We start from the raw sequence: 115343 nt of genomic DNA on the forward strand, positions 1-115343 counted from the left end.
CCTGTGACCCACGAGGTGAAAGGTACTACCATTGAGGAACAAACCAAATATACGGTGGAAAATGTCCTGGCCATATTGGCGGAAGCGGGAGGCAAACCGGAAGATGTGGTTCAGGTCCATGTTTTTTTGCAGGATTTAAATGATTTTGCCCGGTTTAACCAGGTATACGCCCAGTACTTTCCGGATCCCAAACCGGCCCGGGCCACAGTGGGATGTAATCTGATCAACAATATCATGATTGAAATCGATGCCATTGCCTTTACCGGTTGACCAGCAGGGCAGAAGTGCGCATAATATAAGTGGGATGATGGAGGTGGGCATAGGTGAAAGAGAATTTTGATTATGTGGGCAGGAGTTATCCGATTCATGATGCCCTCGGTAAAGTAACCGGGGGATTAGTTTATGCCGGTGATATGAAATTTCCCGGTATGCTTCATGCCAAATTATTACTCAGCCCCATTGCCCATGGAATAATTAAAGAAATTGATACCCAAAAAGCAGAAGAACTTCCAGGGGTAGTAAAAGTTTTTTCTTATAAAAATTCTCCCAGCACTTCCTTTAGTCGATATAGGCTTTTACCTGAGCAAGAAAACTGTCCGGCAGATCAGGTGCTATTTCCCAGGAAAGTTCGCTATTATGGGGACTGGGTAGCTGTGGTTGTGGCGGAAGATGCGGACATTGCCCAGGAAGGGATCAAATTGATTGACGTGAAATATGAGGAACTGCCTGCTGTCACGGATTTATCGGATGCCTTAGAGAGTGAGACGAAGATTCATGAAACCGGAAACTTAATTCATCAATATGGATATACCATCGGTGATGGGGATCAGGATGGGGAAGATGCTGAAGGCAATCAGGTGATCTTGGAAAGTACCGTTCGTACGCCCAAAACCCATCATGCCACCATGGAAACACACGTTTGCGTAGCCCAGTATGATTTTTCCGGGAAAATTACTATCTGGTCTTCCTGCCAGGGGGCTTTTGCCGTGAGAACGATCGTTGCTGACTTTTTAGGCCTAAGCTACAACAAGGTCAGGGTGATTAAGACTCCCGTGGGCGGGTCATTTGGGGGAAAACAAGAAGCGATTTTGGAGCCTTTGGCCGCCTTTTTGGCGAAGGAAACCCGGTCTACGGTGATGTTGAAACTAAACCGGAAAGAATGCATCTTATCCACCATGACCAGGCCGGAAGTGGAAACCAGGTTGAGAACGACGTGTTCCCCAGATGGGAAACTGCTCAAATGTGATATTGACGCGGTTTTGGATGCCGGAGCTTATGCCACCAATGCCATGGATTACATTGGGGGTACCATGGGTAAAATTGCGAAACTATACCGAATACCCCACGTTAACTATCAGGCAAAATCTGTCTATACCAACTGTCCCGTTTCCGGAGCCATGAGAGGGTGGGGGTCACCGGAGTTTTTTACCGCCGTGGAAGTGCAGATGGATCAGATTGCGAAAAAGTTAAAAATGGATCCGGTGACATTTAGATTACAAAATTTGGTCCACCCCTATGATATGGATCCCGTAAGCAAAATATCTTTAGGAAATGCCGGGATTATTGAATGCCTGGAAAAAGGGGCCGCAGAGTTTGATTGGTATGGGAGATATCCTGGATCAAGCGGAACGGGAAGATTCCGCATTGGTGTAGGCTTTGCCTGCGCGGCTCATAAAACCAGTATGTATGGCGGCGGGCCGGAATTCAGCACCATGACGCTGAAAATGAATGAGGATGGCACATTTGTCTTAAATACGGCCGTCCAGGATTTGGGATGCGGATCCGTGCAGTCTTTAAGGATCATCGCCGGGGAAGCTCTCGGTATTGATCCGGAGCAGATTCTTGTTTTGGAAGCCGATACGGACAGCAGTCCCTATGATTTTGGCTCATACGGGACCAGAGTAACCTATGTTTGCGGCGTATGCACCTTAAAAGTGGCAAACCGGGTCAGGGATCAGATTTTGGATGTGGCTTCCCGGACCTTACAAGTGCCCAAACAATATTTAAAAATTCAAAATGGGCAAGTCTGCTATATGAAAGATAAGAAGCTGCACCTTAGTTTTAAGGAGATTGGCATCATTTCTAAAAATAAGTATCATCTGGATATTATCGCTACCGAAACCTATCATGGTGTTTCCAACCCGGGTGCCTATGGGGCGCATTTTGCCGAGGTCAAGGTGGATAGGTCAACCGGATTAGTAAAAGTCACCGATTATTTGGCTGTTCACGATATCGGACAGGTGATTAACCGCAGCATGTGTGAAGGCCAGGTACAGGGTGCGGTACAAATGGGAATCGGCTATGCCTTATGTGAAGAAATCGCTCTAAATGCGAGAGGACAGGTGATCAATGACAGCTTGAAAAATTATCATGTCATCAATGCCCCAGACATGCCAAAGGTCCGGGTGCTTTTGCTGGAACGGGGAGGAGATGACGGTCCCTTTGGCGCAAAAGGGATAGGCGAAGTGGCCGTAGTTCCTGTGGCTGCAGCCGTGGTAAATGCCGTCAATCATGCTCTGGGGACAGATTTGTCCCTTCTTCCCTTGACGCCGAAAAAAATCGTGATGGCGATCAGGTAAGGGTAATTATCTGGCAAAGGGTGAGGAGATATGCAGATTACATTTCATGTAAACGGAAAATTGTACAAGATTGATGTAGATCCGAGAAAAAGACTGATTGATATTCTGAGAGATAACTTAAACTTAACCGGGACCAAGGAAGGATGCGGTGAAGGAGAGTGTGGTTCTTGCACCGTAATTTTAGACGGCAAAGCAGTGAATTCCTGCCTGGTTCTTGCCGCCCAGGTGAGAGATAAAGAAGTGATTACAGTGGAAGGGCTGGCCCAAAACGGCGTGCTGGATCCCCTGCAAAAGTCATTTATAGGTCATGGAGCAGTGCAGTGCGGGTATTGTACTCCGGGTATGCTGATGTCGGCAAAAGCTTTATTGATGAAAAACCCTCATCCTACGGAAAAGGAAATCACGGATGCTATCGCAGGGAATCTATGCCGGTGTACGGGTTATAACAAAATCATTGCCGCCATTAAAAATGTGGCGGAAGAGCATGGGGATAACGGAAAATAATTTAATTATTTTAGATATGGGTAGGGAGCAGAGATGCGTTCTCTGCTTTTTTATTTGCTATTTTAGGAACTAAAATAAGATAGAGGAATATACTAGAAATTGTAGTGCTAAAAATATATACTTTTTATGTAATGCATTTGTTTTTTTTCGTATAAATAGGAAAAACAATCTGAAGGAGAGGTTTCCATGTCAAACGAGAAAACAAAACATATGAAGAAACTAACCGTAATAATGGTGCTGATGGCAGTTATTCTGCTTAGCCGTACTTTCGCCTTTGCCGAAACCGGAGTTCTGAAGAGAAGCGATGTAGAGGATCAGTATAAGTGGAACCTGGAGGACATTTACCAGGACCAGGAGGCGGTGAAGGCCGACCTGAGCAAGCTGAAAAATAAGTACATACCTGAAATGAAGAAATTTAACGGAAAACTTACCAGTGGGGACAGCCTGCTGAAATGCCTCCAATTGAGAGATGACATGATGAGACTGATGGATAAGCTTTATGTTTATGCCCATATGAAATCTGATGAAAATATGGCGGATAATGCCGCCTCCGAACTGAGCTCCCAAACGGATGCTTTATACGCGGAAGTTTTGACAGCCACCGCTTTTATCGGCTCTGAGCTGCTTACCTATCCGGAGAATACCATCAAAGAATATATGAGTCAGCCCGCACTTCAGGATTATAAGCTGTTTCTGGACGCATTATTAAAACAAAAGGCCCATACCCTTTCCCGTCCTGAAGAAGAGCTCTTGGCCGCCCTGGCCGATTTCTCAGGCTCCCCGTCAAGTATCTATGACAAATTGAGGGTAGCCGATATGACATATCCCGAAATACTGGATGAAAACGGCGCCAAGGTCCAGCTATCCCCAGGTATTTATGCCGCTGCCCTGGAGAGTAAAAACAGGGATTATCGAAAAAGAGCTTTTGAAGGGACCTTCAGTTCCTTTGCAGAAAATAAAAATACTTTTGCCGCCTTAATTGAAGGGGAGGTTAAAAAGAATATTTTCTTTGCCAAAGCAAGAAAATACGATTCTGCTCTTGAGGCGTCCCTCACGTCGGAGTTCATCCCTGTTCAGGTTTACGACAACCTGGTCAAGGCAGTAAACGACAATACGGGATACTTGCACAAATACGTGGATCTAAGAAAAAAGGTACTGGGCCTGGACAAGGTGCATATATATGATATGTATGTTCCCCTGGTTAAGGATTATGAGATAAAAATACCCTATGAGGAAGCGAAAAAAATGCTTCTGGAAGGATTGAAGCCCCTGGGTGATGATTATATCCGCGACCTGCAAAAAGGTTTTGACAGCCGGTGGATTGATGTTTATGAAACGGAGAACAAGGCCACCGGAGGTTATCAATGGGGCGCCTATGATACCCACCCCTATGTATTGCTGAACCAGAACGATTCTGCAGATGCCATGCTGACCCTGGCTCATGAAATGGGACATGCGCTAAATCATTACTATACCTGTTCCACACAAAAATATACCAACAGCGGGATACCCATCTTTACGGCAGAAGTAGCTTCCACCACAAATGAGATTTTGATGCTGAAGTATTTGATCGCCCATGCCCAAAACGATGATGAGAAGCTTTATTTCATCAATAGTCTGGTTGAACTGATCAGAGGCAATGTATATACCCAGGTGATGTATGCCGAATTTGAAAAGACCATTCATGAAAGGGTAGAAAAAGGAGGGGCCCTTTCTGCGGAAACTTTGCGCGGAATTTGGAAATCCCTCATGGTCAAATATTATGGGGAAAATTTTGAGGCAGACGAACTTGCGGATATGTGGTGGGCCAGAGTGCCCCATTTCTATATGGATTTCTATGTCTACAAATATGCTACCGCTATTTCCGCTGCCAACGAAATGGTGGAAAATATGACCGGCACAGAGGGAGATACTGCTTCTGCTAAGGCAAAATACCTGGAATTTTTGAAAGCCGGAAGCAGTGATTACCCCATCGAGGTCTTAAAGGCGGCCAATGTGGATATGACATCCACCAGGCCGGTCGACGACCTTTTAGCAGAGTTTGGGAAACTGGTGGATGAAATGGAAAGAATTATGGAAAAAAAGAATGGAAAATGAATATACCTAAAAAAAGAGAATACTGGTTTGAAAAAATGAAAGGAACTTGTCTGAAATAGAGGAATTTAATAGAAATTGTGGAATTTTTCACAGAAAAGATTTTTTCCCCTGTCCTGGGAACAGATGTGAGATGTGGAGTGATCTGAATGGAGGCTAAAAAAACGGCTTTGAAACCGTCAAACCTCATTTATGGCCTTGAGGAGATGCCGCCTTGGGGAGCCATGTTTTTCCTTGGGCTCCAACATGTCTTTGTGATGTCTATCGGCATTGTGTTTCCGGTAGTTGTTTTGCGTGCCATAGGCGGGTCTCCGGAAGCGACACAGGCTATTGTAAGCCTGTCCATGATTGCAGGCGGACTGGGCACGATTTTTCAATCTTTGCGCAAAGGTCCTGTAGGTTCGGGCTACTTGTGCCCGGAAGGGCCGGATCCTTCATTTCTGGCTGCTTCTATTCTTGCTGCCCGTTTGGGCGGCGTGCAGCTTCTTTTTGGTATGACGGTGGTGGCCGGATTGTTTGAAGTATTTTTGTCCCGGATTATTTACCGGGTACGATTTCTTTTTCCTTCCGAAGTAACAGGAGTTATTGTCGCCATGGTAGGTATTTCTGTGATTCCCTTAGCAGTGAGCAATTTTATGGGAATCGGCGGTACGGATCTGATTACCAGCAGCGGGGAACTTATGGTGGCCCTAATTACCTTGATGGCGATGATCGGCATGAATGTGTGGGGTAAAGGACAGATAAGAATGTACTCCGTGTTGATCGGCATGATTGTTGGTTATTTCAGTGCCATGGTGCTGGGCGTGTTGACGGAAACTGAGCTGGTCCAGGTTTCCCAGGCCGCTGTATTTTCGATTCCTTTTCCCAAAGTGTGGGGTTTTTCTTTTCGGCCGGATCTGGTTTTGCCTTTTTTTATTGCGGTCATTTGTTCTACGCTGAAGAATGTAGGGGATATTACTACCTGCCAGAAAATAAATGATGCGAATTGGAAACGGCCTGACTGGACTTCCATCCGGGGAGGAATTTTTGCCGATGGGCTTGCGGCTACCGTAGGAGGTTTTATCGGCGGCATGGGGCAAGCATCCTACTCGGCAAATATTGGGCTGTCGGTGGCTGTAGGAGCGACCAGCCGGCGTATTGCCTGGGCGGCAGGGGGGATTTTTATTTTCCTGGCGTTTTTTCCGAAACTGGCCGCTGTATTTACGATCATTCCCCGGCCGGTGATGGGTGCGGCCCTGATCTTTGCAGTGAGCTTTATGATATTGGCAGGAATCCAAATTATCGTTTCGCGCCTGATTGATACCCGGAAAACCTTCATTGTGGGGATATCCCTGATCCTTGGGCTTAGTGCCATGGTTCCCGGTATCTATGCGATTGTTCCCGACTGGCTGGAACCGGTTTTTGATTCTCCTCTTTCCCTCGCTACGGTCTCGGTGGTTGTGCTGAACCTTATTTTGCGCATCGGGGTAAAAAAACATCAGTCGATTCAACTGGAACCGGGAGTATCCAACTATGAAGAAATCTTAAACTTTATGGAAAAACAGGGCGCCGCCTGGGGAGCCCGGCGGGAGGTTGTGCACCGGGCGGTAATGGCGATCAATGAATCCCTGGAAACAATCCATAATTTTGGGTTGTCCCAAGGAAAGGCCATCGTCCAAGTGAGCTTTGATGAAATGAATCTGGATGTGGAACTCAATTATGAAGGCATTCTGATGGAGATTCCTTCCGCACGCCCCAGCCCGGAAGAATTGTTTGCCGATGACCAGGCTTTTGCCAAATTAGCTGGTTTTTTGGTCCGGCGGTATGTGGACGGTGTGCATGCCCAAATGAAGAATGACAGGTGTTACGTTAAGCTGCATTTGGATCATTAAGGCATAGGCTGTGATCCGTGAAGAGGATCCCGGGCATAAAAATAAGCATGGCACATACATTTTTTACATGAAGGGGGTTTCTTCTTGGGGAAAGAGCAGGAGGCTTTTCGGGTGAGAACGATGACACGAAAAGATGTGGATTTGGCTGTAGAGTGGGCGGCCGCGGAGGGGTGGAACCCGGGATACCATGATGCCGAGTGTTTTTATGCGGCAGATCCCCAGGGATTTTTTCTGGGAGAATGGGACGGGCAGCCTGTGGGATGTATTTCTGCCGTTTCCTATGGGCCGGCATATGGTTTTTTAGGTTTTTATATCGTGAAACCGGAGTACCGGGGCAAGGGATTAGGACTTAAACTGTGGCAAACGGCGCTGCACTACCTGAAAGGACGTACCATCGGTTTAGACGGGGTATTGGCCCAGCAGGATAATTATGCCGACTCCGGCTTCCAACTGGCGTACCGCAATATTCGTTTTTCCGGCCGGTGCGGCGACTTTCAGACAGGAAAAGTTTCCGACCTGACACAGGTTCCTTTTGCCGATGTGGTGGAATATGACCGCAAAATGTTCGGCGTTCCCCGGCCCCGCTTTTTACAGGCCTGGATCGGGCAGCCGGGAAGTTCATCCCGGGCAGTTTTGGCGCAGGGAAAATTAGCCGGTTATGGGGTCCTGCGCCCATGCGCTCAGGGCTATAAAATCGGGCCCCTTTTTGCCGAGGATGAAGAGACGGCGGATCAATTATTTTGTGCGTTAGCTGCTCGTGTCCCCGGAGCCGATGTTGTTCTTGATGTTCCTGAGCTTAACATACCCGCTGTAAATCTAGCGGAGCGGTATCATCTTCAGCCGGTTTTTGAAACGGCCAGAATGTATTACGGGCAACCGCCCCTTTTGCCCCTGCACAAGATTTTTGGGGTGACAAGTTTTGAACTGGGATAAAAGCTGTATCTTTGCACCAATAATGCTCTGAAGATGAGCAAGGAATGGGAAAATCTTAGATTATATAGATGAGGCAAGAGGTGTTTGCAATGGAACAAAACGATGAAGTGCAGAAACAACAGGATCTATCCGACCAAAAGGCGGATACCGCCAAGTATGGTTTTATCCTCGGACTGTTAATCAATGGGACCGCTCTTTTTGCCGCGGTGCTGGCGAATTCTTTAGTCGCTGTGTCCGATATCATCAACGGGTTAACCGAAACCCTGTCCATTTTTTTAACTTGGTTAGCCATGAAAAGGGTGGCAAAAGGGAATGTGCATCAGTATAATTACGGTCAAGGGAAGATGGAGAACCTGGCCAGCCTAGGTATTGTCCTAGCCTTATTGTTTTCTTTTACGCTGATTTGTATCAATGCGGTTGCCCGATTGCAGCATCCTAGCATGGTTAATCTGTCCGGTGTGATGCTCTATCTTGTGATGGCCCTGATTGCTTTGGCAACAAATGTTTTTTTCTGGTTTCGGGCCTACCATTTGGCCACTATTGCCTCGTCCCCGGGAATTGAGGCCCAGTGGCGCCTTTTTCGGGTAAAAGCGATTTCAAATGCTTTTGTTTTCGTTTCCCTTGGGCTTAATGTTGTTTTCCACTCCTATTCTTGGGTCGGGTATCTTGATCCGGCATTTTCCTTGGTCGTGGCGTCGATGATTCTGGTTTCCGCATACAAAATTTTTACGAAATCTATTTATGACTTATTGGATGGCGCTTTGGAAGAGAACGTTCAACTCATCATTATGCGGGAACTGGCGGCCCACTTTGACGAGTATCAGGACTTTCACGGGGTGCGCTCCCGCCGGGTGGGCAGCAGGGTCTTTATTGAACTGTTTTTACAATTTGATCCGGAGCGTACCATGAGAGAGGTGCAGGACAGCATAGATACAATCAGAAGAAGTATGGAAAAAAGTATCAAAAGCAGCCAGGTGATCATTATGCCATCAACTTCCCGGATTGCCTAAGCCGGTTTTTTGGTCCTGGGGAAAATGATGGCCGGTGCCATGCTCCCTCAGGGACATTTGCCGGTAGAACTTCCCGGCTTCTGCCAAAGAGGATGGGGGATGCAGGATTTTCGATAATTGTCTAATAAAATAACATCACATAAATTTTTAGGAGGGTAAAAAAATGGAGATTACAATTCAAAACGAAAACGGCTATTTAGTGGTGAAGGCGGTAGGAAGACTTGATACCAACACGGCAGCCCAATTCGAACAGGAGTGTGCTCCCTGTTTGACCGGGACGGCGAACAAAACCGTTCTGGATTTCTCGAAGCTGGAATATATCAGCAGCGCCGGGTTGCGGTGCATTTTAAGCATGGCAAAGAAACTGAAGGCCGGTGGGGGCAGTCTGGTTCTTTGCGGCTTAAACGGGTTGGTGGAAGAGGTGATCCGTATTTCCGGTTTTGACAGTTTCCTGCCCATTTTTGCCGATGTAGCCTGCGCAATAAAAGAAAATTGAACAAAAGGTAATGAACAAATGATGCCATAAAAGAAAATATCCTTAAAGAAACGCAAGTAAAGATGTTCGATTGACATTACAAAAGAATTTGATATTATTTTGTGCTTCGGAAAGGAATGAGTCGAAACATGCAGGAAGTGAAGGAGGAACGTGTTTTTCCGGCCCAAGTGGACAAGATTCCGGAAATGATCGAATATATCTCTGCCTGTGCGGAAAAGGCGGAACTGCATCCGAAACAGGTGATACATCTGGAATTGGCCGTTGACGAAGTGGTAGCCAACATTTGCAATTATGCCTACCAGAATCCCCCCGGCGAGGTGCTCATCCATATCCGAAGCGGGAATGGACGGTTCCAAGTTGATTTTATCGATGAAGGGGTGCCTTTTGACCCCCTCACTTTGGATGAGCCGGATATCAAATCTGATCTTGCCGACCGGAAGGTTGGTGGCCTGGGAATTTTTTTGGTGCGCCGGTTCATAGATGAAGTCCATTACAAACGGGAAGAAACTAAAAACATACTTACTTTGGTTTTACATGCGCCGAAATAAGAACTTGAATTCGGATCATGTTAAGGGGGAGTTTCAATGAAAAAGGCCGCTGCTTTGGTTTTCCTCTGTTTCTTGATCGCTGCTCTTTTGGCAGGGTGCGGCAAGTCGGAAAAAGTAATTACCAAATTTGAGGATGCCAGTGAAGCAAAAATCGGTGTCATGACCGGCACAATCGGAGAACAAATTGCTCTGGACAGGTTCCCCAATGCCGATGTCAAAAGCTTTGACGATATCATGGATGCCGTGGCAGCATTAAAATCAGGGCAGCTCGAGGCAGTGATTACCACGTATCCCACGGCAATGAACGTAGCAAAACACAATCCGGAAATTTGGTATCTGCCCGAACCGCTGCAAAACGAGGATACCGCTATTGCGGTAAAAAAAGGCAATGATGTGCTGCTTGCGGAGGTTGACAATATTATTACCGAGCTGAAAAAAGACGGGACATTAGCAGACATGAAGAAGCGCTGGTTCAAGGAAGACTTGTCGCCCTATGAAGAGGCTGATCTTGCTGTGCCTACCGAGGGGGAAGTCCTTAAAATTGGTGTGAGTGCGACCAGAGAGCCTTTTTCCTTTACGGCGGAAAACGGAAGAATTACCGGCCATGACGGCGAACTGGCCCGCAGAATCGGCATCAAGCTGGGCAGGCCGGTGGAATTCTCCGATATGAAGTTTTCCGCGCTGCTCCCGGCCCTGCAATCAGGGAAAATAGATCTCATCATCACCGGGATGACGGCTTCCGAGGAACGCAAGAAATCAGTGAATTTTACCCAGCCCTATTTTACCAATGCCCAGGTGTTGATGGTCAAAAAGGCTCCGGGCGCAACGGCAGGCAGCACCAAAATGGCATCACTGGATGACATAAATGGGAAAAAAGTAGCGGTATATACCGGAACCATCCATGATGCTTTTGTGGCCAGCCACTATCCCCAGGCAGAGATTTTGCGCTTTGACAGTACTGCCGATATGGTCTTATCTTTGAAAAACAGGAAGGGGGATGTAGCCCTTCTTGATCTAATCTCCGCAAAGGTACTGCTCAAAAGCAACCCGGAGTTGGGGATTCTTACGGATGACGTTTTAACAAAACCTTTGGGTATCGGGTTTAATAAAAACAATCCGGCCTTGCGGGATAAATTTAACAGTTATCTGAAACAAGCTAAGGCAGACGGCACTTACGCCGAAATGTACCGGCGCTGGTGCGAAGATGATCCCGAAAAGGCGGAAATGCCGGAACTGAAAAGTCCGGAAACAGGTGAAGAAATTATTTTAGGCGTCGCGGTGGCGGATTTGCCTTATGTGGCCAATATGAATGGGGCATATGTTGGTTTTGACATTGAAATGCTGCAAAGATTTGCCCAGCACGAGGGAATCAGGTTAAAAATCATGACCATGGAGTTTTCTTCACTCGTAGCAGCCCTTGCTTCCGGGAAAGTTGATATGATTGCCGACGGCATTGCCATTACGGAAGAGAGGCAAAAGCAGATTGATTTCTCCGATCCCTACATGGACTTTAAAACAGCTGCCATTGCCTTAAAGGAAAATATTGCGGCATATGGCGACCAAGATACGGCGCAAGCGGAGACTACCTTTTTCCAAAGTATTGGGAACAGCTTTTATAACAACATGATCCTGGAAAACCGCTATCTGCTGATTTTGGACGGACTGAAAACGACGGTCGTCATCTCCATTCTGGCCACTGTTTTTGGGACACTGCTGGGTGCCTTGATCTGCTTTATGCGCATGTCGCGAAAAAAAGTGCTCAAGCAGCTGGCCAAAATCTATATCTCCATTCTGCGGGGCACTCCTGTGCTGGTCCTTTTGATGCTGATATTTTATGTGGTGTTTGCTGCCGTGGACATTGATCCCATCCTCGTGGCGGTGGTGGCCTTTGGCATGAATTTTGCCGCATACGTATCAGAGATGTATCGCACAGGGATCGAGGGTGTCGACAAAGGGCAAACCGAAGCGGGCATCGCCATGGGCTTTACCCAAGTGAAGACTTTTCTCTATATTGTTTTGCCCCAAGCGGTAAGAAAGATTTTACCCGTCTATAAAGGGGAATTTATTTCTCTGGTGAAGATGACTTCCGTAGTTGGATACATTGCTGTGCAGGATTTGACCAAGGCCAGTGATATTATCCGCAGCCGTACCTTTGATGCCTTTTTCCCGTTGGTTATGGTCGCGGTGCTGTACTTTTTCATTTCCTGGCTGCTTGCTCTTTCCCTGGAGTTTGTAGAAAAGAGCACTGACCCGAAAGTAAGAAGAAAGCAGGTGAAAAGCGTATGATAAAGGTTGAGCATTTGTCCAAAAAATTTGGCGAGCTTACCGTGCTGAGTGATGTCAATGCGGAAATCAAAAAGGGCGAGGTAATATCGATCATCGGTCCCTCGGGCACAGGCAAAAGTACTTTCCTCCGCTGCCTGAACCTGCTTGAAGTGCCAAGTGGGGGCAATATTTTTATCGGTGATACCGATATCCTGCATCAAAGCGCCGATGTCCCCAAAATACGGCAGAAAATGGGCATGGTGTTTCAGTCCTTCAATCTTTTTGCCCATCTGACCGTGCTGGAGAACCTGACGATCGGGCCGATCAAACTGTTGGGCTGGAGTAAAGAGCAGGCGGAAAAAAAGGCGATCGGGCTTCTGAAAATGGTGGGGCTTGGGGAGAAGATAGACAGCTTCCCGGATGAACTTTCCGGCGGGCAGAAACAGAGGGTGGCTATTGCCCGCTGTCTGGCGATGGAACCGGAGATTATCCTGTTTGACGAGCCCACATCGGCCTTAGACCCTACCATGGTCAGTGAAGTGCTGGCGGTAATCCGCCGCCTGGCTAAAGAAGGGATGACCATGGCTATTGTCACCCACGAAATGGACTTTGCCCGTGATGTGTCAAACCGGGTATTTTATATGGACGAGGGGATCATCTATGAAGAAGGTACCCCCAGGCAGATTTTTGATTTTCCCCAAAAAGAAAAAACCAGGGCCTTTATTCATCGGATACGCAATTTTACCTATCATATCGGTACCCCCAATTATGATTTGTATGCCATGAATGGTGAAATCGAGACCTTTTGCGAAAAGCATGTGATACCGAAAGAGACGAGAAATAAAGTGCTGTTGCTGGTGGAAGAGCTGCTGGCAATTTTCAGTACCGGCTCCGGCACCCAGGCTTTTGACATTGATTTAACCCTGTCCTATGCCGAAAAGCAGGACAGTTTGGACCTTATAATGGAAAGCGCAGGCGCCTACCTAAACCCCTTTGAAGAAAATGTTTTGTCTGATCAGCTGGGGACAACGATCATCAAAAGCCTGAGCGAGAATATGGGATTCCAGAGGGTAAATGAGCGGAACAGATTAAGACTGACGGTGAGAAAACCATAAGAGGAGAAGAAAGAAATGAAAAAACCATCCTTCTATATGTTGCTGTTTTTCCTGGTATTTTGCGGTGCACTTGCCGGCTGTGCGGCCTCATCAACCTCTTCATCCGGTTCGGACGCCGGGTCCGATGATGTACTATACCAGGTATCGACGCTGAATGCTTTGATGCAGGGTGTATATGACGGGGAGATTACCTTTGACCAGTTAACGAAAGAAGGTGATCTGGGGATCGGTACCTTTGATGGTTTGGATGGAGAAGGGATTGTTTTAGACGGCAAGGTTTATCAGGTCCGGGCGGACGGCAAAGCGGTGCAGGCGGATGGTTCCGGTAAAACTCCCTTTGCGGTGGTAACTGACTTTGAGGCTGATGAGCAGGTCCAATTGAGCAACATAAATGACCTCAGCCAATTGCAGACTGAACTTGATAAATTGCTGCCCAACCCCAATATGTTTTATGCTTTTAAAGTTGAGGGAACTTTTAAGTATGTGAAAACCCGCAGTGTACCCAAACAAAACAAGCCTTACCCCCCTTTGGCAGAAGTAACAAAAACTCAGCCTACCTTTGAGTTTCATGACGTCAAGGGAACCCTGGTCGGCTTTTGGTGTCCCTCCTTTGCCCGGGATGTAAACTTGCCGGGCTACCATCTCCATTTCCTCACGGCAGACCGGGAGGCGGGAGGGCATCTGCTGGAATGCTCCATGGAGGAGGGTACCGTATCGGTTGATACCACTACCGGTTTCCATATGATCCTGCCCCAGAATGAACATTTTGCCCAGGTAGATTTGGGCCACACGCAGGAAGAGGAGATCGAAAAGGTGGAACAATAATCGGTTTGTACGGTAATAATGCCGTGAATATAAGTGTAAATATTTCTATCCGCTAGAGTATTTGCACTTTTTTTTAACCTGACTAACTTGGCGGAAGTCTCCCGCCATCAGCGGTCAGGGGACACACTCATTGGGGACATTCCTCTGTAAGAGGTGTGTCCCCTGACCGCTAACGGAATGTCCCCAAATATGCGGGAGTCCAACGCCAACTAAGTCATGCATTTGCAGTTCTCACGCTGTATTAGCAGTTCTAAAACTTGCGTCAAAATTCAGATGGAGTAAAAGAATCTCCATCTGAATTAAGAACTTGCTTCAATCCAGGCAAGCAATTTCAAAGGTGGGTTCTCATGGCACAGCAAGGTGTGGAAAACGCGGAAGAGGCATTGATTAAAATATTTGATGATTATTATACCAAGGTATACAACTATTTCCGGTATCACTTGGCAAGAGACACCGAAGCACAGGATCTTGCCGGAGAGGTATTTATGCGGGTAGCGTCGGCTTTTTCCCGGTATGATCGGACAAAAGCAGGAATTTCTACCTGGATTTTTACCATTGCGCGGAATGTGCTGATTGATTATTTCCGAAAGACCAAATATCAGAGGGTAGAACTCACGGATCATATGGCATCTGAGGATGATCCAATCGGGAGCATGATGAAGAAGGAGAGTATTCGGGCTCTCCGACAGGCCTTGCTCCGTTTAACCGAGAAAGAACGGGAACTAATTGCCCTAAAATATTCCGCCGGGATGAAAAATACGGAAATTGCACTGGTACTGGGATTGAGCGCAGGAAATGTAGGTATCATGCTTTTCCGTTCCATTGAAAAACTACGCGGCGATATGAAAGATTTTTTGTAATGGTTCTGTAGATCCACGTATAATTCCTTAGAAAAGGTGATCCAAATGAGCGAAGTAACAGATAAGCTGGTTGGGCTCATCAAAAGGTTTGACCAAGCCCCTGATCGGGAAAAGAAAAAAGAGCATCTGCACATGATGTTAGATAAATTTAAGCAGAGTGAAGGCAGAAAGCTTCAGGATGACGAACTTGATCTGGTTACGGCGGCCGGAAATGATCCGGGGGGCGTACTTGGTAAAGCATATCTTGAACTTGGAGAATTAGAGAAAAAGATTGACCTTTATAACAGACTAGGAGATTCTGCCACGGTCCAGTTGTTGAAGGGACGGCTGCAGGAGGTATACAGGCTAATCCATGAGTTAAAAAGCCAATAAGAATATTTGATCGACAATGAGCCTTAAACTGCCGGAAGGCATGACTTAAAAGTTGAAGTTTACAGCATTCACTTGGGAGGGTGTTCAAATGAGAAGATACTTAATTGCTTACGGTTTGTTGTGGGTATTTCTTTATTGCTTACATGGTTTGTATCTGGGTTCCTTGTATGGAGATGTAATCGGCGCTTTGTACGGCACCGCAGGACAGGGAGACCTGAAGACTTTTTGGAGTACCCTGAATGGGTGGAATACGATTCAGGGCGTACATGCCCATGGCATGGGCCTTGCTATTTTGGTACTGCTGGTGGCCGGGGTATGGGAAGAAATTTACTTCTCCCCACGGAGCAAAACCTATCTGGGTACCCTTTGGATGATCGGAATTACGCTGCATAGCGTCGCCAACTTACTAAGAGTCATTCCAGCCTTGGTACTGGGGGACTTAATCGTCATGGGCTGCGTGGCGGCAAGCTTTGCCGGCGTGGTCAGGGGATTATTGAGCGGGGCCAAAATGCAAGAAGTAGGTGGAAAAGGTGTTGTTCGTTGAACGGACATCTAACTGATTTTTGACTCATAGAATATCCTAAGGGGCGGCAAGGACTAAATCTTGTGAATAAGGGTGAAGGAGGGAAGAAGATGAAAGAGAAGTGGGCGGAAATTGAAAAGAAACTGATTGAAAAGGCTTGGCAAGATGACCAGTTTAGAAAAGAGCTGATTACAAACCCGAAAAAGGTGATTGAGCAGGAGTTAGGCTGTGCTTTACCGGCCAATATCAACGTCAAAGTAGTGGAAGAGACGGCAGATACCTTTTACTTTCGGTTGCCGGTCAATCCAAATGTTTTGCCGGACGAGGCACTGGACAAAGTTGCTGGTGGCTGTTACTGGGACGACCCTTGTCCGAACCAAACTTGCCAGCATTAACCGGAGGTTTGCCATGAAAGCTTTTAAAAAGTCCAGGTACAATATTATTTTTTCCCATGATAACGCGCGATACTTATTCAACACTTTCACAGGTTCGTTCCAGCCTTTGTCAGACAATCTGTACCGGCTTTACAACAGGTGGGGCCAGGTAAATCCCGGTATTCATGCGGAGGAAGATGGTATTCACCATCTGGTGAATATGGGCGCCCTGGTTGAGGAAGGCTTTGATGAACTGGCGTTTTTAAAAAAGATCAGGTACCGGGAAAATTCGATGGAAGCAATTACCCAGCTGGCTTTTTGGCTGATGACCACGGAAAGATGCAACTTCCGGTGTTTTTACTGCTTTGAGGATCGAGAAAAGCGTCGTGATATTTCCTACACGGGAAATGATTTTATTTCTTTCCTAGAGAAGTTTCCTGCCTTGAACCGGATAAACATGACCTGGTTTGGCGGGGAGCCGTTGCTCAATATGAGCCCCATTAAGGAATTAACTGGAAAGGCCTACGACTATAGCCGGGAAAAAGGGATATTTTATCACGCCGGTATGATTACCAACGGGTTCCTGTTAACACCTGCTATTGTGAAGCGGTTGAAGGAATGGCATATCACTTTTGTGCAAATTACCTTGGATGGTCCGCCGGACATATATGAACAGTATAAGTCCGTACAGGGTGCCTTCCGTACCGTCCTTGACAACCTCTATCATCTTGCGGAAGATAGGGAAGTTTTCCTGCGGATTAATCTGGACAAGAACAATACCCGGACGATGCCTGAACTATTTAACATAATGGCAGCCCGGGGGTTCAGGAATATCAGCATTAATTTTGCCCCGATTACTGAATCCGTACCTGATGGGGAGGCATTCAGTCCGTGGACGGCTTCCTGTTTTACCAGCGAGGAGTTTGGGGCAGCGGAAAAAGAATTGTACGATATTCTTTACAATCTGGGCTATGAAAAATGGCAGTTGCCTGAAAAGGGAGCAAGAATTGCCTTCTGCGGAGGTGCCAGCAGCCATTTTTATACAGTAGGGGTCACCGGCGTACTCTACCGGTGTTCCCATCTGTGTGGCGGCCAGCATGAGATTGCCGGCAGCGTGCAGGAGGGAATTTTGCCTGAGGCTTTCACACACGCTTGGCTGAAAGAATACCGGTCACTGCCCAGTTCATGTGATGCCTGTGATTTCTTGCCTCAGTGCCAGGGAGGCTGTCCTTACAGCCGGGAGCATCAAAGCTCCCAAGGAGAAAACTGTATTTCCTCCCGATACAACCTGATCGGACGTCTAACCAGTATGCTAACCCAAGCCAAACGCCATAACCGGGATATCTTTGTCCATCGTTCCACCCAGGAACAGGTGGATTTACTCACCCGGATGTCTCGCGGTGCGGTACTGAATCGCCACGATTTAAAAACAGCTGCCCTTGCAGGTGGCGGTCTCGGCATGCTGCTAGCCCGTGCCGGGGAATGAGTCAGGGGACGGTTCTTTGACTCACTTCAAAACCTGATACGTGACTTTATTACAAACAGCCCGGCCTTATGGAATGAAGATATGGAGAAATAGAAAGAGGTGTAGACAATGTTATTTTTGTCATCGGCAGAAAGCGCAGAATGGCGGCGGCTTGGGGATATTGTCATCCGAGGCCAATCCCTTCCCGCTGATTTTAAAGATTTCATCAGGCCAAATCTGCTGCCGGTTTTCCATTTCTATATCGGAACAGTGCTGGCTGCAGCCGGGGCAGGCAATAAAGGGATGGAATGGATTGAATCCGGCGTCATGGCTGAAACGGAAGGACTCTTCTCCAATGCCTTTCTTTCCGGATTTCTGAAACGGCATGACGGCAAACTGGTCATGCCGGTGGTAGTATTTTCCGATCCCCGGCCATACGTTCATTTTACTACGGTTCCGGTCATTAAAGAGTCCCGGAAGAAATTTTTCCATTGTTGCGGCGAGACACTGCCGGTATTTAAACACCCGTTGCGGATCATGGATATCGGATGTGGAAATGGTGCCCTGGTGGCGGATTTGTTGGTCTATCTTAAATCAATCGGCAAAATTGACGAGGTGGCAGAAGTATTGCTGATTGACCCCTTTCCGGCGATGATTGAGTTGGCCCAAGAAACTGTAAGCCGCTTCTTGCCACCGTCGGCGATCAAAACGGAGATCGGCAGGTTTGAATCTGTGGTGGAAAGAATTGATTCCCACTATGATATTGCCCTAAGTTCCCTGGCCTATCATCATATGCCTCTGGAGCAAAAAGAGGCCCATCTGAAAAAGCTTAAACCCCGGATTGATCATTTTATTCTTTTCGAGCTGGATGCCAACAATGATACCCCGGAGCTCTATTCGCCGGAATTGGCCCTTTCCGTATATCAATCCTATGGACGGATGATCGATTATGTTTTTGCCCACGATGCACCTGTGGATGTGGCTCTTTCCTGTGTAGACTGTTTTCTCATGCCCGAGGCGGTATCCCTTTTATCTCAGCCAAGAGGAGAACGCACGGAATACCATATGCTTCGTACACAATGGATCCGCCTGCTGGAAAATACCTTGGGCCCGGAGTTTTGTTGCCTAGGCGATACCACTTGTTTCGGAGATGAATATATGAATTTGTTTACACTCCATTATGGGAAATAGTGTTTCCGGCAATTTGCCGGAAAGTAATCATGCACCGGACAAGTTTGCTTCATCAATAACGTGGTATGCAGGGAGGACCGGCCGAGTTTTATTGAGGACTTGATGGTTCGCCTGAGGTATGGATAAGAGTTGTGGGTTTAAGTCTAAGGGGGAGGGCTTTTTTTGGATACCATTTTATGGCTGCAGAGCTTTTCCAGCCCGGCGCTGGATGCTTTTTTTAAAGGGATCACATTTCTAGGCGAGGCAGACTTCTATCTTTTGACCATTCCGATTCTCTACTGGCTATATGATAAAAACTTTATCCTCAAATTCTGCCTTCTTTTTGCCGGCACTATTTATCTCAACTCCATTATTAAAGAGAATTTTTCCTTGCCGAGACCGGATGAAAGTGTGCGCAAAATACAGGAAACCGGGTATACTTTTCCCAGCTGCCATGCCATGAGCACGACGGCCTATTGGGGTTACCTGGCCAAGAGGATCAATAAGCCATGGGCATATATCCTGGCCGCTTTCATCGTTATCCTTGTATCCCTTTCCCGGGTTTATCTTGGCGTGCACTATGCAAGGGATATCATTGGGGGGATCCTGATCAGCATGATGCTCCTCTACCTCTATTCGGCCGTTTCTGAAAGCCTGTTTCTCCAGGTGAGCAAAAAAACTTGGTTCCTGGGAACCCTATTCATTTGTGTCCTGCTGTTTCTGAGCCACTCTTCTTATTACGGCCCCCTGGTTATTGGCTTCCTGCTCGGTATTTTATGGGGCTATCGTTTAGATTTGGAATACGTTAATTGGACGGAAAAAGCATCCTTGGTGCAGAATATGCTCAAAATAACGATCGGCATCGCCATCCTATTCGGTCTGCGCATAGTCATCAAAGCTTTTTTCTTAGATGTTCTGGACCTGGACAAGGAAACGCTGTTAGGCTACCTGTTTATCGATACAGTGAGATATTTTATCTTAGGGATTTGGGTGACTTTTGGCGCTCCGCTGACCTTTAAAGTTCTCCGGCTCCAAAAGTCTGATCAAGGCTATTTTGTCCGGATTACACAGTAAAGCAGACGTGAAGATTCGTTTTGGGGGAGAAAACAAAGATGAAAATAGCGGTAAACAAAGAGGGGAAATTGTTAATTGTGATGCCGGAAGGGAGAATCGACGCCTATGAAGCCAAAAACCTGCAAAGCACGATTGAACAGGAAATAACGCCGGATATCGCGTCGGTGGTGTTTGACCTGAAAGGCGTCAGCTATATCAGCAGTGCCGGACTCAGGGTTATGATGGTGGTGAGCAAAAGGATGAGACAGGTACAAGGCTCCGTTGCTTTGTGCCATGTGGGCCAGTTTTGCCGGGATGTCATGGATACGGCAGGTTTCTTGGAATTTTTACCCTTATTCGATCGCTTGGAACAGGCTGTCGCCTATGGACGGCAAAGTATTCAGGAAAAAGAGTATCTGGAAAATTGGGCAAAGTTAGAAGTTATTGATTTGTGCGGCGGCAAAGCAACCATCATTCCTGGTTCTGGGGATAAGGGCGAGGCTTTAGTAACAGGAGATATCAAAGCGTATTATATTCCCGGGTTTCCCAAGAAAGGCTCTTTTCCAAGACTTTCTCCGAAGCTGAATATTCTATCGGTCTAGGGGCGTTAGGAGACGCGGTGGATGATTATTATCCTGTGATGGGCGAGATGATGACTATTGGCGGGACAATGGTCTGGCTGCCCACGGACGGCAATGATACCCCGGATTTTCTCATTCCCAAGGCTGATACCGGCAGGGTAAAGGTCCGTACGGGTTTTAATGTTTCCTTGAATGGGAAACCCAATGAATTGCTTTATTTTGTAAGCGATCAGCCCCAAGGTGTTTCGTTGGGGGAAATATACGGCGCCCTGTTCCGTTTGGCGTCGCTGAGGCGTCCCGACTACAAAGGGGCCCTCGGTCTGGCTATTTGCGCAGAAATGCCTGCCGTTTTCGGCTCGGGGATCTTAAAATCACCGATTCGTGAATTTGCCCCGGCCAATGGGAAGATGGTCACGGACAGTGAGAACATGACGCAGTGGTTTGAATCCGACAAAGAACCCAGGCATTCTGGGGTAACAGGCCTGATTTGCGGGATCGGTATATCTTTGCAGGCAGATTTATCCCTTTTTGACCAGGAGATTCTCAATCGCATTTTTTATTTACACCCCGCCAATACGGGAGGCAAAAACCAGATGCTCCATAACCATGGGGTCTTTTTCAGCCTGCAGCCCTTCCCGGACAAGGCAGTTAATTTGGAAAATCAGATCAAACAGGTGGTGGATCAAGGGGATTTTATCGATATGCGCCATCTGTTGGATGCTTCCACTATTAAGAGAGGTTTGATCGGCATCAGCTATCTTCAGGGATTGAAACAGGATGTATAGGTAAAAGTCCGAAATTTGCTTAGGTAAGGCAATAATTCGTAAAAAAAGCAGGATATCTGAAAATGGGGGATAAAAATGAATGAGCAATCCTGGGTGATCGATCTGTTTAGACCCGAAGATGCCGAAGAGGTTGTCGGTTTGTACCGGGCCATATATGGTGAATACTTTCCCCTGCGGGAAATTTATCTGGCCGATTGGCATATAGAACAGGCAGAAAAAAATGATTCTTACCGGATAGTTGCCCGTTTAACCGATGGTCGCTTAATCGGAACAGTGGCTTTGTATCGGTCGGTGCCTACCAATCCTGAACTCTATGAGGCAGGCGGACTGATGGTACTGGAAGAGTATCGGACAAAGAATGTGGCACTTGAGCTCATGGGTTTTTTATGCAATCGTTTGCCAAAGATGAGTCATGTAGGCCAGGTCTGGGGTGAGGCGGTATGTAATCACCTGGTCAGCCAGCAGTTATCGATTAAAATCGGCTATATCCCGTGTGCCCTTGAGGTGGATATGATGCCTGAAGAAGCCTATCAAAAAATGTCTGAATGTGGGCTAAATATAAACAGCCGGGTATCTGTCCTTGTTTTATTTCAGGCTTTTCGCCCGGATCACCGGGTCGTATATTTACCTCAGGCATATGAGGATACTTTGAAAAAAATATATGCACCCTTTAATTTCGGTCATGAATTTTTAAAACCGGGAAGCAGCATAGAAGACGAGATAAATACCAGTGCAGACATTCAATCTATGTCGGATGCTGGTATTGCAAGAATCACGGTTTCCCACATAGGTACTGATTTTTTATCATGGCTGGACAGAACCCATGATGAGCTAAGAAACAATGGCAATAAGGTATATCAAGTTATTCTTCCCCTTGATACTCCCTTAGTTGACCAGGCGACAGAAAGTCTGCGCCAAGAAGGATATTGGTTGGGAGGACTCCTGCCCAGATGGTTCGGCCATGACGGCTTTTTACTGCAAAAAACACTCCATGAGCCTGATTTTAGTAAGATTAAGGTTTACTCCAAACAGGCTAAAGAGGTCTTTGCCATGGTTAAAGCAGATTATGAAAAGAAGCTGAGGTGAGAGGTGAATGTTCCAAGCAGAGGGAGCCGCATTGTGGGATTTGCTTGAATACAATGCTTCGGCAAGAGAAAAAAATCCGGTCGTGCTTTTTCCTCAAAAAGATGTTGAGGTTAGTTATGGACAATTGTATAAGCAGGCATGGGCGGTGGCGAAAGGATTAATCGCACTGGGAATCCAACAAGGAGAACACACCGCGATTTTGGCACCGAACAGTCCGGAGTGGCTGGTGCTTGAATATGGAAGCACGGCAGTTGGGGCCCCGGTAGTCCTGATGAATAGCGGTTATCGTATGCTGGAGCTGGAGTTAGCCCTGAAACAGACAGATGTGGTGGCCTTGTTTATCGCAGACAATCAAGGCACCAACGACTATATTGATACGATCGGAAAGCTTTGTCCCGGGCTTTTGGAAAAACCTCCCGGGGATTGGAAAAGTGCAAAGTTTCCCAAACTTCGTTATGTGATTGGTTTAGGGGAAAAAAGACTGCCGGGGATGTTGATGTGGTCCGACGTGATTGCCGCGGCGGAAAAAATAGAGGACGATGTCTTTTTAAAACGGAAGATGCGGGTAAGGGCAGATGATACAGCATTTATCCTCTTTACTTCCGGGACCACAGGAGAACCGAAAGGTGCGATGCTATCGCAAAACAATATTCTGACAAACATGCGTGCACTTAATAAATGCTTCAATTATACGGAATCAGACAGGGTGTGTCTGCCGGTTCCTCTCTTTCATGTGTTTGGGCTGGGTATGTCTATTCTGGCCGCACTTGTAGGTATTGCCTCCATTTGTGAACCATGCCAGGCGAATCAAATAGTCCAGACTATTAGAAAAACCGGAGCAACAGTTTTATGCGGTACGCCGACCATGTTTATCGGGTGGATGGATGCGCTGGAGGATCTTAAGAGTGGAGAATCTTTCTTAACCAAAGCGGTTTCTGCAGGTGCTTCCTTGTATACTGAAACGGCAAACCGAATTTTAGAAAGAACCACCATCAAAGAAATCTGGAACTGTTATGGTACGACAGAAACAATTGTGATATCTGGTTTCAGGATCAATCATGTGCAGAAATCGGAGTTTGTTTCAGCAGGTTATCCCCTTGAAAGGATGGAGGTGAAAATTGCGGAAGGGGCAGGTGAACGGGAGCTGGAAGTAGGACAACCCGGTGAATTATTAACCCGAGGTTCAGGCGTGATGCGGGGCTATTATCATAAGCCCGAAGCGACAGCAAAAGCAATTAATGAATCAGGCTGGTACCGCACCGGGGATATGGCAGCTATTGATAGAGAAGGAAAAATCAACATTGTGGGCAGAATCAAGGAAATGCTGATCCGGGGCGGAGAGAACATATTTCCCAGAGAGATTGAAGAATATTTGATGTCCCATCCTAAAATAAAAGAAGCACAGGTGGTGGGAATTCCTTCAGAGTACTATGGGGAAGAACCGGTTGCTTTTGTGATTTTAAGAGAAGATGAAACAGCCACACAGATTGAACTGAAAAAGTATTGCAAGGGAAGAATCGCTTATTATAAAATTCCTGTGTTTATCTATTTTGTTGATTCATTCCCTAAAACAGCAAGCGGAAAGGTGCAAAAATTTAAACTTAGGGAACAGGCAATCGAACAACTCAATCATAAAAGGAGGAAGTAAACAAATGAGCAGAGCAGAAATTCTGGAAAAATTGGGAGAAATTTATCGGCATCATGCGAAAGGAAAGGCCAAAAGCATCAGTTATGAGGATGACGTAGCACAAATGGGATTTGATTCACTGGAAATCTCGGAAATTATTATGAGTGTGGAAGAGGAATTTGATTGTGTGATTCGGATGGACGACTTGCTAAAGCTCAAAACCCTGAATGATTATGCCGATTATATCATGAAGGAAACAGAATCATAGTGATAATTCTGTGATAAGAGGTGGCGTGATAATGCAAAGTAGGTTAGTTACGTTGACCATTCCTGTTGATCTTGATTTGACGCAGATCGTGACCGGGTTTGTGGAGAAAGCCTGCAGTGCTTTCGGACTTGCCAAACGGGAGTGTTATGCCCTTACTCTTGCTGCTGAAGAGGTGTTTGCATTTCTCTCCCACGCAACTTTACCAGATAATGATATTCAGATTATGTGCAAAAGCGGCGGATACTATGTTGAAATGGCTTTTCAGCTAAAAAGCGGCATGCTTCCGCTGGAGGCATTTAACTTAACCAGGGGTGCCGTGCCGGACGATATGGAAGGCGCGGCACAGCTTGGATTGATTTTGGCGGCGCGGACTGTGGATAGGCTTTATGTCGACCGGATCGGAGAAGATACCTTTTTGCTCAGATTTGTCATGGAAAAGCGTTACCCCTCTGTAAAGCAGGAAGCACCTCTTGAACTAAGCGGCCGGTTTCATGTAAGGGATGCCGACCCGACCATGCTGAAGGAATTGTCTGCCCGGATACGGCACAGTTATGGAAATTCCGTAAATTCATTTTTGACTGTTCCGGGAAAATTAATTGATATGGTGGCAAGTGGAGACTATGATGCCTTGGCTTTAATCAATGAAAGGGGACAGGTAGGCGGCGGGATGGTTTTCCGTAGGAATAGACAGATGTCTGAAGCTTACGGACCCTTTGTTTTTTTGCAGGAAGCCGGTCTTTCCCAAATGCTGGTCGAAGGAATGCTTGAAAAATTGGGGCGCACGAAAGATGCCCTTTGTCTGGTGATCATGGAGCCAACTTTACAAACACCACTTGAATATTTTGAACCGCTCCAGGGGGGAGCCGTTTACCGTCAACTAGCGGAGGATGATGGCGCAAGAGTATTTGTCCATCCATGTTTTAAAGATCTTGTCAAAAAGTTCTACACAGACCTGGCACTGCCCCGTATGATACAGGATATGACGTATACGGGAGAAGAATTGGTACAGTGTTCAGCGATTGCCACGGCCATCGATCGTCAGAGTAAACGGGGTACTTTGACATTGCTGTGGGCTGGACAAAATTTAGAGGAGAATTTGCGTGCCCATGTGGACTTACTTCAAAGCCAAAATATAGGAGACATTCGCTTCAGAATGGAGCTGGGATCTGCGGAGGAGGCCATGATGGCGCCAATGGTGATGTCGGCCGGATTTGAGCCCTCCATGATTTTGCCTTGGGCCGGGCAGGGAGATGTTGTTATATTTAGCTATAGAGGGAGGAAATAAAAGCATGAGCGGAACATTTCCTCCATTAAAAACACTGGTGCCGTCTTATATCCAAAAGTTTGAGACCTATATTCCCAGCAAACCTGACCCTGTTTTAAAAGAAATGTTTGGAGTTGATCATCTGTGGCGCTTAAACAATAACGAAAATGCTCTCGGCCCGTCACCACGGGCCCTTGAAGCTATTGCGTCATTTGATCCCTCATTGTCATCTGTCTACCCCAGTGGTGATGCTTATTTTTTAAGACACATGCTTGGGGAGGCGACCGGGCATACGAGTGAAGCCTTTATTGTGGGAAATGGGGCCAATGAGGTCATTGCCTTTGTGATAAAAGCATTTTGCAGTGAAGGAGACAATATCATCACCGCAGACAAGACTTTTGCCGTGTACGAGTGGGTGGCCGAGTTTTCTGGGTTCGAGGCCAAGCTGGTGCCCCTTGTTGCGTACCGCTTTGATCCGGAAGGAATGTTGTCCAGGATAGATGGGCGGACAAAAATCATATTTATCTGTAATCCTAATAATCCCACCGGAACCTATTGGAGTGAGTCTTTACTCCGGCAGTTTTTAGACAGGGTAGATGGCAGATGCATGGTGGTACTGGATGAAGCATATGCAGAATTTGTGGAAAAACCGGATTTCCCCGATGGGTTTTCTTTGATCCGGGAATATCCCAATCTGATCGTCTTTCGGACATTTTCCAAGATGTTTGGACTGGCAGCCTTACGGATCGGTTATTTGGTGGGAGATCCCACGGTAGTGGAGGTGATCCGCAGGACAAGCATCTGCTATTCGGTAAATACCCTTGCCCAGATTGCCGCAGTAGCATCACTTGAGGATAGAGAATTTCAAATCAACCGAACCCGTGAATTGATCAATGCTTCAAGAACCTTTATCTGCAGGGAATTGGACCGCCTGGGGCTTCACTATATAGCCGGCGAGGGAAATTTTCTCATGATCCGGGTCCCCATGAGCGATACTTCGGTTTACCGGCGATTCATGCAATGCGGTGTGATGGTGCGCACCATGACGGCATTCCGTTTTCCCAATTATATCCGCATCACACTGGCCAAACGACCTGCCCTGGAAGAGTTCATCAAAGCCATGGAGAGTTTATTGGAAAAAGACAAGATAAGCAAAGCTGGAAAAAAACGAAGCTGAGGTGAGATGAATGTATCAAACAGAGGAAGCCACTTTGTGGGATTTGCTTGAGTACAATGCTTCGGCAAGAGAAAAAAATTCGGCATTGCTGTTTCCCCAAAAAGATGTAGATGTTAGTTATGGACAATTGTATGGGCAGGCAAGGGCGGTGGCAAAAGGATTAATGGCACTGGGAATTCAACATGGAGAACACATAGCCATTTGGGCGTCAAACAGTCCGGAGTATCTGGCGCTTGAATACGGAAGTGCGGCAATTGGGGCCCCATTAGTCCTGCTGAATACCGGTTATCGGCTGCTGGAACTGGAGTTCGCCCTGAAACAAACCGATGTGGTGGCCTTGTTTATCGCAGACAATCAGGGCGGTGCAAATGATTATATCGAAACCATGGGAAGGCTTTGTCCCGAGCTTTTGGACCAGAGCCCGGGGGCATGGAGAAGTGAAAGGTTTCCTAAGCTTCGTTATGTGATTGGCTTGGGAGAAAACAGACTCCCGGGTATGCTGATGTGGGCGGAGGTAATGGAAGCAGCCAAGAAAATCGAGGGGCATGCTTTTGGGGATAGGAAAAAACAAGTAAGACCTGAAGACACGGCCTTAATTTTGTTCACTTCAGGGACGACGGGAGAGCCGAAAGGTGCCATGTTATCCCATGCAAATATTCTTATCAATACCCGTGCACTTGCCCGGCATCTGGCTTTTACAGAAGCAGACAGGCTGTGCCTACCGCTTCCCCTCTTTCATGCCTATGGGATGTGTATGTCTATGCTGGGAGCGTATATTGGCACGGCCTGCATTGTTTACGAACAGTACTATGTGAATGAAATCCTGCAAACAATCCAGGAAAGCAGAGCAGTAGTTTTATGTGGAACACCGACCATGTTTATCGGGTGGCTGGAAGTATTGGAAAATTTAAAGGAGGGTATGTCTTCCTTAACCAAAGCAGTTTCGGCAGGTGCTTCTTTATATGCGGAAACGGCAAACCGGATTTTGGAGAAAACAGCCATTAAAGAAATATGGAACCTTTTAGGCATGACTGAAACACTCCTGATATCAGGAGATCGGACCACTCACGTGCAGGGGACAGAGTATATTTCAGTAGGCAGCCCCCTTGAAGGAGTGGAGGTAAAAATCATGGATGTTGCCGGTGCACGGGAGCTGCCGGCCGGAGAAATGGGTGAATTATTAGTCAAAGGCCCAGGCAATATGAAGGGTTATTATCATAAGCCCGAAGCGACTGCAAAAGCAATTAATACTGAAGGCTGGTACCACAGCGGAGATCTGGCGGTTATTGATAAAGAAGGGAATATCAGCATCGTAGGCAGAATCAAGGAAATGCTGATCCGGGGAGGAGAAAACATCTTTCCCAGAGAGATTGAAGAATACCTGATGACCAATCCGAAAGTGAAAGAAGCACAGGTAGTGGGAATCCCTTCGGAATACTATGGTGAAGAACCAGTTGCTTTTGTGATTTTGAAAGAAAATGAAACGACAACACAAATTGAACTGAAAAAGTATTGTAAGGAAAGAATCGCTTATTTTAAAGTTCCTGTGTTTATCTATTTTGTAGATTCATTTCCCAAAACAGCAAGCGGTAAGGTGCAGAAATTTAAACTCAGGGAACAGGCAATAGAAATAATCAACAAAAAAAGGGAAAGTAAAAAAATGAGCAGCACAGCAAGTCTAGAATACCGGAAGGGAGCACAAGCATGATCAACCATCCGCTGATGTCCTGCCCGGATTTTAGAAAGTTTTTTTTCGGCCGGGTTATTTCGGCAGTGGGCGATAAGTTTTATACGATTGCCCTTGCCTGGTGGGTGATATCATCTGAAGGCAATTCCGGGATCCTTTTGGGGATCCTGATGGCGTCCAATATTCTTCCTGTGGTTTTGTTTGGCCCTGTTGCCGGTACTTTGGTAGACCGGATGAACAGAAAAACCTGCATGATCATTGCGGACATAGCAAGGTTTTTTTCGATTTCAATTATTTTAATCTTATATCTGTTGGATTGGTTATCTCTTCCCTTGCTCTACATACTGGTTTTTTGTACCTCCATGTTTTCGCCCTTATTTGAAGCCGCTGCTAACAGTTCTCTGGAGAACCTGACCGGAAGGGAAAAATTGGCTCAGGCCACAGCCCTTAATTCCTCTGTGCTCCAATTGTCAAATATCATTGGCGCCACTTTGGGGGGAATATTTCTCGCCATTGCCCAAGTTCAAGGAGCCATGCTTGTTAATGCTCTGTCGTATGCCGTGTCGCTATTATTCGTATGGAATATCAAAACAAATCTTAGGCAGCCGGAACGGCAAAAGAAAGAGCCCTACCTCTCGCAGCTTCGGGAAGGTTTTGTTTATGTGATCAAGGGCAATCGTACGATTGGTTATGTTCTGGCCCTTTATGCCATCAGTAATTTTTTTGCCTCCTCCATTTTGTTTTTTATCCCATTGGTAGTCAAGTCTCTCTACCACGAGACGGTCACCTGGGTGGCGATACTGGAAGGAAGTATGGCCGGGGGATTTGTCGTTGTTTCCCTTGTTTTGAGCTTTATGCAAAAAGGCGGAAATGTCTATTGGCGTTCCTTTGTGGGCGGATGGGTGATTGCCGGAGCATTTACCTTGCTGGTGATGGACAATCCCATGATTGCTGCCTGTGGTTTGTTTTGTATGGGAGTTGCCATATCCTGGTCAGGATCAGCCATGCAGGTTTTATATCAGAAGAGTGTCAGCAATGAAATGAAGGGGCGCTTTTTTGCGCTGATGTCTGCTTTGGTTTATGCAGGTTTTCCGCTGACTTTTTTATGCAACGGTTTTCTGCTGAATCTATTTTCTCTCAAACAACTGCTAATTTTTAATGGTGTTGCCGTGTTAATTGTGAATTTCGGATTTTTGGTGATTCCGAAATATCAGATGAAGGATGAAACCGCATATGAGGCAGTAAAGAATAAAGGACCTATTGAGAATGAAAAATGCTTTAAGGATGGATGAAGAATGAGTGAGCCATTAAAGGTTGGGCGATCAACAGTAAGATGGGATGCGGCTAACAAAGTAGCGGGAGCAGAAAAATATGCGGCCGATTATTACCCGGAAGATTTTCTGGTCATAGGAATTAAAAGGTCCCCCTATGCGCATGCCCGGATTTTGAATATTGATACCTCCAAGGCAGAAGAGATACCCGGTGTGGTTGCCGTGCTGACTCACCAAGAAATAAAGGGTTCAAACAGGCTGGGCATTATGATTAAGGACCAGCCCATCCTTGCCGAAGATAAAGTACGCTATATTGGGGATGCTGTAGCCTTAGTTGTTGCCGAAAACAAGGTGATTCTGGATCAGGCGCTTGCCGGTATTGAGGTTGGGTATGAGTTGCTGCCTCCGGTGTTTTCCCTTCCGGATGCTCTGGCTGAAAACTCTATCAAAGTACATGAGGAGCGGAAGGATGGCAATGTTCTTTTAGCGGGGAAGATCGAATTTGGCAGTGTTAAAGAGGCCCTTTTGGCGTGCGTCCATAAGGTAGAGGTTGAATTAAAGTTAGGATGTCAAGAGCATGCCTGCCTGGAAACGGAAACAGGTGTAGCTTGGCTTGAGGAAGATGGTACCCTGGTGATCACTGCATCCACACAGAGTCCTTTCCGGGATCGTTTGGAGCTGGCCCATGCCATGGGAATAGCACCAGAACGGATCCGGATAATGGCACCTTTTCTTGGCGGGGGGTTTGGCCGCAAGGACGGCATCACGATCCAGGGCTATCTGGCTTTGGCGGCTTTCCATTCCCACGGAAGGCCCGTTAAGATACAGTTATCGCGGGAAGAAAGCACGGTAACAGGGACAAAACGGCATGCCACGGAGATTTCCCTCACACTAGGATGTGATGAAAAAGGGCAACTTTCGGCACTTTGCTGCACTATTTTGATGGATACGGGAGCCTATGCCTCCCTTGGCGGAGAGGTATTGGCCCTAGCGATGGAACATGCCGGAGGGCCTTACCGGATTCCCAATGTGATCATTGATGGTAAGGCAGTATATACCAATCACCTTCCGGCGGGGGCGTTTCGCGGTTTTGGCGTTCCCCAGGTCACAGCAGGGATTGAGCAGGCCATAGATAAATTGGCCAAAGCTGCCGGGTTTGACCCCCTGAAATTTCGCCTGATCAATGCGGTAAAACAGGGTGAGAAAAATTCGGCCGGCGTGGTGATGACCCAATCCGTTGGCCTTACGGCATGCCTGGAAACCGTAGCGTCATGCCCTGAATGGAAAGACCGGAAAAGCTGGATCAATAGTGCACCGCCATTTACCCGGCGCAGTGTCGGTATGGCCGCAATGCACCACGCACAGGGTTTTGGACCGGTGGTTCCCGATAATGCAAATGCTAAGATTGAACTTGATCTGCAGGGCTGTTTTGTCATTTATGTGGGTGTCGTGGATATGGGACAAGGTAATGCGACAACGTACCTGCAGATGGCGGGGGATATTTTGGGTCAAGGCTTTGACCGTCTTACCCTGGTACTGCCGGACACAAAAAAAACGCTGCCTTCGGGCTCGTCATCGGCAAGCCGGACTACCTTTACCTTTGGCAATGCCTTGATGGGCGCGGCAAAAATTCTTTCTGAACGCATTCTGGACCGGGCCGGATTAATGCTGACGTTTCAGACCCTGGGGCAGGTAAAAAAAGAAGAGTTGACACTTCTCCCGGGACGGGTACACCACCTGCCTACCGGTCATGAAGTTCCCCTGGAAAAGATTGCTGCTATGATGGATGCATCAGAACGTATGGCGGTATCTAGCTATACGTGTCCCACGAATCTTCAAACCATACCTTCCGGACAAAACCTCAGCGTGCACGGTTATCCGCACAGAGTTTATTCTTTCGGGGCCCAGGTGGTCAGGCTGCACATAGATACCCGGACAGGAGAAGTCACGGTGGACGATGTCTTGACCTGTATTGATGCAGGACGTGTCATTAATCCCATTTTACTGGAGCAGCAAATTGAGGGAGCGGCGGCACAAGGGTTGGGATATGCCCTTTATGAACACTTTATCATTTCGGAGGGGAAAGTTTTAACCAAAGATTTTTCAACTTATGTGCTACCCACCTCTTTGGACATTCCTCCTATGCGGACCATCACACTGGCGCTGGCAGAGAAAGATGGGCCTTTTGGAATGAAGGGGGCGGGGGAAATTGGGCTGGTCGGAGTGCTTCCCGCCGTGGGAAATGCCATTTTTGAGATTACGGGCAGGCGAATTAAAGAGAGCCCGATGAATGAGGAACGTGTATTGGAAGCTCTGAGACAGGCAGGTTTGGAGTGCGCAAGGTGAGTATAGGGTGAGGTGCTTTGGAATGGAAATAACATTTTTGCTAAATGGTGAAAAGATTAAAATTCAGACAAGTGGGGACCGGCGTGTCGTGGATTTGCTACGCGAGGATCTTGGGCTAACAGGGACCAAGGAATGCTGCGGGGCCGGTGAATGCGGTGCGTGTACCATTCTGCTGGATGGGGAGAGCCGTCTTTCCTGCTTGATGCTGGCTGCTCAACTTGAAGGACACGCTGTGACAACCATCGAAGGAATTGCAAAGAGTGAAGATTTTCAGATAGTGCAGAAGATTTTTGTTGACAGTGGCGCAGTGCAATGCGGATTCTGTACGCCTGGTATGGTTCTTGCCGCGGTGGATTTAATCAAACGCAATCCGGAGGCTTCCCGGGAGGAAATCAGGACAGGATTAAGCGGCAATCTTTGCCGTTGTACCGGATATCAAAAGATTGTCGATGCTGTAGAAGGTGTGCTCCATGTGATGAGGGAGCGTGAGATGTAATGGAGGTTTTATTTCCGGAAAAGCTGGATCAGATCTGGGACATGTGGGTGAAATACCCGGATGGGGAACTGATGGCAGGAGGAACCGACCTTTTGGTGCAAATTGCCAACAGGAAGATAAGACCACGGGTACTAATCTGCCTGGAAAAAGTCGGAGAACTGCATCACATTAAAAAAGAGGAGAGGGAAATCTGGATTGGTGCAGCATTGACCCACCAGTCACTTTTGGACAGTATGATCGTTAAAGAAGAGCTCCCCGTATTGTGGGAGGCACTATCCGTATTGGGCTCACCACCGATCCGCCATGCCGGTACCATCGGGGGAAACATCTGTACGGCATCTCCTGCCGGGGATACCATTCCTGCCCTTTATGTTCTGGAGGCCCAGGTGGAAGTATTCTCTCAAAGAGGAAACCGGCGATTACCTATTGATGAGTTTGTTACCGGCCCCCGATGCACTGCACTAGAGCAAGACGAAATGCTGGGCGGTGTGGTTATTCCTTTGAAATCGCAAGGAGGGAGTTGTGGTTTTTTCAAGATAGGTCACAGGAAAGCCCTGGCTATAGCTGTAGCGAGCCTTGCCGCGATCTGGCGAACAGATGTCGAAGGAATTTTAAGAGAAATAAAATTGGCCTGGGGAAGTGTAGGACCTAAAGTCATGGTTTTTCCTGAAGTTCAGGAATGGCTTGTGGGAAAACCCCTCAGTGAAAAAGTATTGAAAGAAGCTAAAGAGATGGTGATCAAAGGTCTGGCACCCATTGACGATATCAGGGCTTCCGCGGATTACCGAAAAAAATCGGCGGGAAATTTGCTGTTGAAGCTATTGGGTTGATTACTTGCGGAATAAGGAGTTATTCTCCGGCCGCTTCTCCTCTCCGCGCGGTAAATGTCAAGGCCAAAAGAGTGATATCGTCGTATTGGGCGGTATCCCGGGCAAAGAAGCGCAGGTCCTGAAGGATCTTACCGGTAATACCGGCAGCGGGGCGCCGGGGGGCATTCTGCAATGATTGAAGCAAGCCTTCTTTACCCCAGAATTGTCCTGATTTGCTCATTGCTTCCGTAACGCCGTCGGTATAGAGAATTAATGTGTCCCCGGGCTGCAGGATTATACTTTGTTGTTGATAAAGAATGCCGTCCATGGCGCCCAGAGCGGGGCCTTTGGCCGGGGCCAAGGGGGCAATGCCCGATGGGGAAAGATGATAGGGCAAATCGTGGCCGCCGCAGCTATAGAACACTTCCCCGGAATTTGTGTCCAAAATGCCGCAGAAAATGGTGACAAACATGCCGGTATCGTTATCCCGGCACAGCTCATTATTTACAGCATCCAGTATTTCATGGGGGCTACTTCCCGCAGCAGTTCTGGACCGCAGCAGGGTGCGCGTTACCGCCATAAAAAGGGAAGCAGGGACTCCTTTGCCGGAAACATCACCGACCACAAAAAAGAGATGGTGTTCGTCGATGAAGAAAAAGTCATAGAAGTCCCCGCCCACTTCCTTTGCCGGTTCCAAAAGGGCGTGAATCTCAAATTCCGCTCTTTCCGGGAAGGGGGGAAAGATGCGGGGGACAATGCTCATTTGAATTTCCCGGGCTACGTGCAGTTCTCCTTCGATTTGCCGTTTCGCGTTTTCCGTAGCTCTTTCTTTAACCAGATTGGTGAGCATAAAGGCAAATACGGCCATGCCGGCTCCGTTGGCCAAAATCATGGGAAAAAAGATTTGCTTCACCAGCGTAAGGGCCTGGGAAAAAGGTTTGCTGATCAATAGTGCCAGGCCGAAGTGGATGATTTCTATAGCAACAGACAGTAAAACAGCCCCTTTGATACTGGGAAATGCTCCTTTGCGCAGCAGATAAACCCCACCGCCGATCAATCCGGCCAGTACTGTGGCCGAGGAACAGGAGTAGCAGGTAAACCCGCCCAGGGTGAAACGGTGCAAGCCACCGATGAGACCGGCCCCTAATCCGACCATAGGCCCACCGATCAATCCGGCAATGGTAGGACCTAAATCCCGAATATTGGCAATGGCCCCCAGCAGTTCCATACCGCCCAGTGTTCCGTAAATAGAAAAGGCGCCGAAAATTAACACCAGTAACACCTGGTTACGTGGGGAAAATTTCTTTGCCATGATTTCTCCGTAAAAACTGCTCCGGGTTAAAACATAAGTAAGGACCATAATTACCGACATGCTGTTTACCAAGGCGATCACAAGTTCGATGATCGTTTTCATGGACTTACCGTCCTCCTTTACCCTAGGTTCATCAGGAAATAGAGTCTGCCTACCTCTTATGATCAATGGGATTATTAATTTTTTCATTTCGACATTTATTCTGGTAAATCCTACAAGATGCCTGGATGGAGTAAAAAAATTTACCCAACTCAGGCAGAAATCAAAAAAAGAGTTCCCCTTATGAGGGAAACCCGTATCATTCAGGCCTCTTTGATCTTTAACCGTTTGAGGCGGTATTGTAAATGTTGTCTGGACACATTTAATTCTTTTGCCGTTTGGGTAATGTTACCTTGGTTGCTTTTCAGCTTGGCGGCAATGATTTCTTTTTCATATTTGAGCAGGGTTTGCTTCAGATTCTTCACAGATAGGTCCTTGGGAAGAGAGCGGTGGCTTTCGAACTTGTTTTTCAGATAGGGAGGCAATTGATATAGGCCCAGATTTTTTTCCGGGTCTTCGGCCAAATTCATGGCATGCTCTACGGCATGTTCCAATTCCCGCACATTTCCCGGCCAGTTGTAGCGTTTAAACATGTTTGATACTTCTTTGGACAAACCTTCGATGTTTTTGCCCATGATTTTGTTGTTTTGCTTAATGAAATGGTCCGTTAAGGCCAGGAGGCAATCTGAACGCTCTCTCAGGGGAGGTATGACCAAATTAACCACGGATAAACGGTAATAAATATCGCTTCTGAGCAGGTTTTTATCTAAGGCCTCTTTGGGGTCCATGTTGATGGCGCTGATGATGCGGGCATTCACAGGAATGCTTTTGTTACTGCCCACGCGCATGATGGTCTTTGTTTGGAGAACGCGCAAAAGCTTTGTCTGCAGGTGCATGTCCATGGAATTGATTTCGTCCAGGAACAAGGTGCCGTTTTGGGCTTCTTCAAATAATCCGGGTTTTTCGATGGCTCCGGTGAAGGCTCCTTTGCTGGTGCCAAAAAGAACACTTTCCAGCAGTGTTTCAGGAATCGCCGCACAATTCACGGCCACAAAAGGCCCTTTTGCTAAGGGACTGGCGTTGTGGATGCTTTGAGCAAACAATTCTTTTCCGGTTCCTGTTTCCCCTTGAATCAGAACGGGAGAATAATTTAAGGCCACTTTTTTGGCAATATTGATGGTCTCCTGCATCGCCTGTCCCGGTCCAATGATCTGGTCAAAGCAATATTGGGTGCCGTTGCTGTTTGCCTTTTGCTGGAAAAGGGATTTTTGCAGTTCCATAATTTTTTCCGACATCTGTTTCGCCTGGGTGATGTCGTGGAAAACGGCCACTGCGGCCACAACCTCCTTGCCCGCATAAATGGGATAAACATTGGTAATGACATCAACCTTTTTTGTTTCGGAAACAAAATAGGTCATATGCTGGTTCTTTAAGGGCTGTCCCGTTTTTAACGCTTTTAAAACCATGCTGTTTTTCTCATCGATTTTGGCTTTGCCGTCAATTTTATAGATTTCCGAAATAGGCTTTCCGATCACATCCCTTTCCTCGAAGTTTTCCAGCATCTCCGTGCCTTTGGAATAAAAAATGGTGTTGCCGTTTTTATCAATGGCGTGAATGCATACGTCCAGGAGGTCAATAAATTTGGCCAAAAGAGGAGAGTCTTTCCGTAAACTGTGCAGTTGCTGCTCTAACAATTCTCCTGAGGCTACTTCGGGAAATTCCCAAAAATCCGGTTGCATACTCAAGGTATTACCTCCTCCACAAATGAGAATGTTGTCAAAAAATCCTGCATGCCAAAAAATTTGCTCCCCGTCAATCCTATTCCAGAAACCGATTATTTTTCCTTCCCCGCAAAAAATATTGCGTGCCTGCCGTCCCACATCCTTTTTCCATTTTTCCCGCTGATTTTTAAGTTGGGCCAAAGGGTCGTTTTTCCTTTATTTTATTTGGTTTTTCCTGATTAAACAAGTTGAATTTTCTTATAACGGCAAGTGGCATGCAATTTGCTTAAGTTTGTTGCCACAATCCTAATTTTTATTATTTTTAAGGAGGACACGTAAATGCAGAACATGACGTATTTGAAGGAAAAGCCCATTGCAGTCTTGGGAGCAGGAGCAGTGGGAAAGGCAATTGCCGGGGACTGTGCCCTGGGCGGCGCGAAAGTGCGGATTTGTGATTTGCCTCCCTTTGCGGAAAAGACCTTGTTTGGGATAAAAGAAACCGGCATTAAATTCTTTGGCGATCAGCTGAACCTTTACGGGTTTGAACGTTCCGGCCAAGCGATCATGGAACTGGTTACTACTGATGTGGCAGAGGCCGTCAAAGGAGCGGGTCTGGTCGTGGTGACCACGCCGGCGGTAGGACACAAACCCTTTTTCGAAAAATTGATTCCGGCCCTGGAAGACGGCATGGTGATCCATATTTTCCCCGATAATTACGGTTCGTTAATTTTGCGCAAGATGATGCGGGAAGCCGGATGCACCAAAAAAGTGATTATCGGCGGCTGGTCCAGTTCTACTTACGGCAGCCGGGTGGAAATCAAAGGGAGCGTGATTCTGCCTAAGATTCGGGTTTATTACCGGGCCATTACATTAAGAGGGGCCGCACTGCCCGCCTGTGATACGGAAGCTTTCTTGGAAAGCGCCAAATACATGCCTTCCATGGATGCGGTCACCAAGGGGCAGGGTGCTGTTGCCGGTGATACCTGCATGGATACGGGCTTTAGTAATGTGAACCCGGTGCTTCACTGCCCGGGCACGATTTTGGGCGTGGGCGTGATGGAAAACTGGGGCGTCATCTACGGGGAAAACAAGTATGATTATGGGATTTACTCTCATGCATATTGCCCATCCATTTCCGAGGTACAGTATTCTTTCTATCGGGAGGAATGTGCTCTGGCAGAAGCCATGGGCGTAGGAATCCAGCCCTTTGAGAAAAAGCAGTTTTTCTCCCGGGAAAACATTTTAGGGCCTGAATACATGGGGGAAAATTATATTATACCTTTTGACCAGCAGGACTATATCCAGTGGGGCACCGGCCCCTTCACCATGGAAAACAGATATATCACGGAAGACATTCCCGTAGGCTGCCATATTTACCATGAACTGGGCAAGAAATTCGGTGTGCCCACGCCGGTGGTGGATTCCATGATTAACCTGGCTTCCGCCATGCTGCAAAGAGATTTTTATCAATTGGGGTATACCCTGGATTACTTGGGTATTGGCCATATGGACAAGGAAGCGATGAATGCTTATCTCCGCGAGGGAATCTATCAAGAAGAATAAATTCCGGCCTTTCAGAAAGGAGAAAGGCTGAGAGCGGCTTTTCTCCTTTCCACCAATCTGAAATAGATAGGCTTTAGGTAGCGTTGATATAGAAGAAAGGAGTAACACCATGGCAGCGTCGATGAAGCGGAATATTGCATTTTCGGTTCTTAATCAAGAAAAGATCGAAAAGATTCATGAAAAAAGCTTGTATTTAATGAAAAAAGTGGGCATGCGCATCAGCGGGGACCGGACCATCAAATTACTGAAAGAAAACGGAGTGACCGTGACGGCCGACGGCTTGATGCAGATCCCGGAAAAGCTGGTGGAAAAAGCGCTTAAGAGTGCACCCAAAGAGTTGATTCTCTATACCCGGCAAGGGGAGCCTTCCATGATGATCAACAAGGCCGGGGAGCAGGAAGCCTGTCCGGAAGGGGCGGCAGCAGGCCGGGAGGCTTCTCCGACCCTAAAGAGGGGAAACCAGGTTTATTTCGGCACCCATGCGGACCAGCTGGAATTGGTGGACCCCTTTACAAACCAGGTGCGCAAGTTTCTCAAAAAAGATATTCAAACCATGTGCAAGGTTGCCGATTATCTGCCCAATATTTTCTTTGTCCTGTCTGTGGGCATGACGGCTGATGTTGATCCCAGGATCCAAACCCAAAGCACTTTTATGGAGACCGTGAAAAATTTCAGCAAAACCATTAATTTTTCTTCTAATGACGTGGACTCCCTGAAGGATGTGATCAACATTGCGGCCACGGTGGCGGGCGGTCTGGATAAATTGCAGGAAAAGCCCTTTATTTTCAACTATTGCGAGCCGATTCCCCCCCTGACCCACCCGGTAGAAAGTACGGAAAAAATCTATATCAGTGCGGAAAACCGGATTCCTTTTGTTTATATGCCCTATTGTATGATGGGGGGCACATCTCCCATGAGTATGGGAGCCACCCTGGCCCAATGCAATGCCGAGGCGCTCACCGGATTAGTCATTACGCAGCTCGTCAGTGAAGGGGCTCCCTTTATTTACGGCGCCATGCCGTCTATTTTCGATATGCGTACCACCATCGGCAGCTATGCGGCGCCGGAGTTCCATTTAGGGATTGCCGCCATGGCTGATCTGGTTTCTTATTATGGGCTGCCCTTTTATGGCACGGCCGGTTGTTCTGATGCCAAGGTCCTTGACGAGCAAGCGGTGGCAGAGGCGACGATGGAGATTTTCTCCACCATTTTAAGCAAAGCCCATATCATTCATGATGTGGGGGTGATGGACCACTGCAACAGTGTTTCTCCTGAATTGGTGGTTTTGGCCGACGAAATTATTGAAGGCTTAAAGTATTACGCCCAAGGGGTAGATGTTTGCGAAGAAGACTTTGCCCTTGATGTCATTGAAAAGGTAGGGCCGGGAGGCCATTATCTGACCGAACTCCATACCAGTGAAAATTTCAAAAAAGTCTGGTATCCCAGCCTGTTCAGCCGTAAAATGCAGAACGGTCATTTCTCTGAGGTGCGCGATAAGATTAAAAAGAAGATCAAAAACATTGTGGAAGATCATCAAGTTCCTCAACTGGACTCCGCCGTATTAAAAGACCTGGAGAAGTGGGAGGAAAAGCTTGGCCTATCCATCAAATAGTCCGGAAAAATTGAGGCGGTCGGAGAGAAAAGGAGGGGACATAACAGATGATTTTTTGGCAAGGTCATGATTTAGGCATCAATTATATTCGGGCCCGGAAAAACCATGTGTGCTACGGCATGGGGCTGGGAATTATTCTTTTGAATGACGCCTATCCCGGTTTCCCGGGTGACGTGCGCAATGCCAGTGCTTTCAATTACCCCATTCAATATGAAATTGCGGAAGGGGTGACAAATAAGACCCTGGTTTATGATGAGAACCCGGGCCAATGCCGGGAAGCGGTGATTGCAGCGGCAAAAAAATTGGAACGGCTGGGGTGCCGGGCGGTTGCCGCTGAATGCGGATATTTTGCCTTTTTTCAGAAAGATGTGGCGGCGGCGGTGGACGTACCGGTATTTATGTCCAGTTTATTGCAGGTGCCCTTTATTCAACAAGTAATTGGTCCCCAGAAGCTGGTGGGAATTATTTGTGCCCAGAAGCAGTATCTCAGTGAGGAACATTTGCGCAATGTAGGCGTGCAGGCGGGAAGCAATTACGTGATTGCCGGCGCCCAGGATGAATACGGGTGTTCCGAGTTCGATAATTTATGGAATCCTTTGAAGCGGCCGGAATTTCCGGAAGCGTATTACGCCAAGGCTGAGGAGCAAATGATCCGAACGGCCAAAGATTTTATCAAAGCTTACCCCCGGATCGGCGCGATCATGCTGGAATGTACCGGGATGCAGCCCTTTGCCCGGGCCATTCAGCGCGAAGTGGACCTTCCCGTGTTTAGCTGGGGCACCCTTCTGGATTATGCTTTTTCCGTGGTAGCGCACCGGGATTATTACGGTCACGTGTAAGGTGATTTTTCGGGGCAGGAAAGGGTTGATGTGAATGAGACCGAGACAGGATTTTTTAAAGTCAGAAGAAGTGGAAAAGCTGCATGAGGCGACGGCCTATGTTTTGTCCAGGGTGGGACTGAGGTTTCAGCATGACAAAGGCCGTCACCTTTTTCAAAAGCATGGGGCCAAAGTCGAGGGGGAGACGGTTTTTATTCCCGAAAAGCTTGTGCACCAGGCCTTGTCTTCCGTGCCGGAATCTTTTGTGTTACATGGCCGGGAAAAGGATCAGGATGTACGGGTAGGGGGAGAGGATGCCGTCTTTGCCTCCGCTTCCGGTCCGGTCTATGTGCGCAGGGGAGCCAAGAAGTATTTGGCCCAGGATGAGGACTTTATCAATTTTATCAAGCTCACGGAAACCAGTACGGTGCTCGGGGTTACCAATTATATCATGGTGGAGCCCCAGGACATTCTTCCGGAAAAAAGAAAGATGCATCAGGTGGCGGCTTGTTTAAAGTACTCTACCAAACCATTGACCGGCATTACCATGGGCGAGGGATTGACCCGCAGTTGTTTTGATTTAGTGGAAAGATTTTATGGCGGCTGGCAAGAAAACCGGTTATTGGGGATCATCAGTCCCATTTCTCCCCTGGTCTATGATGCGCAAATGATCAACCATATGATGGATTATGCTGAAGCTGGCCAACCGGTGTTAATTACTCCTTGCTCTTTGCCGGGAGCGACCAGTCCGGTGAGTCTTTCCGGGACTCTGGTCGTTGATAATGCCCAGGTCCTGGCCGGGATTGTGTTCAGCCAGTTAATCCGTCCGGGCTTGCCCGTTATTTACGGAAACACTTCCACGGCCTGTGACTTGCGCTATGCCTCTCCCGCCATCGGCGCGCCGGAAACAGGGCTGATCACCCTGGCCGCGGCGCAATTAAGCAAATATTATGGGATTCCCTGCCGGTCGGGAGGCTGCCTGACCGATGCCAAGGTGCCTGATATGCAGGCCGGCCTGGAGTCCATGCTGACGATCATGCCTGCCCTGATGGGCGGGGTAGATTTTATCCTGCAATCCTGCGGCATTTTAGAGTCTTTTCATACCCTAAGCTACGAGAAGTTTCTCATCGATGAGCAGACCCTGGGCATCGTGAAGCGATTTGGGGCCGGTTTTGAGATCAATGATGCGTTGGTGGCTTTAGATATGATTCAGCATCTGGGTCCCGGTGCGAATTTCCTGGGGGAATCTCATACCGCAGCCCATTTTCGCACCGAACAGTACATTCCTCCCTTGTTTTCCCGGGAGGGGTTTGCCCAGTGGGAAAAAGAGGGCGCTTTAACCCTGGAGCAAAAAGGGGGCCGGTTGGTGGAACAAAGGTTGGGCCAGTATGCGGAACCGGACCTGACCAAAGAACAGGAGCAGTCGTTGAGGGAGTATTTGTAAAAAGTGAAGGGAGATTAGAAAGATGGGGAAAAAGAAAAGTATCGTCGATTTTATGCGCATGAAAAAAGAGGGAGAACCGGTTACCTGGGTTACGGCCTATGATTTTCCCATGGCGTCTTTTGCCCAGCAAGCCGGCATTGACATGATCCTGGTGGGAGATTCCTTAGGCATGGTTGTCTTAGGATACAAAGGAACCAATCCGGTGACCATGGAGGATTGTATTTCTCATTGTCAAGCTGTGCGCAGGGGAGCGCCCAATACCTGGATCGTAGGGGATATGCCTTTTATGTCGTACCAGATATCGGATGCGGATGCTGTTGCCAATGCCGGGCGCTTTATCAAAGAAGCGGATGTAGATTGTGTCAAACTGGAAGGCGGGCAGCGCGTCGCCAGCCGGATCAAAGCGATTACCGATGCCGGCATCCTGGTGATCGGCCACATTGGTTTGACCCCTCAAAGTTCCGGACAATTGGGCGGTTTTCTCGCTCAGGGCCGGGATGTAAAAAATGCCCGGGCCTTGATCAAAGATGCTTTGGCGGTTCAGGAGGCGGGGGCCTATGCCATTTTAGTGGAGGCGGTTCCTCCCGAAGTGACCGGGTTTATGCAAAAGAAGCTGGAGATCCCGGTTTACAGCATCGGCGCCGGACCTGCCGACGGCCAGTTAATTATTTGCGGCGATATGCTGGGGATGTTCCAGGCCTTTACACCAAAATTTGTGAAAAAGTATGCCAATGTGGCGGAAATAGAAATCAATGCGTTTAAAGACTATGCCGATGATGTCCGGACCGGAAGATTTCCTGCTGATGAACATGTTTACCACATTTTAGAACCCATCGAGGAATTTGAAAAGATGTTCAGAGAGTTTGCCTAAGGGACAGGCAGCGGCTTTCTGAAACTGAACAAAAGGGGGACAGGACAGTGGACATATTGCAGTATTGGGATGTACTGGTTACCGCCATATTACGGGGAGGACTCTATTCATTAATGGCAATCGGTCTCTCCCTGGTATTCGGGGTGATGAACATCGCTAACTTTGCCCATGGAGAGTTTTATATGATTGGCGCCTACTTTGCCTTTTTTGCTTTTTCCACCTTTGGCATGAATCCCATTATCAGTATTGTGGTGGCAGGATTGTTGGCCTTTATCGTCGGCGCCATTGTAGAAAAAAGCCTTTTTTATCCGCTCCGGCAACGCAGCAAAAAGGATTGGCTGATGAATACCTTCTTGCTCACCCTGGGCGTATCCATCATCCTGCAAAACGGGGTGAAACTGCTCTGGGGATCTACCTACCGGGGCATTACGGCCTACTGGCCGGGAAGGATTAAGCTGGGATCCGGCGGCATGGAAATCGCCAATGACCGGGTGGTGGGATTTTTCATTGCCGTATTCGCCATTGCCGCCTTTGTGTACTTTCTGAACAAAACCAGGATCGGCCGGGCGATCCGGGCCGTATCCCAGGATGAGACCGGGGCCAGTTTAGTAGGCGTAGACCTGAAAATGATTCATACGTTAACCTTTGCCCTAAGTTGTATGATGGCCGCCTTAGCCGGAGCCTGCCTTTTATCCATTACTCCGGCCTACCCGGTCATGGGCGTCAACCCGCTCTATAAATCATGGTTTGTTTTAATCCTGGTCGGCATGGGGAACGTGGGCGCCAGTATTGTGGGGGGGCTGATCGTGGGCTTGCTGGAAACGATCTCATACTTCCAATTTGGGGCCGGCTGGCAGGATGTTATTAGCTTGACCATCATCATCCTGATTCTGCTCTTTAAGCCAAACGGGATATTTGGCAAAAAAGGCGTCAAGAGTGCGGTAGAATAGAAGATTACAAGTGGGAGAGATGACGAATGGAAAGCAACAAAATAGAAACAGGGCTCGGCAAGGGAGTTCTGAAGAACTGCCTGCATAAATTTGGAATTACCCCCTTCGGGGCAGCTCTGCTGTTAATTCTGGCTTTTGCCCCCATCTTGATTCAGGACGAATTTATGATCCGGCTCTTAATTTCCAGTCTCATGTTCGGCGCCCTGGCCATGTCCTTTGACTTTACTGCCGGCTATATCAATATCTGCAACTTCGGCTATGCGGCCTTTTGGGGGTTAGGAGCCTATACATCGGCGATTCTGGCAGACAAAATAGGGATGTCTCCCTGGCTGGGCATGATCTGCGGGGCAATTTTAGCGGCCATACTGGGATTTGGTCTGGGCCTGCTCACGATCAGATTGGGCGGAATCTTTGCCTCCTGTATGACCTGGTTCGTGGCTCTGGCCATGATGTCGGTAGCGGCAAACTGGGTGGAACTGACGCGAGGGAACTCCGGGATGACGGTGAAAGCCCTTTTTGACACGGTGGAAAACCTTCCTTATTACTATGTGATGTTTGCCATAGTCATTTTGATTTATTTGGTGTTGACCTACATTACCAAATCCAATGTGGGCATGGCCTTCCGGGCCATTGGACAGGACTTGGAAGCCGCAGCCTCCTCAGGAATCAATGCCACTAAATACAAGGTGCTGAACTTTACTATCTCTTGCGGGATGGCCGGCCTTATTGGGGGATTTTATGCCCACTACATCGGTGTTTTGACCCCCCAAGTCATGCATACCAGCCATACCGTGGAGATGATGGCGATTGCCTATATCGGCGGCCGGGGGACAATTTGGGGAGGGCTGGCATGCGCCATGCTGATGATTCCGGCCATGGAATACCTGAAAGACTTGATGGAACTGCGCCTCATTATGTACGGCGCCTTGATGATTCTTGTGATGATCTTTTATCCCAAAGGTTTGGCCGGGCTTTGGCAGAGTCTGGTTGCTCTGGCATGCAAAAGAAATCTTTTCGCCAAATTATTTGGAGCGGATAAAGACAGGCCGAGTGAAAGAGAGAAGACAGACAGTACGGGAACCTTATAAAGGATAAAATATTTTACAAAAAGCGGGTGGAAACAATGATCTTAGAGACGGAAAAGGTTTGTAAACGGTTTGGCGGATTGCAGGCCGTAAAAGAGGTTTCCCTCCAGGTAGAAAAAGGGCAAATTTTTGGATTAATCGGACCGAACGGGGCCGGAAAGACCACCTTCCTCAATTCCATTGCCGGGACTTACGCGCCGGAGAGCGGAAAAGTAATTTTCACCGGCAAGGATGTCACCGGGTACAGAGCAGATAAAATCTGTCATGCCGGAATGGCTAGAACCTATCAAATCGTGCGCTCCTTTCCCCAAATGACGGTGCGGGAAAACGTGATGGTGGGGGGGATTTTTGGCGGTAAACAAAGCAGGGAGAAGGCGGCCCGAAGAGCAGAGGAATTATTGGATTTTGTGGAATTCCCCCTCAGCCATGACCTGCTCGCCCAAAATTTAAATACTATCCAATTAAAAAGAATGGAAATGGCCCGGGCTCTGGCCACCAACTGCCATCTGCTATTATTGGACGAAGTGGCGGCAGGGTTAACCCCGGGAGAGCTAAACGACATTACCGCCTTAATCCGCAGGATACGTGATATGGGTATTACCATTATCATCGTAGAGCACCTGATGAAGCTGATTATGGATGTATGCGACCGCATTTCCGTGCTCTATTTCGGGGAAAAGCTGGCGGAAGGCACACCTGAAGAAATTACGGAGAACGAAAAAGTAATCAAGGCATACCTGGGCGAAAATTATCTGCTTTAACCTGGGCGCAAAAGACATCTCCCGGAGATATTCAGGAAAGAGGAGGGAAAAATGTGCTGGAATTAAAAAACGTCAATGTGGGTTATGGCTACCTCCAGGTCATATGGGACATATCCTTTCGGATCAATGAGGGTGAAGTGGTCGCTATCTTAGGTCCGAACGGGGCGGGGAAGACCACCACCTTGAAGACGGTCATGGGCATCTTAAAACCAAAGAGCGGAAAGATCCATTTTAATGGCAAAGATATCACCGGCACCACAACCAATGAGCTGGTCAAATTGGGTTTGGTATTTGTCCCCGAAGAACGGAACCTGTTTCCCGCCATGACAGTGCTGGAGAACCTGCTCATGGGCGCGTATACCGTGAAAGACAAGAATAAGATCACCCAAACCTTAGACTATATATACACCCTGTTTCCCCGGTTGGCAGAACGAAAAAAACAGCTGGCCGGGACCATGAGCGGGGGAGAGCGCCAGATGCTGGCCATTGCCCGGGGGCTTATGTCCGGTCCCAAAATGATTATGTTGGACGAACCCTCCATGGGATTATCGCCCCAAAACGTATTGTTAGTCTTTGAAACCATCGCGAAACTGCGCAAAGAAAAGGTGACCACACTGATTGTGGAGCAGAATGTGAACACGACCTTAAAGGTAGCGGACCGGGCCTATGTGATGGAGCAGGGCAGAATCGCCATGGCAGGCAGCAGCGCAGAATTGTCCAGTAATGATCATGTGCGAAAAATGTATCTGGGCATTGCCTAAGGATCAATTACCCAAGGGTTTAGCCGGTTTGATATCCGATCGTTAAAATTGACAGGGGAAAAGGAGGTTGGCTGAAGTCATACAGACAGATTCAGGGAAAGGAGACTACTAATGAAGGGAGGGGAGAAATCAGGGTAAGGGTGGATGCTGTTTAGTCATTTCTACTAAAAAGAGAAAAAAGGGGGTTTTGATTAATGAAAGGAATAACAAGTTTCATAAAAGCCCGAAAAATAATGGTAGCTTTTCTCGTATTAATGGCGATCAGTTTGTTGGTTGTGGGATGCGGACAGCAGCAGCAGGGGGAAAATGAAGGGACTGCCCCCGAAGGTGGAGAGAAGGTTGTCAAAGTGGGCGTGATTGGTCCTTTTACCGGCCCGGCATCCCGGGTAGGGGAAGAGTTTAAAGGGGCCATCCAGATGGCTTTTGACCAGATCGGCAACAAGGTCGGTGACTACAAAGTAGAATTTGTCTGGGTTGATGACGAGTCTGACGCGGAAAAAGGGGCCCGGGCTTACGAACAGGCCATCGTCAAGGATAAGATTACCGTAGGCTTTATGGACTGGCACAGCTGGGTGTCTGTTTCCTGCATGGATGTAGCGGCAAAATATAAAATGCCTCACTTCTTCAGTTTTGGCGCTACGGAAGTGGTGAATCAAAAATATGAGCAGGATCCGGAAAAATATAAATATTGGGTGGGAAAAGCCTGGCCGACGCCCTCCCTGTTAAGTATTGCCTATGTGGATACGGTTACGGAAGCGGTGGAAAAAGGTCTATGGACGCCAAAAAATAAGAATGTGGCTGTTTACGGCGTGGACAACGACTGGGGCAGAAGCTTTGGAGAAGCCGTGGCGAAGCAGTTTACCGATGCCGGATGGAATGTGGTCACGAAAGAATGGGTTGGTTTGGGAGAAACGGAATTCTATCCCCTGCTTACCAAACTGAAGAAATCCGACGTTTCTTTGGCGGTAGGTTCCATGTCCGATCCCCCCTCGGTATCTGCCTTTATTAAGCAGACACGGGAAGTTGGCCTGAAAAGCTTAATTATATCCGACGGCCTTGGCTGGGTGGGAGAATGGTATGGTCTCACCGGAGACGCTTCTGACTATGTTTTGGACCAGATTCCTCAGTGGACAACGGATAAAGCGAAAAAATTCCGGGATGATTTCAAAGCGAAATACGGTTTTGAGCCGGGCGCTTCTTCCGGCGGCCTCTGCTATGACTGGGCGAATTACTTTATCAAAGTGATGCAGACGACTTTGGATACCTATGGTGATTTAACGACGGAAAGCTTTGCCAAATGTGCCGAAGAGCAGGTCATGACCGGTAAGCTGACCTATACCGACGGGATCATTATGAAAGAATATAAGTATACCCCGGAAACTTTCCCGGATCCTGTGGTGGATCAAGAGCACTATATCTTCCCGGTGATCCAGTACTTTGACGGACAAGGGAAGATTATTTGGCCGGATGCCTGGAAAGAAGGAGACTTAGCGATTCCTGATAACCTCAAATAAGAATAAAGGGCGAGGTACCGGGTAAAAAATTTTTACCCGGTGCCTCGCATCTTACTTTGAAAAAAATCCATGATCCTGTTCGGGATTTAAAGATTTAGGGATGGAATGAGAAGAGGTGTTGGCGTTGGACCAGCCATTAAAGTCAATCCATGAAGCTTCCATGAGAATTTTAGCGCAGACAGGAATTAGCATCCACCATGCGGAGATTCTGAAGATGGCGGGGAAACTAGGCATCAAGATTTTGGGAGATCGGGCCTTTTTTCAAGAGGATCAGGTGATGAAGTGGGTGATGAAGGCCCCCAAAGTTTTTACCATCTACGCGAGAAATTCTCAAAATGATATGGTGCTTGGAGGGGGAAAAACAGAATTTGCCCCTGGTTATGGCTGCCCCTCCATGATCGAAATTGACGGAAAAAAAAGAGCCGCAACCTATCATGATTATTGCACCTTTTTAAAACTGGTTCAGCAAAGTAGCTATTTTCACATTAACGGAGGTTTAGTGGTTCAGCCCTGGGATTTGACTCCCAAACAATTCCTCCCTCTGATGATTTACTCCACCATGATCCACTCGGACAAATGCTTAATGGGCATACCGGGGAGTACCCTCGAGGTTCTTAAAATGATGGATTTAGCGGGAATTTTATTTGGTCAAGACGCCTTATTGGAAAAACCGCGCATTTTGACTTTGATCAATAGCACCAGCCCCCTGCGATTTGATCAGATCGCTCTTGAGACGATGCTCGTATGTACCCAGCATAATCAACCGCTCATCATCTCACCTGGACCAATGGCAGGAGCGACCGGACCTGTTACTTTGGCAGGCAACCTGGCTCTGGGCAATGCAGAGGCTTTGGCCGGTATTGCTCTAACCCAGATGATTAATGAAGGAACCCCTGTGGTATATGGTTTACAGCCTACCACCCTGGACATGCAATCAGCTTCTGTTTCCATTGGTTCTCCCGGGTGTGCCTTAGGGATGGTTTATTCGGCCCGGCTGGCAAAATTATATGGGCTGCCCAGCCGCTGCGGCGGAGCAAATACGGATGCCAAATATGTATCGGCCCAGAGTGGATTTGAAAGTATGATGGCCATGTTGGGTAGCTGTTTGGAAAGACCCGATTTTATTCTCCATAGTGCCGGAGTATTAGATAGTTATGGCGCCATGTCCTATGAGCAGTTTATCGTAGATTTGGAAATCATGGGGATGGTTAAATATTTCCTCGAAGGGTTAAGCCTATCGGAAAATGATTTGGCCGTAGATTGGATCCACCAGGTGGGACCCGGGGGAGAATTTTTAACATCCCAGCATACCCTGGAAAACTGCCGCAGCGCATCCTGGATACCGGAAATAAGTTTGCGGGGAGTAGTGCGGGAAGATTCTCCCCCTGATGACCTTTTTTTAGAAAAAATCCGGAGAAAAAAAGAGAAAATGCTTCAGGAATATAAAAGTCCTGAGCTTGATGGGGAAATAAAGTCGAAATTGATGCATTATTTAGCGAATGAGATTGAAGTCGATCGTGATTTATTAAAAAAAGTAGGCTGACTCTTTCATTAACCCCCCCCCATCACATAAAATCAACTGAAAGAAGCGAGGTACTCCTCGCTTCTTTCAGTTTGTGTGGGATGAGCAAGTGCCTTAGACTTTGCACCTCTTAGAAGGAGAAAGGGGAAAAAAGTAGAAAATAAACTCCAATCACCTTTGCGTCAGGGATGGGAGGGTGTCTTGTTATACCGTCCCCATGACAGTCTAGCTGTAAACTCAGAATAAAGGAGCCTAGATGATGTCTAATTTACTTAAAATGAGAAATTTTATTGAGCAGGTTTCTGATGCCATTGCTTCTGTACTTGAGCTGGATGTGGTGATCACCGATAAAGATCTGTTCCGGGTGGCGGCCACCGGGATGTACCGGAACCGCCTATCCCAGCGAGTGAATCAAGGCTGCGCCACGGCAAACGTGATTATCGGCAAAAAGTGTATTGTCACGGCCAGCGTACCCGGTGATATTTGCCAGCACTGTACGCGGGGAGGAAAATGCCAGGAAAAAGCCCACATTATCCAGCCTATTGTGGTTGATGACGAATGTGAAGGTGTCATCGGTTTACTGGCTTTTGACGAAAGACAGAAAAACATCATCATTAAACAGCAGGAAAAACTTTTGTTATATACGGAAAAAATGGCTGCTCTGATTTCCAGTACCTTAAAAGAACAGGAAATCCTAAAAAAGAACCTGCTCATCACCAACAAACTCAAAATGACCCTGAACACGGTGGATGAAGGCCTGATCTACGTGGACAACAAAAGAATCGTCACCCAAATTAATGAGGCGGCTTTAGAAATGCTGGGGATCGCGGAAGCCGCTATTCTGGACCGGGAAATGGATGAGTGCCGGATCAAAAGATACGTCTGCGAGGTTTTAAATGAGGGGGTTGCTTTAGATGACCGGGAGATCGTCGACGTGTATCAAGGGAAAAAAATCCATGTTTTTATCACTATCAAACCGATCCTGGGCATCGACGATCAACAAGAAGGTGCTGTTCTGATCTTAAAAGAGTATGCCAAAATAGAAAAAATCGTTTCCAATGTTACCGGAATCCGCAAAGCATATTTTTTTAAAGATATTATTGGGGTAAGCGAAGCGATCAACGAGGTTAAAAATAAGGCGATCAAGGTCGCCAAGATAGATTCCACGGTGCTGCTCACCGGAGAAAGCGGTACGGGGAAAGAAATGTTCGCCGGAGCGATTCATCAGGAAAGCCACCGTAGTACGGGGCCCTTTATTTCCATCAATTGTGCCGCCATCCCGGAAACGCTTTTAGAGAGTGAGCTTTTCGGCTATGAGGAGGGCGCCTTTTCCGGGGCCAAAAAAGGAGGGAAACCGGGTAAATTTCAACTGGCCCATGGAGGGACTCTTTTTCTGGACGAGATCGGCGATATGCCCTTATATTTGCAGACCAAGCTGTTACGGGCGATTCAGGAAAAAACCATTGACAAGGTGGGGGGAACTCGTCCTGTGGAAGTAAACGTCAGGATCATCGCCGCCACCAACAAAAATTTAGAGGATTCCATCGCCAAGGGTGAGTTTAGAAAGGATCTTTTCTACCGGTTAAACGTGATCCCCTTAAATATTCCTCCCTTACGGGAAAGACCGGAAGACATCTATCCCCTGGTCAACATTTTTAAAAACAAGCATGAAAACCTGCTGAAAAAGAATGTGATCGGTTTCTCAAATGAGGTGATGAACATCTTTTATCGCTATAGCTGGCCGGGCAATGTGAGAGAACTGGAGAATGTGGTTGAGTATATGCTTAGTCTGGCAAGCTCGGAGATCATCGGATCCGACAGCCTGCCCCACAAATTAAAGAACTTTTCCTCCGGGTACGGGGGAAAAGGCCCTGCCCTGCTTCCCCTTGCCGAGGTTATTACCAAGGCGGAGGAGTCGGCTTTAAAAGAAGCCGTCGCTTGTGCAGGCAACCATTTGAACGACAAAGAAATCCTGGATTTATGCAGGCAGTTGAAAATAAGCAGAGCGACTTTCTATCGTAAGGCAAAAAAGTACCATCTCTTGTCTCTCTAATGAGACATATATCTCATTTGAGAGACAGGTCTTTCTTTGCTCAATTGTTTTCAAGGAAGTCCTCTTTTTTTTATGCTTTCCGTCTCAATAGTGAGATAAAAAGCTTGAATTTGGGCAGCTTTGACCTTGGCATCATTGTTGCTAATAAAAGGGTAATGGATCTCATGATCCTATTTTAGGTACGGTGAGGAGAGAAAAAATGACTAAAACGGAATTACTGAAAATGTCCTGGATGGAATTCGAGGAAGCCCGTCACAGAACGGACCTTGTGATCGTGCCCGTGGGCTCGATCGAAGTTTTTGGCCCCCATTTGCCTTTAGGGAGTGATACTTTAATTGCCGGACGCCTTGCCATCAGGCTTTCAGAGATGATCAAGGCACTGGTTGCGCCTGTGGTTCCCGTAGGGTATACCCGTCCCTTGATGGAATTTCCCGGGTCTCTTACGGTAACCCCTGATCAATTGGGACAGTATCTTCAGGGGATTTGCACCAGCCTGATCGGGTGGGGATTTAAGAAAATACTGTTTTTCAATACCCACCGGCGCAATGTTCCCATCATCGATCATCTATGCCTGGAGTATTTAAAGCCCCAAAATATAAAAGCTGCCCAGATTTTTTGGTGGCAGATGGTGGAAAACAACGGCAGGCAGCTGATGACCAGTCCGGATTCCCCTTACGGTCATGCCGGGGAAGCCTGCACCGCTGTTCTGATGGAAGTAGCGCCGGAATTAGTAAATATGAATGCGGCGGTTCAGGGGAAGGTGAAGAAAAAATCCCGCTACGGGGAAATATTTAGCTACTCCAGCTATAGAGAAAATGCAGATTCAGGAGTGATCGGGTATCCGGATCAAGCGACACCTGAAAAGGGCAGGGAGGTGGTGAAAATTTGCCTGGAACGGATCGCCGGTTTTGTGCAGGAAGAAATGGGTGAAAATTAACGAGGAGGGAATAAATTTGAAACCGAGAAAAAAATTATGGGGTACCTTATTAGGCATGATTTTAGCAGTTACCATCACGGCCGGTTGCAGTTCCCCGCAAACCCAGGTGGAATATCCCACCAAGCCGATAAAAGTAATCGTGCCTTTAGCAGCAGGAGGGGGGGCGGATATTTTAGCCCGCACGGTGGCCAAATATAGTCCCCTTGAACAGCCCATGGTTGTGGTAAACCTGCCCGGCGGCAGTACCGTCATCGGCACGATGGAGGCCTATAACAGTCCTGCGGACGGCTATACCCTTCTTTGCGCCAATCCGGATGCCATGATGGCCGTTTATCTTGGGGGCACTATGACGACACCGGCCTGGAAGGACATGGAGCCGCTGGCTACTTTGGTCTATGATGGCAATGTGGTAGCTGTTTCCAAAGATTCCAAATTTCACACCATGCAGGATGTGATTGACTTTGCCAAAAAAAATCCCGGCAAGCTGACATGGGGATCAGCGGGCTCAAAGGGGTATTTAGAACAAGTCTCCGCGGAAATCTGGGAGAAGGCCGGGGGACTCCAGATCAAATATGTTCCCTTTGACAGCACCGTTACTGCGCGCACCGCCGCCATGGGCGGTCATGTGGATATCCTCTTCGGCGCGGTTTCCGAGGTGGTTCCCGGGGCAAGATCCGGTGACCTGAGGCCTTTAGCCGTCAGTACTGCCCAACGCTCCGGACTTCTTCCCGATACGCCTACTTTGAAAGAGCTGGGAATAGATATTGATACCGGATTGCATCGCGGGTTTATGGCTCCGCCCAACACGCCTAAACCGGTTGTGGACATCCTGGAGCGGGCCTTAAAAGAAGTCTATGACAATCCGGAATTCCTCAAAACCATTGAGAATGATCTTTATTTTGAAGGACAATTTGTGGGTGCCCAGGATTTAAAGCAACTGCTGGAAGACAGGTATCCGATCCACGAAAGACTGGTCAAGCTGATCGGTGCCCAGAAATAGCCCCGGTCCTGAGGTGGCCGGCAGGCCCATATGGTGCAGGAGCAGTGAACCTTTCGATGCTCCTGATATGGGAAATGCAAGTAAATTCGAGGTGAGAAACATGTATAAAAATGCCGGCGTGTGGGGAGGACTCTTTTTTCTCCTTTTTTCCCTGGTTTTTCTAGGTACTTCGCTCCAATATGACTTTTTTATTCCTCAAGGCGGGATCGGACCGGGCTTTCTTCCCTTTTGGCTCTGCTTATTTCTTGCCCTTTTTTCCCTGGTCTATTTGATTGATGCCCTCAAAAACAATCCGGTCCCGATCAGTACGGTGCTGCCCGATCAGGCAGGTCGGAAGACCATCCTTTTCCTGTTACTTTACATGGTCCTCTTTATGATGATTGTGAAATCCGTTGGTTTTACGATGGCCGCTTCCCTGATGCTCTTCCTGATGTTTAAAGGGTATTTCAAATGGTATGTCAATCTTGGCGTTTCACTGGGGACATCCCTCTTCTTATACTGGGTTTTTGTGATTTGGCTGATGGTCCCCCTGCCGGTGAACGTTTTTGGGTGGTAAGGAGTGAAAGCTAATGGAATCGCTTAATCATTTATTGCACGGATTTGCTATTGCGGCTACCGGGTGGAACTTATGCTATTGCTTGATCGGCGTGACCGTGGGAATGTTCGTAGGCGTAATGCCGGGCCTGGGACCGGTGGCCGGAACGGCCATCCTTATTCCCTTAACTTTCGGCATGGAGCCTGTTTCCGCCATCATTATGCTCTCGGGAATTTACTACGGTGCCATGTACGGAGGAACCATCACTTCCGTATTGATCAATACCCCCGGTGAAGGCGCATCAGTGATCACCTGTATCGATGGCTATGAGATGACTAAGCAGGGCAGGGCAGGTACGGCGCTGGGTGTCTCCGCCATCGGATCCTTTGTGGGGGGCACCGTAGCCGTGATCGGCCTGACCTTTTTTGCCCCTGTGCTGGCCAAATTTGCCCTGCGTTTCGGGCCTCCGGAATTTTTTTGCCTGATGCTTTTAGGAATGATGATGCTGGTGAGCCTGATGGGCCAATCTCTGGTCAAGGGAATGATGGCCGCTTTGTTCGGCTTTGTGCTGGCGATGATCGGGCTGGATCCGGTGACTGCGGAGCTCCGCTTTACTTTTGGCCTTGTGAATATGTACAGCGGGATTGAGCTGACTGCTCTCGCCATGGGCCTTTTTGGCATCTCGGAGATTATGATTGGAGCAGAGGAAAAATTAATACGTAAAAAACCTCCCCGATTAAAAAAGCTGCTGCCGGAAAGCAAAGAATGGAAACCTACCATGAATGCGATCTGGCGGGGCTCGGGTATTGGTTTCTTAGTGGGCCTGTTGCCGGGGGCAAATGCGGTGATTGCTTCTCTGATCTCTTATTCCGTGGAAAAAAAGGTGGCCAAAGACCCCAGCCGGTTTGGGAAAGGAGCCATCGAAGGGGTGGCCGGCCCGGAAACCGCCAACAATGCTTGTGCCGGGGCGGCGACCATTCCCCTGTTTACCCTGGGCATCCCCAGTTCCCCTACCATTGCCGTTTTATTCGGGGCCTTCATGCTGCACGGGCTGACTCCGGGACCGATGCTGTTTCAGGATAACTCAGCTTTTGTATGGGGCGTCATCGCCAGCTTCTATATCGGCAATGTGATCCTGGTGATCATGAATCTTCCCCTGGCCCGATTGTGGGCCAAAGTAGCAATGGTGCCCTTTGACATTCTCTTTCCCCTGGTCCTGATTTTCTGTATCGTGGGGGCTTACAGCGTGAATAACCGTCTCTGGGATGTGGGGGTGATGCTGATTTTCGGTGTGATCGGTTATTTTATGAAAAAAATGGGCTTCCCTGCCGCGGCGGCAGTCCTTCCCTTTGTTTTGGGTCTGAAGATGGAAGCTGCCTTTGTCCAGTCCTTGTACATTTCAGGGGGCAGTATGAAGATTTTTCTCACCAGCCCCATCTGTGTGGGCATCCTCTGCTTTGTGGCGGTGCTGATAGGAGGAAGCATATACAGCTCCCTCAAGAACAAGCGGGGCATGCTGTCCGGCGATATCGAAGCCTAGAGAGCTTTCAATTACAGGATTAAGATAAGGAGAGAGTTGCCATGAAACAATTTATAGCTGCCGCAGTTCAGGTGGACAGTGGAAATGATAAAAAGGAAAATCTGAGGAAGGTGGAGCAATTTATAGATGAAGCGGCAGGCCGCGGGGCTAAATTGATCGGGCTGCCGGAACTGGTCAACTTTATCGGAGACCCGGCCGGCCAATTTGCGAACGCGGAATTGATTCCCGGACCTACCATTGAACGGTTGGGGAAAAAGGCCCGGCAGCATCAGGTTTGGTTGCATTGCGGCAGTATCGGCGAAATCATCCCGGGGGAAAAGAAATTGTATAATACCACGGTATTGTTGAGCCCCCAGGGAGAGATTGCCGCCCAATACCGGAAGATGCACCTGTATGATGTCCAAGTGACCAACGGACCTTCCGCTATGGAATCTGATACGAAAAAGCCGGGAAACCAGATTGTTGTCGCGGACACGGATTTGGCCCAAATTGGGCTCAGCATCTGTTATGATCTGCGTTTCCCGGAGATTTACAGAATTATGGCCTTACAGGGAGCGGAGATTTTCTTGATCCCCGCCTCCTTTACCCTTTTTACGGGCAAAGATCACTGGGAGCCGCTGTTGCGGGCTAGAGCCATAGAGAACCAGAGTTATGTGATTGCTCCCGCTCAAATCGGTGTAAAGCCAAAGTTCCCCGCCTATGGTAAAAGTCTTATGGTTGATCCCTGGGGAAATGTGATTGCCAAAAGCAGTGACAAGGAAGGAGTGATCACCGCAGAAATCGATTTGGATTTACTTTACCGTATCCGGCAGGAGATTCCCTGTCTGAAAAACAGAAGGCCGGACTGCTATCATGAGTAAATTCAGGGACAGTAAATTCAGGGACGGTTCTTGAATTGAATACCTATGTGCGCGGAGAGCAGGCCTGATTTATTCAATCGGACGTAAGGAAATCTTTGTTTTTAATGAAACACCGCTTTCGGGCCGTAAGGTCAGAAAGCGGTGTTTAACTTCCTTTTAAGGCGGCTTATGCCGGCCTTTTCATAGAAGTGGGGCGGACGCCGGGTCTATTTAATTTCCCCCATAAATTTCTGCAACGCTTTATCTACCTGAGCCGGTAATTCCGGCGGTTGATAATTTGACAGGATCTCCTTCCACTTCTTGTTGGCCACTTCCATGGCCTGGCGGGAACCGTTCTCTTTCCACATTTCATAGGTGGTCCGGTTGCTCAGGGCCGGACGGTAGAATTCCCCCCGGAAGTGATGGAAGGTATGCTCTTTATCCAGAAAATGCCCTCCCGGTCCTACTTCTTTGATGACGTCGAAGGCCAGGGTCTCTTGATTCACATCAAAGGATTTTTTGATTCTTTTCACCATGCCGCAGATTTCATCGTCAATGATAAATTTTTCGTAAGAAATGGTATTGTAGGATTCTATAATACCTGCCGCATGCAGGACAAAATTGATTCCGCTCACTTCCGTGATGAGCAGGTTCATCATAGATTCGTATCCGGCTTGGGCATCGGCTGTTTTAACATCTGAAATCGCGCCGCCTCCCCGGCAGGGCAGATGATAGTAGCGGGCCATTTGGGCCGATGCGGCAGTCAAAAGGGACATTTCCGGGGCACCAATGGTCAAAGACCCGGTACTCATCTCTGTAATGGAAGAAGCAGAGCCATAGATAACGGGAGTACCTTCCCGGATCAACTGGGCAAGGGTAATGCCGGCCAGCACTTCCGCGTTTTGACAGACCAGGCTGCCGGCCAGGGTAGCAGGGCCGGTGGCACCGGCCATGGTCAGCGAAGTAATGACTACAGCCTGTCCCGTTTTGGCGTATTCCATTAAAGCACCCAGCATTCTTTCATCAAAGATCAGGGGCGTGATGGAATTGATTAAAGTAAGTAAGGCCGGCTTTTGCACCGGGTTCCATTCAGGTCCGAAAACAAGGGACATCATTTTTACGATATCTTGGGCGCATTTGTCTCCATAGGAGCTGCCCATAAAGCATTTGTCGCTATTTTTGATACAGGAATAGGCCATTTCCACATGCCGTCTGCCGGTAGGGATATCGTTAGGCTCAACGAGAATGCCTCCCGTAAGATCCTGATAAGGACTGGCCCCGGATAATTTAGCCAGGTTGTGAAAATCCTCCAGGGTGCCCTGACGTTTGCCCCGGTCTAAGTCTGTGATAAAAGGAGAGCCGTAACCTGGGGTGAAAACCAGGCTGTCACCGCCGAGGAGCACGTTTTTTTCCGGATTTCGGGCATAAAGGGTAAATTGGCCGGGTGCTTTTTTGATCTGCTCTTCCACCATTTTCCGGCTCAAGAAGACTCTTTGCCCTTCAACCTTGACCCCGGCTTTGGCAAAAACATCCAAGGCAGGGCCGTAACGGAACTCTACACCAATCTTTTCCAAGACATTCATGGTTGTTTCATGAATTTGTTCAATCTGGTCCTTTTTTAAAACCTCGTATTTCTGCATAGATTCCCACTCCTTCACTTTTTTTATGGTCTGGCAGGAAAAACACGTATGGAAAAACAAAGAGTATTTTAAAAGTATTTTAATATTTCAAAATGGGAACCGGTTTATCCTCCCAAGTTTTTTGCTATTAAAGTGACAGTTTTGCCAAAATGTATCCCTTTAAAAGACAACAATCTTGTTTTACATTAATATAAGAACAAGATTGTTGCCATTTGCTTAACTTTGTTTGATCATGACGATTGTTATGGGGATCAGTACCATCACCCCAATCTTAAATATTTGTTATTTATTTGTTTTAATAATATAATTTTACTAGGGAAAACTTAAATGTGGAAATATTTCTATTCTTCATAAATGGGTAGAGGTGTGATATCACTTTGTTTACTCTAAATGAAAAAGAGATCCTGGTTAAAATTCTGGAAACATTTAATTCGGCCACAGATTTAACGGCAATTATGGTTGACCTGGAGGGTAATCCCCTGGATCTTAATGAACATTTGCTGGAAAAATGTCATTTCTGCAAAATCATCCGCGCCATTCCCGAGGCAAAAACCAGGTGTAGTCAGGCTTATGCCCGGGCCGGAAAAATGGCGGCGCTGATCGGGGAGCCCTATATCTTTCGGTGCCCGGCAGGTTTAATCGAGTGGTCTGCACCGATTCTTTTCAATGGACGGCATTTAGGGAGCATCATTTGTGGACAGGTATTAATGTGGAAGCCGGAAGATTTTTTTTGGATCGAATTGACGATGATGAATAAGAAATTCCCTGTAGACATGTCCAGATTGATTACCGCTGCCCAGGAACTGCCCGTGGTGTCGGGCAAAAAAGTGCAAGCAGCCGCCGATTTATTATTTTTTATTGCCAATCATATTGTAAAAACCAGTATGGAGTCGCTGAACCAGCAGAAAAAAATAGAAAAGCAGCGCTTTTTCTTACGGGAAGAAATGGTGGCCCGCAAGCTTTTGGAAACAGGCTGGAATGAGCGGAAAATTTTGAGTGGTAAAAATGATGTTTCCAGTTATCTTAAGAAAGAAAAAGAATTTTTAAGCCTGATCAAACAGGGCAAAAGGGAAGACGTGCTGGAAAACCTTAAAGGTATTTTAGCCGAAATGCAAAATTACTGCCACCAGGATCTAGGCCTTTTAAAGGTCTGTGTTTCCGAATTATTGGCGGTGATTTCACGCAAATTGATCGAAAAAGGAGCTGCTGCGGAACAAATCCTAGCCTTGAATCATCATTACGCAGGAGAAATCCTCAAATTGTCCGCACCAAACCAAATTTTATCCTGTTTCCATGTGATCGTGGAACAGTACTTGGATTTTGCCGATAGTCCCATGCGCAAGAATTCCCAGGTGATTCAACAAAGTTTGGCCTATATACAAAATAATTATCATTTGGATCTCAGACTGGAAAAAGTTGCCCAGGCCGTGTATCTCAGCCCGTATTACTTAAGCCATATATTTAAAGAAGAAACGGGATGTACCATCCTGGAATATTTAACGAAAATTAGAATCGAAAGGGCGAAAAAATTATTGAGTGACCAGAAAAACAGTGTGAAAGAGGTTGCCCAAAAGGTGGGATATAATAATCCCAGTTACTTCAGCAAAATTTTTCGCAGCTTGGAAGGCTTGACACCCAGCGAGTTTCGGCAAGGTAGGGGATGATCACCTGAAAAGGTCGGCGGAAAAAAGCAATAAAAAAGTTTAGGCGGGAAGAATATGGCAATCAGAGAAAAGATCATCAATGCGATCATCAAAGGGAATGCGTCGGAGGTTAAATCTTTGGTGGAAGTGGGCCTCCAGCTTGACCTGACCCCAAGAGAAATCATAGATTCGGCATTGCTTCCGGGGATCATCAATATTGGGGAAAAGTTTAAGCAAAATCGCTTATTAATTCCGGATGTCTTAATGGCTTCGCGGGCGATTCAGGCCGGATTCTACACCTTAGAGCCGGTAATGAAGGAAACAGCTCAGGAAATTGGGCCGAAAGTGGTGATCGGAACCGTGGCCGGTGATTTGCATGATATTGGGAAACAACTGCTCGTGATGATGCTTCAAGGAGCGGGTATGAAAGTAATCGATTTGGGCATTGATGTACCTGCTGAAGTTTTTGTCAAAGCAGTTCAGGAACATCACCCGGATATTGTAGGGATGTCGGCCCTTTTAACGATTACGATGCCTGCTTTAAGAGAGACCGTGGATGCCTTAGAAAGGGAAAATCTGCGCCAATCCGTAAAAGTTATTGTGGGGGGAAGCCCAGTGACCTGGGACTATGCCATGGGTATTGGAGCGGACGGCTATGCTGACTCGGCCTATGAATCCATCGGGTTAATCCAATCTTTATTAAGGTAAATGACGGAGGGCTTTATCCATGAAAAAAGGGAGTGTTCCTGAAGTTTTGCTTCCGGGCACTCCCTTTGGTATCATGAAAGAAATTTTTATTCGTACAATCCGTTGCGATGGGCGGTCAAATACTTCATGCAGAATTCGTCTTTACCCAGGAGGGCCTGGGACGCATACACAAAACCCATCATGGTCTTATCCAGGGGATCCAGGATGTAGCCGTCCATGCCCATAGTCATGGTCTGGATCATGAAGACCTGGTTCAAGATTTTCCGGTTGGGCAAACCGTAGGAAATGTTGCTTAAGCCGCAGATGCCGTGGACTTTGGGATATTTCTGCTTGATCCCGTAAATGGTGTCCAGTACTTCCAAACCGGCTTTGTCTCCCGTGCTCACCGGTTTCACCAGGGGATCCAGGTAGATGTCGTCTTCCGGTACCCCGGCGGCAACCATGTCGCCTACCAGCCTGTCGGCAATTCTTAAGCGGTCTTCCGCAGTTTCCGGCATCCCGGAATCATCCATGCACAGGCCGACGATCTTGGCCTTATATTTTAAGACAAAGGGCAGGATGGTGGCATAGCGTTCTTTTTCCGCGGTGATGGAATTAATCATGGGCTGGCCGTGCTTGCACAGGGAAAGCCCTACTTCCAAAGCTTTGGGATTGGGACTGTCGATACAGAGCGGTGCGGTCACCTGGGACTGCACGGTTTCCACCAGCCAGGCCATGGTTTCTTCTTCATTGAAAACCATGGTGCCGCAATTGACGTCAACGTAATCGGCGCCGGCATCCACTTGTTTCTGGGCCATATCTTTGATAAAAGCGGCGTCTCTGGCTTCTACCGCCGGTTTGATCGCTTTCCGGCTGGTGTTGATCAGTTCTCCAACTATTAACATCTGTTACTTTCTCCTTTTTTAAAATAGGTTTTTTAAAAAATATCCCTGAGACTCCACCCTCTATGAAAAGGGTCTTGTCTCTTTGGTCTTCTCTGATCCCGAAAAGGTTTTTATCTTAGGCAAGCAGTTTTGCACAGAGTTCTACTGCAGAAGCGGCGTCGGGAGCAAAGCCGTCGGCGCCGATTTCATCGGCAAAGTCCTGGGAAATAGGGGCGCCGCCCACGATACATTTTACTTTTAGGCCTTCTTCTTTGATTAATTCAATGGTGTCTTTCATATGCAGCATGGTGGTGGTAAGAAGAGCGGACATAGCTACGATATCAGGGGTATGTTCTTTGATTGCAGCCACAAATTTTTCCGGAGGAATGTCGATGCCTAAGTTAACTACACTGAAGCCGCCGCTTTCCAACATCATGCCCACCAGGTTTTTACCGATGTCATGGAGGTCGCCTTTCACGGTGCCCAGTATGATTTTGCCTTTGCTGGGCATATCTTTGTCGGCGATCAAAGGTTTGACGATTTCAATACCGGATGCCATGGATTTTGCGGACATGAGTACTTCCGGAACAAACATTTCGCCGTTTTTGAACCGGGCGCCCACCACGTTCATGCCGGCGATTAAACCCTGGTTGATAATATCAAGAGGGTTTACTCCTGCGTCTACCAGTGCTTTCGTTTGTTCTCTCACCTGGGCCTCTTTTCCGGAAATCACACTCTGGGACAATGCTTCAAAGTTTGCCATAATTCTAATCTCCTTTACCTTTTAAAATTTTATTATTATGTAGGGGCGGTACCCCTAGGAATCCAAATGATGGCACTTCAGTTGTCACTTTTATAATTCTTTCCAAGATAGCCAATTATTATTTTAGCAAATATTGTGCCATTAATAAATATCTATCAAAAATAAATTTTTCGCCTGCTGTCAATTCCTTCTGATTTGTTTTACCATACCCCGGATTTTATTGTCAATAATGAAGTTTTTCATAAGATAAGGCTGTTATGACGTTAGTTCGGCAATGAATGTTTGGAGACCCCGGTCGATTTCCCGGGAAAGTCCGGGTGCTTCAAAATTCGCGAATTCGGCTAAGTATTATAACCGGACTTGGGGGCTCCTCGATAAAAGTGCAAACAAACAGCAAATAAACTGCCGGATTTCGCAAAAAATTGGCAATAGTATTGAAGAGGCTTGCTGTTTATCACAAAGGGGATTAAGCCTAAATCTAGAAAAAAGAAAAAATATAAAGGATTACGGTAATATTGGTAGATCCTTATCACCAAAATAACTGGGGAATATTGAAACGCTTATTGCTGTAAGGTTAAGTGATATGTTTTTATTTTGGCATGCAGCTTGCTTAAATTTTAGAAAGAATTAATTTAAATTTAATTCTTTTATTTGCAGGAATAATCAAATAATTAAAAGAATATTAACATATTTTAGACTTGTTATGTGGATCAATTTACTAAAAGCTGACGAACAAGTCACAAACATATTGTCTCTTAGGGAAAGGAGGAAATCTGGGAAAATTATTTTTTATCGATTGGTCAAAGCCGGACAAAATTTTGGGATAAGGGGTGACCAAAAGGTGTCCACTTTAAAGCTTGAAGATTTATATCAGATTAAAATCTTAAAAGAAAAGGTTTTACAGAATAATGATCAACTAATCAAGAAATTTGAGGAAATAAAGAATATTGGGCAGAGGTACGAAAATATCTTAGACTCCATTGACGAAGGTGTCTATGTCGTAGATACAAAGGGCAACTTATGCTTTTATAATCCGGCATTAGAACGGCTGGAAGGATATAAAGCGGAAAATGTTTTAGGGAAGCATGTCACCGAGTTATATCCTTTGGATTGGGAGTCCAGTTTGCTTTTGAAAGCGATTACTACCGGCAAACCGATTTTAGACTATTATCAGGAATATTTTCTGAATGACCGGCAAATTAATATAATCTGTAATACTGTGCCATTGTATACAAATGGGGTAGTATCAGGAGCGGCTTCAATTGTCCGAGACTTTTCCCGGTTTAAGGAAATGGTAGAAAAAAACCTGGATTTACAGGAAAAACTGGTTAACAAGAATGCCAGGGCGGGGATGAAGTCTCAGGACGAAGAAATATATTTTTCTTTTGGACAGATTATCGGCGAAAACAGTAGCTTAAAGGAGTGCATTAGCTGGGCTAGAGCGGCGGCTAAAAGAGAGTCGCCCGTCTTTATTTTCGGTGAGACAGGCACCGGTAAAGAATTGTTTGCCCAGAGTATTCATATGGAAAGTGTCCGGGCCAAAGGGCCTTTTTTGGCTTTAAATGTAGCAGCTATTCCCGAAACTTTGTTAGAGGGGATATTGTTTGGTACTTCCAAAGGAGCTTTTACGGGGGCAATTAACCGTGTGGGTATGCTGGAGCAAGCAAATGGGGGCACCTTGTTTCTGGACGAAATTAATTCCATGCCGACTACTCTTCAGGCGAAGCTCCTCAGAGTTTTGGAAGAAAAGAAGATCAGACGGCTGGGAGATAATGAGGCCATTTCTGTGGATGTTCGTATCATTAGTAGTTGTAATGTTGAGCCGGTTGAGGCACTGGAAAAAGGACAGTTGAGAAATGACTTGTTCTATCGCCTGGCTGTCGTTTATCTGGTGATTCCTCCTTTGCGTGAGCGCATGGATGATTTAGAAATGCTGTCCAGCTTCTTTATTCAACAATATAATCAATTATTGCGTCTTAACATCCAGGGTTTAAGTGATGAGGTATTTCAAGCATTCAGAAGCTATTATTGGCCGGGCAATATTAGACAGTTAAAAAATTGTATTGAATGTGCCATGAATATCGTACCCCACAACGCTGATATGATTAAGATTGAACATCTGCCCAAGTATTTAAGATTTTCACAGTGCCAACTGAAAGATTCGATATTTAATGAAATAGAAGATTCAGAAATAAATCGCATTAAGATTGCTTTGAAGAAAAATAACGGAAATATTGCTCGAACAGCAACACAATTGGGCATGAGCAGGCAAAGTTTACAGTACAGAATTAAAAAATACAATTTAAAATAATATCAATGGCAATTTGGCGGGAAAGTTTGCAAAACTTTTCCCGCTTTTTTATTGTATAACGAAAACAGTATATAGGATGGTTATCTACGAGGATTCCTTTTAGGGATCCTCTTTTTTGCTTAACGGGTGCAAAGATTCGCAAAAACAGATAGTTTTTTGTTTGCTTTCCATTGCATTGTGGACCTTTTTATCCCTAAAAAGCCTTGATTTTCGTGCTATCCATGTTTCTAAATTTTGGCATGGGAATTGCTTATGATTGTAATTTGAAAAGATTTTTTGATGAATCATTTATTTATTGGCACGGTTTATATTCATCAGAAAAATTTGAAAGGAGGGAAAGACATTGCGTATATCTGAACACCCGATCTTGGAGTTTCCTCAAAAAAAGGAGGTTACGTTTTCCTTTGAAGGACAGACACTGACCGGATTGGAAGGAGAGCCCATCGCTTCTGCTCTGCATGCCAACGGAGTGAAGGTTTTACGGCATAGCCCGGAGGATCATCGTGCGAGGGGGTTTTTCTGTGCGATTGGCAACTGTTCATCTTGTTATATGGAAGTGAATGGGGAACCAAATGTGAGAGTGTGCGTGGAAGAATTAAAAGAAGGGATGGTAGTAAAAAGGCAGGAAGGTAAAGGAAAATTTACGCGGAGGTGATGAAATGAAGACTACCGAAATTGCCATTGTCGGCGGGGGACCGGGAGGAATGTGCGCAGCACTGGTGGCGGCAAACCAAGGGGCAAAGGTAACACTTTTTGACAGTGCCAAAATTCTTGGGGGACAATTGATCAAACAGACCCACCGGTTTTTCGGGTCGGAAAAAGAACATGCCGGAACCCGTGGGATCCAAATTTGCGCCATGCTGGAAGGAGAAATCCGTAAGAACGAAAATATTGATCTTCACTTGGATGCAACTGTGGTGGCGGCTTATGAAAATAAAGTAATAGCTTATGAAGAAGGCGACAAGTATGAGAAGATGGCTTGTAAAAAGATCATAGTAGCAGCCGGGGCTTCAGAAAAAATGTTGGCTTTTATGAATAACGACTTGCCGGGTGTTTATGGAGCGGGAGCAGTTCAAACTTTAATGAATGTGCATGGAGTAATTCCCGGGCAGAAAGTATTGATGATAGGATCAGGAAACATTGGCTTAATCGTATCCTATCAATTAATGCAGGCAGGGGTAAAGGTTGAGGCCATTATTGAAGGAGCCCCCGCCATTGGTGGATATAAGGTTCATGCCAGCAAAGTACGCCGGATGGGAGTACCCATTTTAACCTCTCATACTATTCTGGAAGCATATGGTACAGAATGTGTGGAGGGGGCAATTATCTGCCGGTTGGACGAAAAATGGGATCCTGTTCCCGGCACGGAAAAACGGATAGATGTTGATGTAATCTGTTTATCTGTAGGACTATCTCCATTAACAGAGTTATTGTGGCAGGTAGGATGTAAAATGAAATACATTCCTTCCCTTGGGGGTTACGTTCCGGCGAGAGATGAAAATCTCGAGACCACAGTTTCCGGCTTTTATGTGGCGGGAGATGCCTCAGGAGTGGAAGAGGCCAGCGCCGCTATGATCGAAGGAAAAATTGCCGGTTTGGCGGCAGCAGCGTCACTAGGTTATGACCGGCATTATGGCACTCTAAGAAAAGAATACTTGGACGATATCTGGGTTTTACGTTCGGGACCGGTGGGAGAAAAAATTAGACAAGGCCTGCAAATCCTTGCGGAATAGGGGGTGAAGAAGTGTTTGATAAAACAGGAGTAGCTTCCCCGGAAATGATTAAGGGGATTTTACCCAGCGAAGAAAGGCGGAAGAAGGGGCCTTATGCGGTTTTTGAATGTTTTCAGGAGATTCCCTGCAATCCCTGTTATACATCCTGCAAAGTTGGTGCGGTAGAAGAAATGAAAGATATCAATCATCTTCCTAAAGTGAATTACGAGAAATGTACCGGCTGTGGGGTTTGTGTGAGTAATTGCCCGGGACTGGCCATTTTTGTGATTGATGAAACCTACAGTGAAAATGAAGCGACGATTAAGATTCCCTATGAGCTGGTTCCCTTGCCCCAATTTGGCCAGATTGTAGATGCTTTGGACCGGGAAGGCCAAGTGATCGGAAAAGGCCGGGTCCTCAAGGTGCAGAACTCCAAAGCCTTAAACAAGACCAACGCCGTTACCATTGCGGTGCTGAAAGACCAGGCCATGTTGGTAAGACACATTGGATTGGGGGGAAACCGATGAGCGAGAAAGGAAAAACCTATTTATGCCGGTGTGAGGATATCACCTTGGAAGAGATACAGCAGGCACTGAAAGATGGGGCCGAAAGCTTTGAAGACCTAAAAAGGATCACCCGCTGTACGATGGGGCCGTGCCAGGGAAAAACCTGCAGGAACCTGATTATGCAAGAAATAGCCAAAGCTAAAGGAATTAAACCGGGAGAGGTAGATGTTCCTACCTATCGAGCGATCGCAAAACCGGTGAAACTGGGGAAACTTGCCGGAGCGGGAGGTGAAAATAATGCGTAAAAGTGCAGATGTGGTGGTGATCGGCGGCGGTACGGTAGGCTGCGCTACGGCGTACTATATCGCCAAGAAAGGGATCAAAAATGTAGTGCTTTTAGAAAAAGAATGTCTCACGATTGGCAGCACGGGCAGATGCGGGGCCGGAATCAGACAAATGTGGGGTACGGAAATGAACTGTCTGATTTCCCGGGGAAGCTGCGAGTTGTTTAAACAAATTGGTGAGGAATCCGGTTACGGGGATATTGAATTCGAACAGAGAGGCTATCTGTTGATCACATACCGGGAAGACCGGGCGGAAATGTTAAATAAAAATCTGGACCTGCAACACCGGCTAGGGATTAGCGCCCAGCGGCTGACGCCGGAAGAAGCCAAAGAACTTGTGCCCCAATTAAATATAGAAGGGTTAGTTGGTGCTTTTTACGGACCGGAGGACGGATTTATCAACCCATTTAAAGCCACGTATGCCTATGCGCACGGGGCAAAAAAACTTGGGGCAGAAATCAACCAATATACCGAAGTGGTGGGATTTGAAACCGAGGGAAGGCAAATTACCGGAGTAGTCACGAATAAAGGGACCATCGCAACCAATACCGTGATCAATGCGGCGGGTCCTCAGGTCAAGTTAATCGGCCGGATGCTGGGCATGAACCATCCCGTCGAACCGGAACGGCACCAGATTCTAATTACCGAACCGATGGAGCACATGATGGATCCGATGGTGATGTCTTTTGACCACAGTTCGTACTGCCAACAAGTGCGTCATGGCGGATTCCTGATGGGATTTGGCCATCCCCATGAGCCGAAAGGAATTAATTTTGCCAATTCACCCGAATTCATGGAAGATATGGCGAAAAAAATAATTTATCAGTTGCCCTTTTTAAAAGATATCCGGGTGGTCAGACAATGGGCCGGCCATTACGATACCTCCCCTGATGCCCAGCCCATCCTGGGAAAGGTTCCGGAATATGACGGTTACCTAATTGCCTGTGGATGCGGGAAAGGTTTTATGCTGGCACCGATGATCGGACAAATGATGAGTGAATTCTTGATGGGAGAAAAGTCCATCATTGACATCAATATTTTAAATGTAGAACGTTTTGCCAAAGGTGAACTGATCCTGGAACCTGCTGTAGTATAAAGAATATACGTTATAGAGATGTATAAAAAATATGAAAGAATGTTAAGGCAAATAATAAACTGAAATCATGAGAGAGGTGTCATTATTATGTATGCTGCATATGCGGGTCGGCAGCTCCGTCTATTTAATGATTCAGAGGTAAATGCCATCCATGAGGGAGTTGTCAGACTTTTAGAAGAAGTCGGTATGAAGGTTAAAAGCAAACAAGCTTTTGAAATTTTTGAAAAGGGCGGGGCAATTGTTGATCCTGCCACGGAAATTGTAAAAATACCCCGGGCGATGCTGGAAAAGGCTATTAAAACAGCCCCGTCCAAAGTAACCATTTACGGTCGAAATGAAAAACATGATGCGGTTTTGGAAAAAGACCGGGTCCACTTCGGTACCGGGGGGACCGTATGTTATGCCCTGGATTTTGAAACGGGCGAAAGAAGACCTACCATCACCCATGATGTCCGGGATTTGGCCCGGCTGGTGGATACTCTGGATAATATTGCTTTCTATGTCATCCATACTTATCCGGCTGACGTCCGGGAAGATGATGTTGACGTGAACCGTTTTTACTGGGCCATCACGAATACCACAAAACCGATTATGGGCGGCATGTATACCATGAAAGGGCTGCGCGAAGCCATCAAAGTATCCGAAATGGTGGCGGGCGGTGCGGACAAACTGCGGGAGCGTCCCTTTGTCTCCTTCATTACCCTCATGGTTAGTCCTCTGGTGATGGACTGGCTTTATACCGATTTTCTGATTGAAGTGGCAAGTAAGGGACTGCCTTTAGCGGTACCTTCCGAGCCTTTAGCCGGCGCTACCTCGCCGGTTACCCTGGCGTCCACCATTACCATCAACCTGGCCGAATCGCTGGCCGGATTAACCCTCACCCAGTTGGTGAACCCCGGGACTCCTGCTCTGATCGGGACTACCTCCAGCATTATGGACATGAATACCGGGACCTATGTGGCCGGGGCGATTGAATCATCATTGATCAATATCGGTATTGCTCAGATGGCGCAATACTATGACCTGCCCCTTTATGCCACGGGAGGCCAGTCCGATGCTAAATTAAACGACTGCCAGGCGGGTTACGAAAGCGCATCACAAGCTATGGTTCTGGGACTGTCCGGGGCTAACTGGATTCATGATGCCGCCGGTCTTCTCGAATGCTGTACAACAATATCCTATGAAAAAACCGTGATTGATAACGAAATCCTGGGCAATGTACTGAGAGTGCTCCGGGGAGTAGAAGTTAATGAAGATTCTTTGGCTATTGATGCGATTAAAGAAGTTGGGCCGGCGGGTAACTTTTTGGCTCACGAGCATACGGCCTCCCACTTTAGAAGCGAGTTCCTGATTCCCAAGGTATCGGACCGGTGGAACCGGATCACCTGGAATGAAAAAGGCAGCCTGGATACGCATGCCCGGGCCCATAAGATAGCGGAAAAGATCCTGAGAGAGCATAGAGCCGAGCCTATTGATCGGCAGATTCAGGCGGAAATCCGCCGGATGTTTCCGGCTATTAAAGGGCAAGACCTGTAAAATAACAAATTTTAGTCTAATCGGTTTTTAACCCCCATATTGAGGCAGCGCCGCATTCTGCCAGTGCGGCGCTGTCTATTTATAAAGGATCAGGGTATTTGGCGATATCTTGCTTTTTTTTGCACCAAATTCGGCGCCGGATCATGTAAAAAATAGTTTCAAAAGACAATTATAAAAACTCTTTTATAAAAGGCGGGTTTATTTTTGACATTCATTCATGGCTTGCACTATTTTGCATTCATTTATTTTTGTGCGCCTAAATACTATGTCATATAAGGAAATCAGAATTTGCATGTTTTTGGCACAGTTTTTGCGATTTAAATTATTTTTATGTAACATGCTTTTTTCTAGCAGGAGGTAACCAAAGGTGTCCACTTTAAAATTAAAGGATTTATGCCATAAGGAATTATTGAAAGAAAAAATTCCTAAAGAAGCTTTGGAAGATAACAGTCAAATTATTAAAGAAATAGATGAAAAAATAAATTTAAGCATAAAATATGAAAATATATTGAATTCAATTGATGAAGGAGTCTACGTTGTTGATACGGAGGGTTTTTTATTATTCTATAATCCTGCTTTAGAAAAATTGGAAGGATTTAACCACTGGAGTGTCCTGGGAAAGCATGTTACTGAAATATATCCTTTGGATTGGGAGACAAGCCTTCTCTTGAAAGTGATTATCACCGGTAAGCCTATTCTAGACTATTATCAGGAATATTTTGTTAATGACAGACCAATAAGTATAATTTGTAACACCGTACCTGTTTATGCCAACGGTGTAGTTATAGGAGCTGCTTCGATCGTCAGAGATTTCTCCAGATTCAAGGAAATGGTGGAAAAGAACCTTGATCTTCAGGAAAAATTAATTAATAGGAATAATAGGAGTGGGAATAAGTCCCATGATAAAGATATTTACTTTTCTTTTAGACAGATCATTGGGGAAAACACTTCTCTGAAAGAGTGTATAAAATGGGGTGAGGCGGCGGCTAAGACAGAATCTCCGGTCTTTATCTATGGTGAAACAGGGACTGGAAAAGAACTGTTTGCACAGAGTATTCATCTGGAAAGTCCCCGATCCAAGGGACCTTTTCTTGGACTGAACGTGGCAGCCATTCCTGAGACATTACTGGAAGGAATACTTTTTGGTACATCAAAAGGGGCCTTTACCGGGGCAATAAATCGGGTCGGTATGCTCGAACAGGCAAACTCCGGGACATTATTCTTAGATGAAATTAATTCTATGCCCATAGCTTTACAGGCTAAGCTGCTTAGGGTTTTAGAAGAAAAGAAAATCAGACGCTTAGGCGATAATGAAGTTATTCCTGTGGACGTTAGGATCATTAGCAGTTGTAATGTGGACCCTACTGAAGCTATTGAAAAAGGTCAACTAAGAAGCGATTTGTTTTATCGTCTTGCCGTGGTCTATCTTACTATTCCTCCTTTGCGTGAGCGTATGGATGATTTGGAGATGCTTGCCGATGCCTTTATTCAACAATATAATCACTTGTTTAAGATGCATATCAAGGGTTTAAGTGATGAGGTGCTTGCAGCGTTTCGAAGTTATCATTGGCCAGGTAACATCAGACAACTGAAACATTGTATAGAATGCGCTATGAACGTGGTATCTAAAGATACAAACTTAATTGATATTGAAAATTTGCCTAAATATTTGAGATTTTCTCCGGGAAATATTCAAAATTCTGTTTTCACCGAAATAGAAGATTCCGAAAAAAACCGGATCAAAATTGCCTTGAAGAAGAATAACGGGAATATTGCCCGGGCGGCTGTTGAATTGGGGGTTAGTAGACAAAATTTGCAGTATCGAATAAAAAAATATAATCTAAAATAAACTTCTTTTATTTAGATCACAGGAGAGACATTTTGTAAATGGTATTGTTTGCGTTTTTTTTGATAGAGTAACCTATGCGTGATAGAAGAAAAGCTTTTGATCTTAATTCTCTGTCGGTTGATAGGTTAGATATATTTTATTCATTGAACATTTTTTACGTAAATAATTAACAGAATGCCGATTGATTAAAAGGGAATGGAGCATTTTCTATCGAATTTAGTATTATTGAATTTAGCGTTTATGTCTAATTAAAATTGCATCATGTGTGGAATCATAAATGTGATACGATTGAGGTGATGGCATGAAGACCAGATTCAATGAGATCATAAATCAATATCCGTTTTTTCCCGATATCTTAGATAACATTGATGTGGCCGTATACTTTTGTGATGTTAATGGCCGTCTGCTCTATATCAATAAAGTGGCAGAGCGGCTGGATGGGTATACCAACAAAGAACTTTATGGTCGCACCGTAGGAGAGGCCTATGGCTTAGATGAGAAAACAAGCCCGATGTTAATGGCATTGACTACGGAAAAACCTGTGGTGGATAAACCTTTTCGCTATAATGTTAATGGGCGGGAGGTTTATCAGATTTGTAATGCTCGTTCCGTTTTTTTTGAGGGGAAAAAAGTGGGGGCATATACCATCCAAAAAGATGTGACCCAGCTAATGGAGGTTATAGAACAAAATATCAGCCTTCAAAAAAAAATATTTTTGCCAAATGCGGATAATTCCGTGGAATCTCACAAAGATATCATGGGTATTGACCGTCTTATTGGGGAGCATTATCTTTTTAAGGAATGCAAGGAAATGGCGATAAGGGCGGCAAGAAGCGATTCCCCAATTCTTCTCACCGGAGAAACGGGTAGCGGCAAAGAACTATTTGCGCGCTGCATTCATGAAAATAGTAAGAGAAAAGAAGGTCCATTTCTCGCAATAAATTGTGCAGCTATTCCGGAAACCTTGCTGGAGAGCATTCTCTTTGGTACTTCCAAGGGTATCTATACAGGGGCAGTGGAACGGAAAGGTCTTTTTGAAGAGGCTGAAGGTGGTACGTTGTTTTTGGACGAAATCAATTCCATGCCTCTCTTTTCCCAGTCGAAGCTGCTTCGGACTTTGGAGGAAAAAGAAATTCAACATCTTGGGAGTAAAGAGCGAATCAAGATCAATACTCGTATTATCAGCAGCAGCAATGTTTCTCCGCAGGATGCAATCAGCAAAGAACAGATCCGGGAAGACCTTTTTTATCGATTGGCAGTAGTGCATATCGTCATCCCTAATTTGGCTAGTCGCAAAAGCGACATATTCTTACTAACCAACCATTTTATTACACTTTTTAACGAGCGCTTCCAAAAACAAATTATTGGTCTCGATGATGAAGTTCTACGTTTCTTTTTGGATTTTTCTTGGCCTGGAAATGTCCGTCAGCTGAAGCATTGTTTAGAAGCGGCAATGAACCTTGTTACTGATGAGGACCGGAAAATTGGATGGAAGCATTTACCGGCTTATCTGCTATCCGGAAATAATGTCACCACAGGTGGTTACCGTCAGAAAGAGACAATTGTTAAACCGATAAATAATGAATATTCTAAGCCGGACAGTATTGACGTCTTTTCATATATTTTGGAGAAAGAAAAAGAGGAGATCATCAAGGCTTTGATGGAGAACCACGGGAATGTCTCGAAAACCGCGAAACAATTGGGGATGCACCGCCAGTCTTTGATCTATCGGATAAAAAAATATAATATCAAATAACTAGTAAAAAACATAGTAAAAATCATCTGTTTTAAACCATCCGTTAACGGATGGTTTTGTGCTTTATCAGACCCTAAATAGTTTTAAATTCAATTAAACTACCGGAAATATTTTATAAAAAATATTAAACAAAATTAGACAGTTATATTGATTTATAAACTATATTGGACAAACTTTTTTATCGAGGAGTGGGAAACTTAGCATCATATTTGGGTTTTTTAAATGGCATGTATCTTGCTTTAACAAAAAGCTATAGTAAAAAAAGCAGTTGTAAAAGACGTTTAAGGAGGTTGCAGCCATGCAAAGATACCAGATTTTGACACACAATGAAATTGAGCAAATCCATGAAACAAGCCTGCGGATCCTAGAAGAAGTAGGGATCGTTTTCAGCTATGCTCCTGCCCGGGAAATTCTAGCCAGGGGCGGTGCCAAGGTGGATGGTCAACGCGTTTACTTCCCCAAAGATATGGTGGAAAAAGAATTGAAAAAAGCGCCCTCCTCCTTTATCCTACACGCTCGAAACCCTGAAAAGAACGTTTTGATCAACACGCAAAAAACCGCATACGTGGGCCCTTATGGTTCACCATATATTATGGATATGGACAATGGCCGTCGAATAGCGACGTTGGATAATTTTATTACCATTTGCAAACTGGAACATCAAATGGATAGTATCGACATCATGAGCCACATTCCCTGTGAGCCTAATGATGTGGATGTAAAAGGGCGTAGCGCAGAAATGTTTTATCAGACATTGAAACACAGCGACAAGCCTTTGATGGCAAGCGTTTTGAACTACGAAACCGCTAAGGATAATATTGAAATGGCTGCTATCGCTTTTGGTGGTGTTGATTTCATCAAAGAAAAACCCGTTGTTACCGGCATCCCCTGCTCCCTGACGCCGCTTAGTTATGATGACAAAATGGCTGGAGCCATCATTGCCTATGCAGAATACCGTCAACCCCAGTTGGTGAATTCCCTCTGCATCGCTGGGGCCACCGCTCCTGCCACCATTGCCGGCACAGTGGCAGTTCAGAATGCAGAAGTTCTGGCGGGTATTGTGCTGGCGCAGTTAGTCAACGAAGGTACTCCCGTTATCTATTCCGCTTCTGCTTCCAATGCGGAAATGCGCAATGGCTCTCTCGCCATCGGTACTCCAGAAGACGCGGTGTTCTCTCTTATAAACGGTCAGTTGGCCAAATTCTACAGCCTTCCCTGTCGGATCAGCGGTGCCCTTTCCGACAGCAAATGCGCCGATGCCCAGGCCGCCTACGAATCTATGCTGACTTTAAGCATGGCTCAAATGGCTGGTGGCAATTTCATTCTGCACAGCGCCGGTATCATTGATACCTATAACACAATTTCTCTGGAAAAAATGATGTTTGACGATGAGATTATTGGCATGATCCGTCGCATTGATCAGGGTGCCGTTGTCAATGAAGACACCTTAGCGTTTGACGTCATCAAGGAAGTCGGTCCACAGGGCCAATTCCTCACTCATGAACATACATTTATCCATTTCCGCAATGAATTCTACCACCCAGTCTTGAGCGACCGCAGCAATGCCACACAGTGGGAAAGAGATGGCGCTCTAACAGCGGAAAAGAGAGCTAACGCCCGCTGGAAAAAGCTCCTCGAAGAGTATGTGGAACCTTCACTGGACAAGGATATTGACGCCGCATTGAAAAAATACATGAAAAAAATCAAGGTCCGGTAACCCGTATATCAAATTGAACAGGGAAGCGTTCTTGCCTGGATACACATCCCCAGGATGCTACCTGGGAAGCTCAATAAGGAATTTCAAGGAGACCTATTATGGCATGATTATTGCCATTGTATGATAGGCGAAACCGTTCTATGTTGTATTTTTTGTCCACGGCAGATTAATTTAGAAAGGAGGTTCTCTGGTATATTAATTTGAGTTCAAGGGTTAAGATCAAATGGACATTTAAACAGCCTTATTTTTATTAAAAAAAATTAAGGGGGATGACTTATGGAAGAAAAAAATAATAGCTCTGAGCAGTTCAAACCGAGAGATATTAAAGATGTGACAAAAAACTGGGGATTTCTTGGCCGTTTAGATTCAAGTGTATTTGTTATTTCCGTTATTATATGTTTTGGCTTTATCTTTTGGGGAGCAATCGATCATAAAAGCTTGGGTGACGTGTTAGGTAAAATCCTATCATATATTACCACTAATTGGGGCTGGATGTTTCTTGGAGGTGTGTTTTTCTTCGTTTTGTTTTTGTTTGGACTTGCCTTCAGTAAATATGGAAAAGTTAAATTAGGAAAAGACGGCGATGTTCCGGAATACTCCAATTTTTCCTGGTTTGCCATGCTTTTTGGCTGTGGAATGGGGGTCGGACTTATCTTCTGGGCGGTAGCTGAACCTGTCTACCATTATTTATACGGTCCCACATATGCTGGAGCCCATGGGAGTGTTCAGGCGGCTGAATGGTCTATGGCCATCTCCTTTTTCCACTGGGGACTCAGTGCTTGGGCTGTTTATGTGATTGTAGCCATTCCCATCGGCATTCTTGTTTTCCGGAAAGGGATGCCTGCGCTGATTAGCACATGTTTTTATCCCGTTTTGGGAGATAAAATTTATGGGCCGATTGGAAAAGCCATTGATATCATGACGTTGGTATTGACCTTTTTTGGCATGTCAACAACGATCGGTCTCGGTACTATGGAGCTTGGTGCCGGTATTACCTATAAATACGGAGTTGCTTCCGGTCTTTCCTTAAACGTGATCATACTCTTCATAGTTACTGCTTGCTACCTGGCTTCCGCTTGCTTACCTATTGAGCGGGGGATCAAGATTGGTTCCGATATTAGTATGATTGCCACATTGGGATTAATGTTGTTCCTGTTTTTAGTAGGGCCTACGAAATATATCTTGGATAATTTTGTTAATGCGACTGGGCTATATATACAAAATTTCGTTCATATGAGCATGTGGTCAGATCCGGTGGAAAAAACCGGGTGGCTAGGAGGTTGGACGGTCTTCTATTGGGCTTGGTGGATTACTTGGGCTCCTTTTGTAGGTATGTTTATTGCCAAGATTTCTAAAGGGCGAACTATTAAAGAGGTTGTCCTGGCTGCCCTGGTTGTACCAACTCTGTTTGACATGGCTTTCTTCGATATCTTTGGTTCTACATCTGTTAGCTTTGAACTGGCTGAGGCAACGAAAGGTGTAATAGAAAAAGCTATTAGTAACGATATAGCCAGTGCCATCTATGTTTTATTTAATCAATTTCCGCTTAGCGACCTGATCGCACCCATTATTCTTTTTGTATGCTTTACCTTTTTTGTGGTATCGGCCGATTCTTGTACCCTTGTTTTGGGAATGCTGTCTAGCGGGGGAGATGAAAATCCGAGGACAGGCCTGAAAATTATGTGGGGTATTGCGATGGCCTGTTCAGCCGGTGTTCTGCTTGCTTTGGGCGGTCTGAATGCGGTTCAGACAATCGCTATTGTAGCATCTTTTCCCTTTACTTTTGTGATGTTTGGTATGTGTTATACTACGATGAAGCTGCTGCGTCACGATCATCTGTTTCAATCAAGCACCGGCACGAACCAAATAATGACAGGAGCAAAGCAAGGAACGACTATCAGCTAATTTTTTAAGACTTTTCAGTGAATAACACTTATGCTCTAAAAAGGATTCCGAAAAAGGAATCCTTTTTTACTTCTGGTAAACGGCGTGCAACATCATCATCCAACGAACTACTAAGTAAATCCTACCAATAAGTGAGGTATCAGCTGTAAATTTGAATAGATCGGTCAACAAAAGTGAATGACCGGTTTTTTCTTTATCGATAGATTATGAGCAAAAATTTGGCACTAGTTTTGCACTAATTTTAAACAAAAATTTGCACCTGAGATGTTACCCGCACAAAAACGCTAACTAAATAAAAGCTTCCGATTCAGGAAAATAGTGGCACTATTCTTGCATATATAATAGTGCATCAATTTTTTACAAATTACATAGGCAGATGCAAAATGTAACCGAAAAACAGAGAGAAAAAAAGAAATATAAGGCGTTGTGAATTTTGCAACGGCCTAATTGGTATTTCATGGAAGGAGAGTAGATTTTCTTGTAATAAATGATAAATCACCTGAATCATCCCGGGCTTTTCTCAGTAGTTTCTTTATTTTTAAATTTTAGGTTTAACCTGACTAACTTGGCTTACTCTGTATTCGCAGTTCTAAGGTTTGGTAAAAAGCAACCAAACCAAGAACTTGCTTCAGTCTCCCGCCATCAGCGGTCAGGGGACACACTCATTGGGGACATTCCTCTGTAAGAGGTGTGTCCCCTGACCGCTACAGGAATGTCCCCAAATATGCGGGAGTCCAACGCCAACTAAGTCATGCATTTGCAGTTCTCACGCTGTATTAGCAGTTCTAAAACTTGCTTCAATCGCCTGATTTGTTTTGGATTCTCTGACAAGTAAAGGAGATATGATATGGCCATCGGAGTGGATTAATAGGAAGTTTTCTTTACTTCATGCCCTACCATTATCATGCTTTTGACAGTTATTTGACGGAGATATGTATCTCAAACATCAAATAATACTAAATTGAAATCAACAGTAAATAAATGAATTTGGTGCAGAATAATTTGACATGAGAAGGGGTTGATATCTAAAGATGCTGGACTTATTGATCGGTGGTCTGTTAAGAGGGGGCATGTATGTTCTGATGGCTATGGGCCTTTCCTTGGTTTTTGGGGTGATGAAAATTCCTAATTTCGCCCATGGTGAGTTCTATATGATTGGGGCTTATCTGGCATTTTACAGCATTGCAGTCTGGTCTTTGCCTATTCCTTTGGTCTTTATTGTTGCTGCAGTTGGGGGATTTATAATTGGTGGCATAATTGAAAAAACTGTGTTTTATCCTCTAAGGAAACGTTCAAAAAAAGACTGGGTCTTAAACAGCTTTTTAGTCACTGCCGGAATATCTTTCATTCTGATAAACCAGGCACAGGCAACATTAGGTGTAGAGTACAAAGGTGTTAAGGAAATTCTGGCAGGAGCTCTCAAAATTGGCACCATGAGTCTTTCTTATGATCGAATTATCGGATTTTTCATAGCGATGACAACATTGGCTTTTTTTTGGCTGTTTTTGAAGAGAACAAAAAGCGGCAATGCCATTTGGGCCGTATCCGAAGATGAAACAGGCGCCTTGTTGATGGGTATTGATCTCAATAAGATTCAGACACTGACATTCAGCCTTAGCTGTATGCTGGCTTCAATAGCCGGGGCAGCATTATTATCGATTATTCCCGCCTACCCTACGATGGGAGTTCAACCATTGATGAAATCATGGCTGGTGGTCATCTTGGTTGGCTTGGGTAACATAGAAGCGACGATCATTGGCGGATTTGCTGTAGGTTTGATAGAGACATACGCTACCTACAATTTTGGCGCCAGTTGGCAAGACGTAATCTCACTTACCCTGATCATTATGGTGCTGATCTTAAAGCCTTCCGGCCTGTTCGGAAAAAGACAGAAAGTGTAGGTGGTAAAGATGATAAATAATATAATGTACTTTACTAAAAAAGCAAATGAATATCTTGGTATTTTTGGCTTATCTACAATTAGTTTGGCAGGCTTTTTAATCCTGTTTTTCGCCCCACTCTATATTGGCGACGAGTACGTTCTGCATTTATTGGCTGTTAGCTTGATGTTTGGCACATTAGCTATGGGGTTTGATTTGTCTGCCGGCTTTATCAGTGTTGCCAATTGGGGTTATGCCGCCATGATGGGGTTGGGTGCTTATACCTCAGGCCTCCTTTTAATGAGACTTGGGATTTCGCCTTGGATTGGGATTTTCGTCGGAGCCTTTTTTGCCGCACTTTTGGGACTAGTGATCGGGGTACTGACATTAAAAATGGATGGTTTGTATGCGGCTATTCTGGCTTGGTTTGTCGGTCTGGTTTTAATGGCCTTAGCGGCCAGTTTGCAGTGGCTGACCCGCGGTACCCTGGGCCTGAATGTAGATCTTTTTTTTGACACTGGTTGGACCAAACCCTACTTTTACGTTATTTTTGTGATCTGCATTTTAACATACATTTTCCTGCGGAAAGTGACAAGATCCAATCTCGGTCTGGCCTTTACTGCCTTGGGACAGGATGCAGAGGCGGCCCGGACCTGTGGAGTAAACCCCATGAAATACAAGGTGATTAATTTTACCATCTCTTGTTTTATTGCCGGCTTATGCGGCGGATTTTACGCACATTTTTTCGGGATTCTAACCCCGGATCTATTAAATACCAAGCACACAATTGAGATTTTAGTTATTGCCTATATTGGCGGCCGGGGAAGTATTTGGGGACCTCTTCTGGCAGCCTTTATTATCTATCCTGCATTTGAATATCTGAATTTCTTAGTAGAATACAAATTCGTGATTTATGGCCTGCTTCTAATTTTAGTAATGATCTTTTATCCAAACGGAATTTCCGGGCTTTTGAATAGCGCCTATGCATTTGTCTCAAAAAAATTAAAGCTTGATACGGAAACAGGCAGTCACTTGGGCGGGAAAAATTATTAGCCTGAATTATTAATATCATCTAAGGGAGGTGCTTGTTTGGCAAAGTAAACTGGGCCTGCGGGGGAGCGATCATAATTGATCAAATAAAATTATGAGGGGGTAAAAAAATGAAAAAATCTTGTAATACACTGCTATTTCTGGGGATATTATTGCTGGCGGTATCATTATTGGTAACGGGTTGTGGTTCCAAGGAAGCTACAGCTGAGAAAGTGTTAACAATCGGTATTGACCTGCCGCTGACCGGGCCTTGCGCACGTTCCGGGGAAGAGTTTAAGAATGCAGTAGAATTAGCTTTCAATGAAATTGGTAACAAGATTGGCGATTATACGGTTAAATTAGTCTGGATCAATGACCAGTCAGACCCTCAAGTAGCTACCAGTGCCTATGAGCAGGCTGTGCAAAAAGACAAGATAGATGTGGGCTTGATGGGCTGGAACAGCTCAACTTCTGTGGCCCTGATGGAACCTGTTGCCAAGTATCAAATCCCGCATTTTTTTAGCGAAGGTGCAACTGATTTGGTCAATGAAAAATGGAACTCCGATGAAAAGTACAAATATTGGATGGTTAAAGGCTGGGCTACGCCTGAAAAGCTTAGTGTTGCCTATATCTATGCTATTAATGAGGCCATAGCCAATAAAATATGGGTTCCCAGAAATAAAAAAATCTTTTTCCTTTCTGAAGACACAGACTGGGGACGCAGTTTTTCATCAAAATTGAGTGAATTGTTTAAAAAAGAGGGATGGACTGTGGTTGGTGACGAATATGTGAAACCAGGTGATTCGGATCTTTTAGCAGTTCTTACAAAGGTGAAGAATTCAGACGCCTCCCTGTACGGGGGTACTTTCTACAGTGTTCCTTCCCAAACCTCCTTGATAAAACAATCCAGAGAATTAAATATTAAGGCAATGCTGATTGTAGATGCCCTGAACAGCACTTCCGACTGGTATAAGATGGTCGGAGATGCTTCTGATTTTGTTTTGGACAGTGCACCTATGTACCGGGATACTGATATTGCTAAGAAGTTCGTTGCTGACTACAAGGCGAAATATGGTTATGAACCCTCCACAACGGCTGGGGGACTGCAGTATGATTATAGCCGGTTCTTTATCAAAATGGCCAATGAGTGTCTGAAAGAGAACGGTAAACTGGACAGTGCAACAATTTACCAATATGCCGCAGAAAATCTGTGGACTGGCAAAATCAACTTTACCGATGGTGTAGTGATGGAAAATTATGAATTTAATGCCGACTCTATTCCGGATCCGGTGGTTGACGCTGGTAAATTCGTTTTCCCTGTTGTTCAGTACACGAAAGGCAAAATGAATGTGGTTTGGCCGTCAAGCCAAAAAGTCATGGACATGCAGATTCCCGAATACGCTAAATAAGATCAGCAGGATGTGTCCAGCCCGGTTCCCGCGAAACAAGGCGCGGGAGCTTGGCTGGAATGTATGATCAACTTAGGAAAGCAGGTGTCTTCAATGCTCTTATCAACTGAGAGTGTAGAAAAGCGTTTTGGTGGCTTGGTAGCGGTCAAAGATGTTACTTTGACGGTAAATGAGGGGGAAATATTCGGTATTATCGGTCCCAACGGAGCCGGGAAAACAACTTTTCTAAACTGCATTTCCGGATACTATCGGCCGGAAAAAGGAAAAATCACATATCAGGGACATGATATTACCGGGAAGTCTCCCCATCAGCTCAGTCATATGGGAATCGCCCGGACTTTTCAGATCGTGCGATGTTTTCCAAAATTAAATGCCATTGATAATATCCGTGTAGCGCTGATTTTTGGCAGCGGGAAGAAGACATATAATGAATCCTTGGACCATCTGACCAGACACTATCCAAAATTAGGTGAGGACAGAAGAGATCCCACCATTCATCAAGCCGAAGCGTTATTGGATTTTGTCAGATTTCCTGTTTCCCCAAAAATTCTGGCAGAAAATCTCAACACCATGCAGCTGAAACGATTGGAATTAGCCCGGTCCCTCGGCACCAATGCCAAATTGCTCCTTCTTGATGAAGTCGCTGCCGGATTGACACCCGCGGAACTGCCTGATTTTATCGCACTGGTCAAAAAGATTCGGGACAGCGGGGTCACCATTATTTGCATTGAACATGTGATGAAATTTATTATGGATGTTTGCGACCGTATTGCGGTCCTTAATTTTGGAGATAAAATAGCTGAAGGAACAACTGATGAAATAAAGTGCAATCCAAAGGTGTTGGAAGCATATTTAGGTGAAGAGACCGTTCACTAAAGCGGTGTTAGGAGAGGATAATGTGCTGAAGCTTAGCAATGTTGATGCCGGCTATGGAAAACTGGGTGTGCTGTGGGATATTTCCTTAGAGGTGGATGCCGGTGAATTTGTAGCAATTGTCGGTCCCAATGGTGTTGGTAAAACGACTACCATGCGGACAATTGCCGGTATTGTCAAACCTACAAAAGGTGAAATTAATTTTATGGGGAAGCGAATTGACGGACTGCCTGCCCAACAGGTTACCCGTTTGGGAATTAGTTATGTGACAGATGAAGGAAATTTGTTTTCCGGCATGACGGTGATGCAAAACCTGTTATTAGGCGCTTATATTATCAAAGACAAAGAAAAGGTGAAAGAGACACTTTGCAAGGTTTTTGACCTATTTCCCAGACTGGAGGAAAGAAAAAAGCAGTTTGCTGGAACATTAAGCGGTGGTGAACGGAAGATGCTGGCGATTGCTCGAGGATTGATGTCTGATCCGAAATTAATGCTGGTAGATGAACCGTCCCTGGGCCTGGCCCCCAAGCTGGTATTAGCAGTTTTTGAAACCCTGAAAGAGCTGACGAAAAGAGGGGTGACAATTTTATTGGTAGAGCAAAATGTGAATACGACTTTAAAGATCGTTGACAGGGTATATGTGATTGAACAGGGACAGATTATTCAAGAAGGCAGTAGCCAGGAACTTAGAGAAAATGAACATATCAAAAAGGCTTATTTGGGTATAGGTGAGGCAGGATGAAGTAATTACTGACCCAGCCTATGTAATTTGAACAATGACGTGTCCCATAGAAGGCAATGTGGTGAATTAGAGCAAAATGAAAATGTAAAATGTGCTTATAGGTGTTTATCTAATTAAATGAGTAGAAATATTGAAAAGGAAGCAGCCCTCAACATGAATGGGGTTGCTTTCTCTTATGTAATTGAAGTAGAAAGGCATAATAAAAAATGAATAATAGTTTTCTTATTTTTATATCTAATAAGACTCCTTCTAATTGTAAAGTGCAAAAATGAAAGTGTTATGCCAAATGATTTGTTTGCAGTTTTTTGCGCTTTATAAATCATATTAATGAGGAAGTGTGATTTTCCCGGCTTTTTTGCTTAAAAATTTTTGGCATGGTAATTGCATAAGCATAAGTGTATAAAAATGAAAAATATTTCCGAGTTAACATGCCTAAAGTAAATGCGATGGCGGTTAAACGATAGGGTATAAATGGAAACGTTTATGCCTCCTTTTGGAAAGGAAATTTAATTTAAGAGATACCGGGAACATATTTTATATGTCTGGGTACCTTTAAATTGGATTTCCTTTTTGATTGGCAGAATTCAGAGAGAATGCTACTTTTTCTGAACTATTTTTAACCTGACTAACTTGGTGTAAGTCTCCCACCCTTTTTAGGCGGGAGTCAAACACCAACTAAGTCATGCATTTGCAGTTCTCACGCTGTATTAGCGGTTCTAAAACTTGCCAAGGAAACCACTTAGCAAGTTAAGAACTCGCGTCAAAATTCAGATGGAGTAAAAGAATCTCCATCTGAATTAAGAACTTGCTTCAATGATCTCAAATTCCGGCTGTCGCTGGATTAATTAGCATAAAAGAAAGAATAGGAGGTCTATTATGAAGCTTAAGAAAATGTGGTTAAACGTCAATGGCGCGGACCGCATGATTGTGTGCGATCCGGAAAAGGATTCCCTTGCCAGTGTTCTGCGCCGCATAGGTCTGACAAGCGTTAAAGTAGGCTGTGGGACAGGCGTATGCGGATCGTGTTCGGTAATACTTGACGGCAAGGTGATCCGCTCCTGTACAAAGAAGATTAAGGCAGTGGAAGAGTACAGCAAGGTCATCACACTTGAAGGGATTGGCACCCCCAGTAGCTTGCATCCTTTGCAAGTAGCCTGGATGAACTGTGGCGCTGTCCAGTGCGGTTTTTGCTCTCCTGGCTTTATTGTATCAGCCTATGGACTGCTGCTGGAAAACAATAATCCTACCCGGGAAGAAGTCCGTGATTGGTTCCAGAAGCACCGGAATGTGTGCCGTTGTACCGGCTACAGGCAGATTACCGATGCCGTGATGGCGGCGGCAAAAGTTGTGCGGGGAGAGGCTAAAATCGAGGATATTACCTTCCAGCTTCCTCCAGACAACGAGTGCTATGGGAAGCCTCTGGTTCGGCCTTCCGCTCTCGCCAAGGTAACCGGACTTGCCGATTATGGTGATGACATGGAGCTAAAAATGCCTGCCGAAACCCTCCACGCGGCAATCGTGCAGCCCAGAGTGGCCCACCATGCCAACATCCTCAAGATTGATACTTCTGAGGCGGAAATGATGCCCGGTGTCGTAAAGGTGATCACGCATAAGGATATAAAGGCAAACGGGGGCACCAACCAAATGGCTGAGGCCAATTTGCACGAACGCAGTACGGTTACCCTGCCCAGCCGCAAAGTTCTCTGTGAAGATAAAATATTCCGCTATGGCGATGTGGTGGCTTTGGCCATTGCCGACACACAAGACCATGCCCGGGCGGCAGCTGCAAAGGTAAAAGTGGAAATTGAGCAACTTCCGGAATACCTCAACTATCTGGATGCCGTGATGCCTGACGCGATCCGTGTGCACGATGATACGCCAAACCTTTTCTGCGCGCAGCCGGTCTTAAAAGGAGTAGCCCTTGAGGATGCTCCAAAGGTGGCGGAAGAGATCGATAACTCCGCTTACAGTGTGGAGGGAAGTTTTTATTCCACCCGTGAGCCCCATCTTTCCATCGAAGGATGTACCGTCCAGGCTTATTTTGACGAAGATGGCTGCCTGACCATCCATTGCAAGTCCCAGGGCCTTTATACATCCATCAGCCGGATTGGCAACTCCATTGGCGTACCGCGTGAAAAGCTCCGGATCGTACAGAATTTTACCGGTGCCAGCTTCGGTTGGTCGACGAATGCCGGCGACCTCGTCCTGGTTGGGGCTGCCGCAGTGGCAGTAAACGGGCCGGTTGCCTTATCACTGACCTATGAAGAGCATCAACACTTCAGCGGCAAACGCTGCCCATGTTACTCCAACGGTCGGGTAGCCTGCGACCAAAACGGTAAGATTACTGCAGCGGAATTTGATTTTGGCATGGACCACGGCGCCTACTCCTGGGGAGGCGACCATGTGATCGAGAAACAAGTGCGTTTTTCCTTCTTCCCCTATTATGTACCCCATGTGGCAGGTCTTACCCGGGTCGCCAACACCAACCACACTTTCGGCACCGCATACAGGAGTTACGGTTCTCCTCAGGCGTATACCTTGTCCGAAGCGCTGATAGATATGTTGGCGGAGAAAGCTGGCATTGATCCCTTCGAGTTCAGGTGGAGAAACATTGCCCGGCAAGGTGAGACAAATATCAACAGCCATCCCTTTAAAGAGTATCCCATGGAAGAAATGATGCAGAAGATGCGTCCCTATTATGAGAAAGCTGTTGCCGAAGCTAAGGCGGCAGACACTCCGGAAAAAAAGAGAGGAGTGGGCATAGCTTGGGGGGGCTTCAATGTCACCGAGGGCGGCACCGACCAATGTACGATCATTCTGGAGTTGGCGCCCGACAACATGATTGTTAAATACGACACCTGGCAGGAAATGGGACAGGGCGGCGATATCGGTTCCCTGATGGTGACCCTCGAGGCATTGAAACCGATGGGTGTAACGCCCGAGCGCATTCGACTTGCCCAGAACGACACAAAGACTTGCCCGGACGGCGGCATGTCGGCAGCCAGCCGCTCCCACTATATGAACGGCAACGCCACTAAGCTTGCCGCCGAGAAACTGATGAATGCGATGCGCAAAGAGAACGGCACATACAGAACCTACGACGAGATGGTGGCTGAAGGCATTGAAACCAGATATGAGGTTCAGTATGCGTGTACGGTTACTCCCGGCATTGTTCGTCTGAATCCCAACACCGGTATCGGCGATCCTACACCGGCCTATACCTATGTGTTGAACCTGGCTGAAGTAGAGGTGGATACTGCTACTGGTAAGACCAAAGTTCTTCGTTTTGTATGCGTGTATGACGTCGGAAAAATAGGCAATATTGATGCTGTGAACGGGCAGGCCTACGGAGGGATCTCCCACAGTATCGGCTTTGCGCTCAGTGAAGATTACAGCGATGTGAAGAAGCACACAAATATTGCCAACAGCGGTGTCCCCTATATCAAGGACATCCCGGATGAAATAATTCTCATTCCTCATGAAACGCCAAGAAATGACGGGCCTTTTGGTTCCTCGGGAGCCTCCGAAGCCTTCCAGTCTTCAGGGCATGTGGCTGTTCTCAACGCCATCTACAATGCCTGCGGGGTGCGGATTTACGAGATGCCTGCCAGGCCTGAAAAAGTAAAGGCTGGATTGGATATCCTGGCAGCCGGGGGAAAAATTACGCCGCCTAAGAAGTATTTCCTCGGTTCCGACTTATATGAAGAGCTGGAAAATATTAAGGCAAATCCCGTGGTCTTCCGTGGTGATGATATGTTTAATTCTTTAGGTGACGGCCCTGGCGAGAGATTTTATTAATCTAACACAGGCTATTCATATTCAATAATTCGTGCCCGGACTGGGTAGCAGGCGCAGTCCGGGCACAACAATATGGAGAAATTCTTATGGAAAAAGAAAGAAATAAAATTACCGCTTGTTTGAAAGACGAACAGGCTTTTTGCACCGCAGGTTGTCCCTTTCAGTTGGATGTAAGAGATTTTATGGAAAAGATGCAGCGGGGCGGTTTTAATGCTGCCTTTAGGACCTACCATAATGCGGTAGGATTTCCGGGCATTGTTTCTCAACTGTGTGACGAACCCTGTAAGAATGTTTGCCCAAGACGGGAGAAGGATGGGGCAATATCCATGAGGCTTCTGGAAAAGGCCAGTATGGACTATGCCAAAAGAATCACACCTAATAGTTACAACATGCCGGCGAAAAATAAAAAAATTGCTGTTATCGGTGCCGGCATTAGCGGCCTGGCCTGTGCTCTCCGTCTCTGTACGAAAAAATACCAGGTTACCGTATATGAAAAATCCCACCGGGTTGGGGGGCACCTCTGGGGGCTTCTTCCCGGAGAGCTTCTTCTTAGTGATATTAACCGTCAATTTATGTACGAAGAATATGAACTGTGTTTGAATCAGGAAATTATAAGTCTAGACAGTCTAGACTTTGATGCGATATATGTAGCCACCGGGGCGGGCGGGATAGATTTCGGACTGAAACGCGACCCCATGGGGGCCTTTGCCAGTACCAGGCCCGGTGTTTTTCTGGGAGGATCTCTGACGGGTAAGAATAGCTGTGAGGCTATAGCCGACGGTCTCCATGTAGTCAATGCAATTGAGCGATATATCAAGGCTGGCGGGATGAACACCCCGGAAGAAAGGCATGAAACGCGACTCCATGTGGATCCGGCGTGTTTTACCACTGCTAACCCGGTCATGCCGTCAGACGGTCCTTTTTTCACCCGGGAAGAGGCATTACAAGAGGCTAGCCGCTGTTTAAAATGTACTTGTGATGCTTGCATAAAACACTGCGACTTGATGAGACACTTTCGGAAATACCCCAAAACGATCGCGGATCAGGTTGAGGCCACCATTAACCCGGGAACTCTGGATGGAAACGGTACCATTGCTACCCGATTTATCTCCACCTGTAACCAGTGCGGGCTTTGTAGGGAGATATGTCCTCAGGGTATTGACGTTGGTGATTTTTTACTGAAAGGCCACCGGGTAATGCGTGAAAAAGGTGCCATGCCGTGGGCGTTCCATGACTTCTGGCTGCGGGATATGGAATTTACCAATGGAGAGGCGGCTGGACTCTGCCGGCTTCCCCAGGGGTATGACCACAGCCAGTACATGTTCTTTCCCGGCTGTCAGCTGGGCGCCTCCGAACCCCGGTACGTAACCGAAAGCTATCGTTTTTTGCTGGCCCATAAACCGGATACCGCCCTGATGCTCGGGTGCTGCGGTGCCCCGGCCGATTGGGCGGGGGACGAACCGCTGCACGGGTCCGTGATGGCAAAGCTTGAGGAGGACTGGATCGCCCTGGGAAAACCCATCGCGGTCTTTGCCTGTCCCACTTGCAAGCAAATGTACCAAAAATATTTGCCCCAAATAGAGGGCGTATTTCTCTATGACTTAATCCGGAAATGGGGAATTTCTCCCTCCAAGGGCGCCCAAGGAGAAACCGCGTCCATTTTTGATCCTTGCTCCAGCCGGGAAGAACCGGATTTGCAGCAGACCATCCGGGAACTGGCTAAACAAGCCGGTTTTCGTCTTAAGCCGCTTCCCTACGAAGGAAGACTTGCCCAGTGCTGCAGCTGGGGAGGACAGATATCAATAGCCGACCCCTTCTATACCCGTGAAATTGTTAAAACAAGAATTCGCCAAAATGAATACCCCTACATCACATATTGTACTAACTGCCGGGATATTTTTGCTTCCGCGCTGAAACCGGTCTATCATATATTGGATATCATATTCGGATTGCATGACGCAGGCCGGGTACCGCCTACCATTAGTGAAGGTCGAAACAACCGGGCAAACTTGAAACATCAGGTGTTGCGTGAGTTTTGGAAGGATGAAGTCAAAATGGAAGAAAGAAACCAAATTAATGTGCAGATTCCCCCCCTGCTCAGAGAAAAGCTGCACCGGGAACTGATCTTAGAAACCGATATCGCTGCTGTGATTGCCTACGCAGAAAGCAGCGGAAGAAAGGTCTTAGATCCGGAGTCCGGACATTTTACCGGGCATTTACAGATCGGACAGATCACGTATTGGGCCGAATACTTACCAGCAGGCAATGGTTTTGAGCTAATTAATGCATATAGCCACCGTATGAGTATCGAGGAGGCCTGACCGATGCAGGAAAAAAAGTAATGATTTGCCACCAGTGTCAAAAAGAGTTGGAGCTGAAAAAAACGTATTTCACTTATTTGGGACACAGCTTCTTTACCGATATTCTGACGTGCCCGGAGTGTGGTGAGGTTTATATTCCTGAGGAAGTGGTCAAGGGCCGGATGGCTGAAGTGGAAATGCAGTTGGAGGACAAATAAATGGATTTACCTAAAGTAAATGGTAGGCTCCAGTAAGCTGCTAGATGAAATATGATAAAAAAAGGGAGTCCCTAGGTAAATTGGATGATTTCTAGGGCTCCCTTAAAATTTACATCAGATAATATCTTCTACCATATGGAACTAGTATGATGCTATTTTTCTGTCATTAAATCTAATGAGAATTTTTTCGAAGGGTTAAATGTTTCTTTAATCGTTCTAGGACTCATCCATCTGGAAACGTTTTGTTTGCTTCCTACCTTTTCATTTGTTCCCGAGGCTCTGGCCCCGCCAAACGGCTGCAGCCCGACAAATGCTCCGGTGGTTCTATCATTAATATAGAGATTTCCCGCCGCATTACTGAGCCGTTTTTCCATATCGATAATTGCCTTTCTGTCTTGCGAGAAGATAGCACCTGTGAGAGCATATTTTGAAGTTTGTTCACAAAGGTCAAGTGCTTCTTCTAATTCCTGATCTTTGTAAACATAGATCGTGACTACCGGGCCGAAGATCTCCTCTTCCATGGTTTTGAACCTGGGATTTGTGGTGACAATTACGGTAGGTTCAATAAAAAAGCCTACCCGGTCATCACACTTGCCCCCAAAAATTATTTCCGCTTCATCAGAAGTCCTGGCATAATCAATATAGGATTTAATTGAATTAAAGGCATTTTGGTCGATCACCGCCCCCATAAAGTTTGTAAAGTCCTCCACATCTCCCAGTTTGATCGTGGATACCTGGTCAAGCAGTTTATTTTTGACGGATGGCCAAATACTATGGGGGATGTATACACGGGAAGTGGCGGAGCACTTCTGTCCCTGGAATGAGAATCCCCCGAAAACCAGAGCAGTGACCAAAGCATCAATATCGGCAGAATGATGGGCAAAAACAAAATCTTTTCCTCCGGTTTCCCCTACTATGCGGGGATACCCAATATAATTTCCCAAGTTTTGCGCTACTGTGCGCCACATGTGGTTAAAAGTTTCTGTAGATCCGGTAAAATGAATACCGGCCAACATTTTGTGGGACATAACCATCGGCCCAACAACGTTTCCCGGTCCCGGAATAAAATTAATCACGCCGTCGGGTAGCCCGGCTTCCTGTAACACTTTCATTAAAAAATAATTTGAATATATCGCCGAAGAAGCCGGTTTCCAGACAACCGTGTTGCCAACCATGGCAGGCGTACTGGGAAGATTGCCTCCAATTGCCGTGAAATTAAATGGTGTAACCGCAAAAACAAAACCTTCCAAGGGCCGATACTCTATACGATTAAAGATTCCCGGAATACACTCAGGCTGTTCCTGCAAAATTTGGGACACAAAATAACTGTTATACCTAAAAAAGTCCTGAATTTCACATGCGGAGTCTGCGTCCGCCTCATAAACAGTTTTACTTTGGCCAAGCATGGTGGCTGCATTGAGGGTATCCCGCCATGGCTGGGAAATTAACTCAGCAGCCTTAAGAAAAACAGAAATTCTATGTTCCCAGGGCGTATTCTCCCATTCCTTCTTGGCTTTCAAGGCTGCTTGGATCGCCCTTTCAACTTCTTTTTCACCGGCCATATGGTAAGTTGCCAGAACATGCTCTTTATGATGAGGAATAATACATGTTCCCATTTTCCCGGTATGGACTTCTTTCCCGTCAATAATTAAAGGAAGTTCCATCGACGTCTTTTGCATTTCTTTTAATTTGGCTTTTAAACTTATTCTTTCTTTACTACCTGGTAGGTACGACAGTACTTCTTCGTTTTTTGGTTTGACTACTTTACAAATGGCATTTGGCATAATTGACCTCCTTGTTTTTATCATTGACTTACCTCACTGTAGGCTTGTCTCAATCACCTCCCGTAATAAACAATCTGCTTTTTGTTTTAGTACCACCTCCCGTATAAACAAAACAGGTGTCTCCATAGAAGAAGACACCCTGAATTACAACAAAAGGCAACAAAAATTCAGACCTGGTTGTAATAAAGTAATCTCCTTTTCAAAAGGAAGGCGTGACAGTTTCCCGAAACACCCTAGCGGCCGGCAACTCATATATTTTCCGGTGAAAAACACTTAGAGTCGGCAGCTCGGAGACGTAGTATATTTCAAAATTTATTATTTTGTCATATTAAAAAAATAAGGACTCCCATTATTAGGAGACCCTGCATAAATAGACGACAAAACAAAGCCGGCTATTTAATGTAAATCTCCTTTTCAAAAGGAAGGTGTGACAGTTTCCCGAAACACCCTAGCGGCCGGCAACTCATATATTTTCCGGTGAAAAATACTTAGAGTCGACAGCTCGGAGATTTATTGACTGTGTTATTAAATTATTTGCAAGAATCATGCCAAATTAAAATGTATTGAAAAAGCAGGCTTTTTTAACTTGTTTTATCATGAATGCAAATAAAAGCAAAACATAAGTGCAAAAGTGCAAAAAGTGGAAAGATAACAATTTCAATACACCTGAGGGGAGTAAAATAATACGTCTCTTTTTTGTTAATATTTTTCAGAATAATACTTCTTTTTACCATGAGAAATAAAAGGATAATCAATTTTTATCTCGAATTTATTTATTCTCGCAAAGAATTTTCAAAAAACGTAAATAACCTTCCTAGATATGATTCGGAGAAGAGAACATTTCATAAATCTCAACTAAACTCCCCCCAAAAATGGATAAACAATGATGTGTATTTCCCTAAACTGACATCAAAGGTGTATGACGATGAATGTTGATAGCGGGTTGGTTTGCGTTTTGTGCACGGGAAAGCAAATCGGGATATCAAGCAAAAATTTGTGTCTGCGTAAGATATAAAATGATCATGGTGCGGAGGCAGGAATGGCTTAGGCCACGAAGAGGAAAGTCCTTTGATCGTTAAGTTTATGGGGGGACGAAAATGCGGAGTAAGAAACTGCTGATCATGATACTGATGGGAGGGCTTGTTCTATTACCGTGGGTGGGATGTGGGCAAAAACAAACCGTGGAGGCGCCGAAAAAAATCTATATCGGTTGGGTTGCCCCATTAACAGGAGCTTGTGCCAATGACGGGCAGCAAATGAATAACGGGGCCCGGCTGGCAGTGGAGGAGATTAATGATGCGGGGGGGATTAATGGCTGGCAAGTGGAGCTGGTGTATGCCGATGATAAATCAGACCCGAAAGAAGCGGCCAATATTGCAACGAAATTTGTTTCTGATCCCGATATTGTCGCCGTTCTGGGGAATTACAACAGTTCCTGTGTTTTGTCCGGGGCGCCGATTTACAATGAAGCCAGAATCCCTGTGGTTCATGTGGGTACTTCACCGGTAATTACCGCAGAGCATGGCCCCTACCTCTTCCGTATTTCTGTCACCGATGCGTTTCAGGGAGAGTTTGTTACCAAATGGTTGTTTGAAAAAGGATACAAAAAACCCGCCATTCTTTATGAAAACAGTGACTATGGCTACGGTTTAAGGGAGACGGTGCAAAGACAAACCACTCTGCTCGGGGGAAAGGTAGTTACCCAAGAAACATACGAATTGGGTCAAACGAAAGATTTTACGGGTATTTTAACGAAGATTAAAGCCTCGGGAGCGGATTCCCTGTTCATTTGCGGTTTATATACCGAGGGGGCCTTAGTTGCCAAACAAATGAGAGGATTAGGCATTAACCTGCCGATTTTTGGCACGGACGGCCTTTATGAACAGGCCCTGATTGATCTGGCCGGATCTGCGGCGGAAGGGATCAGCGTATGCGGGTTATTGCTCCCGGACGATCCGGATGCGAAGATCCAAAAATTTATGAAGGATTATCTGGCGTCCTATGGCAACATTCCCGGGACCTATGCGGCATTCCATTATGATGCCATGAATTTATTGGCTCAAGCGATTGGAGCGGTAGGACCCGACCGGGAAAAAATCAAAGATTATCTGACCCAAATGCCGGGCCCTTTTCTGGGCGTAACCGGAGCATGCACTTTTGACAAGGATCATGATTGCGTACGCACGACCATGAAAAAACTCATCGTGAAAGACGGTACCTGGCAAATCGCTCCGTAGGAATGGGGACGCGCCTCCTGTTTGCCAAGTATTTGATCAGGAGATAAGGGCATGATGAAAAGAAGAATTATGAATGTGGTCATTATCTCAATCGCACTTACATTGATATTTGTCAATCGATATTTGGAAATTGAATCCGGGAAGGGCTTTTTTGACCGCTTCATGGAATCTTCCAAATTAAGTCCGGAAGAAAGAGCATGGATTCATGAACATGATAACAAAATTATTTATGGGGGGGATTACAGTTCTCCTCCCCTGCGTTATATCGATGACATTAATGGCCAGTATTGCGGTTATGTGGTCGATTATATCAGTGCCCTATCCATTGAATTAGGCATAGAAATTGATCACAAGCCTGTTTTCTTCTGCCAGGAAGCCCTCGACAAACTAACGAACAGGGAGTCTGATTTTTGTGACCTGATTCCTTCGGAAGAAAGGGAAAAGGTCTTTGATTTTTCCGACCCTTTTTATTTATTGAGGGGGGCGATTTTAGTTTCCCTTGATAACAAATCAATTCGTAATTACCATGATTTAGCGGGTAAAGTAGTGGGAGTTTGCAAAGGCGATTATGCGGAAGAGTTTTTGAATGCGCGGGTGCGCGGGATTCACTTTGTCTATTCTGATGACATGCGGGGTGCTATCGTCAAGCTAAATGAAAATAAAGTGGATGCGGTGGTGGGCAATGAGCCTGTGCTTATTTATTACCGGACCAAGCTTCGCGCCGAGAATAATCTGAAAATCCTTGACAACCTGATGTATGAAAAAAATGTTGCCCTTGCCGTACCGAAATCGGACCGGGTTCTTTTGTCCATCCTCAATAAAGGAATCCATCATCTCAAGCAAAAAGATATTATGGTGAAAATCCAACAGAAGTGGTTTGGTATTTCCATCCCCTCTTCTTCAGAAAAATTATCGCAGAAGATTACATTAATTGTGATTGTTTTTTGCAGCTTTTTCCTGGTCATTTTCTATGTGTTTTATTTGTGGAACAATACTTTAAAAAAAGAAGTGGAAAAGAGAACCCAGGAATTGGATATCAGCAGGAATAACCTGCAAATCACCTTTGATGGTCTGACCCATTTAATGATCGTTGTGGACTGGAATAACAAAATTGTTAATGTGAATAAAGCTTTTTGCAGATTGCTTCATGTCGATAAAAATCAGGCGGTGGGACAGAATATGGCGGATTTTCCCAACAATTTTTTGCCGGATGATTTTTTGATGCTCATCGCCAATACTTTTCAAACAGGGGAGCAAGGAAACGAAGAATACAATAAAAAAGGAAAGAGCTACAAAATCAGTTCCTTTCCCCTGGGCGACAGAACCCTTTTTATCATGCATGTGCTGATTATGATTCAGGATATTACCCAGATCCGTTTAAGCGAGCAGCAGCTTTTGCAGGACAGAAAAATGACGGCCATTGGCCAGTTAGCTGCCGGGGTGGCCCATGAAATCAGAAACCCTTTAGGACTGATCAGAAACTATTGCTACTTGTTAAAACTGAACCATGATGAAGAACAAATAAAAAAATCCCTTAGCGTTATTGAGACTTCTGTGCAAAAAGCCAGTGCGATTATTGATAACTTGCTTAATTTTTCCCGCATTTCCTGCAACAAAAGGGAAATGATCAAAATCAGAGATTTTATGGAGAATATTCTTGCCCTGGAAAAAGAAATTTTGAAAACCGGTCATATCCGTATGCATTTGCACGGTCAGGAAGATCTATGCTGCTTGATCAATCAGGAGTCACTGAAACATATTATGACAAATTTGATCTCCAATGCGGTTGATGCCATGCCCAGGGGAGGAATATTGACTATCAAATGCTATCTTGAGCAAGATAACTTAATCGTGGAATGCATAGATACAGGGATGGGCATCAGTGAAGAAAATATGAAAAATATTTTTAATCCCTTTTTTACAACAAAAGAACCGGGCAAAGGCATCGGCTTGGGATTATACATCACTTTTAACGAAGTTCAAAAATGTGGGGGAGAGATCAGAGTATACAGCAAGGTGGGGACAGGGACGACTTTTTGCGTTATTTTACCTTTAAGGGGTGGTGAAGCTGATGAAAAGGGACAGCCGTCCTTTTCGGGTGCTCATTGTGGATGATGAACGGGAGTACAGAGAAGTATTGCGTTTAATTTTGGCGGAGGAAGGCTACCTGGCGGAAACCGCCGCAAGCGGCTTTGAAGCTTTAAGTAAGTTAAAAATGGTGCCTTTTGATCTGGTTTTAACAGATTTGATGATGGCCGGCATGGATGGCGTGGAACTGCTGAAAAACATTAAAAAAAGCCAGCGCAGAGTGGATGTCATTATTATTACCGGGTATGGAACCATTGAAAATGCGGTGGAGGCAATGAAAAAAGGCGCGTATTCCTATTTTATCAAAGGCAACGATCCCGTGGATTTAATGAAGGAAATTAACGAGATTAGAAACGGGAAAGGGGCGGAGCATGAACAAAAGAGCGGCCAGAAATCAGAATTTGATTTGGCCCAATTTGTTTTGGAGACGAAAAATAAACAATTTAAAAGAGTGTTGGATATCGCCGGGAGAGCGGCGGAAAGTAATGTCAATATCCTTATCCTGGGCGAAACCGGCGTAGGGAAAGATGTGCTGGCCCAATTTATTCATGAACACAGCGGCAGGGCAAGAATGAGATTTGTCCCGGTCAACTGTCAGGCCTATGCGGAGGGCCTTCTGGAATCGGAATTATTCGGCCACGAAAAAGGGGCCTTTACCGGTGCGCTGGAGCGCAGAAAAGGAAGGTTTGAGGCAGCCCATGGAGGGACCCTGTTTTTGGACGAGGTGGGGGATATTCCTCTTACTACGCAGGTAAAGCTGTTACGCGTGATTGAAAACAAAAAGGTGGAAAGAATCGGCAGCAATGAATTGATCCCCGTGGATTTCCGGCTGATTTCCGCCACCAGCAAAGATTTGGCCCATGAAATTCTGGCCGGCAGATTCAGAGAAGATGTCTTTTACCGTATCAGCACCATTACCATGGAGATTCCTCCGCTCAGAAGCAGAAAGGAGGATTTGCCGGCTCTGATCGATTTCTTTTTCCAAAAATCGCAAAAAGAGCATGGCAAAGAAATCAGGAAAATTGACGCCGGGGTGAAAGAATTTTTGCTTTCCTATGATTATCCGGGAAATATCCGGGAACTGAAAAATATCATAGAAAGATCGGTGGTTTTGTCCCAGAGGGGAGAGATATTGTGCACAGATCTGCCGGAAATGGAAGAAAGGAAAGGGGACGGGGGCCGGAATCAGGCCATTAAATTAAAAGAGATGAGGCGCCATGTAGAAACCAATTATATTAAACAAGTATTAGGTTTCTGTAACCATAATATTACGGAATCAGCCAGAATCCTCGGCATTAGCCGAAGACAATTATTTAACAAAATTACGGAATATAAAATCAGATAGTCCACTCAGAAGATCTGATGGTGAAATTTATTTCCTAAAACACAGGTGGGGTCAAAACCACGTGTGTTTTTTTATACTTTCAGAATTTATAAGTTTCATAAGGTTGAAAGTATAAGTGCAACTAAGGCTTCCGCCGTCGCCAGATGCTTGGCGCAAGCCAAGTTTTCTAGTGCCATTTTTACTAGGAGATTCTTGGAAAAGCCTTGTTCTGCGGTGCCTGCTTAGGAAAAAAATTGCCCATCATGGAAATAAATTTCCTATCAGGCAGAGAGTCCGGACGGGATAATGATGCCTTAAAGGGCAGATAGCTCCTTATTTGGCCAACGAAATCTCCTGAAATTTAATTGGCATACCTTTTGCATAATGACATTTACACGATAATAGTGAGGCTGGTCCCAAGAGAATTTTGCGCCAATGCATTTTCCCGGAAGTGACATGCAAAGTAATGGATGGACGAAAAGGAGGTGAAGCAGATTTTTTCGGAAGTCCAAATTTTTGAGAAACGATAAAATGAGAGGGGGACGAAAAATGAATAAACAGAAATTGTTTGTCATCACGCTGATAGTCATCTTTGCTTTGATTGCCTTAGCAGGATGCGGGCAAAAAGAAGCGACTGAGAACGGCGATAATTCCACCGGCACTTCCGCCGACAAAATTTATATTGGGTGGGTTGCTCCCTTAACCGGCGCTTGTGCGAATGACGGTCAGCAAATGCAGAACGGCGCCCAGTTAGCGGTTAATGAAATTAACGCTGCCGGCGGCATTAACGGCAAACAGGTGGAATTGGTCTGTCAGGATGATAAGTCCGACCCGAAAGAAGCCGCTAATATTGCCACGAAGTTTGTTTCAGACGATAGATTAGTAGCTGTTCTAGGCAATTACAACAGTTCCTGTGTTTTGTCCGGGGCGCCGATTTACAATGAGGCGAAAATCCCCATGGTTCATGTAGGTACTTCTCCAGTAATTACCACGGAACATGGTCCCTATCTATTTCGTATTTCTGTTACTGATGCTTTCCAGGGCGAATTTGTGACCAAGTGGCTGTTTGAGGAAGGAAATAAAAAGCCGGCGATTCTTTATGAAAACAGCGACTATGGCCGCGGCTTAATGGACACGGTGGAAAAACAGGTTGCCTCCCTGGGGGGAACGGTAGCGGATAAAGAAACCTACGAATTAGGTCAAACCAAAGATTTTACCGGGCTCTTAACGAAGATAAAAGCCTCGGGAGCAGACTCTATCTTTATTTGCGGACTATATACGGAAGGGGCCTTGATTGCCAAGCAAATGCAGGGACTGGGCATCAGCCTGCCCCTTTTTGGCACGGACGGCCTTTATGAACAAAGCCTGATTGATTTGGCAGGGCAGGCGGCGGAAGGAATGAAAGTATCCGGGCTGCTGCTGCCTAGCGATCCGGATCAAAAAATTCAAGATTTTGTAAAAAATTACCAGGGGGCCTATGGAAAAGTTCCCGGGACTTATGCCACCTTTGATTATGATGCGATGAATTTGTTGGCCCAAGTGATCACTGCGGCAGGTGCGGACCGGCAAAAAATAATGGATTATTTGGCTAAAATGCCGGAGGCCTTTGTCGGCGTGTCGGGGCAGGTTACCTTTGACGAGAATAACGATGCGGTCCGTACGGCCATGAAAAAACTGACTGTGAAAGACGGCAAATGGCAGATTGCCGAATAATCATTTTCGTTTGGCCGGGGTTACCCGGCCAAACATTCTTATTTAGTTATATGGAGATGTAAATTTTTTGAACCGGAGGGATGGTATGTTCACGCAGCAGCTGATCAACGGTATGATGTTAGGAAGCGTATACGCCCTGATTGCTTTGGGCTATACCATGGTCTATGGTGTGCTCAAATTTATCAATTTTGCCCATGGCGACGTATTTATGTGGGGCGCATTTATCGGACTTTTTTTATGCAAGGTGCCGGGGTTTAATTTCCCTATTGTCTTAATTTTCACGTTGATTTTCAGCGCGATTTTTGGCATCCTGGTGGAACGGATTGCCTACAGACCACTGCGCAATGCCCCCAGACTGGTCGTAACCACCAGTGCTTTGGGCATGTCCATTGTCCTTTCCAATCTAGCCAGACTGCTCATCGGTTCTGAAACCTACCCGGTCCCCAAGATTTTACACGTAAACACGATTGCCATCGGCAATAATGCCGTGATCAATACACTGCAATTGATCGTCTTAGGTACGGCATTAATTTTAATGATCGGCTTAAATTGGTTTATCAACAAGACCCGGTACGGAAAGGCGATGCGCGCAGCGTCAGAAAATAAAGAAATTGCCGGCATCATGGGCATCAGCATTGACCATGTCATTGCCCTTACTTTTGGGATTGGGTCTGCTTTAGGAGGAGCGGCAGGCCTGCTCGTGGGCATGTATTATGATGCCGTCTATGCGACGATGGGTTACTCCGCGGGATTAAAGGCTTTTACCGCCGCCATCCTGGGCGGCATCGGCAGTATCCCCGGCGCCATGGTGGGCGGCGTGGCTTTAGGCCTCGTGGAGAATTTCGGCGCCACTTATCTTGCTTCCGGCTATCGGGATGCCATTGCTTTTGGGGTACTGATTCTGGTTTTATTGTTTAAACCTTCCGGTCTCTTTTCTGCCAATATTTATGACAAGCGAGCCTAGGGGGTGAAGATGGTGACGTTCAATAAGCGATTGATCTGTTATCTGGTAATTCTGGCCCTTTTATTGGTTTTACCCTTTGTCGTCAGCAGCTCCTATATTATGCATTTAATTATTACCTTGGGAATATTCGGCATCCTGGCCCTAGGCCTGGAGATTCCTTTGGGCCTGACCGGACTGTTTTCCATGGGCCATGCGGCCTTTTATGGGATGGGGGCCTATGTATCCGCTCTCTTAGCGATGAAACTGGGCTTTAGTTTCTGGCTTTGTTTGATTTTCAGCATGACTTCAGCCGGATTAATGGGGCTGGCCCTGGGTTTTCCCTGCCTGCGCCTGAAAGGAGACTATCTGGCCATTGCCACTTTGGGTTTTGGCGAAATCTTTCGTATTTGTATGGTCAACTGGGATACATTGACCCGGGGACCCATGGGCCTGCCCGGTATTCCCCGGCCGTCCATTTTCGGCCTGTATTTTACCACGCGGATGCCCTACTATTACTTGATTCTGATTTTTTTCATTTTGGCATTTTTGATTGCCTGGCGCCTGCCCCATACTTATTTAGGACGCGCCTTCAAAGCAATCCGGGATGATGAAGACGCGGCAGGCTTTATGGGCGTTCATGTGGCGAAATATAAAATCATTGCCTTTGTCATGGGCGGCGTTTATGCCGGGCTGGCGGGCAGCTTTTACGCCCATTATATTACCTTTATCAGCCCCGATACCTTTATGTATCAGGACTCTTGCCTGGCTTTATGCATGGTATTCTTAGGCGGAGCCGGAACCATTATTGGGCCCGTGGTCGGTGCCTTTATTCTGGTCGTCATTCCGGAAGTACTGCGCTTTTTGGTGGAATGGCGCATGCTGGTAGTAGGCGTGATCATGGTGGTGATGATGATTTATCGTCCTCAAGGCGTGATGGGCAGCGGCGGGTTTAAAATCCCCTTTAAAAAACCGGGCGTTTCCCCGATGAATCAAGCTAAATGAGGGAAGATGAGTTAGGAGGGTCGTAATGGGAATTCTTACCATAGATAATGTATCCAAGCATTTTGGCGGCGTTATTGCTGTTGATAAGGTCAATACGGTGGTTGAGCCGGGCCTGATCACAAGCATTATCGGGCCGAACGGAGCAGGGAAAACCACACTTTTTAATTTGATTACCGGAGGGTATGCCCTGACAGAGGGCAGTATCAAATTTAAAGATCAGGAATTGAGCGGGCTACCCTCTCATGCGATATACGCGCTGGGAATTGCCCGGACTTTCCAGAATATCAGGCTTTTTCCCACCATGACGGTATGGGAAAATGTCATGCTGGGCCTGCAGTCAAAATTGAAGCCCAATATTTTTCAGGCTTTGCTTCCCCATCAAAGTCATCAACTGGAACGGGAAATCCGGGACAGAAGCCTGTACTATTTAGAGGTTGCCAATTTATTGAAGCGAAAAGATGAACTGTCGACGGCCCTTCCCTATGGTGAGCAGCGGCGCCTGGAAATTGCCCGGGCCTTGGTCAGTGACCCGGAAATTGTCCTCCTGGATGAACCGGCGGCCGGGATGAATGTCAAAGAAGCGAAAGACTTATTAAAATTTATTCAATGGATCAAAACGGATCTCAAAAAAACCGTCATTTTTATCGAGCACAACATGCGGGTTGTCATGTCGATTTCCGATAAAATAGTTGTGCTCGACCACGGCCGAAAGATTGCAGAAGGAACCTCCATGGAAGTGCGGGAAAATCCTCTTGTCATAGAAGCCTATCTCGGTACCAAAAAAGAGCGTCAGGCTGCTAGTTAAGAAAGGGGGAGATACTGATGCTTAGGATTGAGGAATTAGAGGTATCTTATGGCGCTATTTCTGCGGTGAAAGGCTTGTCCTTGGAATTGAACCAGGGAGAGATTGTTGCCTTGATTGGTAATAACGGCGCTGGAAAGACTTCTACCCTTAAGGCTATTTCCGGCATGTTAAAACCTAGCGGCGGCAGGGTGGAATTTATGGGAGAAAAAATCAGCGGGCTGCCCCCGCATAAAATCGCTGCCCGGGGCATTGCGCTTGCGCCGGAAGGAAGAGGCATCTTTGCCGGGTTGTCGGTACTGGAGAACCTGGAAATGGGCGCTTTTCTGCGCAAAAATAAGGAAAGCATTCAGAAAGATTTACATAAAGTATATCAATTGTTTCCCGTCCTGGAAGAACGAAAGAATCAAAAAGGAGGCACCTTAAGCGGCGGAGAACAACAAATGCTGGCCATTGGGCGAGCTTTAATGTCCGATCCCAAAGCATTGTTGCTGGATGAGCCCTCTTTGGGGCTAGCCCCTCAGGTGGTGGAATCTATTTTTGAAACGATCAAAGAAATCAACCAGACGGGCATCCCCATTTTATTAATCGAACAAAATGTCTATCTTGCCCTGGAAGTAGCGAACCGGGGTTATGTCATCGAGACGGGAGAAATTATTTTAAACGATTTGGCCCAAAACCTGTTGCATAATGAAATGGTGCAGAAGGCTTATTTAGGCATTGAAGACCAAGCTGAAGCATAAAGGCAAGAGGTGCCAGGCACTGCCTGGCACCGCGGTTTATTTTAAGTTTAGTCTTTTTAGGCGGTATTGCAGCAATTGACGGCTCATGCCTAGTTCTTCCGCTGCCCGTGCGACATTGCCTTTGGATTTTTTTAAGGCATTGATGATGAGATCTTTCTCTTGCTCTTTGATCTGACTCAAAACGGAAAGGGTATGGTTTTTCTTCACTTCTTGCTCTGTGGGTTCTATTTTCAATTCTATATTGTCTTGGCTGAATAAACCTAAATATTTTGGAATATGGCTGGGAGAAATAAATTTTTCCTGGCTGGGAATGATGTTCATGGCACATTCGATGGTATGTTTGAGCTGGCGGACATTGCCCGGCCAATGATAATTCTTGAAGGCGGAAATTACCTCGTGGTTTAGACCGGAAATGCTTTTATCCAATTGAATGTTTAAAGCCTGGATAAAATAATTGGACAGCAGTTCCAGGTCATCCAACCTGTCTCGCAGGGGAGGGAGAAACACATAAACAACGGCAAGACGGTAGAACAGGTCGGCCCTGATTTGCCCCCGTTCGATGGCGATGGTAGGGGTTACGTTACAGCTGCTGATAATTCTGGTGTCAATAGGGATTTCCTCGTTTCCCCCCAATCTGCGTACTTTCTTTTCTTCCAGCACGCGAAGCAGTTTTGCCTGCAGGGCTAAAGGCATAGAGTTAATCTCATCCAAGAATAAGCTTCCCCCGTTGGCTTGCTCAAAGAGCCCTACTCTGTTGATGGCACCGGTAAAGGCGCCCTTTACAGTCCCGAATAGGATTCCTTCCAATAGATTCTCGGGAATAGCGGCGCAATTGATCGCTAAAAATGGACCACGGGATCTCCTGCTTTCTTCATGGATGCTTTGGGCAAATAATTCTTTCCCGGTTCCCGTTTCGCCAAATATGAGGATCGGCGAATCACTCTTAGCCGCCGTTTTTGCCCAGGTGATACTTTCTAAAAACTGCTTATTCAGCCCAATTAATTGATCAAAAGTGGTATGTCTTTCCTTTTGCTGGATACTCGTGGTCTTAGACCATTTTACCGTTAATTTTTCTTGCAAATATAAAATCTTTTCTGCCATCTGGCGGAACTTGGAAAAGTCTTTTAAAATGGCGGCCGATCCCACGATTTTATTTCCGGAATAAAGAGGTACGGTACTGCAAAGAACATCAATATAGTTGCCGTTTTTCGTCGTATATTCCTGGTGATAGTCGAAGATGGGCCTTCCTTCCTCTAAAACTTTTAGCAATAAGCTGGATGTCCGGTCCAGATTATAGATCTCCGTAACATGTTTTCCCAACACCTCTGATGCCCTGTACCCTTCTAGTTTCTCCTGGGCGGAATTATAAATAAACAGGTTGCCGTGCACATCGATGCTGTGAATTCCTTCATCAATGGAATTGAGGATTTTTTCATACATATCTTTGAATAGTCGAATCTCTTCAAACTTAGCAGCAAATTCTTTTTGAGACGAATTGACTTCTGAAAAATAAATGGTCTCAAAATGAAGGGAATCAATTGATGTGGTATGCCTTCGGATGATTAATTTTTTCTTGGTATTTTTTATCTTATAGTTAACAATGTCAAAATCAAGTGATGGAATATCGGGAAACAATGAAATGAGGGGAGAGCCAATCAGGTTGCCAGAAGAATACTCCAAAAGATCGAGAAACTTTTGGTTATACTTGAGGATTTCTCCCTCTGCGTTTGTCACCACAATTCCTTCGTTTGAACCCTGCATAACCGCATCAAGAAATCTTTCATCATAATGAGAAAGCTGCTGATCTTGAGCGCCATTGATGTCTTCTGATAATGGATTGCTCTTTCTGCTCATAATTTCACCAACCTTATATACTTTTGATTACAGATCAAATAATCGATTGTATATGATTGATTTTTAGGCCATTGTTTTAGATAAAAAGAGTTTATAGCAGGGGTAACAATGATAGATTTATTCGACATCAATGTTCCGTGTCCTTTTTTAGAGACCCTTTTTTCCTTTCAATATCCCTAATTATGAAGGATTTTTCCGTAAAAGCATTTTAGTCTTTAGAAAACAGAGATATCAATGACGGAAAAGGGTTTATTTTTTGTCATTATAAAATGGCATAAAATTTGCATAATAAAAACTACATAGAAATTTATCTGTGTGCCCCTGGGCTCTGTTGGCAGGCAAAAAAGCAGTCAAAGTACCAGAGCTGTCCAGCCCTAAATTTTATGTGTACCAAACCGGCCCTTGCTGCAGTTTTGCATGTTCATGTACTAATAAGAATTCGGTGGCTATCCATCGAATCATCCCCTTTCATAGGGCCATCCATAAATGCCATTTGGATGGCCCTATTTCTCATGACCACATGACCAAAAGCAAAAATAAAAAAGTCGCCTATGCGACTTTAGGGATCAGGTTTCAGGGATTCCGAAATCTTACTTGCTATACCCATAAGGTATTATTGGGGACATTCCTGCCTCTAAGACACAGTTGGGGACATTCCTGTCCCTTGAGATAGACCAGGACTTCAGCAGGTGTGTCCCCTTACCGCTATAGGGTGACCTTGGGTATCTGTAAGCAAGCACCCAGCTTCGTTATCCAAGCAGTCTGGCACAAAGCTCCACCGCTGAAGCTGCATCGGGAGCAAATCCGTCCGCCCCGATTTCGTCGGCAAAGTCCTGGGAAATAGGAGCCCCGCCCACGATACATTTTACTTTTAAGCCTTCTTCTTTAATTAATTCAATGGTGTCTTTCATATGCAGCATGGTGGTGGTTAAGAGGGCAGACATGGCCACAATGTGCGGATGATGTTCTTTTACGGCTGCGACGAATTTTTCGGGGGCGATGTCGATGCCCAGGTTGATCACGTTAAAGCCGCCGCTTTCCAGCATCATTCCCACCAAGTTTTTGCCGATGTCATGGAGGTCGCCCTTCACGGTTCCGAGTAGGATTTTGCCTTTGCTGGGCATATCGGTATCGGCGATCAGCGGTTTGACGATTTCGATACCGGATGCCATGGATTTTGCGGACATCAGCACTTCGGGGACAAACATGTCTCCATTTTTAAACCGGGCGCCTACGACATTCATCCCGGCGATCAATCCCTGGTTGATGATTTCGAGGGGGTTGACGCCGGCGTCTACCAGTGCTTTCGTCTGTTCTTTCACCTGTGCTTCTTTTCCGGAAATAACACTTTGGGATAATGATTCAAAATTTGCCATTAAAAAACTCCTCCTCGCATGTGCTTTCTTACTCAGGTAATACAGCAAATTCTATGCCAATGGAGCAAAATGAATCTTGTTTCATGGATAGAATGAAATAATCCTAATTTTTCGTTCCTGACGCATGAGGGAATAAAACGGGATCCAAAAGTGATGAGAACGTAAAATTGTAAAATATCGGAAAGGTATGTAAAAAAATTTTCACTGAGTTTTACATCATTTTCTGTATTCGCGGCGGCCTCATTTATGTAAATATTAAAATCTTTTCAAACAGAAAGTCTTTTATTCCCTTAGAACCTTAGCACCAAAGAACTCTACCTGATTCCTTGCCAGATTCAAACAAAGTGGCATAGGATTTGCTTTTAACCGTGCATGTAAGATTCAATCTTAAGGCTTAGTTTTAAAAGCATAGTTTTATAAGGAAGCATTTATCAGAAAGGGGGCTTTGGTAAAAGAGCAGAAAGCAGGATTTGCATGAGTCGGGTTTGATGAAAAAGAAAAATAGAAAAAGACTAGGAGGTTTAACATGCTGAGAAGAAGCAACTATGTTACTAACTCGACAGTAAATTTTCGCGTATTTACGGAAGAACAATGTCAAGAACTTCATTCTGCTGCCCTGGAGATATTGGAAAGGGTCGGAGTGGAAATGCACAGCGAAAAGGCTTTAGAAGTAGCTAAAAAGGCGGGGGCCTATGTGGAGGGGAACAGAGTAAAATTTCCTGCCGCATTAGTGGAAAAGTGCATCCGCAGTGCACCCTCAAGAGTCGTTTTGTCTGACCGGGAGGGGAATAGAACCATGTTTTTGGAAGGGAACAGGTTTTATTTTGGACCCGGGCCAACCGTTACCTATACCATAGATCCTATTACCGGGGAAAGAAAAGTGCCCACCTATGCGGATGCTTGCCGTGCTTCCAGGGTGATGGATGCCTTGCCGAACATTGATTATCAAATGGACTTTGGTACGATCAGGGATGTGGAGACGAAAATTCTGGACGTTTATTTGTTCGAAGCCATGCTGAAGAATTCTGCCAAGCCGATTGTTCACTGGGCCTATAATACCAAGAACTGCCAGGCTATGATCGATATGGCGGCTGAAGTAGCAGGCGGTTTGCAGAACCTGCAGGCCAATCCCACTTTTGCCATTTACACAGAACCGGTAACTCCGCTGGTACATGAATTTAACGCCTTGGATGTTGCCATGCTCATGGCGGAAAATAATCTGCCCGCCATCTACACACCTGCTCCCCAAGCTGGGGTTACTGCCCCGGCGACTTTAGCGGGGACTATTGTCGTTTCCCTGTGTGAATCCTTAAGCGGTTTAGTGATTCACCAAACTGTGCGAGAAGGTGCTCCTTTTGTCATGGGCGGTGTGATCACCATTATGGATATGGCCTCGACCCAAATCACCTACGGTTCCCCGGAATTTATGCTTTTGGCTGCCGGCTTGTCCGAAATGGCCCATTATTATCAGATTCCCATGTTTAGCACCGCCGGTTGTTCCGATGCCAAGACCTGTGACGGACAGCATGCCCTGGAAATTTCCCAGAACATCTTAATGGCTGCCTTGAGCGGAGGAAATCTGATCCATGATGTGGGCTACATTGAATCCGGCATGTGCACTTCCCTGCAATCTTTAGTGATTGCCGATGAAGTAATCGGACAGGTAAAACGTTTGGTGCGCGGGATCGAAGTAAATGAAGAGACCCTGGCTTTGGATGTGATCGCCAAGGTGGGTCCGGGCGGGAACTTTATGGCAGAAGAGCATACCTTTGAAAACTTCAAGAAAGAATGGTTCTTCCCCAGTTTACTGAACCGGCGGAGATTCGTGGATTGGGAAGCAGCCGGCAAGCCGACTCTCACAGACAACGCGCAGAAAAAGCTGCTCGATATCATTGAAAAGCACCAGCCCAAACAATTGGATGAAAAAACACAGGCCAAATTAAGAGCGATTGTGGAAAGCCTGAAGTAATTCTGTTTTGCTGCGGAACGTGAAAATATGCCAGGATAAATTAAAAGGAGGAAAACAAAATGAGTCAGATCCCGGAATTAGATCTTACGGATCGTAATTGGGTAGCAAAGTATATTGACCTTGGAAAGGAAGTATTATACCTGACCCAGCAAGAAGTAATCGGCATGGGACTAACCCAGGAAGATATTTTAAAGCTTACCGAGCATGCTTTAATTTCTCATGGGAAAAAAGAATACGAAATGCCGGCGAAAATCGGTGTGCATCCCCTGCCGGAGGTCTTCTTTCATGCCATGCCTGCCTACGTACCGTCTAAGAATGCCTGCGGCATGAAGTGGATTGAGTGCTATCCGTACAATATTCAAAGGTTTCAACTCCCTCAGACCACCGGCCTTTTGATTCTGAATGATATCGCCTCCGGTGTTCCCATGGCGATTATGGATTGTGCCTGGATTACAGCGATGAGAACCCCTGCCGTTACAGTTTTGGCTGCCGCTGCGCTCCATCCGGACGCGGAAACCTTCGGTATGTTCGGTTGCGGTGTTCAGGGCATCGAACATGTCAACTATGTTGTTCATACCCTGAAAAAACTGAAGAAAATCTATATTTACGACATTAATGAAGCTGCCATGGATAACCTGATTAAAATCTGCCAGCCTAAACTGGATGTGCCGATCGTGAAAGGGACGCCGGAAGAAATCGCTAAGAGTTGTGAAGTGATGTCTTCCGCTACCATCATCATCAAAGAATGCCTCTCTGTCGTAAAAGACGAATGGGTTTCCCAAGGCCAAACGATTCTGCCCGCCGACCTGAATACCTTCTGGGACCCTGTTACACAGCGGAGAGCGGACAAATATATTGTGGACAGCATTGCGGAACATGAACTGTTTGCCGGCATGGGCTACTTCCCGGATGGATTGCCCAAGGTTTGCTGTGAGACCGGGGAAGTCCTGGCCGGAATTGCCAAAGGGAGAGAAAACAAGGACCAATTGATCGTATGCAGCAACATCGGCATGTCTGTTTGTGATGTGGTTGTGGCCAGGGAGGTCTTCAACCGGGCTCTGGAAAAAGGCGCGGGAAGAAAATTACCCTTATAACTGCCAGTCTCTTTTCACCATGGATCAACCGCTGTGCAAAGCCATCAAACTGGGCAAAAATCTATTGATGGCAGAAGTGATGGCTTGCACAGCGAAATGATGCCGATTCCTTGTACGGCGGCGCTTTTATCAAAAGGAAAGGAGGAAAATTGTTCAAGCCTTGTTCGTGGCAAAAAAAGAGAGGGGGATCTACATGGACAAGAACAAAAAATTCATTCCTAAGACCATAGAGGAAGTGACAAAAGACTTTGGGCTGCTAGGCCGGGTTGATCCGGCGGTATTCATTATTTCTGCCGTTTTGATCGGTATTTTCGTGATTTGGGGAGCTATTGACACCAAAAGCTTAATGACATACGCAAATGCGGGGTTGGCTTATATCACTAAGAGATGGGGCTGGCTCTACATGTCCGGTACTTTGTTTTTTGTCTTCTTTTGTATCTTTATGGCCTTCAGCAAATTCGGGAAGATTAAGTTAGGCAAACCGGATGATGTTCCTGAGTATTCCACAGCCTCATGGATTTCTATGTTGTTTGGCTGCGGTATTGCGGTAGGACTGGTTTACTGGTCCGTGGGAGAACCGCTTTACCATTACTACGCCGGGCCTTCCTATGCCGGAACAGCGGGAAGCACCCATGCGGCAGAATGGGCCATGGCGATATCTTTCCTTCACTGGGGCATCAGCCCCTGGTGCATTTACCTGGTTTGCGGCCTGGCCATGGGGTTGATTATCTATCGGAAAAACATGCCGGCCCTGGTCAGTTCCTGCTTTTATCCGATTTTTGGAGACAAAATTTATGGACCTCTGGGAAAAGCGATTGATATCAGCGTGCTGGTGGCGACCATTTTTGGCACAGCCACTTCAGTAGGGTTAGGTACTCTTCAGTTTAATGCCGGCCTCAACTGGTATTTCGGCGTGCCGAATACAGCTACTTGGAACGTGATTTGTCTGGCTGTGGTGGTTTTCTGTTATCTTTGCTCCGCCTGCCTCCCCATCGAAAGAGGAATTCGGATTGGCTCCAATGCCAGTATGATTGCTTGTATGGGGCTGTTATTGTTTGTCTTTATCCTTGGCCCGACTACCTTCATTTTAAACAACTTTGTCAACGCCTTAGGCCTTTATGTGCAAAATTTTATCACCATGAGTCTATTTTTGGATCCGGTCAAACAGGAAGGCTGGGTTGGCGGTTGGACCATTTTTTACTGGGCCTGGTGGATTGCCTGGGCTCCGGCGGTAGGCATGTTTATCGCCAAGATTTCCAAGGGGCGCACGATCAGAGAATTCTTTATCGGTGCCATGTTTGCTCCCTGCCTGATTGATATGGTCTATTTCTGCGTGTATGGTTCTACCGGTCTTCATTTTGAATTAATGGAAAAAACGAAGAATTTAATCTGGGCGGCGGTGCAAAAGGATGTCCCCACCGGGCTCTATTCATTGCTGGGCCAGTTTCCCGGAGGCAGCCTGGTAGGTATTGTCAACCTTTTTGTCATCTTTACCTTCTTTGTGGTGTCCGCTGATGCCATCACCATTGTGCTGGGGATGCTGTCCAGCGGAGGAAATCCTGAACCCAAGACCAGCCTAAAGATTTTTTGGGGCATATTAATGGGGGCGGTTACCGGAGTTTTAATGCTGGCCGGCGGCCTGGGCCCTATGCAAACGGCGTCAATTCTTGCGGTTTTTCCCGTCATGTTTATCATGCTGGGGATGTGTTACGTGATTGGAAAATTTGTCAAAGAAGAGATCACTTTTTACGAGCCGACATCCAAAGAGTATGTGCAGGATAAACAGGAAGTTGTGCATCCGGGAACGGGACAAACTGTTTAACCTGACGAGCATCATTCTGACCCCTCAAAAAAATTTCCCCGGCTTAATGCCGGGGAAATTTTTATTTAACGATATATTTTATAGTTGAATGTACGGCCTGGGATCAAAACCTTTGGCAACCAGCACATCCACAAGTTTCTGGTCCGTTTCTTTTTCGAGGGCCGGTTTTTCATAAGCGGCAAGCATTTTTTCCACCCTATTCTGGATGTGTTCTGCCAACAGTTCGTTAGGATCTGTCATGACCCTGCCCCGCAAGCTGATTTCAGGCAGGAAGGGTTCTTTTCTGCAGTTTTCCATAGTATGCTCGGTGCCCAGGAAATGGCCGCCGATGCCGACTTCTTTTATCACCTGCACTGCTAACGTATCTTGAGAAATATGAATCCCCTGAATAAATCTTTTGACCATGCCGATAATTTCCAAGTCGACGATAAATTTTTCATAAGACATGGAATTGTAACTATCGAGAATTCCCGCGCTGTGAATGATGAAATTAGTTCGGGCCTGGGCGGTGGCCATCAAAGTCATCATGCTTTCGTAACCGCTTTGGACGGAAAGGCTTTTGGCATCGGAAAGGGCGCCTCCTCCCCGGCAGGGAAGGCCGTATGCTTTGGCTAATCGGGCACTGATTGTATAGCACAAAGCCCCCTCAGGAGAGCCGATGGCAATACTGCCTGTTTTCATGTCGGCGGTAGTGGTTTGATTACCGTATAAGACTGGGCTTCCCTCTCTGATCATTTGAGCAACAGCGATGCCCGTGAGAATTTCCGCATTACTCAAAGCAATGGTGCCGGCCAGGGTAACCGGACCTGTTGACCCGGCCATGGTACATGAGGCAATTACTACCGGTTGCCCTATTTTAACATATTCCATCATATTCTCCAGCATATTGGTATCAATAATTAAAGGACTGTTCATGTTGATAATGGTCATAACTCTGGGTTTCCTGATCAGTTCTTCTTTACCCCCAAAGGCCAGAGCCGCCATTTCCAGGATTGTTTGTGCTTCATTCAGCTCACCGGTGCCTGCCATCAAACATTTGTCCGAACCGGATAAAGATAAGTAGAACATCACCGGTCGGGACTTGATACTTACCATGTCGGTAGGCTGTACCACAACTCCGCCGTTAATATTGTGGTATTTGCTTTGGTGAAATAATTTGATAAAGTTTACATAATCACGCATGAGGGCAGGACGGACTTGACCGTTTTCCTCTATCACCGAGGGAGCCCCATATCCGGGGGCAAATTCAACCTTGTCCCCGCCCAGAAACATATCATATTGGGGATTGCGGGCGTAGACGGTAAAACCGGAAGGAGCTTTTTTCACCCATGCCATCAATTGTTCTTCGGAAAAATAGGCAGTTTCCCCGACAACCTTAATCCCGTTTCTTTTCACTAAGTTAAGTACTTCATGATGGAGAATTTTTATGCCGCATTCTGCCAGCAACTGCATTGAGGCATCATGAATTTTTCTTAAGTCTTCCTGCACGTTGTGTTTCCCCCTTTTATCAATAATTTTTGGAGAGCGCCTAAGCGTTACGAGGTGCTTTAATCATTCCATAAAACGCTGCAAAAAGTCTGTCATACCATCCATAGGTTTAAAAAGCAAATTTTGTGCCAAAAAATCCGATTATGAATTAAAAAAAGGTTTGATCCTTTAGGCCGGGACGCGGAAGAATAAAGAATGTGTGATGAAATTAGACTTTTTAGCGTCATTTTTTATGCTAAAATAGAAAAAGATTGTAAAAAAATTTTAACTTACTTTTACAATTTTGACACAGATACATCAAGAATTTTTCCTGAACAGGGAAAAGTGAATTTTTTCGCATGAATAAACATGGTTTCTCATGAAATAATGAAAGGGTGAAGGAATAATTTTGCAGATGTGGAATTAATGGAAGGATGAAAGGGTAGCGGGTAGAAAATAACCTCACAGGGGGAAATTATGAATAAGGAATTAGGTCAGAAAATTAAAGAAGTCAGAACCTCCAAAGGAATGACTTTAAAGGACCTTAGTGAAAAAACCAACTTGTCCATCAGTTTTTTATCCTTGGTAGAAAGAGGGTTGGCATCCATCGCCATTGCCTCCCTGCAATCCGTGGCAGAAGTGTTGGGGGTGGATCTGGCTTATTTTTTCAGTATGCCGAGTAAACACGAAAAAATGATTTGCCGCAGTTATGAACAAGAAGCTGTGCTTGTGGAACACTCTAAGAATGTTTATTGCAGTTTGGCCAGCAATTTTGAAGATCAAAAAATGGATCCCATGTTTACCATCTTGCTTCCCGGCCAGCAGAGGTCGGATATTGCTCCCGTTACCCATCATGGGGAAGAATTTTGCTACGTCCTGGAAGGGATCTTGACGTATATGATTGAGGATAAGGAATATGAACTTTATCCCGGGGACAGTATCCATATTCCTTCTTCCATCCCGCATAATTGGGCGAATTTTACCAATAAATTAGTTAAAGTCATCATCGTAGTCTCTCCCAAGATTTTTGAGTAAGAAACCAGGCTGGCAAAAGCTTAGCTTGCCGGAAAATGAAGATGAGGTCAATTACCGTGAAATAGGCCCAAATGGATTCTGAGGGCCTATTTTTTGTTGGCATGACTTTTGCAATATTATTTGACAGCGAAAAGACTTTGATGGTCCGAGGACTTTTTTCGGGCCCTGAAATTGATAAAAAAGGTAAAAAATCTGAATTTAAAATAAATTTTATATTACTCAAATCACGGGCAGGAAAACGGACTTTTTCGCCGTATTATTTTATATAATTTTAATATAAGTAAATTTAGGATAAAAAATTTTAAGATAGTAAAAATATTGGAATTTTGTCTAAATTTTGACTATTTAATCCTGGACCTATTTATTGCAATAATAATTCTAACTATAGGAGGAAAAGAAAGTGGCATCAACTTATCAAAAAAGAAGGAGCAATCTGCTAAAATCCATGGCTGATCAGGGGATTGAGAAGGTGATCGTAGGAAAGCCCCTGAATATTTATTATTTTACCGGCATTATGATCAACCCCTATGAAAGATTTGTGGCGCTATTGCTGGATAGCAAAGATGATCATTGCTCTATGATTTTGCCCAGCCTGGAAAAAGAAATTGCCTCCGTAAAAGGGATCCCCGAAATATTGCACCGGGATGACGAGGATCCAGTGCTGAAATTGCTGGAAGCTTTAGAAGGGTGCAACACCCTGGGGGTGGAAATGGACTACTTCTCCATGAAATTGGGGGGGCAGTTCAACGAGCAGCTGCCCAACATGAAATTAATAGACGCGAGTAAGCTGATTGGCAATCTGCGCATCTACAAAGACCAGGAAGAGATTGAGAAAATTCATCAGGCAGCCAGGTACGGAGACCAGGCCTTGGATGAAACGAGAGATTTAATTCGAGCAGGACGTTCAGAAAAAGATATTCAGTTTGCCCTCTTCCACGCCATGTCGGCTAAGCCGGGAGTTGTTACCGATTCCTATGTGATCCAGGTTTTAGGCGGGGAAAGAACGGCAAATCCCCACGGGTTCTGCGCAGATTATGTGTTCCAAAAAGGCGATGCCGTTGCTCTGGATTACGGGGTGTACTATGATCGATATTGGTCCGATTATTGCAGGACATTCTTTATTGGAAAACCGCATCCTCGTTTAGAAACCATTTACAAAATCGTCTTGGAAGCCCAATTGGCTGCCATCGAACAGGTTCGTCCCGGGATCCCGATCAAAAAGGTAGACCTGGCCGCCCGGCAAATTATTGAAAAAGCAGGCTTCGGCGAATTCTTCATTCATCGGACCGGGCACGGCATTGGCCTGGATATTCATGAATATCCCAAGGTGCACCAGCAAAATGAGGATATTTTGGAAGAGGGGATGGTATTTACCATTGAGCCGGGAATTTATCTGCCCCAATTTGGCGGGGTACGCATTGAGGATGACGTCGTGGTGACAAAAAACGGTGTCCAGGTATTGAACAGTTATCCGAAAGATTATCACAGCATGATTCTTGCATAAGGCTTTCCTTTGGCCCTGTCTTCGTACGATCCTTTTTTCACCTGAAAGTTTTGGAGGCCGGGAGAGGATATTTTAAAATTGAGAGGAATATTTTCATTATTGTGACATTTTACTCAAGGGCAGCGGCAACATAAATAGCCGTACAAGGGGAGGTGAAAAAATGAGCAAATACGTTCTGAAAAGGATTCTAATCGTCTTTCCCACATTGCTTGCCATCATTTTTATTGTGTTTGGCACCATGAACTTAACTCCGGGTGACCCGGCCCAGGTGATCCTGGGACAACAAGCGACCCCTGAGGCTGTGAAGAAGCTTAATCATGAGCTGGGATTTGACCGACCTTTTCTGGTCCGGTACGGGGATTATGTAGTCAAGCTTGTTCAGGGAGACATGGGAAAATCTTATGTCAACGGCAGGTCGGTATTTGAGGAAATAGCTTCCCGTTTTCCCACCACTGTTAAGCTGGCCGCCTTTGCCATCTTGTTAGCTGTGCTGATCGGTATTCCCCTGGGTATTTTAGCGGCGGTCAAACAATATAGTGTATTTGATATCTTGGGCACTTCCGCCGCCATGTTTATGGCGTCGATGCCGCAATTCTGGTTTGGACTGCTGTTAATCCTGCTGTTCGCACTGACGCTAGGGTGGCTCCCTTCTAACGGTACAGATACCTGGCTGGGTTATATCCTGCCCGCATTTACCCTGGCGATTCCAGTGTCGGCCTCCATCCTACGTATGACCCGGACCACAATGCTGGAGACGCAAAGACAGGACTATATCCGTACTGCCCGGGCGAAGGGACAGACCGAGTGGAAAATAGTATTCCACCATGCCCTGAAAAATGCTCTGCTGCCGGTGGTTACGGTGGCGGGGATGGAGTTCGGATGGCTTTTAGGAGGCGCGGTGGTGATCGAAACCGTCTTCTCCATCAACGGAGTGGGTAAATTAATCATCGACTCCATCAGGATGAAAGATGTTCCTCAAGTGACGGGTTGCGCCCTGTTTCTCGCCTTTTTCTTCATGATGGTGATGCTGCTTGTTGATATTCTTTATGCCTATATCGATCCCCGCATCAGGGCGCGATATCAAAAAGGTTAGACTGAGGAGAGGGAAGTCGAAATGAATACTACAACGGAAACTACAACCATTTCCATCAAGAAAAAGTATAAGAAGAAAAGCAGGTTCAGGGATACCTGGAAGCGGATGAAAAGGAACAAGATTGCCATGTTCGGCCTGACCATATTTGCCGTGATCCTGTTTTTCACCATATTTGCCGACCTGATTGTGCCCTACCAGGCAGCATTGGAGCAGAACATCGCCATCCGTCTGCAGCCTCCTACGGCGGACCACTGGTTTGGTACCGATGTATTTGGCCGGGATATGTTTGCCCGCATTATCCACGGCACGCGCAACTCCCTGATCATGGGCATCGGCGCCGTGATTGTAGGCATTTCCCTGGGCGGCCTCTTTGGTGCAGCGGCAGGATACTACGGCGGGATCATCGATATGATCATCGGCCGGGTGATGGACACGATTATGTGTATTCCCTTTATGTTGATGGCCCTGGCCATTGTAGCGGCACTGGGACCGGGACTGGTGAATGTATTGATTGCCCTGATGCTGTCCATGGTTCCCTACTATACCCGGGTGATCCGCTCGGCC

General features: G+C 46.0%; 92 protein-coding genes, 1 pseudogene and 3 riboswitches (2 of these 96 running past the window's edge). Of the genes and pseudogenes, 84 read left to right on the plus strand and 9 right to left on the minus strand.

Going from position 1 to position 115343, the window contains the following annotated elements; all coding sequences use genetic code 11:
• The 31 genes and pseudogenes from DCMF_RS26470 to DCMF_RS26620 all read left to right on the plus strand — a co-directional run.
• Window positions 1–270: the 3' portion of a RidA family protein gene (locus DCMF_RS26470; protein ID WP_148137217.1), read on the plus strand. The gene continues 108 nt to the left of window position 1, outside the view; only the last 270 of its 378 coding nucleotides appear in the window; its start codon lies off the left edge, out of view; it ends in the stop codon at window positions 268–270.
• Between the two features lie 53 nt (window positions 271–323).
• Window positions 324–2579 carry a xanthine dehydrogenase family protein molybdopterin-binding subunit gene (locus DCMF_RS26475; protein ID WP_148137218.1) on the plus strand — a complete coding sequence of 752 codons (2256 nt, stop codon included), beginning with the start codon at window positions 324–326 and terminating at the stop codon, window positions 2577–2579.
• Window positions 2580–2609: 30 nt separating this feature from the next.
• Window positions 2610–3083, plus strand: coding sequence for a (2Fe-2S)-binding protein (locus DCMF_RS26480; protein WP_148137219.1), 474 nt, complete (start codon window positions 2610–2612; stop codon window positions 3081–3083).
• Window positions 3084–3269: 186 nt separating this feature from the next.
• Window positions 3270–5180: an oligoendopeptidase F gene (gene pepF / locus DCMF_RS26485; RefSeq protein ID WP_148137220.1), complete on the plus strand. Its 1911-nt coding sequence runs from the start codon at window positions 3270–3272 to the stop codon at window positions 5178–5180.
• A 146-nt stretch (window positions 5181–5326) separates the two neighbouring features.
• Window positions 5327–7048: a uracil-xanthine permease family protein gene (locus DCMF_RS26490; RefSeq protein ID WP_148137221.1), complete on the plus strand. Its 1722-nt coding sequence runs from the start codon at window positions 5327–5329 to the stop codon at window positions 7046–7048.
• Window positions 7049–7168: 120 nt separating this feature from the next.
• Window positions 7169–7981 (plus strand): GNAT family N-acetyltransferase, encoded by an 813-nt coding sequence (locus tag DCMF_RS26495; protein WP_148138090.1) that lies wholly within the window; start codon window positions 7169–7171, stop codon window positions 7979–7981.
• A gap of 89 nt (window positions 7982–8070) precedes the next feature.
• On the plus strand, window positions 8071–8991 hold the full coding sequence (locus DCMF_RS26500) for a cation diffusion facilitator family transporter (RefSeq protein ID WP_214658933.1): 921 nt from the start codon (window positions 8071–8073) through the stop codon (window positions 8989–8991).
• Window positions 8992–9154: 163 nt separating this feature from the next.
• Window positions 9155–9487 (plus strand): STAS domain-containing protein, encoded by a 333-nt coding sequence (locus DCMF_RS26505; protein WP_148137223.1) that lies wholly within the window; start codon window positions 9155–9157, stop codon window positions 9485–9487.
• Between the two features lie 128 nt (window positions 9488–9615).
• A complete protein-coding gene (locus tag DCMF_RS26510) occupies window positions 9616–10035 on the plus strand; it encodes an ATP-binding protein (RefSeq protein WP_148137224.1) in 420 nt (139 codons plus the stop codon).
• Between the two features lie 36 nt (window positions 10036–10071).
• Window positions 10072–12321 carry an ABC transporter permease subunit gene (locus tag DCMF_RS26515; RefSeq protein ID WP_148137225.1) on the plus strand — a complete coding sequence of 750 codons (2250 nt, stop codon included), beginning with the start codon at window positions 10072–10074 and terminating at the stop codon, window positions 12319–12321.
• Window positions 12318–13034: pseudogene (locus tag DCMF_RS26520) on the plus strand (amino acid ABC transporter ATP-binding protein); the annotation flags it as partial. The gene DCMF_RS26515 and the pseudogene DCMF_RS26520, both read left to right, overlap by 4 nt.
• Window positions 13035–13430: 396 nt before the next feature.
• Entirely contained in the window at window positions 13431–14240 is an 810-nt protein-coding gene (gene budA / locus DCMF_RS26525; RefSeq protein WP_148137227.1) for an acetolactate decarboxylase, read from the plus strand.
• A gap of 257 nt (window positions 14241–14497) precedes the next feature.
• Window positions 14498–15100 carry a sigma-70 family RNA polymerase sigma factor gene (locus DCMF_RS26530; RefSeq protein WP_257790935.1) on the plus strand — a complete coding sequence of 201 codons (603 nt, stop codon included), beginning with the start codon at window positions 14498–14500 and terminating at the stop codon, window positions 15098–15100.
• Window positions 15101–15145: 45 nt separating this feature from the next.
• The gene (locus DCMF_RS26535; protein WP_148137229.1) at window positions 15146–15472 is read left to right on the plus strand and encodes a hypothetical protein; all 327 of its coding nucleotides are present in this window, start codon (window positions 15146–15148) and stop codon (window positions 15470–15472) included.
• Window positions 15473–15560: 88 nt separating this feature from the next.
• Window positions 15561–16016: a hypothetical protein gene (locus DCMF_RS26540; protein WP_148137230.1), complete on the plus strand. Its 456-nt coding sequence runs from the start codon at window positions 15561–15563 to the stop codon at window positions 16014–16016.
• Window positions 16017–16105: 89 nt separating this feature from the next.
• On the plus strand, window positions 16106–16390 hold the full coding sequence (locus tag DCMF_RS26545) for an NHLP leader peptide family RiPP precursor (protein WP_148137231.1): 285 nt from the start codon (window positions 16106–16108) through the stop codon (window positions 16388–16390).
• Window positions 16391–16403: 13 nt separating this feature from the next.
• A complete protein-coding gene (locus tag DCMF_RS26550) occupies window positions 16404–17855 on the plus strand; it encodes a radical SAM/SPASM domain-containing protein (protein ID WP_214658934.1) in 1452 nt (483 codons plus the stop codon).
• Between the two features lie 108 nt (window positions 17856–17963).
• The gene (locus DCMF_RS26555; protein ID WP_148137233.1) at window positions 17964–19025 is read left to right on the plus strand and encodes a class I SAM-dependent methyltransferase; all 1062 of its coding nucleotides are present in this window, start codon (window positions 17964–17966) and stop codon (window positions 19023–19025) included.
• 162 nt (window positions 19026–19187) lie between these two features.
• Window positions 19188–20078, plus strand: a complete 891-nt coding sequence (locus DCMF_RS26560; RefSeq protein ID WP_148137234.1) for a phosphatase PAP2 family protein — start codon at window positions 19188–19190, stop codon at window positions 20076–20078.
• 38 nt (window positions 20079–20116) lie between these two features.
• Window positions 20117–20659, plus strand: a complete 543-nt coding sequence (locus DCMF_RS26565; RefSeq protein WP_148137235.1) for an STAS domain-containing protein — start codon at window positions 20117–20119, stop codon at window positions 20657–20659.
• A gap of 17 nt (window positions 20660–20676) precedes the next feature.
• Window positions 20677–21423, plus strand: coding sequence for a hypothetical protein (locus DCMF_RS26570; protein WP_148137236.1), 747 nt, complete (start codon window positions 20677–20679; stop codon window positions 21421–21423).
• Window positions 21424–21498: 75 nt separating this feature from the next.
• Window positions 21499–22509: a GNAT family N-acetyltransferase gene (locus tag DCMF_RS26575; protein WP_148137237.1), complete on the plus strand. Its 1011-nt coding sequence runs from the start codon at window positions 21499–21501 to the stop codon at window positions 22507–22509.
• 7 nt (window positions 22510–22516) lie between these two features.
• On the plus strand, window positions 22517–24157 hold the full coding sequence (locus DCMF_RS26580; protein WP_148137238.1) for an AMP-binding protein: 1641 nt from the start codon (window positions 22517–22519) through the stop codon (window positions 24155–24157).
• 4 nt (window positions 24158–24161) lie between these two features.
• Window positions 24162–24404, plus strand: a complete 243-nt coding sequence (locus tag DCMF_RS26585) for an acyl carrier protein (protein ID WP_148137239.1) — start codon at window positions 24162–24164, stop codon at window positions 24402–24404.
• A gap of 31 nt (window positions 24405–24435) precedes the next feature.
• A complete protein-coding gene (locus DCMF_RS26590) occupies window positions 24436–25689 on the plus strand; it encodes an ATP-binding protein (protein ID WP_148137240.1) in 1254 nt (417 codons plus the stop codon).
• A gap of 4 nt (window positions 25690–25693) precedes the next feature.
• Window positions 25694–26845: a histidinol-phosphate transaminase gene (gene hisC, locus DCMF_RS26595; protein WP_148137241.1), complete on the plus strand. Its 1152-nt coding sequence runs from the start codon at window positions 25694–25696 to the stop codon at window positions 26843–26845.
• Window positions 26846–26855: 10 nt separating this feature from the next.
• Window positions 26856–28553, plus strand: coding sequence for an AMP-binding protein (locus DCMF_RS26600; RefSeq protein WP_148137242.1), 1698 nt, complete (start codon window positions 26856–26858; stop codon window positions 28551–28553).
• Window positions 28550–29824: an MFS transporter gene (locus DCMF_RS26605; protein ID WP_148137243.1), complete on the plus strand. Its 1275-nt coding sequence runs from the start codon at window positions 28550–28552 to the stop codon at window positions 29822–29824. The genes DCMF_RS26600 and DCMF_RS26605 overlap by 4 nt, the downstream gene beginning before the upstream one ends.
• Window positions 29825–29827: 3 nt before the next feature.
• A complete protein-coding gene (locus DCMF_RS26610; protein WP_148137244.1) occupies window positions 29828–32149 on the plus strand; it encodes a xanthine dehydrogenase family protein molybdopterin-binding subunit in 2322 nt (773 codons plus the stop codon).
• A 22-nt stretch (window positions 32150–32171) separates the two neighbouring features.
• Window positions 32172–32645: a (2Fe-2S)-binding protein gene (locus DCMF_RS26615; protein WP_148137245.1), complete on the plus strand. Its 474-nt coding sequence runs from the start codon at window positions 32172–32174 to the stop codon at window positions 32643–32645.
• The gene (locus tag DCMF_RS26620; protein WP_148137246.1) at window positions 32645–33475 is read left to right on the plus strand and encodes an FAD binding domain-containing protein; all 831 of its coding nucleotides are present in this window, start codon (window positions 32645–32647) and stop codon (window positions 33473–33475) included. The genes DCMF_RS26615 and DCMF_RS26620 overlap by 1 nt, the downstream gene beginning before the upstream one ends.
• 19 nt (window positions 33476–33494) lie before the next feature.
• On the opposite strand, the gene DCMF_RS26625 is transcribed toward DCMF_RS26620, so the two are convergent.
• A complete protein-coding gene (locus DCMF_RS26625; RefSeq protein ID WP_148137247.1) occupies window positions 33495–34868 on the minus strand; it encodes a PP2C family protein-serine/threonine phosphatase in 1374 nt (457 codons plus the stop codon).
• Window positions 34869–35068: 200 nt separating this feature from the next.
• Window positions 35069–36544 (minus strand): sigma-54 interaction domain-containing protein, encoded by a 1476-nt coding sequence (locus DCMF_RS26630; RefSeq protein WP_148138091.1) that lies wholly within the window; start codon window positions 36542–36544, stop codon window positions 35069–35071.
• A gap of 321 nt (window positions 36545–36865) precedes the next feature.
• Between DCMF_RS26630 and DCMF_RS26635 the strand changes: the two genes are divergently transcribed.
• The 17 genes from DCMF_RS26635 (at window position 36866) to DCMF_RS26715 (ending at window position 56352) form a co-directional block, all read left to right on the plus strand.
• Complete coding sequence (locus tag DCMF_RS26635; protein WP_148137248.1) at window positions 36866–38089, plus strand: NAD/NADP octopine/nopaline dehydrogenase family protein; 1224 nt, start codon at window positions 36866–36868, stop codon at window positions 38087–38089.
• Window positions 38090–38198: 109 nt separating this feature from the next.
• Window positions 38199–39701, plus strand: coding sequence for a trimethylamine methyltransferase family protein (locus DCMF_RS26640; protein ID WP_148137249.1), 1503 nt, complete (start codon window positions 38199–38201; stop codon window positions 39699–39701).
• 47 nt (window positions 39702–39748) lie between these two features.
• A complete protein-coding gene (locus tag DCMF_RS26645) occupies window positions 39749–40540 on the plus strand; it encodes an aspartate/glutamate racemase family protein (protein ID WP_148137250.1) in 792 nt (263 codons plus the stop codon).
• A 34-nt stretch (window positions 40541–40574) separates the two neighbouring features.
• The gene (locus DCMF_RS26650; RefSeq protein WP_148137251.1) at window positions 40575–41963 is read left to right on the plus strand and encodes a trimethylamine methyltransferase family protein; all 1389 of its coding nucleotides are present in this window, start codon (window positions 40575–40577) and stop codon (window positions 41961–41963) included.
• Window positions 41964–41985: 22 nt separating this feature from the next.
• Window positions 41986–42834, plus strand: a complete 849-nt coding sequence (panB, locus tag DCMF_RS26655) for a 3-methyl-2-oxobutanoate hydroxymethyltransferase (RefSeq protein ID WP_148137252.1) — start codon at window positions 41986–41988, stop codon at window positions 42832–42834.
• Between the two features lie 47 nt (window positions 42835–42881).
• A complete protein-coding gene (locus DCMF_RS26660; protein WP_148137253.1) occupies window positions 42882–43784 on the plus strand; it encodes a branched-chain amino acid ABC transporter permease in 903 nt (300 codons plus the stop codon).
• Window positions 43785–43810: 26 nt separating this feature from the next.
• Window positions 43811–44872, plus strand: coding sequence for a branched-chain amino acid ABC transporter permease (locus tag DCMF_RS26665; protein ID WP_148137254.1), 1062 nt, complete (start codon window positions 43811–43813; stop codon window positions 44870–44872).
• A 35-nt stretch (window positions 44873–44907) separates the two neighbouring features.
• Window positions 44908–45630: an ABC transporter ATP-binding protein gene (locus tag DCMF_RS26670; RefSeq protein WP_148137255.1), complete on the plus strand. Its 723-nt coding sequence runs from the start codon at window positions 44908–44910 to the stop codon at window positions 45628–45630.
• Window positions 45631–45683: 53 nt separating this feature from the next.
• The gene (locus DCMF_RS26675; RefSeq protein WP_148137256.1) at window positions 45684–46391 is read left to right on the plus strand and encodes an ABC transporter ATP-binding protein; all 708 of its coding nucleotides are present in this window, start codon (window positions 45684–45686) and stop codon (window positions 46389–46391) included.
• 194 nt (window positions 46392–46585) lie between these two features.
• Entirely contained in the window at window positions 46586–47905 is a 1320-nt protein-coding gene (locus DCMF_RS26680) for an ABC transporter substrate-binding protein (RefSeq protein WP_148137257.1), read from the plus strand.
• Window positions 47906–48029: 124 nt separating this feature from the next.
• Window positions 48030–49448 carry a trimethylamine methyltransferase family protein gene (locus tag DCMF_RS26685; protein ID WP_418219613.1) on the plus strand — a complete coding sequence of 473 codons (1419 nt, stop codon included), beginning with the start codon at window positions 48030–48032 and terminating at the stop codon, window positions 49446–49448.
• 235 nt (window positions 49449–49683) lie between these two features.
• Entirely contained in the window at window positions 49684–51480 is a 1797-nt protein-coding gene (locus DCMF_RS26690; RefSeq protein WP_148137259.1) for a sigma-54 interaction domain-containing protein, read from the plus strand.
• Between the two features lie 199 nt (window positions 51481–51679).
• A complete protein-coding gene (locus DCMF_RS26695) occupies window positions 51680–52417 on the plus strand; it encodes a creatininase family protein (RefSeq protein ID WP_148137260.1) in 738 nt (245 codons plus the stop codon).
• A 16-nt stretch (window positions 52418–52433) separates the two neighbouring features.
• A complete protein-coding gene (locus DCMF_RS26700) occupies window positions 52434–53417 on the plus strand; it encodes a Bug family tripartite tricarboxylate transporter substrate binding protein (RefSeq protein ID WP_148137261.1) in 984 nt (327 codons plus the stop codon).
• Between the two features lie 100 nt (window positions 53418–53517).
• Entirely contained in the window at window positions 53518–53973 is a 456-nt protein-coding gene (locus DCMF_RS26705) for a tripartite tricarboxylate transporter TctB family protein (RefSeq protein ID WP_214658936.1), read from the plus strand.
• A 13-nt stretch (window positions 53974–53986) separates the two neighbouring features.
• The gene (locus DCMF_RS26710) at window positions 53987–55492 is read left to right on the plus strand and encodes a tripartite tricarboxylate transporter permease (protein WP_148137263.1); all 1506 of its coding nucleotides are present in this window, start codon (window positions 53987–53989) and stop codon (window positions 55490–55492) included.
• A gap of 41 nt (window positions 55493–55533) precedes the next feature.
• Complete coding sequence (locus tag DCMF_RS26715; protein ID WP_148137264.1) at window positions 55534–56352, plus strand: carbon-nitrogen hydrolase family protein; 819 nt, start codon at window positions 55534–55536, stop codon at window positions 56350–56352.
• Window positions 56353–56558: 206 nt separating this feature from the next.
• Here DCMF_RS26715 and DCMF_RS26720 read toward each other — a convergent pair whose 3' ends face one another.
• The gene (locus tag DCMF_RS26720; protein WP_148137265.1) at window positions 56559–57971 is read right to left on the minus strand and encodes a trimethylamine methyltransferase family protein; all 1413 of its coding nucleotides are present in this window, start codon (window positions 57969–57971) and stop codon (window positions 56559–56561) included.
• A gap of 377 nt (window positions 57972–58348) precedes the next feature.
• Between DCMF_RS26720 and DCMF_RS26725 the strand changes: the two genes are divergently transcribed.
• Both DCMF_RS26725 and DCMF_RS26730 read left to right on the plus strand, forming a co-directional pair.
• Window positions 58349–59635: a PocR ligand-binding domain-containing protein gene (locus DCMF_RS26725; protein ID WP_148137266.1), complete on the plus strand. Its 1287-nt coding sequence runs from the start codon at window positions 58349–58351 to the stop codon at window positions 59633–59635.
• Window positions 59636–59689: 54 nt separating this feature from the next.
• A complete protein-coding gene (locus DCMF_RS26730; protein ID WP_148137267.1) occupies window positions 59690–60322 on the plus strand; it encodes a corrinoid protein in 633 nt (210 codons plus the stop codon).
• 86 nt (window positions 60323–60408) lie between these two features.
• On the opposite strand, the gene DCMF_RS26735 is transcribed toward DCMF_RS26730, so the two are convergent.
• Both DCMF_RS26735 and DCMF_RS26740 read right to left on the minus strand, forming a co-directional pair.
• Entirely contained in the window at window positions 60409–61206 is a 798-nt protein-coding gene (locus tag DCMF_RS26735) for a methyltetrahydrofolate cobalamin methyltransferase (RefSeq protein ID WP_148136608.1), read from the minus strand.
• 115 nt (window positions 61207–61321) lie between these two features.
• Window positions 61322–61948 carry a cobalamin B12-binding domain-containing protein gene (locus DCMF_RS26740; RefSeq protein WP_148137268.1) on the minus strand — a complete coding sequence of 209 codons (627 nt, stop codon included), beginning with the start codon at window positions 61946–61948 and terminating at the stop codon, window positions 61322–61324.
• An 841-nt stretch (window positions 61949–62789) separates the two neighbouring features.
• On the opposite strand from DCMF_RS26740, the gene DCMF_RS26745 reads away from it, so the two are divergent.
• From DCMF_RS26745 to DCMF_RS29430, 19 genes are all read left to right on the plus strand, one after another.
• Window positions 62790–64259: a sigma-54 interaction domain-containing protein gene (locus DCMF_RS26745; RefSeq protein ID WP_236860129.1), complete on the plus strand. Its 1470-nt coding sequence runs from the start codon at window positions 62790–62792 to the stop codon at window positions 64257–64259.
• A gap of 343 nt (window positions 64260–64602) precedes the next feature.
• Entirely contained in the window at window positions 64603–64914 is a 312-nt protein-coding gene (locus DCMF_RS26750) for a (2Fe-2S)-binding protein (protein WP_148137270.1), read from the plus strand.
• Window positions 64915–64918: 4 nt separating this feature from the next.
• The gene (locus tag DCMF_RS26755) at window positions 64919–65992 is read left to right on the plus strand and encodes an NAD(P)/FAD-dependent oxidoreductase (RefSeq protein WP_148137271.1); all 1074 of its coding nucleotides are present in this window, start codon (window positions 64919–64921) and stop codon (window positions 65990–65992) included.
• Window positions 65993–66003: 11 nt separating this feature from the next.
• Window positions 66004–66498, plus strand: a complete 495-nt coding sequence (locus tag DCMF_RS26760) for a 4Fe-4S binding protein (protein WP_148137272.1) — start codon at window positions 66004–66006, stop codon at window positions 66496–66498.
• Window positions 66495–66782 carry a (2Fe-2S)-binding protein gene (locus tag DCMF_RS26765; protein WP_148137273.1) on the plus strand — a complete coding sequence of 96 codons (288 nt, stop codon included), beginning with the start codon at window positions 66495–66497 and terminating at the stop codon, window positions 66780–66782. Before DCMF_RS26760 ends, DCMF_RS26765 begins: the two co-directional genes overlap by 4 nt.
• Complete coding sequence (locus DCMF_RS26770) at window positions 66775–67917, plus strand: NAD(P)/FAD-dependent oxidoreductase (RefSeq protein WP_148137274.1); 1143 nt, start codon at window positions 66775–66777, stop codon at window positions 67915–67917. The genes DCMF_RS26765 and DCMF_RS26770 overlap by 8 nt, the downstream gene beginning before the upstream one ends.
• An 87-nt stretch (window positions 67918–68004) precedes the next feature.
• A complete protein-coding gene (locus DCMF_RS26775; protein WP_148137275.1) occupies window positions 68005–69453 on the plus strand; it encodes a trimethylamine methyltransferase family protein in 1449 nt (482 codons plus the stop codon).
• Window positions 69454–69820: 367 nt separating this feature from the next.
• Window positions 69821–71302 carry a sigma-54 interaction domain-containing protein gene (locus tag DCMF_RS26780; RefSeq protein ID WP_236860130.1) on the plus strand — a complete coding sequence of 494 codons (1482 nt, stop codon included), beginning with the start codon at window positions 69821–69823 and terminating at the stop codon, window positions 71300–71302.
• A gap of 301 nt (window positions 71303–71603) precedes the next feature.
• Window positions 71604–73058, plus strand: coding sequence for a sigma-54 interaction domain-containing protein (locus DCMF_RS26785; RefSeq protein WP_148137276.1), 1455 nt, complete (start codon window positions 71604–71606; stop codon window positions 73056–73058).
• Between the two features lie 298 nt (window positions 73059–73356).
• A complete protein-coding gene (locus tag DCMF_RS26790) occupies window positions 73357–74775 on the plus strand; it encodes a trimethylamine methyltransferase family protein (RefSeq protein ID WP_148137277.1) in 1419 nt (472 codons plus the stop codon).
• 276 nt (window positions 74776–75051) lie between these two features.
• Window positions 75052–76680 carry a BCCT family transporter gene (locus tag DCMF_RS26795; protein ID WP_148137278.1) on the plus strand — a complete coding sequence of 543 codons (1629 nt, stop codon included), beginning with the start codon at window positions 75052–75054 and terminating at the stop codon, window positions 76678–76680.
• Between the two features lie 1031 nt (window positions 76681–77711).
• A complete protein-coding gene (locus DCMF_RS26800; RefSeq protein ID WP_148137279.1) occupies window positions 77712–78581 on the plus strand; it encodes a branched-chain amino acid ABC transporter permease in 870 nt (289 codons plus the stop codon).
• Window positions 78582–78590: 9 nt separating this feature from the next.
• A complete protein-coding gene (locus tag DCMF_RS26805; RefSeq protein ID WP_148137280.1) occupies window positions 78591–79613 on the plus strand; it encodes a branched-chain amino acid ABC transporter permease in 1023 nt (340 codons plus the stop codon).
• A gap of 107 nt (window positions 79614–79720) precedes the next feature.
• Complete coding sequence (locus DCMF_RS26810; protein ID WP_148137281.1) at window positions 79721–80998, plus strand: ABC transporter substrate-binding protein; 1278 nt, start codon at window positions 79721–79723, stop codon at window positions 80996–80998.
• Between the two features lie 93 nt (window positions 80999–81091).
• On the plus strand, window positions 81092–81874 hold the full coding sequence (locus DCMF_RS26815) for an ABC transporter ATP-binding protein (RefSeq protein WP_148137282.1): 783 nt from the start codon (window positions 81092–81094) through the stop codon (window positions 81872–81874).
• 22 nt (window positions 81875–81896) lie between these two features.
• On the plus strand, window positions 81897–82613 hold the full coding sequence (locus tag DCMF_RS26820) for an ABC transporter ATP-binding protein (RefSeq protein ID WP_148137283.1): 717 nt from the start codon (window positions 81897–81899) through the stop codon (window positions 82611–82613).
• Between the two features lie 404 nt (window positions 82614–83017).
• A riboswitch (molybdenum cofactor riboswitch) is annotated at window positions 83018–83133 on the plus strand.
• A gap of 356 nt (window positions 83134–83489) precedes the next feature.
• Window positions 83490–86411: a molybdopterin-dependent oxidoreductase gene (locus DCMF_RS26825; RefSeq protein ID WP_148137284.1), complete on the plus strand. Its 2922-nt coding sequence runs from the start codon at window positions 83490–83492 to the stop codon at window positions 86409–86411.
• Between the two features lie 86 nt (window positions 86412–86497).
• Window positions 86498–88732, plus strand: a complete 2235-nt coding sequence (locus DCMF_RS26830; RefSeq protein ID WP_148137285.1) for a pyridine nucleotide-disulfide oxidoreductase/dicluster-binding protein — start codon at window positions 86498–86500, stop codon at window positions 88730–88732.
• Between the two features lie 20 nt (window positions 88733–88752).
• Window positions 88753–88929, plus strand: coding sequence for a DVU_1557 family redox protein (locus DCMF_RS29430; protein WP_214658937.1), 177 nt, complete (start codon window positions 88753–88755; stop codon window positions 88927–88929).
• A 152-nt stretch (window positions 88930–89081) separates the two neighbouring features.
• Here DCMF_RS29430 and pruA read toward each other — a convergent pair whose 3' ends face one another.
• Complete coding sequence (pruA, locus tag DCMF_RS26835; protein ID WP_148137286.1) at window positions 89082–90713, minus strand: L-glutamate gamma-semialdehyde dehydrogenase; 1632 nt, start codon at window positions 90711–90713, stop codon at window positions 89082–89084.
• Between the two features lie 176 nt (window positions 90714–90889).
• A riboswitch (molybdenum cofactor riboswitch) is annotated at window positions 90890–91018 on the minus strand.
• Window positions 91019–91104: 86 nt separating this feature from the next.
• Window positions 91105–91233: riboswitch (molybdenum cofactor riboswitch) on the minus strand.
• A gap of 577 nt (window positions 91234–91810) precedes the next feature.
• Here pruA and DCMF_RS26840 point away from each other — a divergent pair.
• The 8 genes from DCMF_RS26840 (at window position 91811) to DCMF_RS26875 (ending at window position 101565) form a co-directional block, all read left to right on the plus strand.
• Window positions 91811–92950 carry an ABC transporter substrate-binding protein gene (locus DCMF_RS26840; RefSeq protein WP_148137287.1) on the plus strand — a complete coding sequence of 380 codons (1140 nt, stop codon included), beginning with the start codon at window positions 91811–91813 and terminating at the stop codon, window positions 92948–92950.
• Between the two features lie 51 nt (window positions 92951–93001).
• Window positions 93002–95065, plus strand: a complete 2064-nt coding sequence (locus DCMF_RS26845) for an ATP-binding protein (RefSeq protein WP_148137288.1) — start codon at window positions 93002–93004, stop codon at window positions 95063–95065.
• Window positions 95022–96383, plus strand: coding sequence for a sigma-54-dependent transcriptional regulator (locus DCMF_RS26850; protein WP_148137289.1), 1362 nt, complete (start codon window positions 95022–95024; stop codon window positions 96381–96383). Before DCMF_RS26845 ends, DCMF_RS26850 begins: the two co-directional genes overlap by 44 nt.
• Window positions 96384–96911: 528 nt before the next feature.
• A complete protein-coding gene (locus DCMF_RS26855) occupies window positions 96912–98075 on the plus strand; it encodes an ABC transporter substrate-binding protein (RefSeq protein WP_214658938.1) in 1164 nt (387 codons plus the stop codon).
• Between the two features lie 85 nt (window positions 98076–98160).
• Window positions 98161–99039 (plus strand): branched-chain amino acid ABC transporter permease, encoded by an 879-nt coding sequence (locus DCMF_RS26860; protein WP_148137291.1) that lies wholly within the window; start codon window positions 98161–98163, stop codon window positions 99037–99039.
• 9 nt (window positions 99040–99048) lie between these two features.
• Window positions 99049–100020, plus strand: a complete 972-nt coding sequence (locus DCMF_RS26865) for a branched-chain amino acid ABC transporter permease (protein WP_148137292.1) — start codon at window positions 99049–99051, stop codon at window positions 100018–100020.
• 25 nt (window positions 100021–100045) lie between these two features.
• Entirely contained in the window at window positions 100046–100825 is a 780-nt protein-coding gene (locus DCMF_RS26870; protein ID WP_148137293.1) for an ABC transporter ATP-binding protein, read from the plus strand.
• Between the two features lie 17 nt (window positions 100826–100842).
• On the plus strand, window positions 100843–101565 hold the full coding sequence (locus tag DCMF_RS26875) for an ABC transporter ATP-binding protein (protein ID WP_148137294.1): 723 nt from the start codon (window positions 100843–100845) through the stop codon (window positions 101563–101565).
• Between the two features lie 36 nt (window positions 101566–101601).
• On the opposite strand, the gene DCMF_RS26880 is transcribed toward DCMF_RS26875, so the two are convergent.
• Both DCMF_RS26880 and DCMF_RS26885 read right to left on the minus strand, forming a co-directional pair.
• Window positions 101602–103419 (minus strand): sigma 54-interacting transcriptional regulator, encoded by a 1818-nt coding sequence (locus tag DCMF_RS26880; protein WP_148137295.1) that lies wholly within the window; start codon window positions 103417–103419, stop codon window positions 101602–101604.
• A 749-nt stretch (window positions 103420–104168) separates the two neighbouring features.
• Window positions 104169–104795, minus strand: a complete 627-nt coding sequence (locus DCMF_RS26885) for a cobalamin B12-binding domain-containing protein (RefSeq protein ID WP_148137296.1) — start codon at window positions 104793–104795, stop codon at window positions 104169–104171.
• Window positions 104796–105321: 526 nt separating this feature from the next.
• Here DCMF_RS26885 and DCMF_RS26890 point away from each other — a divergent pair.
• The 3 genes from DCMF_RS26890 (at window position 105322) to DCMF_RS26900 (ending at window position 109680) form a co-directional block, all read left to right on the plus strand.
• Window positions 105322–106764, plus strand: coding sequence for a trimethylamine methyltransferase family protein (locus DCMF_RS26890; RefSeq protein ID WP_148137297.1), 1443 nt, complete (start codon window positions 105322–105324; stop codon window positions 106762–106764).
• 59 nt (window positions 106765–106823) lie between these two features.
• The gene (locus tag DCMF_RS26895; RefSeq protein WP_148137298.1) at window positions 106824–107858 is read left to right on the plus strand and encodes an ornithine cyclodeaminase family protein; all 1035 of its coding nucleotides are present in this window, start codon (window positions 106824–106826) and stop codon (window positions 107856–107858) included.
• 193 nt (window positions 107859–108051) lie between these two features.
• On the plus strand, window positions 108052–109680 hold the full coding sequence (locus DCMF_RS26900; RefSeq protein WP_148137299.1) for a BCCT family transporter: 1629 nt from the start codon (window positions 108052–108054) through the stop codon (window positions 109678–109680).
• 78 nt (window positions 109681–109758) lie between these two features.
• On the opposite strand, the gene DCMF_RS26905 is transcribed toward DCMF_RS26900, so the two are convergent.
• Window positions 109759–111168 (minus strand): trimethylamine methyltransferase family protein, encoded by a 1410-nt coding sequence (locus DCMF_RS26905; RefSeq protein ID WP_236860131.1) that lies wholly within the window; start codon window positions 111166–111168, stop codon window positions 109759–109761.
• A gap of 456 nt (window positions 111169–111624) precedes the next feature.
• Here DCMF_RS26905 and DCMF_RS26910 point away from each other — a divergent pair, with 456 nt between their 5' ends.
• The 4 genes from DCMF_RS26910 to DCMF_RS26925 form a co-directional block, all read left to right on the plus strand.
• Window positions 111625–112182, plus strand: a complete 558-nt coding sequence (locus DCMF_RS26910) for a helix-turn-helix domain-containing protein (protein WP_148137301.1) — start codon at window positions 111625–111627, stop codon at window positions 112180–112182.
• A 400-nt stretch (window positions 112183–112582) separates the two neighbouring features.
• Complete coding sequence (locus tag DCMF_RS26915) at window positions 112583–113686, plus strand: M24 family metallopeptidase (protein ID WP_148137302.1); 1104 nt, start codon at window positions 112583–112585, stop codon at window positions 113684–113686.
• 160 nt (window positions 113687–113846) lie between these two features.
• The gene (locus DCMF_RS26920) at window positions 113847–114779 is read left to right on the plus strand and encodes an ABC transporter permease (RefSeq protein ID WP_148137303.1); all 933 of its coding nucleotides are present in this window, start codon (window positions 113847–113849) and stop codon (window positions 114777–114779) included.
• Between the two features lie 21 nt (window positions 114780–114800).
• Window positions 114801–115343, plus strand: partial view of an ABC transporter permease gene (locus DCMF_RS26925; protein ID WP_148137304.1) — the 5' portion only. It continues 354 nt past the right edge of the window; 543 of the gene's 897 nt are visible here — the first part of the coding sequence; it begins with the start codon at window positions 114801–114803; its stop codon lies off the right edge, out of view.

The organism is Candidatus Formimonas warabiya (assembly GCF_002777255.1).
GTDB classification, from domain to species: domain Bacteria; phylum Bacillota; class Dehalobacteriia; order Dehalobacteriales; family Dehalobacteriaceae; genus Formimonas; species Formimonas warabiya.

Bases quoted from the DNA above. Each gene is read 5' to 3' on its own strand.
- DCMF_RS26885 (WP_148137296.1), bottom strand. From the start codon at position 104,795: ATGGCAAATTTTGAATCATTATCCCAAAGTGTTATTTCCGGAAAAGAA.
- DCMF_RS26715 (WP_148137264.1), top strand. From the start codon at position 55,534: ATGAAACAATTTATAGCTGCCGCAGTTCAGGTGGACAGTGGAAATGAT.
- DCMF_RS26855 (WP_214658938.1), top strand. From the start codon at position 96,912: ATGAATAAACAGAAATTGTTTGTCATCACGCTGATAGTCATCTTTGCT.
- DCMF_RS26775 (WP_148137275.1), top strand. From the start codon at position 68,005: ATGTATGCTGCATATGCGGGTCGGCAGCTCCGTCTATTTAATGATTCA.
- DCMF_RS26910 (WP_148137301.1), top strand. From the start codon at position 111,625: ATGAATAAGGAATTAGGTCAGAAAATTAAAGAAGTCAGAACCTCCAAA.
- DCMF_RS26610 (WP_148137244.1), top strand. From the start codon at position 29,828: ATGAGTGAGCCATTAAAGGTTGGGCGATCAACAGTAAGATGGGATGCG.
- DCMF_RS26875 (WP_148137294.1), top strand. From the start codon at position 100,843: ATGCTTAGGATTGAGGAATTAGAGGTATCTTATGGCGCTATTTCTGCG.
- DCMF_RS26650 (WP_148137251.1), top strand. From the start codon at position 40,575: ATGAGACCGAGACAGGATTTTTTAAAGTCAGAAGAAGTGGAAAAGCTG.
- hisC (WP_148137241.1), top strand. From the start codon at position 25,694: ATGAGCGGAACATTTCCTCCATTAAAAACACTGGTGCCGTCTTATATC.
- DCMF_RS26830 (WP_148137285.1), top strand. From the start codon at position 86,498: ATGGAAAAAGAAAGAAATAAAATTACCGCTTGTTTGAAAGACGAACAG.
- DCMF_RS26565 (WP_148137235.1), top strand. From the start codon at position 20,117: ATGAAAATAGCGGTAAACAAAGAGGGGAAATTGTTAATTGTGATGCCG.
- DCMF_RS26810 (WP_148137281.1), top strand. From the start codon at position 79,721: ATGAAAAAATCTTGTAATACACTGCTATTTCTGGGGATATTATTGCTG.
- DCMF_RS26540 (WP_148137230.1), top strand. From the start codon at position 15,561: ATGAGAAGATACTTAATTGCTTACGGTTTGTTGTGGGTATTTCTTTAT.
- DCMF_RS26890 (WP_148137297.1), top strand. From the start codon at position 105,322: ATGCTGAGAAGAAGCAACTATGTTACTAACTCGACAGTAAATTTTCGC.
- DCMF_RS26670 (WP_148137255.1), top strand. From the start codon at position 44,908: ATGATCTTAGAGACGGAAAAGGTTTGTAAACGGTTTGGCGGATTGCAG.
- DCMF_RS26480 (WP_148137219.1), top strand. From the start codon at position 2,610: ATGCAGATTACATTTCATGTAAACGGAAAATTGTACAAGATTGATGTA.
- DCMF_RS26785 (WP_148137276.1), top strand. From the start codon at position 71,604: ATGAAGACCAGATTCAATGAGATCATAAATCAATATCCGTTTTTTCCC.
- DCMF_RS26860 (WP_148137291.1), top strand. From the start codon at position 98,161: ATGTTCACGCAGCAGCTGATCAACGGTATGATGTTAGGAAGCGTATAC.
- DCMF_RS26850 (WP_148137289.1), top strand. From the start codon at position 95,022: ATGAAAAGGGACAGCCGTCCTTTTCGGGTGCTCATTGTGGATGATGAA.
- DCMF_RS26635 (WP_148137248.1), top strand. From the start codon at position 36,866: ATGCAGAACATGACGTATTTGAAGGAAAAGCCCATTGCAGTCTTGGGA.
- DCMF_RS26625 (WP_148137247.1), bottom strand. From the start codon at position 34,868: ATGAAAACGATCATCGAACTTGTGATCGCCTTGGTAAACAGCATGTCG.
- DCMF_RS26840 (WP_148137287.1), top strand. From the start codon at position 91,811: ATGCGGAGTAAGAAACTGCTGATCATGATACTGATGGGAGGGCTTGTT.
- DCMF_RS26495 (WP_148138090.1), top strand. From the start codon at position 7,169: ATGACACGAAAAGATGTGGATTTGGCTGTAGAGTGGGCGGCCGCGGAG.
- DCMF_RS26920 (WP_148137303.1), top strand. From the start codon at position 113,847: ATGAGCAAATACGTTCTGAAAAGGATTCTAATCGTCTTTCCCACATTG.
- DCMF_RS26690 (WP_148137259.1), top strand. From the start codon at position 49,684: ATGATGTCTAATTTACTTAAAATGAGAAATTTTATTGAGCAGGTTTCT.
- DCMF_RS26620 (WP_148137246.1), top strand. From the start codon at position 32,645: ATGGAGGTTTTATTTCCGGAAAAGCTGGATCAGATCTGGGACATGTGG.
- DCMF_RS26580 (WP_148137238.1), top strand. From the start codon at position 22,517: ATGTTCCAAGCAGAGGGAGCCGCATTGTGGGATTTGCTTGAATACAAT.
- DCMF_RS26510 (WP_148137224.1), top strand. From the start codon at position 9,616: ATGCAGGAAGTGAAGGAGGAACGTGTTTTTCCGGCCCAAGTGGACAAG.
- DCMF_RS26555 (WP_148137233.1), top strand. From the start codon at position 17,964: ATGTTATTTTTGTCATCGGCAGAAAGCGCAGAATGGCGGCGGCTTGGG.
- DCMF_RS26505 (WP_148137223.1), top strand. From the start codon at position 9,155: ATGGAGATTACAATTCAAAACGAAAACGGCTATTTAGTGGTGAAGGCG.
- DCMF_RS26615 (WP_148137245.1), top strand. From the start codon at position 32,172: ATGGAAATAACATTTTTGCTAAATGGTGAAAAGATTAAAATTCAGACA.
- DCMF_RS26500 (WP_214658933.1), top strand. From the start codon at position 8,071: ATGGAACAAAACGATGAAGTGCAGAAACAACAGGATCTATCCGACCAA.
- DCMF_RS26880 (WP_148137295.1), bottom strand. From the start codon at position 103,419: ATGAGCAGAAAGAGCAATCCATTATCAGAAGACATCAATGGCGCTCAA.
- DCMF_RS26740 (WP_148137268.1), bottom strand. From the start codon at position 61,948: ATGGCAAACTTTGAAGCATTGTCCCAGAGTGTGATTTCCGGAAAAGAG.
- DCMF_RS29430 (WP_214658937.1), top strand. From the start codon at position 88,753: ATGATTTGCCACCAGTGTCAAAAAGAGTTGGAGCTGAAAAAAACGTAT.
- DCMF_RS26640 (WP_148137249.1), top strand. From the start codon at position 38,199: ATGGCAGCGTCGATGAAGCGGAATATTGCATTTTCGGTTCTTAATCAA.
- DCMF_RS26590 (WP_148137240.1), top strand. From the start codon at position 24,436: ATGCAAAGTAGGTTAGTTACGTTGACCATTCCTGTTGATCTTGATTTG.
- DCMF_RS26705 (WP_214658936.1), top strand. From the start codon at position 53,518: ATGTATAAAAATGCCGGCGTGTGGGGAGGACTCTTTTTTCTCCTTTTT.
- DCMF_RS26720 (WP_148137265.1), bottom strand. From the start codon at position 57,971: ATGCAGAAATACGAGGTTTTAAAAAAGGACCAGATTGAACAAATTCAT.
- DCMF_RS26825 (WP_148137284.1), top strand. From the start codon at position 83,490: ATGAAGCTTAAGAAAATGTGGTTAAACGTCAATGGCGCGGACCGCATG.
- DCMF_RS26730 (WP_148137267.1), top strand. From the start codon at position 59,690: ATGGCAATCAGAGAAAAGATCATCAATGCGATCATCAAAGGGAATGCG.
- DCMF_RS26545 (WP_148137231.1), top strand. From the start codon at position 16,106: ATGAAAGAGAAGTGGGCGGAAATTGAAAAGAAACTGATTGAAAAGGCT.
- DCMF_RS26735 (WP_148136608.1), bottom strand. From the start codon at position 61,206: ATGTTAATAGTTGGAGAACTGATCAACACCAGCCGGAAAGCGATCAAA.
- DCMF_RS26695 (WP_148137260.1), top strand. From the start codon at position 51,680: ATGACTAAAACGGAATTACTGAAAATGTCCTGGATGGAATTCGAGGAA.
- DCMF_RS26870 (WP_148137293.1), top strand. From the start codon at position 100,046: ATGGGAATTCTTACCATAGATAATGTATCCAAGCATTTTGGCGGCGTT.
- DCMF_RS26800 (WP_148137279.1), top strand. From the start codon at position 77,712: ATGCTGGACTTATTGATCGGTGGTCTGTTAAGAGGGGGCATGTATGTT.
- DCMF_RS26535 (WP_148137229.1), top strand. From the start codon at position 15,146: ATGAGCGAAGTAACAGATAAGCTGGTTGGGCTCATCAAAAGGTTTGAC.
- DCMF_RS26575 (WP_148137237.1), top strand. From the start codon at position 21,499: ATGAATGAGCAATCCTGGGTGATCGATCTGTTTAGACCCGAAGATGCC.
- DCMF_RS26710 (WP_148137263.1), top strand. From the start codon at position 53,987: ATGGAATCGCTTAATCATTTATTGCACGGATTTGCTATTGCGGCTACC.
- pruA (WP_148137286.1), bottom strand. From the start codon at position 90,713: ATGCCAAATGCCATTTGTAAAGTAGTCAAACCAAAAAACGAAGAAGTA.
- DCMF_RS26490 (WP_148137221.1), top strand. From the start codon at position 5,327: ATGGAGGCTAAAAAAACGGCTTTGAAACCGTCAAACCTCATTTATGGC.
- DCMF_RS26770 (WP_148137274.1), top strand. From the start codon at position 66,775: ATGCGTAAAAGTGCAGATGTGGTGGTGATCGGCGGCGGTACGGTAGGC.
- DCMF_RS26900 (WP_148137299.1), top strand. From the start codon at position 108,052: ATGGACAAGAACAAAAAATTCATTCCTAAGACCATAGAGGAAGTGACA.
- panB (WP_148137252.1), top strand. From the start codon at position 41,986: ATGGGGAAAAAGAAAAGTATCGTCGATTTTATGCGCATGAAAAAAGAG.
- DCMF_RS26585 (WP_148137239.1), top strand. From the start codon at position 24,162: ATGAGCAGAGCAGAAATTCTGGAAAAATTGGGAGAAATTTATCGGCAT.
- DCMF_RS26515 (WP_148137225.1), top strand. From the start codon at position 10,072: ATGAAAAAGGCCGCTGCTTTGGTTTTCCTCTGTTTCTTGATCGCTGCT.
- DCMF_RS26645 (WP_148137250.1), top strand. From the start codon at position 39,749: ATGATTTTTTGGCAAGGTCATGATTTAGGCATCAATTATATTCGGGCC.
- DCMF_RS26805 (WP_148137280.1), top strand. From the start codon at position 78,591: ATGATAAATAATATAATGTACTTTACTAAAAAAGCAAATGAATATCTT.
- DCMF_RS26665 (WP_148137254.1), top strand. From the start codon at position 43,811: ATGGAAAGCAACAAAATAGAAACAGGGCTCGGCAAGGGAGTTCTGAAG.
- DCMF_RS26550 (WP_214658934.1), top strand. From the start codon at position 16,404: ATGAAAGCTTTTAAAAAGTCCAGGTACAATATTATTTTTTCCCATGAT.
- budA (WP_148137227.1), top strand. From the start codon at position 13,431: ATGAAAAAACCATCCTTCTATATGTTGCTGTTTTTCCTGGTATTTTGC.
- DCMF_RS26765 (WP_148137273.1), top strand. From the start codon at position 66,495: ATGAGCGAGAAAGGAAAAACCTATTTATGCCGGTGTGAGGATATCACC.
- DCMF_RS26895 (WP_148137298.1), top strand. From the start codon at position 106,824: ATGAGTCAGATCCCGGAATTAGATCTTACGGATCGTAATTGGGTAGCA.
- DCMF_RS26795 (WP_148137278.1), top strand. From the start codon at position 75,052: ATGGAAGAAAAAAATAATAGCTCTGAGCAGTTCAAACCGAGAGATATT.
- DCMF_RS26845 (WP_148137288.1), top strand. From the start codon at position 93,002: ATGATGAAAAGAAGAATTATGAATGTGGTCATTATCTCAATCGCACTT.
- DCMF_RS26605 (WP_148137243.1), top strand. From the start codon at position 28,550: ATGATCAACCATCCGCTGATGTCCTGCCCGGATTTTAGAAAGTTTTTT.
- pepF (WP_148137220.1), top strand. From the start codon at position 3,270: ATGTCAAACGAGAAAACAAAACATATGAAGAAACTAACCGTAATAATG.
- DCMF_RS26790 (WP_148137277.1), top strand. From the start codon at position 73,357: ATGCAAAGATACCAGATTTTGACACACAATGAAATTGAGCAAATCCAT.
- DCMF_RS26600 (WP_148137242.1), top strand. From the start codon at position 26,856: ATGTATCAAACAGAGGAAGCCACTTTGTGGGATTTGCTTGAGTACAAT.
- DCMF_RS26680 (WP_148137257.1), top strand. From the start codon at position 46,586: ATGAAAGGAATAACAAGTTTCATAAAAGCCCGAAAAATAATGGTAGCT.
- DCMF_RS26815 (WP_148137282.1), top strand. From the start codon at position 81,092: ATGCTCTTATCAACTGAGAGTGTAGAAAAGCGTTTTGGTGGCTTGGTA.
- DCMF_RS26630 (WP_148138091.1), bottom strand. From the start codon at position 36,544: ATGCAACCGGATTTTTGGGAATTTCCCGAAGTAGCCTCAGGAGAATTG.
- DCMF_RS26865 (WP_148137292.1), top strand. From the start codon at position 99,049: ATGGTGACGTTCAATAAGCGATTGATCTGTTATCTGGTAATTCTGGCC.
- DCMF_RS26755 (WP_148137271.1), top strand. From the start codon at position 64,919: ATGAAGACTACCGAAATTGCCATTGTCGGCGGGGGACCGGGAGGAATG.